The sequence below is a fragment of the Sphingomonas sp. genome (assembly GCF_017304615.1).
GTDB lineage: Bacteria > Pseudomonadota > Alphaproteobacteria > Sphingomonadales > Sphingomonadaceae > Sphingomonas.
Genome location: NZ_JAFKLZ010000002.1, coordinates 109,606 through 220,482, shown reverse-complemented (window position 1 = coordinate 220,482; position 110,877 = coordinate 109,606). Strand labels below are relative to the sequence as shown.

At 65.9% G+C, this 110,877-nt stretch carries 115 protein-coding genes, 1 tRNA gene and 1 riboswitch (2 of these 117 cut by a window edge); of the genes, 57 read left to right on the top strand and 59 right to left on the bottom strand.

Annotated features, from left to right (window positions below; translation table 11 throughout):
- Positions 1 to 1,265, top strand: the 3' portion of a protein-coding gene (locus J0J06_RS09295; RefSeq protein WP_294042459.1) for a transglycosylase domain-containing protein. It extends 829 nt beyond the left edge of the window; 1,265 of the gene's 2,094 nt are visible here — the last part of the coding sequence; the start codon falls outside the window, past its left edge; the stop codon is at positions 1,263 to 1,265.
- Here J0J06_RS09295 and J0J06_RS09290 read toward each other — a convergent pair.
- The 3 genes from J0J06_RS09290 to J0J06_RS09280 are packed head-to-tail and all read right to left on the bottom strand — an operon-like array spanning position 1,241 to position 2,915.
- Complete coding sequence (locus J0J06_RS09290; RefSeq protein ID WP_294042457.1) at positions 1,241 to 1,870, bottom strand: SprT family zinc-dependent metalloprotease; 630 nt, start codon at positions 1,868 to 1,870, stop codon at positions 1,241 to 1,243. The two genes, J0J06_RS09295 and J0J06_RS09290, sit on opposite strands and share 25 nt — an antisense overlap.
- A 53-nt stretch (positions 1,871 to 1,923) precedes the next feature.
- On the bottom strand, positions 1,924 to 2,361 hold the full coding sequence (locus J0J06_RS09285; RefSeq protein WP_294041297.1) for a YcgN family cysteine cluster protein: 438 nt from the start codon (positions 2,359 to 2,361) through the stop codon (positions 1,924 to 1,926).
- Positions 2,358 to 2,915: an SCO family protein gene (locus tag J0J06_RS09280; RefSeq protein ID WP_294041295.1), complete on the bottom strand. Its 558-nt coding sequence runs from the start codon at positions 2,913 to 2,915 to the stop codon at positions 2,358 to 2,360. Before J0J06_RS09280 ends, J0J06_RS09285 begins: the two co-directional genes overlap by 4 nt.
- A gap of 84 nt (positions 2,916 to 2,999) precedes the next feature.
- On the opposite strand from J0J06_RS09280, the gene J0J06_RS09275 reads away from it, so the two are divergent.
- Positions 3,000 to 3,605, top strand: a complete 606-nt coding sequence (locus J0J06_RS09275) for an ankyrin repeat domain-containing protein (protein WP_294041293.1) — start codon at positions 3,000 to 3,002, stop codon at positions 3,603 to 3,605.
- Here the strand turns inward: J0J06_RS09275 and J0J06_RS09270 are convergent, their stop codons facing one another.
- From J0J06_RS09270 to J0J06_RS09260, 3 genes are all read right to left on the bottom strand, one after another.
- Entirely contained in the window at positions 3,606 to 5,108 is a 1,503-nt protein-coding gene (locus J0J06_RS09270) for a lipopolysaccharide biosynthesis protein (RefSeq protein WP_294041292.1), read from the bottom strand. It abuts the gene before it with no gap.
- A 112-nt stretch (positions 5,109 to 5,220) separates the two neighbouring features.
- Entirely contained in the window at positions 5,221 to 8,007 is a 2,787-nt protein-coding gene (gene polA / locus J0J06_RS09265) for a DNA polymerase I (RefSeq protein ID WP_294041290.1), read from the bottom strand.
- Between the two features lie 45 nt (positions 8,008 to 8,052).
- On the bottom strand, positions 8,053 to 9,663 hold the full coding sequence (locus tag J0J06_RS09260) for a hypothetical protein (protein WP_294041288.1): 1,611 nt from the start codon (positions 9,661 to 9,663) through the stop codon (positions 8,053 to 8,055).
- Between the two features lie 56 nt (positions 9,664 to 9,719).
- Here J0J06_RS09260 and J0J06_RS09255 point away from each other — a divergent pair, with 56 nt between their 5' ends.
- The gene (locus J0J06_RS09255) at positions 9,720 to 9,857 is read left to right on the top strand and encodes a hypothetical protein (protein ID WP_294041286.1); all 138 of its coding nucleotides are present in this window, start codon (positions 9,720 to 9,722) and stop codon (positions 9,855 to 9,857) included.
- 11 nt (positions 9,858 to 9,868) lie between these two features.
- On the top strand, positions 9,869 to 10,906 hold the full coding sequence (locus J0J06_RS09250; protein ID WP_294041285.1) for a glycosyltransferase family 2 protein: 1,038 nt from the start codon (positions 9,869 to 9,871) through the stop codon (positions 10,904 to 10,906).
- A gap of 4 nt (positions 10,907 to 10,910) precedes the next feature.
- Here J0J06_RS09250 and J0J06_RS09245 read toward each other — a convergent pair whose 3' ends face one another.
- Both J0J06_RS09245 and J0J06_RS09240 read right to left on the bottom strand, forming a co-directional pair.
- Entirely contained in the window at positions 10,911 to 11,642 is a 732-nt protein-coding gene (locus J0J06_RS09245) for a class I SAM-dependent methyltransferase (RefSeq protein ID WP_294041283.1), read from the bottom strand.
- A 1-nt stretch (position 11,643) separates the two neighbouring features.
- Positions 11,644 to 12,045 (bottom strand): GtrA family protein, encoded by a 402-nt coding sequence (locus J0J06_RS09240; protein ID WP_294042455.1) that lies wholly within the window; start codon positions 12,043 to 12,045, stop codon positions 11,644 to 11,646.
- Between the two features lie 109 nt (positions 12,046 to 12,154).
- On the opposite strand from J0J06_RS09240, the gene J0J06_RS09235 reads away from it, so the two are divergent.
- A complete protein-coding gene (locus tag J0J06_RS09235) occupies positions 12,155 to 13,930 on the top strand; it encodes an AcrB/AcrD/AcrF family protein (protein ID WP_294042453.1) in 1,776 nt (591 codons plus the stop codon).
- Here J0J06_RS09235 and J0J06_RS09230 read toward each other — a convergent pair.
- The 8 genes from J0J06_RS09230 to J0J06_RS09195 form a co-directional block, all read right to left on the bottom strand.
- Positions 13,923 to 14,549 carry a MarC family protein gene (locus J0J06_RS09230; RefSeq protein WP_294041281.1) on the bottom strand — a complete coding sequence of 209 codons (627 nt, stop codon included), beginning with the start codon at positions 14,547 to 14,549 and terminating at the stop codon, positions 13,923 to 13,925. The two genes, J0J06_RS09235 and J0J06_RS09230, sit on opposite strands and share 8 nt — an antisense overlap.
- Positions 14,546 to 15,247, bottom strand: coding sequence for a hypothetical protein (locus tag J0J06_RS09225; protein ID WP_294041279.1), 702 nt, complete (start codon positions 15,245 to 15,247; stop codon positions 14,546 to 14,548). The genes J0J06_RS09230 and J0J06_RS09225 overlap by 4 nt, the downstream gene beginning before the upstream one ends.
- On the bottom strand, positions 15,247 to 16,122 hold the full coding sequence (gene folD / locus J0J06_RS09220) for a bifunctional methylenetetrahydrofolate dehydrogenase/methenyltetrahydrofolate cyclohydrolase FolD (RefSeq protein ID WP_294041277.1): 876 nt from the start codon (positions 16,120 to 16,122) through the stop codon (positions 15,247 to 15,249). The genes J0J06_RS09225 and folD overlap by 1 nt, the downstream gene beginning before the upstream one ends.
- Entirely contained in the window at positions 16,112 to 16,441 is a 330-nt protein-coding gene (locus J0J06_RS09215) for a DUF167 family protein (RefSeq protein ID WP_294041276.1), read from the bottom strand. Before J0J06_RS09215 ends, folD begins: the two co-directional genes overlap by 11 nt.
- On the bottom strand, positions 16,414 to 16,719 hold the full coding sequence (locus tag J0J06_RS09210) for a YggT family protein (RefSeq protein ID WP_294041274.1): 306 nt from the start codon (positions 16,717 to 16,719) through the stop codon (positions 16,414 to 16,416). The genes J0J06_RS09215 and J0J06_RS09210 overlap by 28 nt, the downstream gene beginning before the upstream one ends.
- A 44-nt stretch (positions 16,720 to 16,763) precedes the next feature.
- Complete coding sequence (gene argB, locus J0J06_RS09205; protein WP_294041272.1) at positions 16,764 to 17,663, bottom strand: acetylglutamate kinase; 900 nt, start codon at positions 17,661 to 17,663, stop codon at positions 16,764 to 16,766.
- 266 nt (positions 17,664 to 17,929) lie between these two features.
- On the bottom strand, positions 17,930 to 18,598 hold the full coding sequence (locus J0J06_RS09200; protein ID WP_294041269.1) for a queuosine precursor transporter: 669 nt from the start codon (positions 18,596 to 18,598) through the stop codon (positions 17,930 to 17,932).
- 166 nt (positions 18,599 to 18,764) lie between these two features.
- A complete protein-coding gene (locus J0J06_RS09195; protein ID WP_294041268.1) occupies positions 18,765 to 19,124 on the bottom strand; it encodes a hypothetical protein in 360 nt (119 codons plus the stop codon).
- 178 nt (positions 19,125 to 19,302) lie between these two features.
- On the opposite strand from J0J06_RS09195, the gene J0J06_RS09190 reads away from it, so the two are divergent.
- Positions 19,303 to 20,583 (top strand): nucleoside transporter C-terminal domain-containing protein, encoded by a 1,281-nt coding sequence (locus tag J0J06_RS09190; RefSeq protein ID WP_294041266.1) that lies wholly within the window; start codon positions 19,303 to 19,305, stop codon positions 20,581 to 20,583.
- On the opposite strand, the gene J0J06_RS09185 is transcribed toward J0J06_RS09190, so the two are convergent.
- The 7 genes from J0J06_RS09185 to gluQRS form a co-directional block, all read right to left on the bottom strand.
- Positions 20,580 to 20,819 carry a hypothetical protein gene (locus J0J06_RS09185; RefSeq protein WP_294041264.1) on the bottom strand — a complete coding sequence of 80 codons (240 nt, stop codon included), beginning with the start codon at positions 20,817 to 20,819 and terminating at the stop codon, positions 20,580 to 20,582. The two genes, J0J06_RS09190 and J0J06_RS09185, sit on opposite strands and share 4 nt — an antisense overlap.
- A gap of 7 nt (positions 20,820 to 20,826) precedes the next feature.
- Positions 20,827 to 21,696 carry a 3-hydroxybutyryl-CoA dehydrogenase gene (locus tag J0J06_RS09180; RefSeq protein ID WP_294041263.1) on the bottom strand — a complete coding sequence of 290 codons (870 nt, stop codon included), beginning with the start codon at positions 21,694 to 21,696 and terminating at the stop codon, positions 20,827 to 20,829.
- A gap of 51 nt (positions 21,697 to 21,747) precedes the next feature.
- Positions 21,748 to 22,725 carry an L-histidine N(alpha)-methyltransferase gene (egtD, locus tag J0J06_RS09175; protein WP_294041260.1) on the bottom strand — a complete coding sequence of 326 codons (978 nt, stop codon included), beginning with the start codon at positions 22,723 to 22,725 and terminating at the stop codon, positions 21,748 to 21,750.
- Positions 22,725 to 23,984: an ergothioneine biosynthesis protein EgtB gene (gene egtB / locus J0J06_RS09170; protein WP_294041258.1), complete on the bottom strand. Its 1,260-nt coding sequence runs from the start codon at positions 23,982 to 23,984 to the stop codon at positions 22,725 to 22,727. Before egtB ends, egtD begins: the two co-directional genes overlap by 1 nt.
- A gap of 65 nt (positions 23,985 to 24,049) precedes the next feature.
- On the bottom strand, positions 24,050 to 24,604 hold the full coding sequence (locus tag J0J06_RS09165) for a cob(I)yrinic acid a,c-diamide adenosyltransferase (protein WP_294041256.1): 555 nt from the start codon (positions 24,602 to 24,604) through the stop codon (positions 24,050 to 24,052).
- Between the two features lie 41 nt (positions 24,605 to 24,645).
- Positions 24,646 to 24,870, bottom strand: a complete 225-nt coding sequence (locus J0J06_RS09160; protein ID WP_294041254.1) for a twin transmembrane helix small protein — start codon at positions 24,868 to 24,870, stop codon at positions 24,646 to 24,648.
- A 9-nt stretch (positions 24,871 to 24,879) separates the two neighbouring features.
- The gene (gene gluQRS, locus J0J06_RS09155; protein WP_294041252.1) at positions 24,880 to 25,749 is read right to left on the bottom strand and encodes a tRNA glutamyl-Q(34) synthetase GluQRS; all 870 of its coding nucleotides are present in this window, start codon (positions 25,747 to 25,749) and stop codon (positions 24,880 to 24,882) included.
- Between the two features lie 94 nt (positions 25,750 to 25,843).
- Between gluQRS and J0J06_RS09150 the strand changes: the two genes are divergently transcribed.
- Positions 25,844 to 26,410: an HNH endonuclease gene (locus J0J06_RS09150; protein ID WP_294041250.1), complete on the top strand. Its 567-nt coding sequence runs from the start codon at positions 25,844 to 25,846 to the stop codon at positions 26,408 to 26,410.
- On the opposite strand, the gene J0J06_RS09145 is transcribed toward J0J06_RS09150, so the two are convergent.
- Positions 26,407 to 27,108, bottom strand: coding sequence for a PEPxxWA-CTERM sorting domain-containing protein (locus J0J06_RS09145; RefSeq protein WP_294041248.1), 702 nt, complete (start codon positions 27,106 to 27,108; stop codon positions 26,407 to 26,409). The genes J0J06_RS09150 and J0J06_RS09145 overlap by 4 nt on opposite strands.
- A gap of 229 nt (positions 27,109 to 27,337) precedes the next feature.
- Here J0J06_RS09145 and ppc point away from each other — a divergent pair, with 229 nt between their 5' ends.
- Positions 27,338 to 30,007: a phosphoenolpyruvate carboxylase gene (gene ppc / locus J0J06_RS09140; protein ID WP_294041246.1), complete on the top strand. Its 2,670-nt coding sequence runs from the start codon at positions 27,338 to 27,340 to the stop codon at positions 30,005 to 30,007.
- 44 nt (positions 30,008 to 30,051) lie between these two features.
- On the top strand, positions 30,052 to 31,044 hold the full coding sequence (locus J0J06_RS09135) for a cell wall hydrolase (RefSeq protein WP_294041244.1): 993 nt from the start codon (positions 30,052 to 30,054) through the stop codon (positions 31,042 to 31,044).
- 88 nt (positions 31,045 to 31,132) lie between these two features.
- On the opposite strand, the gene J0J06_RS09130 is transcribed toward J0J06_RS09135, so the two are convergent.
- Positions 31,133 to 31,618 (bottom strand): methylated-DNA--[protein]-cysteine S-methyltransferase, encoded by a 486-nt coding sequence (locus J0J06_RS09130; protein ID WP_294041242.1) that lies wholly within the window; start codon positions 31,616 to 31,618, stop codon positions 31,133 to 31,135.
- Positions 31,619 to 31,695: 77 nt separating this feature from the next.
- Positions 31,696 to 32,271, bottom strand: a complete 576-nt coding sequence (locus J0J06_RS09125; protein WP_294041240.1) for a cytochrome b — start codon at positions 32,269 to 32,271, stop codon at positions 31,696 to 31,698.
- An 87-nt stretch (positions 32,272 to 32,358) separates the two neighbouring features.
- Here J0J06_RS09125 and J0J06_RS09120 point away from each other — a divergent pair, with 87 nt between their 5' ends.
- Complete coding sequence (locus tag J0J06_RS09120) at positions 32,359 to 33,822, top strand: glycosyltransferase (RefSeq protein WP_294041238.1); 1,464 nt, start codon at positions 32,359 to 32,361, stop codon at positions 33,820 to 33,822.
- Here the strand turns inward: J0J06_RS09120 and J0J06_RS09115 are convergent.
- From J0J06_RS09115 to J0J06_RS09105, 3 genes are read right to left on the bottom strand one after another with little or no spacing between them, the layout of a single operon-like run.
- On the bottom strand, positions 33,819 to 34,208 hold the full coding sequence (locus J0J06_RS09115; protein ID WP_294041237.1) for a thioesterase family protein: 390 nt from the start codon (positions 34,206 to 34,208) through the stop codon (positions 33,819 to 33,821). The genes J0J06_RS09120 and J0J06_RS09115 overlap by 4 nt on opposite strands.
- A complete protein-coding gene (locus J0J06_RS09110) occupies positions 34,205 to 34,567 on the bottom strand; it encodes a hypothetical protein (protein ID WP_294041235.1) in 363 nt (120 codons plus the stop codon). Before J0J06_RS09110 ends, J0J06_RS09115 begins: the two co-directional genes overlap by 4 nt.
- Positions 34,568 to 36,628, bottom strand: coding sequence for a S9 family peptidase (locus J0J06_RS09105; protein ID WP_294041234.1), 2,061 nt, complete (start codon positions 36,626 to 36,628; stop codon positions 34,568 to 34,570).
- Between the two features lie 122 nt (positions 36,629 to 36,750).
- On the opposite strand from J0J06_RS09105, the gene J0J06_RS09100 reads away from it, so the two are divergent.
- Positions 36,751 to 38,109, top strand: coding sequence for an MFS transporter (locus J0J06_RS09100; protein ID WP_294041233.1), 1,359 nt, complete (start codon positions 36,751 to 36,753; stop codon positions 38,107 to 38,109).
- 39 nt (positions 38,110 to 38,148) lie between these two features.
- Positions 38,149 to 39,948, top strand: a complete 1,800-nt coding sequence (locus tag J0J06_RS09095) for an aminopeptidase P family protein (RefSeq protein ID WP_294041231.1) — start codon at positions 38,149 to 38,151, stop codon at positions 39,946 to 39,948.
- Positions 39,949 to 39,973: 25 nt separating this feature from the next.
- Here the strand turns inward: J0J06_RS09095 and J0J06_RS09090 are convergent, their stop codons facing one another.
- A complete protein-coding gene (locus tag J0J06_RS09090; RefSeq protein ID WP_294041228.1) occupies positions 39,974 to 42,061 on the bottom strand; it encodes a bifunctional (p)ppGpp synthetase/guanosine-3',5'-bis(diphosphate) 3'-pyrophosphohydrolase in 2,088 nt (695 codons plus the stop codon).
- Positions 42,062 to 42,216: 155 nt separating this feature from the next.
- Entirely contained in the window at positions 42,217 to 42,537 is a 321-nt protein-coding gene (locus tag J0J06_RS09085; RefSeq protein WP_294041227.1) for a hypothetical protein, read from the bottom strand.
- A 150-nt stretch (positions 42,538 to 42,687) separates the two neighbouring features.
- On the opposite strand from J0J06_RS09085, the gene J0J06_RS09080 reads away from it, so the two are divergent.
- Positions 42,688 to 43,179 (top strand): helix-turn-helix domain-containing protein, encoded by a 492-nt coding sequence (locus J0J06_RS09080; RefSeq protein WP_294042451.1) that lies wholly within the window; start codon positions 42,688 to 42,690, stop codon positions 43,177 to 43,179.
- Between the two features lies 1 nt (position 43,180).
- Here J0J06_RS09080 and J0J06_RS09075 read toward each other — a convergent pair whose 3' ends face one another.
- From J0J06_RS09075 to J0J06_RS09065, 3 genes are all read right to left on the bottom strand, one after another.
- Complete coding sequence (locus J0J06_RS09075) at positions 43,181 to 43,606, bottom strand: thioesterase family protein (RefSeq protein WP_294041225.1); 426 nt, start codon at positions 43,604 to 43,606, stop codon at positions 43,181 to 43,183.
- 13 nt (positions 43,607 to 43,619) lie between these two features.
- The gene (locus J0J06_RS09070; RefSeq protein WP_294041223.1) at positions 43,620 to 44,387 is read right to left on the bottom strand and encodes a sulfite exporter TauE/SafE family protein; all 768 of its coding nucleotides are present in this window, start codon (positions 44,385 to 44,387) and stop codon (positions 43,620 to 43,622) included.
- A gap of 120 nt (positions 44,388 to 44,507) precedes the next feature.
- Positions 44,508 to 45,716 (bottom strand): LL-diaminopimelate aminotransferase, encoded by a 1,209-nt coding sequence (locus tag J0J06_RS09065; RefSeq protein ID WP_294041221.1) that lies wholly within the window; start codon positions 45,714 to 45,716, stop codon positions 44,508 to 44,510.
- A 118-nt stretch (positions 45,717 to 45,834) separates the two neighbouring features.
- On the opposite strand from J0J06_RS09065, the gene J0J06_RS09060 reads away from it, so the two are divergent.
- The 5 genes from J0J06_RS09060 (at position 45,835) to J0J06_RS09040 (ending at position 52,274) form a co-directional block, all read left to right on the top strand.
- Positions 45,835 to 47,424 carry an alpha/beta fold hydrolase gene (locus J0J06_RS09060; RefSeq protein ID WP_294041219.1) on the top strand — a complete coding sequence of 530 codons (1,590 nt, stop codon included), beginning with the start codon at positions 45,835 to 45,837 and terminating at the stop codon, positions 47,422 to 47,424.
- Positions 47,425 to 47,524: 100 nt separating this feature from the next.
- Positions 47,525 to 48,244 carry a phasin family protein gene (locus J0J06_RS09055; RefSeq protein WP_294041217.1) on the top strand — a complete coding sequence of 240 codons (720 nt, stop codon included), beginning with the start codon at positions 47,525 to 47,527 and terminating at the stop codon, positions 48,242 to 48,244.
- 205 nt (positions 48,245 to 48,449) lie between these two features.
- On the top strand, positions 48,450 to 50,558 hold the full coding sequence (locus tag J0J06_RS09050) for a TonB-dependent receptor plug domain-containing protein (RefSeq protein WP_294041215.1): 2,109 nt from the start codon (positions 48,450 to 48,452) through the stop codon (positions 50,556 to 50,558).
- Positions 50,559 to 50,671: 113 nt separating this feature from the next.
- Positions 50,672 to 51,001: an ATP-dependent Clp protease adapter ClpS gene (gene clpS, locus J0J06_RS09045; protein ID WP_294042449.1), complete on the top strand. Its 330-nt coding sequence runs from the start codon at positions 50,672 to 50,674 to the stop codon at positions 50,999 to 51,001.
- Between the two features lie 241 nt (positions 51,002 to 51,242).
- Positions 51,243 to 52,274 carry a cell wall hydrolase gene (locus J0J06_RS09040; RefSeq protein WP_294041213.1) on the top strand — a complete coding sequence of 344 codons (1,032 nt, stop codon included), beginning with the start codon at positions 51,243 to 51,245 and terminating at the stop codon, positions 52,272 to 52,274.
- 33 nt (positions 52,275 to 52,307) lie between these two features.
- Here the strand turns inward: J0J06_RS09040 and J0J06_RS09035 are convergent, their stop codons facing one another.
- Both J0J06_RS09035 and J0J06_RS09030 read right to left on the bottom strand, forming a co-directional pair.
- On the bottom strand, positions 52,308 to 52,637 hold the full coding sequence (locus J0J06_RS09035) for a hypothetical protein (RefSeq protein ID WP_294041211.1): 330 nt from the start codon (positions 52,635 to 52,637) through the stop codon (positions 52,308 to 52,310).
- 152 nt (positions 52,638 to 52,789) lie between these two features.
- A complete protein-coding gene (locus J0J06_RS09030) occupies positions 52,790 to 54,184 on the bottom strand; it encodes a short-chain fatty acyl-CoA regulator family protein (RefSeq protein WP_294041209.1) in 1,395 nt (464 codons plus the stop codon).
- A 104-nt stretch (positions 54,185 to 54,288) separates the two neighbouring features.
- Between J0J06_RS09030 and J0J06_RS09025 the strand changes: the two genes are divergently transcribed.
- The 11 genes from J0J06_RS09025 to J0J06_RS08975 all read left to right on the top strand — a co-directional run bounded on the left by J0J06_RS09025 (position 54,289) and on the right by J0J06_RS08975 (position 65,226).
- Positions 54,289 to 55,815, top strand: coding sequence for an acyl-CoA carboxylase subunit beta (locus J0J06_RS09025; protein ID WP_294041207.1), 1,527 nt, complete (start codon positions 54,289 to 54,291; stop codon positions 55,813 to 55,815).
- A 73-nt stretch (positions 55,816 to 55,888) separates the two neighbouring features.
- On the top strand, positions 55,889 to 56,407 hold the full coding sequence (locus tag J0J06_RS09020; RefSeq protein WP_294041205.1) for a hypothetical protein: 519 nt from the start codon (positions 55,889 to 55,891) through the stop codon (positions 56,405 to 56,407).
- Positions 56,404 to 56,823 (top strand): methylmalonyl-CoA epimerase, encoded by a 420-nt coding sequence (gene mce / locus J0J06_RS09015; protein ID WP_294041204.1) that lies wholly within the window; start codon positions 56,404 to 56,406, stop codon positions 56,821 to 56,823. Before J0J06_RS09020 ends, mce begins: the two co-directional genes overlap by 4 nt.
- 9 nt (positions 56,824 to 56,832) lie before the next feature.
- Complete coding sequence (locus tag J0J06_RS09010; protein ID WP_294041202.1) at positions 56,833 to 57,627, top strand: enoyl-CoA hydratase-related protein; 795 nt, start codon at positions 56,833 to 56,835, stop codon at positions 57,625 to 57,627.
- A complete protein-coding gene (gene scpA / locus J0J06_RS09005) occupies positions 57,628 to 59,766 on the top strand; it encodes a methylmalonyl-CoA mutase (RefSeq protein WP_294041200.1) in 2,139 nt (712 codons plus the stop codon). It abuts the gene before it with no gap.
- A complete protein-coding gene (locus J0J06_RS09000) occupies positions 59,763 to 60,305 on the top strand; it encodes a hypothetical protein (protein WP_294041198.1) in 543 nt (180 codons plus the stop codon). Before scpA ends, J0J06_RS09000 begins: the two co-directional genes overlap by 4 nt.
- Positions 60,306 to 60,310: 5 nt before the next feature.
- Entirely contained in the window at positions 60,311 to 61,303 is a 993-nt protein-coding gene (gene bioB, locus J0J06_RS08995; protein WP_294042447.1) for a biotin synthase BioB, read from the top strand.
- Positions 61,304 to 61,306: 3 nt separating this feature from the next.
- The gene (locus J0J06_RS08990) at positions 61,307 to 61,687 is read left to right on the top strand and encodes a hypothetical protein (RefSeq protein ID WP_294041197.1); all 381 of its coding nucleotides are present in this window, start codon (positions 61,307 to 61,309) and stop codon (positions 61,685 to 61,687) included.
- 3 nt (positions 61,688 to 61,690) lie between these two features.
- Entirely contained in the window at positions 61,691 to 63,703 is a 2,013-nt protein-coding gene (locus tag J0J06_RS08985) for an acetyl/propionyl/methylcrotonyl-CoA carboxylase subunit alpha (protein ID WP_294041195.1), read from the top strand.
- Between the two features lie 234 nt (positions 63,704 to 63,937).
- Positions 63,938 to 64,930, top strand: coding sequence for a glycerophosphodiester phosphodiesterase (locus J0J06_RS08980; protein WP_294042445.1), 993 nt, complete (start codon positions 63,938 to 63,940; stop codon positions 64,928 to 64,930).
- Between the two features lie 11 nt (positions 64,931 to 64,941).
- Entirely contained in the window at positions 64,942 to 65,226 is a 285-nt protein-coding gene (locus tag J0J06_RS08975; protein ID WP_294041193.1) for a hypothetical protein, read from the top strand.
- On the opposite strand, the gene J0J06_RS08970 is transcribed toward J0J06_RS08975, so the two are convergent.
- The 3 genes from J0J06_RS08970 to J0J06_RS08960 all read right to left on the bottom strand — a co-directional run bounded on the left by J0J06_RS08970 (position 65,223) and on the right by J0J06_RS08960 (position 67,253).
- A complete protein-coding gene (locus J0J06_RS08970; protein ID WP_294041191.1) occupies positions 65,223 to 65,930 on the bottom strand; it encodes an alpha/beta hydrolase in 708 nt (235 codons plus the stop codon). The two genes, J0J06_RS08975 and J0J06_RS08970, sit on opposite strands and share 4 nt — an antisense overlap.
- Before the next feature lie 84 nt (positions 65,931 to 66,014).
- Entirely contained in the window at positions 66,015 to 66,428 is a 414-nt protein-coding gene (locus tag J0J06_RS08965) for a PEPxxWA-CTERM sorting domain-containing protein (protein ID WP_294041189.1), read from the bottom strand.
- Positions 66,429 to 66,584: 156 nt separating this feature from the next.
- Positions 66,585 to 67,253: a TIGR02117 family protein gene (locus J0J06_RS08960; protein WP_294041187.1), complete on the bottom strand. Its 669-nt coding sequence runs from the start codon at positions 67,251 to 67,253 to the stop codon at positions 66,585 to 66,587.
- 26 nt (positions 67,254 to 67,279) lie between these two features.
- Here J0J06_RS08960 and phhA point away from each other — a divergent pair, with 26 nt between their 5' ends.
- Positions 67,280 to 68,146: a phenylalanine 4-monooxygenase gene (gene phhA, locus J0J06_RS08955; protein WP_294041186.1), complete on the top strand. Its 867-nt coding sequence runs from the start codon at positions 67,280 to 67,282 to the stop codon at positions 68,144 to 68,146.
- Here phhA and J0J06_RS08950 read toward each other — a convergent pair.
- Genes J0J06_RS08950 through J0J06_RS08935 form a run of 4 tightly spaced genes read right to left on the bottom strand, consistent with a single transcriptional unit; the run spans position 68,143 to position 72,516 of the window.
- On the bottom strand, positions 68,143 to 69,090 hold the full coding sequence (locus J0J06_RS08950; protein WP_294041184.1) for a 50S ribosomal protein L11 methyltransferase: 948 nt from the start codon (positions 69,088 to 69,090) through the stop codon (positions 68,143 to 68,145). The two genes, phhA and J0J06_RS08950, sit on opposite strands and share 4 nt — an antisense overlap.
- Positions 69,080 to 69,778, bottom strand: coding sequence for an SDR family oxidoreductase (locus J0J06_RS08945; RefSeq protein WP_294041182.1), 699 nt, complete (start codon positions 69,776 to 69,778; stop codon positions 69,080 to 69,082). The genes J0J06_RS08950 and J0J06_RS08945 overlap by 11 nt, the downstream gene beginning before the upstream one ends.
- Positions 69,779 to 69,803: 25 nt before the next feature.
- Positions 69,804 to 71,168, bottom strand: coding sequence for a methyl-accepting chemotaxis protein (locus J0J06_RS08940; RefSeq protein WP_294041181.1), 1,365 nt, complete (start codon positions 71,166 to 71,168; stop codon positions 69,804 to 69,806).
- A gap of 22 nt (positions 71,169 to 71,190) precedes the next feature.
- Complete coding sequence (locus tag J0J06_RS08935) at positions 71,191 to 72,516, bottom strand: methyl-accepting chemotaxis protein (protein WP_294042443.1); 1,326 nt, start codon at positions 72,514 to 72,516, stop codon at positions 71,191 to 71,193.
- Between the two features lie 193 nt (positions 72,517 to 72,709).
- On the opposite strand from J0J06_RS08935, the gene sdhC reads away from it, so the two are divergent.
- From sdhC to J0J06_RS08915, 4 genes are all read left to right on the top strand, one after another.
- Positions 72,710 to 73,150, top strand: coding sequence for a succinate dehydrogenase, cytochrome b556 subunit (sdhC, locus tag J0J06_RS08930; protein WP_294041179.1), 441 nt, complete (start codon positions 72,710 to 72,712; stop codon positions 73,148 to 73,150).
- A complete protein-coding gene (sdhD, locus tag J0J06_RS08925) occupies positions 73,150 to 73,554 on the top strand; it encodes a succinate dehydrogenase, hydrophobic membrane anchor protein (RefSeq protein ID WP_294041178.1) in 405 nt (134 codons plus the stop codon). The genes sdhC and sdhD overlap by 1 nt, the downstream gene beginning before the upstream one ends.
- A complete protein-coding gene (gene sdhA, locus J0J06_RS08920; protein ID WP_294041176.1) occupies positions 73,551 to 75,353 on the top strand; it encodes a succinate dehydrogenase flavoprotein subunit in 1,803 nt (600 codons plus the stop codon). The genes sdhD and sdhA overlap by 4 nt, the downstream gene beginning before the upstream one ends.
- A 184-nt stretch (positions 75,354 to 75,537) precedes the next feature.
- Complete coding sequence (locus tag J0J06_RS08915) at positions 75,538 to 76,548, top strand: C13 family peptidase (RefSeq protein WP_294041174.1); 1,011 nt, start codon at positions 75,538 to 75,540, stop codon at positions 76,546 to 76,548.
- A gap of 57 nt (positions 76,549 to 76,605) precedes the next feature.
- Here J0J06_RS08915 and J0J06_RS08910 read toward each other — a convergent pair whose 3' ends face one another.
- From J0J06_RS08910 to J0J06_RS08885, 6 genes are all read right to left on the bottom strand, one after another.
- A complete protein-coding gene (locus J0J06_RS08910) occupies positions 76,606 to 76,848 on the bottom strand; it encodes a hypothetical protein (RefSeq protein WP_294041172.1) in 243 nt (80 codons plus the stop codon).
- Between the two features lie 116 nt (positions 76,849 to 76,964).
- On the bottom strand, positions 76,965 to 78,647 hold the full coding sequence (locus tag J0J06_RS08905; RefSeq protein WP_294041170.1) for a long-chain fatty acid--CoA ligase: 1,683 nt from the start codon (positions 78,645 to 78,647) through the stop codon (positions 76,965 to 76,967).
- A gap of 25 nt (positions 78,648 to 78,672) precedes the next feature.
- Complete coding sequence (locus J0J06_RS08900) at positions 78,673 to 78,876, bottom strand: hypothetical protein (protein ID WP_294041168.1); 204 nt, start codon at positions 78,874 to 78,876, stop codon at positions 78,673 to 78,675.
- 55 nt (positions 78,877 to 78,931) lie between these two features.
- Positions 78,932 to 80,617, bottom strand: coding sequence for a diguanylate cyclase (locus J0J06_RS08895; protein ID WP_294041166.1), 1,686 nt, complete (start codon positions 80,615 to 80,617; stop codon positions 78,932 to 78,934).
- Positions 80,618 to 80,708: 91 nt separating this feature from the next.
- Positions 80,709 to 81,896: a hypothetical protein gene (locus tag J0J06_RS08890; protein ID WP_294041164.1), complete on the bottom strand. Its 1,188-nt coding sequence runs from the start codon at positions 81,894 to 81,896 to the stop codon at positions 80,709 to 80,711.
- An 82-nt stretch (positions 81,897 to 81,978) separates the two neighbouring features.
- On the bottom strand, positions 81,979 to 83,073 hold the full coding sequence (locus tag J0J06_RS08885) for an MBL fold metallo-hydrolase (protein ID WP_294041163.1): 1,095 nt from the start codon (positions 83,071 to 83,073) through the stop codon (positions 81,979 to 81,981).
- Positions 83,074 to 83,231: 158 nt separating this feature from the next.
- On the opposite strand from J0J06_RS08885, the gene J0J06_RS08880 reads away from it, so the two are divergent.
- Genes J0J06_RS08880 through arsC form a run of 3 tightly spaced genes read left to right on the top strand, consistent with a single transcriptional unit; the run spans position 83,232 to position 84,627 of the window.
- The gene (locus J0J06_RS08880; RefSeq protein ID WP_294041161.1) at positions 83,232 to 83,567 is read left to right on the top strand and encodes a metalloregulator ArsR/SmtB family transcription factor; all 336 of its coding nucleotides are present in this window, start codon (positions 83,232 to 83,234) and stop codon (positions 83,565 to 83,567) included.
- The gene (locus tag J0J06_RS08875; protein WP_366931205.1) at positions 83,552 to 84,223 is read left to right on the top strand and encodes an MIP/aquaporin family protein; all 672 of its coding nucleotides are present in this window, start codon (positions 83,552 to 83,554) and stop codon (positions 84,221 to 84,223) included. Before J0J06_RS08880 ends, J0J06_RS08875 begins: the two co-directional genes overlap by 16 nt.
- Complete coding sequence (arsC, locus tag J0J06_RS08870; protein ID WP_294041159.1) at positions 84,220 to 84,627, top strand: arsenate reductase (glutaredoxin); 408 nt, start codon at positions 84,220 to 84,222, stop codon at positions 84,625 to 84,627. Before J0J06_RS08875 ends, arsC begins: the two co-directional genes overlap by 4 nt.
- 140 nt (positions 84,628 to 84,767) lie before the next feature.
- On the opposite strand, the gene J0J06_RS08865 is transcribed toward arsC, so the two are convergent.
- From J0J06_RS08865 to J0J06_RS08840, 6 genes are all read right to left on the bottom strand, one after another.
- On the bottom strand, positions 84,768 to 85,448 hold the full coding sequence (locus tag J0J06_RS08865) for a DUF1013 domain-containing protein (RefSeq protein ID WP_294041157.1): 681 nt from the start codon (positions 85,446 to 85,448) through the stop codon (positions 84,768 to 84,770).
- A 93-nt stretch (positions 85,449 to 85,541) separates the two neighbouring features.
- Complete coding sequence (locus J0J06_RS08860; protein WP_294041156.1) at positions 85,542 to 86,558, bottom strand: glycosyltransferase family 1 protein; 1,017 nt, start codon at positions 86,556 to 86,558, stop codon at positions 85,542 to 85,544.
- A 5-nt stretch (positions 86,559 to 86,563) separates the two neighbouring features.
- A complete protein-coding gene (locus J0J06_RS08855) occupies positions 86,564 to 87,418 on the bottom strand; it encodes a UDP-2,3-diacylglucosamine diphosphatase (RefSeq protein ID WP_294041154.1) in 855 nt (284 codons plus the stop codon).
- Positions 87,419 to 87,516: 98 nt separating this feature from the next.
- Positions 87,517 to 88,134 carry a glutathione S-transferase family protein gene (locus tag J0J06_RS08850; RefSeq protein WP_294041152.1) on the bottom strand — a complete coding sequence of 206 codons (618 nt, stop codon included), beginning with the start codon at positions 88,132 to 88,134 and terminating at the stop codon, positions 87,517 to 87,519.
- Positions 88,135 to 88,220: 86 nt separating this feature from the next.
- Positions 88,221 to 88,823: a hypothetical protein gene (locus J0J06_RS08845; RefSeq protein WP_294041150.1), complete on the bottom strand. Its 603-nt coding sequence runs from the start codon at positions 88,821 to 88,823 to the stop codon at positions 88,221 to 88,223.
- A gap of 19 nt (positions 88,824 to 88,842) precedes the next feature.
- Positions 88,843 to 89,838 (bottom strand): NAD(P)H-quinone oxidoreductase, encoded by a 996-nt coding sequence (locus tag J0J06_RS08840; RefSeq protein WP_294041148.1) that lies wholly within the window; start codon positions 89,836 to 89,838, stop codon positions 88,843 to 88,845.
- Positions 89,839 to 89,884: 46 nt separating this feature from the next.
- On the opposite strand from J0J06_RS08840, the gene J0J06_RS08835 reads away from it, so the two are divergent.
- From J0J06_RS08835 to J0J06_RS08810, 6 genes are all read left to right on the top strand, one after another.
- A complete protein-coding gene (locus tag J0J06_RS08835) occupies positions 89,885 to 90,079 on the top strand; it encodes a DUF1192 domain-containing protein (RefSeq protein ID WP_294041146.1) in 195 nt (64 codons plus the stop codon).
- 139 nt (positions 90,080 to 90,218) lie between these two features.
- Positions 90,219 to 92,537 (top strand): ATP-dependent Clp protease ATP-binding subunit ClpA, encoded by a 2,319-nt coding sequence (clpA, locus tag J0J06_RS08830; RefSeq protein WP_294041144.1) that lies wholly within the window; start codon positions 90,219 to 90,221, stop codon positions 92,535 to 92,537.
- A 244-nt stretch (positions 92,538 to 92,781) separates the two neighbouring features.
- The gene (locus tag J0J06_RS08825) at positions 92,782 to 93,654 is read left to right on the top strand and encodes a dienelactone hydrolase family protein (RefSeq protein WP_294041143.1); all 873 of its coding nucleotides are present in this window, start codon (positions 92,782 to 92,784) and stop codon (positions 93,652 to 93,654) included.
- 168 nt (positions 93,655 to 93,822) lie between these two features.
- Positions 93,823 to 94,446 carry a glutathione S-transferase family protein gene (locus J0J06_RS08820; protein WP_294041142.1) on the top strand — a complete coding sequence of 208 codons (624 nt, stop codon included), beginning with the start codon at positions 93,823 to 93,825 and terminating at the stop codon, positions 94,444 to 94,446.
- Positions 94,447 to 94,466: 20 nt separating this feature from the next.
- Positions 94,467 to 95,216, top strand: a complete 750-nt coding sequence (locus tag J0J06_RS08815) for an N-acetylmuramidase domain-containing protein (protein WP_294041141.1) — start codon at positions 94,467 to 94,469, stop codon at positions 95,214 to 95,216.
- A gap of 131 nt (positions 95,217 to 95,347) precedes the next feature.
- Positions 95,348 to 95,545, top strand: a complete 198-nt coding sequence (locus tag J0J06_RS08810; RefSeq protein WP_294041140.1) for a hypothetical protein — start codon at positions 95,348 to 95,350, stop codon at positions 95,543 to 95,545.
- Between the two features lie 50 nt (positions 95,546 to 95,595).
- Here J0J06_RS08810 and J0J06_RS08805 read toward each other — a convergent pair whose 3' ends face one another.
- The 3 genes from J0J06_RS08805 to J0J06_RS08795 form a co-directional block, all read right to left on the bottom strand.
- Positions 95,596 to 95,784, bottom strand: coding sequence for a DUF1289 domain-containing protein (locus J0J06_RS08805; RefSeq protein ID WP_294041139.1), 189 nt, complete (start codon positions 95,782 to 95,784; stop codon positions 95,596 to 95,598).
- 8 nt (positions 95,785 to 95,792) lie between these two features.
- A complete protein-coding gene (locus J0J06_RS08800; protein WP_294041138.1) occupies positions 95,793 to 97,193 on the bottom strand; it encodes a DEAD/DEAH box helicase in 1,401 nt (466 codons plus the stop codon).
- A gap of 75 nt (positions 97,194 to 97,268) precedes the next feature.
- Positions 97,269 to 97,700: a hypothetical protein gene (locus tag J0J06_RS08795; RefSeq protein ID WP_294041137.1), complete on the bottom strand. Its 432-nt coding sequence runs from the start codon at positions 97,698 to 97,700 to the stop codon at positions 97,269 to 97,271.
- Between the two features lie 104 nt (positions 97,701 to 97,804).
- On the opposite strand from J0J06_RS08795, the gene J0J06_RS08790 reads away from it, so the two are divergent.
- Positions 97,805 to 99,250, top strand: a complete 1,446-nt coding sequence (locus tag J0J06_RS08790) for an FAD-binding oxidoreductase (protein WP_294041136.1) — start codon at positions 97,805 to 97,807, stop codon at positions 99,248 to 99,250.
- Between the two features lie 57 nt (positions 99,251 to 99,307).
- Positions 99,308 to 100,084, top strand: a complete 777-nt coding sequence (locus J0J06_RS08785) for a SapC family protein (RefSeq protein ID WP_294041135.1) — start codon at positions 99,308 to 99,310, stop codon at positions 100,082 to 100,084.
- A 195-nt stretch (positions 100,085 to 100,279) separates the two neighbouring features.
- On the opposite strand, the gene J0J06_RS08780 is transcribed toward J0J06_RS08785, so the two are convergent.
- Positions 100,280 to 101,128, bottom strand: a complete 849-nt coding sequence (locus tag J0J06_RS08780; RefSeq protein WP_294041134.1) for an N-formylglutamate amidohydrolase — start codon at positions 101,126 to 101,128, stop codon at positions 100,280 to 100,282.
- 105 nt (positions 101,129 to 101,233) lie between these two features.
- Here J0J06_RS08780 and cpdR point away from each other — a divergent pair, with 105 nt between their 5' ends.
- The 12 genes from cpdR to J0J06_RS08720 all read left to right on the top strand — a co-directional run.
- Entirely contained in the window at positions 101,234 to 101,611 is a 378-nt protein-coding gene (gene cpdR, locus J0J06_RS08775; RefSeq protein ID WP_294041133.1) for a cell cycle two-component system response regulator CpdR, read from the top strand.
- 35 nt (positions 101,612 to 101,646) lie between these two features.
- Positions 101,647 to 101,721, top strand: a tRNA-Val gene (locus J0J06_RS08770).
- Between the two features lie 82 nt (positions 101,722 to 101,803).
- On the top strand, positions 101,804 to 102,367 hold the full coding sequence (locus J0J06_RS08765; RefSeq protein ID WP_294041132.1) for a methylated-DNA--[protein]-cysteine S-methyltransferase: 564 nt from the start codon (positions 101,804 to 101,806) through the stop codon (positions 102,365 to 102,367).
- 31 nt (positions 102,368 to 102,398) lie between these two features.
- A riboswitch (cobalamin riboswitch) is annotated at positions 102,399 to 102,586 on the top strand.
- 122 nt (positions 102,587 to 102,708) lie between these two features.
- Entirely contained in the window at positions 102,709 to 104,607 is a 1,899-nt protein-coding gene (locus J0J06_RS08760; protein ID WP_294041131.1) for a TonB-dependent siderophore receptor, read from the top strand.
- A 5-nt stretch (positions 104,608 to 104,612) separates the two neighbouring features.
- Positions 104,613 to 105,416: an ABC transporter substrate-binding protein gene (locus tag J0J06_RS08755; protein ID WP_294041130.1), complete on the top strand. Its 804-nt coding sequence runs from the start codon at positions 104,613 to 104,615 to the stop codon at positions 105,414 to 105,416.
- A complete protein-coding gene (locus J0J06_RS08750) occupies positions 105,413 to 106,390 on the top strand; it encodes an iron ABC transporter permease (protein WP_294041129.1) in 978 nt (325 codons plus the stop codon). Before J0J06_RS08755 ends, J0J06_RS08750 begins: the two co-directional genes overlap by 4 nt.
- Positions 106,381 to 107,133 carry an ABC transporter ATP-binding protein gene (locus J0J06_RS08745; RefSeq protein ID WP_294041128.1) on the top strand — a complete coding sequence of 251 codons (753 nt, stop codon included), beginning with the start codon at positions 106,381 to 106,383 and terminating at the stop codon, positions 107,131 to 107,133. Before J0J06_RS08750 ends, J0J06_RS08745 begins: the two co-directional genes overlap by 10 nt.
- A 77-nt stretch (positions 107,134 to 107,210) precedes the next feature.
- Positions 107,211 to 108,710: a CoA-acylating methylmalonate-semialdehyde dehydrogenase gene (locus tag J0J06_RS08740; RefSeq protein WP_294041127.1), complete on the top strand. Its 1,500-nt coding sequence runs from the start codon at positions 107,211 to 107,213 to the stop codon at positions 108,708 to 108,710.
- Positions 108,711 to 108,771: 61 nt separating this feature from the next.
- The gene (locus J0J06_RS08735) at positions 108,772 to 109,206 is read left to right on the top strand and encodes a hypothetical protein (RefSeq protein ID WP_294041126.1); all 435 of its coding nucleotides are present in this window, start codon (positions 108,772 to 108,774) and stop codon (positions 109,204 to 109,206) included.
- Positions 109,203 to 109,403: a hypothetical protein gene (locus J0J06_RS08730; protein ID WP_294041125.1), complete on the top strand. Its 201-nt coding sequence runs from the start codon at positions 109,203 to 109,205 to the stop codon at positions 109,401 to 109,403. The genes J0J06_RS08735 and J0J06_RS08730 overlap by 4 nt, the downstream gene beginning before the upstream one ends.
- Positions 109,400 to 110,545 carry an acyl-CoA dehydrogenase family protein gene (locus J0J06_RS08725; protein WP_294041124.1) on the top strand — a complete coding sequence of 382 codons (1,146 nt, stop codon included), beginning with the start codon at positions 109,400 to 109,402 and terminating at the stop codon, positions 110,543 to 110,545. Before J0J06_RS08730 ends, J0J06_RS08725 begins: the two co-directional genes overlap by 4 nt.
- Positions 110,542 to 110,877, top strand: partial view of an enoyl-CoA hydratase/isomerase family protein gene (locus tag J0J06_RS08720; RefSeq protein WP_294041123.1) — the beginning only. The gene runs 702 nt beyond the window's last position; the window shows 336 of its 1,038 coding nt (coding positions 1–336); it begins with the start codon at positions 110,542 to 110,544; its stop codon lies beyond the right edge, outside the window. The genes J0J06_RS08725 and J0J06_RS08720 overlap by 4 nt, the downstream gene beginning before the upstream one ends.

The window sequence follows — 110,877 nt, the reverse complement described above, 5'->3', positions numbered from 1 at the left end:
TGGAAGTGTGGACGACGATCGACATCAAGATGCAGAAGGCCGCCGACGCAGCGATCGCCGCCAACGCGCCATCCAATGCGCAAGGGGCGTTGATCAGCCTGGACCGGGACGGCGCGGTGCGCGCGATGGTCGGCGGCAAGGACTATGTGACGTCGAACTATAACCGGTCGGTCACCGCGCTGCGCCAGCCAGGGTCGTCGTTCAAATTGTTCGTCTATCTCGCCGCGCTGGAGGCCGGGAAGCGACCGACCGATCGCGTCGTCGACCAGCCGGTGACGATCAACGGCTGGAGCCCGCGCAACTCGTCGGGGCACAATTCGGGCGAAATGGATCTGCGGACGGCGTTCGCCTATTCGGTCAATACCGTCGCTGCGCAACTGGGCGAGGAGGTCGGCTTTTCGACGATCGCCGACATGGCGCGGCGGTTCGGCATCTCGACTCCGATCTCGACCTATCCGTCGATGGTGCTGGGGTCGAACGACGTCCGCGTGATCGACATGACTCGCGCCTTCGCCAGCGTCGCCAACAAGGGCGTGGCGGTGACGCCCTATGGCATCACCAAGGTCACATCGATGGGCGAGACGATCTACGCGCATGAGGTCGACCGCAGCCATGTTTTGGTAGCGCCCTATGTCGCACAGGAGATGACCGACCTGCTCCAGACCGCGGTCAACACCGGCACCGGCCGCGCGGCGCAGATCGGGCGGCCGGTCGCGGGCAAGACGGGGACGACCACGTCGAACAAGGACGGCTGGTTCATCGGCTTTTCCTCCGGGCTGACGACGGGCGTTTGGATGGGCCGCGACGACGCCAAGGTCGTGCCGGGCCTGCAGGGCGGCACCGCGCCCGCTCGCGCCTTTGCGGCGTTCATGAAAGTCGCGACCGCCGGGCGGCCAATCGAGCAGTTCGACACCGCGGTCACGCTGCCCGAATGGCAGTTGGAGAATGAAAGCGATTTCGGCATGCCGGACGACGGCCCGCTGGTCGACCCTGACGGCAACCCGATCCAGCCTGACCGGATCGCGCCAGACGACGGCATGGGCGGCGGCGACGCCGGCCTGCCGCCGCAGTCCGAGGGCGATACGCCCCAGACCGCGCCCGACGGAGCCGGAGCCGCGAAACAGCCCGAACGGCTGGACAAGAAATGGCTCGACCGCGTGACCGGCGACGATTCGAGCGGGGGCAAGCCGCGCACCCCGCCGCGCGACCATTCACAACCGGCCGACCGCCCCCGCGACGTTCAGGATCGCCGCCCCAGCCAGTGAAGCCCCGCGCCGTGGCGCTTGAGCCAAGCGCGCGCCGGGGCCGGGTCCGCGCCGTACAAATCGCGCAAGGCCGCGTAGAAAGCGGGCGAATGGTTCATGTGCAGCCGGTGCGCGACTTCGTGCGCGACGGTAGCGCGGCGGACATGCGGCGGGGCGAAGATCAGTCGCCAGCTATAGCGGATCGCGCCGGTCGACGCGCAACTGCCCCAGCGCGCCTTGGGATCGGCGACTGACACGCGCGTGATGCCGACCCCAACCTTGGCGGCGTAATAAGCAGTCTCGTCGGACAGGACGGAAAGGGCGCGGCGCTTGAGCCAAGTCTCGATGCGGCGGGAAAGGCCCTCGATCGGGCCGCCGCATGCCAGTCGTCCGTCCTCGATGCGGATCGTTCGCGGCCGTTCCGGCGACCAGTCGATCACGACATCCTCGCCCTCGACCGGCATTATCGCGCCGGGTTCGAAGGGTCGCGCCTCGGGCAGCTTGACACGTTGCGCGTCGATCCAGCCGCGATGTTCCTCCACCCATGTCATCGCGCGCTTGAGCGAGGCACGGGGCGGCAGCGTCAGGCGCACGCGCCCGCTCGCCGGATCGACCGACAGCCGCATCCGCCGCGCCCGGGCATGGCGCACGATCTCGATCTCGCTGTCGGTAAGCGGGTTCACAACTTACGATCGACCATGTGGAATTCGAGGTCGCCGGCATCGTCCTCGCTGACCGTCCAGCCGCGCGTCGATTCGCCCGCGCGATGCACCGCTTCGCGGTCGCCACATACCAGATAATGCCAGTCGGGCAGCTTCTCGCCGTTCGAGCGTAGCCGATACGCGCAAGTCGATGGCAGCCATTCGGTCGTGAAGACGTTGTCAATGTCGAGCCGCACGCAATCGGGCACGAATTTGCGGCGGTTCTTGTAATCCTTGCACTGCGCCGTGCGGCGATCGAGCAACTTGCACGCGACGTTGGTCGGATAGAGCTCGCCGGACTCATCGTCCTCCAGCTTGTGCAGGCAGCATTTGCCGCAGCCGTCGCACAAAGCCTCCCATTGGCCGCGGTCGAGTTCGGCCAGCGCCTTCGTTTCCCAGAACCTGTCCGTGGTCATTTGACCCAGCGCTTGATCTCGTCGGCGGTCGCTTCGGCTCCTTCGTCGGTCGGGAGCAATGCGATCGGCTTGTTGTCGGGATCCATCAGATAGGCGGCGTTGCTGTGATCGACCAGATAGCCGCCGCCCGGGGTGGTTTTCCCCTTGGTGGCGAACACGCCATATTCGCGCGCTACCGCCTTGATCACCGCGGGGCTGCCGGTGAGCCCGACGAAGCGCGGGTAAAAAGCGCGGACGAACTGGCCGACCACCTTGGGCGTGTCGCGTTCCGGGTCGATCGTCACGAATACCGGCACGACCTTGGCCGACAAAGCGGGGTCGCTCTTGTCGAGACTGCGCATCGCCGCGCCGATCGTCTGCGCCGTGGTTGGGCACACGTCCGGGCAGAAAGTATAGCCGAAATACATGATCCGGTATTTGCCGGCGAAGCTCTTGTCGGTGGCCGTCTTGCCGTTCTGGTCGGTCAGCGCGAAGGGACCGCCGATCTTCGCACCGGCCAGCGGGGGCGGCGGCGACGTGCAACTCGCCAGCGCCAGCGCCACAACGATCGACATTCGGGAAAAATTCATCGCGGCGCCAGCCTTGATCCTTTAGGGGCGGAGACGCAAGTTAGCCGCTCCCTTCCAAGGTATTCGCTCATGGCCCCTTCGTTTCTCCGCCTCGCCCTCGCCGGCGTCCTGATCGTTGCCTCGGTTCCAGCCGTCGCGCAGCTGAAGGGCTCCCCGGGTTATGAATTCCTCAATGCGGTTCGCGAGGACAAGGGGGCCGATGTCGATAAGATACTCGCCAAACCCGGGTCGCGGATCATCGACACGCAGGATGTGACGACCGGCGAAACCGCTTTGCACATCGTCGCAAAGCGCAACGACTCGCGCTACATCAGCTATCTGCTCGCCAAGGGCGCCAATCCCAACATCAAGGACAATGCAGGCAACACGCCGCTGATCGTCGCGGTTGATCGCGGCTTCGCCGGCCTGATCCCGATCCTGCTGAAGGGCAAGGCCAACCCCAACTTCGTCGGCGAAGGTGGACAGACCCCGCTGATCAAGGCGGTGCTGCGTCGCGACGAGGAAATGGTCCGCACGCTGCTCGACGGCGGCGCCGATCCTGATCGCAAGGACTATCTGGCCGGCAAGTCGGCGCGCGATTACGCCAATGAGGACGCACGCAGCGCAACGCTCGCCAAACTGTTCAAGGATGTGCCGGTCAAGACTCGCCGCGCGGTGTCGGGGCCGACGCTCTAGCTAGACCGTGTCGGGTCGCCCAGCGCCGGGCAGTTTCTGGAACAGGGTCCGGTCCTCGGCCTTGAACGCGTAGCGCCACACGACAAACAGGAACGCCGCCACCAAAGCAGGTTCGCCGAACACCAGTTCCGCCCATTCGAACCGCTTCGGCAGCAGCGTGAACAAGGTCCCGACCACGACCGACGCGCCGATCGCCGCCAGGAACGACCAGCGCCACGCCATTACCGGCGCGCCGAGCATCCGGCGCAGCACGCTCGCCTTGATCAGCGAGGTGAGTGTCAGTGACAGCAACAGCGCCAGTGCGGGGCCTGCCGCCTGGTAGTTGGTCGGCCAGCCCATGCGGCGCATCACGAGGATCAGCGCGAAGCTGAGGCCGATCTGGAACGCAAGCATGAAGATCGAGATCATCAGGTTGCGGTGCCGCGCCATATAGACGAGCGCGGCTTCGCTGACCGCGCCTTGCGTCGCCAGCACCTCTCCCCACAACAGGAAGCCGAGCGCGGCGGTGCCCGCGACGAATTGCGGGCCGATCAGCCCCATCACCGCTTGGCCCGGAATCGACCCCATCAGTGCGACGATCGCCTGCGCCGACATGATCCAGAACCCGACCTGGCGGACTTGCTGCGCGATTGCGGCGCGGTCGTCCTTCGCCAGGCTCTGAGTAATGACGGGGCCGAGGATCGGGTCGAAGCTCGATTTCAGTTTCTGCGGTATCGAGCTGATCTGCTGCGCCATGTAGTAGATGCCGACATATTTGGGCTCGAACATCACGCCCAGGATGAAGCGGTCGACGTTGCGCGTGCCCCATTCGATCGTCTCGGCTCCGGCCAGCGGCGCGTTGCGCCGCGCCATCGCCGCGACGCGTCCCAGATGCGGGCGCCAGCCGTGCGGGCGGCCATAGCTGCGGATCATCGGGATCAGCGACGCGACCATCGCCGCGGTCAGCGCGGTCATATAAGCGAGCATCAAACCGTCGCCGCGCGCGATGTAATAATAGACCAGGACCGCGACCGAAATCGTCCAAGGCTCGACGATCGCGCGCGCCGTCACCGACGCCGCGATGTTGCGGCGATAGGCTAGCGCGGCAAGCGATACGTCGGACAGCGCGATCGGAATGATCGTCAGCGCGAACCAGCGATCGAAGCCGTCGGTGACGCCGTCGGGGAACATGGCTTGCGGGAAAGCGAACAGCAGCCCACCGATCGCCAGCGCGGCGATCAGCGCGAGGAGCAGCGCATCCCACACCGTCCCGGCATCACCGCGCCCTTCTGGTCCTTCAGCCAGCGCGAGCGCCAGCCCGCGCTTTAGCCCCAATGTCGCGATCAGTGCGCCGAGTTCGATCACCACCACCGCGAGCGCGTAGCGCCCCACCGCGTCCGGGCCGTACATCCGCCCCGCGATGAACAGGAACGGCATCCGCGCGATCAGCCGGATGGCGAACCCGCCGATATTGGTGCGGCCGCCCTTAGCGAGCGTGCCGATGTCGGAAGGGGTTTCAGCCACGACGCACTTTCGTGAGCGCGACCCCGGCGAAGGCTAGGGTAGCGTCGCGTGTGGCTGGTCGCCGGACGCCGGCATTCGCCGGGGTGGCGAGAAAAATTCCAACGCCCGTCATCTAGTGCGCCGCACCCCAGCTCGGCCCGGTGCCAATCTCGATCCCAAGCGGGACGTTGAGCTTCACGGCCGGTTCGGCGGCGGTCGCCATGACGTGTTCGATCACCGGCTTGGCAGCCTCGACCTCGTCGTCCGGGACTTCGAACACCAGTTCGTCATGGACCTGGAGCAGCATCTTCGTGCCCGTCACTCCCGCTTCGCTCAGTGCTGGGCCCATCCGCGCCATCGCGCGTTTGATGATGTCGGCCGACGTGCCCTGGATCGGCGCGTTGATCGCGGCGCGCTCGGCGCCTTGGCGGATATGCTGGATCGAGGCCTTGATCTGCGGGAACCACGTCTTCCGCCCGAACAGGGTCTGAGTGTAGCCCAGACGCCGCACGCCCTCGAGCGTTTCATTGATGTACGCCGAGATGCCGGGAAACCGCTCGAAATAGCGGGAGATCATCGCCTGCGCCTCGTCCGGGTCGATCTCCAGCCGCGACGCCAGACCCCAGCGAGAAATGCCGTAGAGGATCGCGAAGTTGATCGTCTTGGCGCGGCCGCGCGTGTCGCGATTGACCTCGCCGAACAGTTCGTTGGCGGTTGCGGCGTGGATGTCCTCGCCACGCAGGAAAGCGTCGCGCAATGGCGGCACGTCGGCCATGTGCGCGGCGAGGCGCAGCTCGATCTGCGAATAGTCTGCGGCCAGGATCACATGGCCGGGTTCGGCGATGAAGGCGTCGCGGATCTGTCGGCCGGTCTCAGTGCGGATCGGGATGTTCTGCAAATTCGGGTCTGTCGAGGACAGGCGCCCGGTCTGCGCGCCGGTCAGGCTGTAGCTGGTGTGGACGCGGCCGGTGTCGCGGTCGATCTGCGCCTGTAGTGCGTCGGTGTAGGTCGACTTGAGCTTCGACAGCTGACGCCAGTCGAGCACCAGCCCTGCGATCGCGACGCCCTCCGCCTTCATCTTTTCGAGCACGGTGACGTCGGTTGAATAGGCGCCGGACTTGCCCTTCTTGCCGCCCTTCAGCCCCATCTTGTCAAACAGGATCGCGCCCAATTGCTGCGTCGATCCGATCTGGAAGGGCTGGCCCGCCTCGGCCTGGATCGCTTCCTCCAGCCGCGCCATCTCCTGCGCGAACTGGCCGGAGAGGCGTGAGAGTTGGTCGCGATCGACCTTGATCCCGGCGCGCTCCATGCCCGCGACGACCCGGATCAGCGGTCGGTCGACCATCTCGTACACGCGCGTCGCGCCTTCATAGGCGAGCCGCGGCTTGAATCGCGTCCACAGCCGCCACGTCACGTCGGCGTCCTCGCCGCCATACCGGGTCGCCTGGTCGAGCGGCACCTGGGCGAAGCTGATCGCCTTCTTGCCGGTGCCGGTCACGTCCTTGAAGCTTATGCAGGTGTGTTCGAGGACGGCGTGGGCGGCCTCGTCCATGCCGTGCCCTGCAAGGCTCTGGCCGGCGTCGAGGTCGAAGCTCATTACCATCGTGTCGTCGATCGGCGACACGTCGAGACCGTGGCGGATCAGTACGTTCAGGTCGTATTTGATGTTGTGCCCGATCTTGAGCACGCCGGGATCGACCAGCAGCGGCTTAAGAAGCCGCACCACGTCGGCAAGCGGCAGTTGCGGCGGCACTTCGCCGAACATGTCGTCGCTCGACCGGTGTGCGATCGGAATGTAGCAGGCACGCCCCGGCTTCGTCGCCAGGCAGATGCCGACCAAATTGGCGGCGATCGCGTCGAGCGAGTCGGTTTCGGTATCGATCGCGATCGTGCCGCTGGCACGGCTCTCCGCGACCCACGCCTCGAGCCGTTCGATCGTCGTGACCGTCTCGTACGCGTGGCAGTCGATCGGGGGCAGGTCGACGAAGTCCGGGGTCGCCGCCGCGACCTCGCCGACCGCCGCGGCGACGGGATCGGCGGTCTCGCGGCCCGGCGCATGCGCGGCCATGCGCGACAGCATGGTCTTGAACCCCTGGTCCTCCAGAAAGGCGCGCAGGGGTTCAGGCGGGATGCCCTCCAGCTTCAGTTCGTCGAGCGTCAGCGGCACGTCGGTCTCGGTGTGCAGCGCCACGAGCTGACGCGACAACCGCGCCATTTCCTCATGCTCGATCAGATTGTCGCGCATCTTCGATGGCTTCATGCCGGGCACGGCGGCGAGAACGGCGTCGAGATCGCCATATTCGCCGATCAGCTTGGCGGCGGTCTTCGCCCCGATGCCCGGCACGCCCGGCACGTTGTCGACCGCATCGCCCATCAGCGCGAGCACGTCGCCGAGCTGGTCGGGCCGCACGCCGAACTTTTCGTGCACGTAGGGCGCGCCGCGCCGTTCGTTCTTCATCGTGTCGAGCATGTCGACACCGGGCAGGGCGATGAGCTGCATCAGGTCCTTGTCGGAACTGACGATGGTGACGTCCCACCCCGCCGCCACTGCGCGCATGGTGTAGGTGGCGATTATGTCGTCGGCCTCGAACCCCTCCTGCTCGATGCACGGCAGGCTGAACGCGCGCGTGGCTTCGCGGATCAGGGGGAATTGCGGGATCAGGTCCTCTGGCGGCGGCGGGCGCTGCGCCTTGTATTTGTCGTAGAGGTCGTTGCGGAACGTATGCGACCCCTTGTCGAGCACCACTGCGAGGTGAGTCGGCCCCTCTGCCTTGTCGAGCGCGTCGGCGAGCTTCCACAGCATCGCCGTATAGCCATAGACGGCCCCCGCCGGGACTCCGTGTCGGTTGGTCAGCGGCGGCAGCTGGTGATAGGCGCGGAAGATGTAGCCGGAGCCATCGACAAGGTAGAGATGAGGCATCGTGTGGGTGGAGATAGCCCAGCCGCGGGCCATGACAAAGCCCGGTTATAGCTGTGTCCAGATGTTCCCATGCTGGCGATCGAGCATGCACACGTCGCCCAGGCCGTAGCGCGCGGCATAGGCGCGGGCGCGATCGGGGAAATCGGCACGCGCGGGATCGGTGAAGTCCCAGCCGGGCGGGTTGAAGCTGGAAAAGCCGTTGAGCATCGGCAGGCGGTAAACCTCCGCCAGCACCATCGCATCGACATTGTGCGCGTAGATCGCGTCGTTCTTCGGGTCCTGCACCGGATAGGGATAGGGGCGGCCCGAGCGGATGACGAAATAGCGGCAGAGCGGTGGCGGTGCTGGCATGGTCGCGATCATCGCCAGTTGCTGCGACTGGTCGAGCCGCACGGGCGCGTCGGTTCCGGCGGCTTGCTCGGCGATCAGCGCCGTGGCGAGCAGGGAAGCGGACCATCGCCCCTTCATCCGGTCCAGGAAGCGTGCCGCCAGCGCGATGCACGGCACCAGCAACACGAGTTGGAACCGCCCGATCACGCGCAGCGCAGACGCGCCGGGGATCAAATGCATGGCATACCACGGCGTCACGGGGCCGATCCGCAGCACCAGCAGCCAGCTCACCCCGAGCGCCAGCGCGACCAGCCGCCAGGCGGTCAACGGCGTCTTCAGGCGCATCGCGCGAACGATTGCGATCAGAGCGACGATGAGCAGAATCGGCAACACGCCGAACACCATGTCCTGCCCCGCGCCGCCATGCAGCAGCCACGACCAGATCGCGTTGTTCGCGCCGGGGTCGACCATGGCCGGTAGCGTGAGGGTCGTGCGCGACACGCCGGTAAAACCGCGTGATCCGGTCTCGAGCGCCTTACTGACATAGACGGCCAGGAAGGGAGCGAGCAGGATCAGCGCGGCTACACCGATGATCGCCAGACCGCCGCGCAGGTGGTGCGCCGCCGCGAAGACCTGTCGCCGCGCGTCGCGCCCGGACGCCAGGCGCAGCATCAGCATCACCAGCAGGAAGAAGGCGAAGAACCACGCGGTGTAATAGGCCGTGCTGATCCAGACTGCGAAGATAGCGACGAACGCCAGCCCGTTGCGCAGCAGGCCGGGTCGGTCGCCGCGATCGAGCGCCTCGATCGCGCCCCATGCCCAATAGCCCGCGATCGGCGCCAGCGCGATCGTCAGCAACTGGGCGTGGTTGACGTGGATGAGCGTGAGGTCGGCGATCGTGAACAGCACCGCGCCGAACAACGCCCAGCCTCTGCGAACCTCTGCCCGGCGGCGCAGGAACGCATACATGCCGGCGAACCCGATCAGCTTCATCGTCACGTTGACGATCTCCGCCGCCGCCACCAGCGGTAAACCGGCGGTGCGTGCGATGCTGTAAATCAGGCCATAAAGCAGGTAGCCATCATTATAGCCAAGCGAGTTCGCGGCGGGCTGGAAATAGGCCATGCGGTTCCACGGCTCGACCCCGTGGAAGACATTGTCCCAATGCTGCAGGATCGAAACCTCGATCATGCCGTCATAACTGTCGCCCGAAAAACGCGTGAATCCTGATGCGATGTGGAAGCGGAAGAACCACGCGACCGACGCGACGGCGGCGACGATCACGGCGGCGCGCCAGGCGAACGAACGAAGGGTCGGCGCGGTCATCGCCCGTGGCGATAGCCGAGCTTCCGCCTGTCGGTAAAACGCTTTAGGCTCACCCCATGCCAGCAACCGACGAGAAAGCCGCTCGCCTCGCCGCGCAGCTTCGCGCCAACCTCCGGCGCCGCAAGGAACAGGCGCGCGGGGGCGCCGCCGCGCCGATGACGAAACCCGATGACGCGGGCGACCGAGACGCCTAAGGAGCGCCGCCATGCACCGACCGCAACTCTCGATCGTCGTTCCCTGCTACAACGAAGCTTTGTCGCTGCCGCAGCTCCACGCGCGTGTCAGCGCCGCCGCCAGGGCCGAGGTCGGCGAGGATTACGAACTCGTGCTGATCAATGACGGATCGAAGGATGACAGCTGGCCGATCATGCAGCGGCTGTCGGCAGAAGACCCCCGGCTGGTGGCGATCAACCTGTCGCGCAACCACGGGCATCAACTCGCGCTGACGGCCGGACTCGATCTATGCGCGGGCGAGCAGATCCTGATCATCGATGCCGACCTGCAGGATCCGCCCGAATTGCTCGGCGAGATGCGTGGCATGATGGCGCGCGAACAGGCCGACGTCGTCTATGCCGTGCGCCGCAAGCGCGAGGGCGAGACCTTCTTCAAGAAGGCGACCGCCGCGATGTTCTACCGGTTGCTCGACCGCGTTACCGACACGCCGATCCCCCTCGACACCGGCGATTTCCGGCTGATGAGCAGGCGTGCGCTCGACGCGTTCCTGAGCTTGCCCGAACAGGCGCGCTTCATTCGCGGGATGGTGGCATGGGTCGGGTTCCGCCAGGTGCCGTTCCCCTATGACCGCGCGGAGCGGTTCGCGGGCGAGACCAATTATCCGTTGTCGAAGATGCTGCGGCTCGCGTTCGACGCGATGACGGGGTTTTCGACCAAGCCGCTGACGCTCGCGAGCCATTTCGGCGTGGCGCTAGGCGGAGCGTCGGTGCTGCTGCTGCTCTATATCGGTTATGGTTTCCTGCGGGGCAGCACGGTGCCGGGCTGGACGTCGACCATGTTCGTCGTCGTGCTGCTGGGATCGGTGCAGATGTTCGTGCTCGGCCTGATCGGGGAATATCTCGGGCGGCTCTATGTCGAGGCGAAGCGTCGGCCGCTTTATCTGGTGTCGGACGTGGCCGGACCGGTGAAGGGCACGGCCAAGCTCGGCTATCGCGCGGGTGACGGGCACAACATCACCGTCGCGCCGACTGCGCCCGATCCCGTCGAGCAGCCGAAGGCAGCGGAATAGGCGCTCAGCCCTTTGGTATCGCCAGCGTCAGGATCGACACGCCCGGCGTCATCGGCATACGGCCGACCATGTGGCGCTCCAACCGGAAGATCGCCTCGAACGCCTTGTTGAGCGGCTTGGCCGGCGGCGAATCGTCGCTGTCGTCGCGACCGGTCAGCCGGCCTGCGACGCGCGCCGCGGCGGCGACGGGGAACAGCAGCGAGTTGAAATAGCCCAACTTTTTCGGCGCCAGCCCCGCTGCGTCGATCGCCGCCTTCAGGCTCGCCTTCGAATAGCGGCGATGATGATGGTTCACGACATCGTGCGCCGACCACATCCATTGATGCGCCGGCACCGCGATCAGGATCTTGCCGCCGGGCTTCAGGCATTCCTTCATCGCCTTCAGTGCAGCGACGTCGTCCTCGATATGCTCGACCACGTCGAGCACAGCGATCATGTCGTAGGCGCCACGCTCGATCCCCGGCAGCGACGGCAACGGCGCATCGCTGACCGGTTTGCCGAGGCGTTTCGCGGCGATATCGCGCGCCGCCGCGTCGATCTCGATCGCATCGACCGTACCGAATTGCTGGAGCATCGGGATGTTGTGCCCGGTGCCGCAACCGATTTCGAGAATGCGCGCATCCTTCGGCAAGTCCGCATAGCGTGCGACGTAATCGTGCAGGATGTCGCGGCGCGCGGTGTACCACCAATGCGTCGAATCATGCTCCGCCATGCGGTCGTAAACGATACGGTCCATCTTATCCGAATACCCACTGGCGGTTGAGCGCGAAGGTCGCGAGCGGCGTGATCGTCACGATCGGGATCAGCGGCAGCCATGCCGGTCCGTGGAACAGCGGCCCGGTGATGATCCAGGTGAACAGTGCGTTGAGCACCAGCCCGAAGCCCTGGACGAGCAGGAACTTGCCGTGCTGCTTCCCGCTATTGTCGCGCGTTCCGTGCCCCTTGAAGCTCCACGCCGAGTGGAGGAAGAATCCCGCAGTCACCGCGACCAGAAACGCCGGCGGCACCGCGATCACTGCCTTGTTGCCGGTGAACACCCACCAGGCTAGCGGCAGGTAGACCGCCGAATAGATCACGGTCGAGATCACGCCCGCGATGCCGAAGCGGATAAGCTGGCCGAGCACGCCGCTCGCTCGCATTGCGTCGAATTGTTTGAGGATTGCCGTCACACGCTTGCCTAGAAACCGTGCGCCGCACTAATGCGGCGAGGGTCGCGAGGGAAGCATTTTGACGAGTTTTGAAAAGCGCATGGCGGCCCTGGCCGAGGATGTCGACCGTCACTGGATGCGCTACGCCTTGCTCGCGTGGTTTCTGTTTGCGGTCTGGTCCGTCGCGACCGACTGGCCGCGCATCCAGTCGCTCGGGCTGGGCGATACCGACGACAATATGCGGCTGATGCAGGTGCGCGCTTTCCTCGCGGGGCAGGGCTGGTACGACCTGCGCGATTACCAGCTCAATCCGCCGGGCGGGTTCGACATCCACTGGACACGGCTGGTCGACTTGCCGATCGCCGGGCTGATCCTGTTGCTGCGACCGTTCGTCGGCACGCCCGAGGCGGAGCGGATAGCGTGCGGGATCGCGCCGCTTCTCCCGCTGTCGATCGCGTTCCTGGGGCTGGGCACGACCGCGCGGCTGCTGATCGACCGGCATGCCTGGCCGCTGGCGATCGCACTGCTGGCGTTCGCCTGTACCTCGACGATCCTGATGTTCGCGCCGGAGCGGATCGACCATCACGGCTGGCAGCTCGCGATGCTGAGCCTGACCGTGGCGGGCCTGTCCGACCCGAAAGGCGCGCGGGGCGGCGCGATCGTCGGTGCGGCGAGCGCGGTTAGCCTGTCGATCGGGCTCGAGATGATGCCGTACGCAGCGATGGCGGGGGCGATCATCACCCTGCAATGGATCTGGGATCGGGCGGAGTCGCCGCGGGTGCAGGGTTATGCGCTCGCGCTCGGCGGCGGGACCGCGCTCGGCTACGCGGCGTTCGCGTCCTACGCCAATAGCGTGATGCGCTGCGACGCGCTGACGCCGGTATATCTCTGCGTGATGGTCGTTGCGGGCGCGCTGCTGTTCGCGCTGGCGCGGCTCAATGCGGCGAACCGCTGGGTGCGGCTGGGGCTGGCCGTCGCGGCGGGAGCGGTGATCGTCGCGGGGTTCGTCCTGCTGTTCCCGCAATGCCTGGGCCGGCCCGAACAAGTTTCGGACGAACTCGCCAAGAACTGGCTGAACAACGTGCGCGAGGCGAAGCCGGTGTATACCCATCCGTTCCGCACGGCGTTCCCCATCGTGACCTTGCCGCTGATCGGCCTGCTCGGCGCGTTCGTCGCGGCGAAGCGCGCGTTCGACAATCGCGCGCCGAACATGGTCGGCTGGGTGGCGGTCGCGCTGTTCACGCTGTTCGCGTGCCTGATGCTGCTGTGGCAGACGCGCGCCGGGCCGGCGGCGCAGATGCTGGCGGTGCCGGGCGCGGCGGCGTTGATCTGGATCGCGGTGCCGCTGACGCTGGGCAGTGGCAACATGCTGGTCCGCGTGTTCGGGACCGTCGCGGTGGTGATCGCCGCGTCGGGCGCGTTCGCCGCCTGGTCGATCCAGTTCCTGCCGATCGACAAGCCCGACAAGCGCAGCCAGACGATCAACAGCGCCGCTGCGCGCTGCCCGTCCTACAACGCGATGATCGCGCTCAACCGCTATCCGCCGGGCGTGATGTTCAGCTTCGTCGATCTGGGGCCGCGGATCATCACCATCTCGCACCACAAGGCGGTGGCGGGGCCGTATCATCGAAACGGCGAAGCGATCCTCGACGTCCAGCATGCGTTCGGCCGATCGCCCGACGAGTTTCGAGCGACCGCCGCACGGCACGGCGCGAATTACCTGCTGGTTTGCCCGAACATGCCCGAATCGACCATCTATCGCGCGCGCAATCCGGGCGGGTTCTACGACCGGCTGGCGAAGGGCGAGCAGTTCGCGTTCCTGGAGCCGTTGCCGTTGCCGAAGAACTCGCCGCTCCGGCTGTTCCGCATCAGGTGACGTGGAACGCCTTGCTGAGGCCGTCGATCACGAACTGAACCGCCAGTGCGCCGAGCAGCACGCCGAGGATGCGCGTGATGACCGATTCCACGCGCGCGCCGAGCAGCTTCATCAGCGGCCCGGCGGCGAGCAGGGCGACCAACGTCAGTGCTAGAATCGTCGCCAGCGCGGCGAGCACGATCGCGACGCGCTCCAACCCGTGATTGCGGCTCATCGTGAGCATGACGCTGGCGATCGAGCCGGGTCCGGCGATCATCGGCATCGCCATCGGGAAGATCGACACGTCCTCGACCTCCGGCGTCGAGGCGACCTTGGCGGCGCGGTCCTCGCGGCGTTCGGTGCGGCGCTCGAACACCATTTCCAGCGCGATCAGGAACAGCATGATCCCGCCCGCGATGCTGAACGCGGGGAGGCTGACGCCGAGCGCATGCAGGATCGCTTCGCCGACCGCGGCGAACACGAACAGGATGATAGCCGCGACGACCGTGGCGCGGATCGCCATCGCCCGCCGCGCGGCCGGCGTCGCACCGTTGGTCAGCCCCGCATAGATCGGCGCGCAGCCCGGCGGATCGATCACGACAAAGAACGTGACGAAGGCGGAGAGGTAGAGTTCGATCATTTGTTAGCTGGCGATCCGGTTATAGCGTCACCGATGACAGAGTTCCGCTTCTTCCCGTTCCAGAGTCTCGCTTCGAAAACGCGCGAGCCATCCGGCGACACTCTCCAATACCACGATATCGTATGATCTGGCGATGCGCCGCCGCCATCCTCGCCCTCAAAGAACAGCCCTTCGTAATAGGCTTTTTTGGTATTCTTACAGGAAGCAACTTGCACTTTGATTCGCGATGGAATCGGACGTGCGTCTTTCAACCCGTCGCCGCCATCGACGACCCATTTCCAGCCGCCATCCGGCTGCCGCACCCACACGGTCGAAAAGTATCCGACGGCGCCGTCAGGTCGTTTCCAGCCGCCGGTGTTGACGGCCACTTTGCCGTCACACGAAATGTAGCTCGCGGTCGGCCACCAATCGATCGCCTTGGGCGGGTCCTTGCGGTCCTTCAGGAAGCCGTGCGCGTTGACCGGCTGCGGCACGAACATCACCGCGTCGTCGGTCGACCATTTGCGGAAGGCGGTCCATTGCCCCAGCGTCTTCGCGTCGGCGGCGAAGGCGCGCTCGGCGTCGATGGGTGTCGGCTCACCCGTTCGCCCTGAGCTTGTCGAAGGGCGTGTGGTAGGCGAACCGCTTTGATCACGTGCTTCGACGGACTCAGCACGAACGATGAGGAGGATCGCAACGAGCGCGATCGTTGAGCGCATCACAGCGCGTCCTTGTCGTACGCCACGCCCTCGCGCCGGTGCGCTGACACTAATGTATTCCGGAGCAGCACCGCGATCGTCATCGGCCCGACCCCGCCCGGCACCGGCGTCACCGCGCCCGCCACTTGCATCGCGCCGGCGAAATCAACGTCGCCGACCAGGCCGCTATCCGTCCGGTTGATGCCGACGTCGATCACGGTCGCGCCGGGCTTGATCCAGTCGCCCTTGACCATTTCCGGCCGTCCGACCGCCGCCACGACGATGTCGGCGCGCTTGACCACGCTCGACAGGTCATGGGTCTTCGAGTGGGCGACGGTGACGGTGCAGCTTTCCTTCGTCAGCAGCGCCGCCATCGGCTTGCCGACGATGTTCGACCGCCCGATCACGACCGCGTCGAGCCCCGCCAGGTCGCCGATCTGGTCCTTCAAGAGCATCAGGCAGCCGAGCGGGGTGCAGGGCACGAAGCCGTACAAACCGGTCGCCAGCCGTCCGGCATTGACCGGATGGAAGCCGTCCACGTCCTTGTCGGGATCGATCCGCGTGGTGACGACGCGCTCATCGATATGATCGGGGAGCGGAAGCTGGACGAGGATGCCGTCGACCGCCGGATCGGCGTTGAGCGTGTCGATCAGCGCCAGCAGGTCATCCTGCGCGGTGTCGGCAGGGAGCTTATGCTCGAAACTCTCCATCCCCGCGGCGATGGTCGCCTTGTGCTTGGAACGGACATAGACGGCGGAGGCAGGGTCTTCGCCCACCAGTACGACCGCGAGGCCCGGCGTGCGCCCTGCCGCCTCACGAAACTGCGCGACCTGTGCCGCGATCCGTTCGCGCAAGCCCAGCGCGAATGCCTTGCCGTCGATGATCCTAGCCGTCATGCCCCGGCTGATAGAGCGTGGCGGCGATCCGCGCCAGCGCTTCGGCATCGCCCGCGATCGACACGCGCTTCAAACGGGCGCGATCCCCGGCGATCAGCCTTACCGCGCGCCTCGCTACGCCGAAGTGACCCGCGACGAGGGCGATCAAGGCGGCGTTGGCGGCGCCATCGACGGGCGGCGCGTTGAGCCGCGCGATCGCGTGGCCGGGGCCGGGCTCCAGCGCCTCGCGCGACGATCGCGGCGTCACGCGCACCGCGATCTCGATGCCGTCGGCGGTCGTCCGCCAGCCGGTCAGAGCGCGCCCTGGCTGAGATACCACGAGGCGATGTTGGGGATGACGATCCGCGACAGGATGCCGATGACGAGCAGCACGACCAGAGGCGACAGGTCCAGCGCGCCGAAATCGGGCATGATACGGCGGATTGGGCGATAGAGCGGCTCGGTCATGCGCTGCAGCGCCACCCAGATGGCGCGGACCGTGTCGTTATAGGTGTTGATGACGTTGAACGCGATCAGCCAGGACATCACCGCCTGGACGACGATGATCCACCACACGATGTCGAGAATAAGCTGAAGGATCTGCAATATCGTAATCAAGGGACTCTCCGTGCGACCGGTGTATTAGTCATATAGGGCGGTCGTTACGCCCTTACCAGCGTGCCTGCGCCGCGCCGGGTGAATATTTCCAGCAGCATCGCGTGCGGCACCCGCCCGTCGAGGATGACGGCGGCTTCGACCCCGGCCTCAACCGCGGTGACGCAAGTGTCGACCTTGGGGATCATGCCCCCCGAAATCGTGCCGTCGGCCTTAAGCGCCTCGATGCTGGCGCGATCGAGATCGGTCTGGAGGTCGCCCGCCTTGTTCAGCACGCCCGCGACGTCGGTCAGCAGGAAGAAGCGCGTCGCGCCCAATGCGCCGGCGATCGCGCCGGCCATCGTGTCGGCGTTGATGTTGTAGGTCGCGCCGTCCGCACCCAACGCGACGGGCGCGACGACCGGGATGAACCCGTCCTTCGCCAGGTTGGTCAGGATCGTCGGGTCGACCTTCACCGGTTCGCCGACAAAGCCCAGATCGACATGGCGCTCGATCCCCGAATTGGGATCGGGTTCGCGGCCGGTGACCTTTTCGGCGAGCACCAGATTGGCGTCCTTGCCCGAAATACCGACCGCGCGGCCGCCGAGCGCGGCGATCCAGCCGACGATTTCCTTGTTGATCTTGCCCGCCAGCACCATTTCCGCGACCTCGGCGGTGGCGGCGTCGGTGACGCGCAGGCCGCCGACGAAGCTCGATTCGACCCCCAGCCGCTTGAGCATCGATCCGATCTGCGGCCCGCCGCCGTGCACGACCACCGGGTTGATGCCGACCGCCTTGAGCAGCACCACGTCCTCGGCGAAGTCACGCTGCGCCTCCGGGTCGCCCATCGCGTGGCCGCCATATTTCACGACGAAGGTCTGCCCGGCGTAGCGCTGCAGGTAGGGCAAGGCCTCGACGAGCGTTTCGGCCTTGGCGAGGAGCGCCGGCGAGGGGCTGTGGTCGGTCATGCGCGCCCGTTAGGGCCTAGCCCCCTGACTGGCAACGGCCGTGACGGAGCCGATTTTGGTGTTGGGCAAGAAGCGAGGAGAGAGCGATGCCGTAGTGCATCGTGACCGACGAGCGACGCCGCCCAGCGCCAAAATCGGCCCGCCGCTTCGCGGTCGCCCGGAGAAGCCCGCTGGACGACGTCACTTGCTTGCGTGTAGCTTCGGCTACGCGACTGCGCTGCGTTTCTTGCCAGCGGGCTTCTCCAGGCGATCACGACCATTGCCAGTCAGGGGGCTAGGCCCTCGGCCGGTGCGCGGGTTCCGTCCAGCCAGCGGCCCAGTGCGACGAAGCCGGTGATCAGGAACGGCACGAGGACAATCGACAACACGACCTTGGTCAGCATTTGTCCTTCCATCAGCCCCAGGATCGGGCGCTCGCCATAGAAGGAGATGGAGATGAACAGCACGGTGTCGACGATCTGGCTGATCACGCTCGCCACCATGCCGCGGAACCAGACGAGGCGGCCCTGGCCTTCCTTGCCCTTCAGCTTGCCGAAGATGAAGACGTTTAGCGTCTGCGAAATGCCGTAGGAGATGAACCCCGCGAGCATCATCCGCACGCTTTGCCCGACGACGATCGGGAAGGCGTCGATCGCGGGTGGGTACATGCCCGGATCGTGCGGCAGCGCGAGCACGAGCTGGATCAGGGCCGCGGAGGTGAATAAAGGCACGAAACCGAAGCGGACCAGCGCGGTCGCGGTTTTCTGCCCGTGCAGTTCGGCGACCGCGCTCGACAGCACGACGAGGATCAGGAACCCGAAGATGCCCGCCTCGACCGCGAGCGGTCCCAGCGCGACCTGCTTCACCCCTAGCACGCCCGCCATGCAGACCATGCCGCCGTAAAGGATCGAAAAGACGAAAAGCGAACGCGGGATCGCGGGGGCGGGTGTTTCCATGGAAGCCGACGCTAGCGGGAAACGCGCGCGCGTCAAACGAACAGGCTCTGGTCACCTCAACCCGTCGTGCCGGACTCTATCCGGCATCCCGCTCTCTTGCGTCCGACGAAAAAGCGGGATCCCGGATCAAGGCATGGGTGACGGGGTGAGGGAAGGTCGAGCGTGCCTACTTCATCCGTTTGTTGCAGGCGCTCCAATATTGCGGCCAGGTCTGGCCGGCGGGGACTTTCTTGGCGGCGCTGTCGGCTCGCCATTGCGCGCCGCACTGGCGTTCGCGGGCGTACATCGCGGATTGCGCGGCGGTCGGCTGGCCCGGCTTGGCGGCTGGCTTGGGCAGCGTGCTCCGGCATTGCGCAAGATACTGGTTCCAGGTTTCGCCGGCGGGAATCGTCTTGGCCGCCTTCGCCGCCTGATATTTCGCGCCGCACACCTTCATCGCATTGTCCGCCGCAAGCGCCGGGCTGGCTGACGCTCCGCCGATCAGCACGGTTGTCGCCATCGCCATCATCTTGGCCGTGTGGTTCATCGCTTCACTCCCTAAGCGGGCGTGGATCGCGCAGGGGAAGCGCGGCGTCCGCATCCAAGAAGCTGATCCTCCGAACATTAACCTCAGCTTACAATCAGCGTCGCGGGCGGGGCTGGGCAGCCGGATTTTTTGCCGCCATAACCATGATCAAGAACGAAAGCCCGGGGGCCAAGATTTCATGCGTATCCTGATCGGCCTGGCCGGTATCGTCGTCATCCTGTCGATTGCGCTGCTGCTGTCGTCCAACCGCAAGGCGATCCGCCTGCGCGTCGTCGGGGCGGCGTTCGCGTTGCAGGCGTTAATGGCGGTGCTGGTGCTCTATGTGCCGGCCGGTAAAATGGTGATCAGCAAGATGGCCGAGGGCGTGACCGCGCTGCTCGGCTACGCGCACGAAGGCACGAACCTGATCTTCGGTGCGCTCGCGACCGACCCCAAGTTCGGCAATTCGTTCGCGATGGGCGCGTTGCCGGTGATCATCTTCTTCGCGGCGCTAGTCGCGGTGCTCTACCATATCGGGCTGATGCAGTTGATCGTGCGCTGGGTCGGCGGCGCGATCGAGAAGGTCATCGGCGTCAGCAAGGTCGAATCGTTGTGCGCGGCGGCCAACATCTTCGTCGGTCAGTCGGAAGCGCCGCTGGTGATCAGGCCGTACCTGGCGGCGCTGACGCCGTCGCAACTGTTCGCGGTGATGTCGGTCGGGATGGCGGGTGTGGCGGGGACCATCCTCGCGGCCTACGCGCTCCTGCTCGGGCCGACCGCTTTGCCGTACCTGCTCGCCGCGTCGTTCATGTCGGCGCCGGGCGGATTGCTGATGGCCAAGCTGATCATGCCCGACGACATCCCGTCTTCGCGCGAGGACGAACTTCCGCTGGAGGATCATGCGGCGGTGCTGGCGCAGGAGGACGAAGCGGTGCGGCTGGCGGACGGCCATCCCGAGGAGGAGCGCGCCGCCAACATCATCATGGCCGCGGCGTCGGGCGCGCAGACCGGCGTCAAGATCGCGGTCGCGGTGGCGGCGATGGTGCTGGCGTTCGTGTCGCTGGTGGCGCTGGCCAACGGTATCCTTGGCGGCATCGGCGGCTGGTTCGGCTATCCCGAGCTGAGCTTCCAGCTGATCCTCGGTTATATCTTCGCGCCGGTTATGTACCTACTCAACGTTCCTTGGGCGGAGACCGGGGCGGCGGGCCAGTTGTTCGGGACGAAGGTCGTGCTCAACGAATTCGTCGCGTTCATCGACCTCGGCCAGATGAAGAACCTCTCGCCGCACACAACCGCCGTGGTGACGTTCGCGTTGTGCGGGTTCGCCAATTTCTCGTCGATCGCGATCCAGATGGCCTCGACCGGCAGCCTCGCGCCGAACCAGCGGCCAATGATTGCGAAGCTGGGCTTGCGCGCGCTGGCGGCGGGGAGTCTTGCCAACCTGATGTCGGCGGCGCTGGCGGGGATGCTGATTCCCTAGCGCTTCAGCGCTAGGCGAATCAGGCCGATCGCGGCGATCAGCGCCCAGGCGCTCTCGATCACGGCAGCGGACAGGTTGAAGTCGTGGGAAAGGCTGATCAGCACCGCGCCCGCGCCAAAGAAATTACCGGCGAGCGCAGGCGCACGCTGCGGATCGATCTTGCCGAGCACGGTCAACCCGTAAGTGACGAGCATTACCAACGTGCCGCTCAACCCGATAACGTCGTAGATAGTCATGCTGCCGTCACCGCGTCGGGACCGGCTCGGCGCCCGAATAGTCATAGAAGCCGCGGCCCGTCTTGCGGCCGAACCAGCCGGCCTCGACATATTTGACCAGCACCGGCGCTGGGCGGAATTTGGGGTCGCCGGTCCCTTCAAACAGCACGCGCGTGATCTCCAGGCACGTGTCGAGGCCGATGAAATCGGCGAGCGTCAGCGGCCCCATCGGATGGTTGAGCCCGAGTTGGCAGGCGAGGTCGATGTCCTTGATCGTCGCGACGCCCTCGCCAAGCGCGAAGCACGCTTCGTTGAGCATCGGCATCAGCACGCGGTTGACGATGAAGCCCGGTGCGTCGTTGGCGCGCACTACCTGTTTGCCCAGCGCAGCGGCATAGGCTTCGATCGCGGCGACGGTCGCGTTGCTGGTGGCCAAGCCCACGATGATCTCGATCAGGCCCATCACCGGGACGGGATTGAAGAAATGCACGCCGATGAACCGCGCCGGATCGGGGCTGGCCTGGGCGAGGCGGGTGATCGGAATAGACGAGGTGTTCGACGCCAGGATCGCGGACGTGGTCATCACCTTGCCGACTTCGGCGAAGATCGCGCGCTTGATTTCCTCGCGCTCGGTCGCGGCCTCGATGATCAGGTCGCACTTGGCCATGCCGGCAGGGCCGTCGATCGTCTCGATCTTGGCGAGCGCCTGATCCGCCGCAGCGGCGTCGAGCTTGCCCTTTTCGACCGCCCGGGCGAGCTGACGGGCGATGCCGGACTTGCCCGCATCGGCGCGCTCCTTGCTCACATCGGCGAGCAGCACGCGATAACCGGCCTGCGCCGTCACTTGCGCGATCCCCGCGCCCATCTGTCCCGCCCCGATCACGCCGACTGTGTGCATTGCTCGCTCCTTCGATTTGCGAGCAGCCAATAGCTGGTTTGGCCCAGACTGCTAGGGCGCGGGGCGCGGGGCCTGCGCTTCGGCGAGGTAGAGGGCGAACTGGTCTGCGGGATCAGTCCATTCGGCGATGGGGGTCCAGCCGCCCGCGCGGAGCAGGATGCGGGCGTCTCGCGGGCCGTATTTGTGGCTGTTCTCGGTGTGGATCGTCTCACCTGCCGCGATCGAGAAGGGGCGGCCCTCGACCGTGAAGGTCACGTCCCGCGTCGCCTCCAGGTGCATCTCGATCCGCGCGCGGTCATCGTTCCAGATCGCGCGATGGCGGAACGCGTCGATGGGGATCGTGCCGTCCAGCTCGCGGTTGATCCGTTCGAGCAGGTTGAGGTTGAACGCCGCGGTCACGCCCTGCGCATCGTCATACGCGGCCTCGAGCACGCCGACATCCTTGATCCGGTCCATCCCGATCAGCAGCATCGCGCCTTCCCCCAGCGACGCCCGCATCGCGCGGAGCAGATCGGCCGACGACAGCGGGATCATGTTGCCGATCGTCGAGCCGGGGAAGAAGCCGAGCTTGGGCAAGTCGCGGACCTGCGGCGGGAACGGAATCGGCTTGAGGAAATCGGCCTCAACCGGGAAGACCGGCAGGCCGGGAAAGCGTTCGGCCAGTGCCCTGGACGATTCGCGCAGGAAGTCGCCCGAAATGTCGATCGGGACATAAGCGGCGGGATCGACCGCCTGGAGCAGGATCGGCGTCTTGGTCGACGAGCCGGACCCGAACTCGACCACCGCACGACCCGCGCCGACCTTCTCGGCGACCTCGCCGGCGACCGACCGCAGCAGCGCGGTTTCAGTGCGCGTCGGATAATATTCGGGCAAATCGGTGATCGCCTCGAACAGCTCCGACCCGCGATGGTCGTAAAACCACCGCGCGGGAATCGCGCGCGGGCGGCGCGTTAGCCCGTCGATCACATCGGCGCGAAAGGCAGGGTCCGCAAAGCTGCGCGTACCGTCCTCGATTTCCTGCTTGAGCATCAGATGTCTTTCGCGAGCCGCACGCCGGTGAATTGCCAGCGTTGATGAGGATAGAAAAAGTTGCGGTAGCTCGCGCGGGCATGGCCGCGCGGGGTCGCGCACGACCCGCCGCGCAACACGAACTGTCCGCTCATGAACTTGCCGTTATATTCGCCGACCGCACCCTCGGCGGGCTTGAAGCCGGGATAGGGACGGTACGCGCTGCCGGTCCATTCCCACACGTCGCCGAAGAAGGCAGGACCACCGGGCGAGGGGCGTGGTTCGACCGGACCGGCGGCGTCGAGCTGGTTGCCGGAATCGGGGTCGTGACGTGCCGCGGCGGCTTCCCATTCCATTTCGGTCGGTAGGCGTGCGCCGGCCCAGCTCGCATAGGCGTCCGCCTCGAAGAAACTGACATGCGTGACCGGCGCGGCGGGGTCGATCGGGCGGCGGCCGTCGAGCCCGAACCGCGTCCAGACCTCGTCGCGCTCTTCCCAATATAGCGGCGCGTCGATCCCTTCCGCCCTTACCCAGGCCCAGCCGTCCGACAGCCAGTGGCGTGGGTCGGCATAGCCGCCATCGGCGATGAACGCCGCCCATTCGCCGTTAGTCACGGTGCGGTTCGCGATGGCGTGGGGCGTCAGCAGCGCCTGGTGTCGCGGTCCCTCGCAATCGAACGCGAAATTGGGACTGTCATGCCCGATCTCGACCAACCCGCCGTCCCGCTCGATCCAGCGGATAGGCTCTGGCATCGCGACCGGTACCTTGCGTCCGCCGGGCCAGACTGCGGGCTCGACCGGATTTTCCGACATCAGATGGAGCAGATCGGTAAGCAGCAGCTCCTGGTGCTGCTCCTCATGATGACAGCCGAGCCGGACGAGTTCGCGGGCCGCTTCCGGCAAATCGGGCAACGCATCGCCCAGCGCGCTATCGACATAGGCCCGATAGGCCAGCACTTCGTCGAGCCCCGGCCGCGTGATCATCCCGCGCCGGTCGCGCGCATGGCGGCGCCCCTCTGCTTCGTAATAGGAATTGAACAGGAACGGGAAGCGTTCGTCGTGCAGCGCATAGCCGGGCACGAAATCGCGCAGCACGAACGTCTCGAAGAACCATGTCGTGTGCGCGAGGTGCCATTTGGCGGGCGACGCGTCGGGCATCGACTGCACGCTCGCGTCCGCGTCGGACAGCGGCGCGACCAGCGCCACGCTCAGCGCGCGTACGACCGCCAGGCGCTCGGCCAGCGCTCCCGGCGTCGGTGAAAGGCCCAGCCGCGTTCGCATTATGTTCTCCGTAGGCGCAAAATTACGCCGCCGCAATGATCGAGATCATCAACCCGGAAAAAGAATCAGCGGGATGCGCCGGGCACCCATAGAACGTCGCCACCCGCCGATTGGTTCATCACGCGCGCGGCGACGAACAGCCAGTCACTGAGGCGGTTGATGTAGCGCAGCGCGTCGGGGTTGAGCGGCGCGGCGGCATCCGCCGCGACGGCGCTGCGTTCCGCGCGCCGGACGATTGCGCGGGCAAGATGGAGGTGCGCCGCGATCGGCGCGCCGCCCGGAAGGATGAAGCTGGTCAACGGTTCGAGCGCCGAGTTCATCGCGTCGATCTCATGCTCCAGCCGCGCGACCTGGGCGGGCGTGATGCGTAAAGCGCCCTCGATCCCATCGGGCGTCGCGATGTCCGCGCCGAGATCGAAGAGATCGTTCTGGATACGGGCAAGCGCCGCATGGGTTTCTTCTTCCGCCAGCGTCGCCGCGATCCCGATCGCGCTGTTGGCTTCGTCGACATCGCCGATCGCGGCGATGATCGGATCAGCCTTCGACACGCGCGAACCGTCGACAAGCCCGGTCGTGCCAGCGTCGCCGGTCTTCGTATAAATTTTGGTGAGTTTGACCATTTTAACGTCGCAGCGCCCGCCATGCGCATGAGCGCATCGACTTAACGCTGCCCGGCGACGAACAGGATCAGCACGACGATCAGGATCGCGGCCGCCTGGAAGAAGATGCGGAACTGCATCGCCTTGTTCGACTTGAGCGCATATTCGCTGGGGCCGTCGCCGTGGACCTCGGCCGACGAGTTCTTCAGGAACATCACCACGCCGTAAACGAGGGCGGCGAGCGTCGCGAGCATCGCGGCGAGGAGCAGGATGGCGAGAAAGGTCATGCTGTGTATTTAGGCGCTTGCATAGCCCTTGGGAAGCGCGCCGCTGCGCAACTGGTCGGCGAGGACACGACCGTCGGGATAGGCCGTGCGGAGATCGGCGAGCGTCGGCGCGCCGTGACGCTTCGCGAGGCGCTCGCCGTCCGTTCCGACCAGCAATGGATGGTGGTGATAGACTGGCGTCGGCAGCCCGAGCATCGCCTGCAGCAGGCGATGGACATGCGTCGCTTCGAACAGGTCGCGCCCGCGCACGATGTGCGTGACGCCCTGCGCGGCGTCATCCACCACGACGGCCAAGTGATAGCTGGCCGGCGCGTCCTTCCGCCAAAGCACAATGTCGCCCGCGGCGAAGGGCCACGCGACTTGCATGCCGGCAATCTCGTCCGCCCAGCCGATCCCGAAATAGGGCGCGAAGGCGTTTTCCATGTCGAGCCGCCACGCGAACGGCTCGCCCCGCGCCAGCCGCTTGGCGATGTCCTGCGGCTTGCGATAGCGGCACTTGGCAGGATGCGGTGGCGGCTTGTCGCCGGCGTGCGGGGCGTGGCCGGCCGCGGCGATGTCGGCCTCGATCTCCGCACGCGTGCAGAAGCAGCGATAGGTGCGGCCGCTGGCGTGCAGCGTGTCCAGCGCATCGGCGTAGAGCGGCACGCGTTCGGACTGAAACACGACCGGCCCGTCCCACGCCAGCCCGAGCCACGTCAGGTCGTCCAGGATGCCTTGCACATGTTCAGGGCGCGAGCGTGTGCCGTCAATGTCCTCGATCCGCAGCAGAAACCGGCCACCCGCCTCCCGGGCGCGATCATGCGCCTGCACCGCCGACCAGGCGTGGCCCAGATGCAACGCCCCGGTAGGGCTCGGCGCGAACCGCGAGATTATCAACAAACCGGCCCTTGACCACGAGTCGCGCGCTGTGCTGTCATCACCACGTCATCCTAATCGGGTTCAGCGCCGATAAGGAAGTAGAGGGGGATCTAGCGTGTTCCATCCCGACCTGATGCGGCATCCGGACAGTTGCCCGGCCCTGGTGCTGAACGCGGATTACACCCCGCTCAGTTATTATCCGCTTTCCGTCTGGCCGTGGCAGACCGCCGTCAAGGCGGTCTTTTTGGATCGGGTGGACATCGTTTCGCACTACGAACGCGAAGTGCGCAGCCCGACCGCCAGCTTGAAACTGCCCTCGGTTATCGCGCTCAAGCAATATGTCCGGCCCAGCCAGTTTCCCGCCTTCACCCGGTTCAACCTGTTCCTGCGCGACAAATTCTGCTGCCAATATTGCGGGACGCACAAGGACCTGACGTTCGATCACGTCATCCCGCGCGCGTATGGCGGCCGCACGACATGGGAGAACGTCGCGACCGCCTGCGCGCCCTGCAATCTGCGCAAGGGCGGCCGCACCCCGCGTGAGGCGAAGATGCCCCTCCACGTCGAGCCGATCCGCCCGACGAGTTGGCAGTTGCAGGACCACGGCAAAAGCTTCCCGCCCAACTACCTTCACGATACGTGGCGGGACTGGCTGTATTGGGACGTGGAGTTGGAAGCCTAGGCCAGCGCCGGCATATCCCGCTGACGCCGCCGCAGAGCGCCGCCGATCACGCCGAACCCCATGATGATCGTCGCCCAGGTCGCCGGTTCGGGCACGCCGCCCGGCTGACGCGCCGACAATTGCAGCACGACGTTGTCGATGGCGTTCGAATAGTCGGACGACGGGTCGCCGTTGGAGATGCTGAAGGTCGTCAATGCGCTCGTCGCCACGAACGATCGCGAGCATTGCTGCCATGTCGTCGTCAGCGTCTGGACGGTATTCACGCAGGAAAAGCTCGACCCGTTGAGCAGGACATTGACCAGGCTCTGCGTCCCGAAATACTGGCCGCCCGTCACGTTGCCCAGCCAGAAGCTGAAATCATAGCTTGCGCCGATCGTCGTCGCGACAGTTTGCTGGACGCCGTCGGGGGCATTGTCCGAATAGCCCGCCAGATCGACCCATAATTTCCCGTCCTGTGCGGGAAAGCTGTAGCCGGGATTGCCGGCATAGGCCTGGTCGACCTGCGAGATGTGCGTGCCCGCCGGGCCGATGATCGTCCAGCCGGGCAAATCGGGACTGCCGACCAGCATGTCGCGATAATTACCCGGCGAAAGCGTATTGGTTTCGAAACTGCCGTTGACGACAAGGTTCTGCGCCGTTGCGGCGGTGGCGTGCAGGCCGATCATGACGGCCGACAGGAGGATGATGCGTCGAAACATGCTGGTCGCTCCTCAAGTTCATATACCTTGCGACCATGTTTTCATGGAATCTGTCGGCATTTCTGCCGCGATCATCATGAAATAGGCGCGCTGTGCGCCGAAGAGTCAACAGCGCCGTTAACCATGCCGACCCGAAATGGCGCTGCGGGGCCATGCGTAACAAAATTCTGTCGCATGATCGAGACACGCAATGATTGACCCGGAGCGCGCTGCAGTGCAGCAAGAAACCATGGCCGACCTCCCCGCGATCACCAACAATCCCGACATTCGTTTCCTGGGCAAGCTGCTCGGCGACGTGATCCGCGCCTATGGCGGCGAGGAATTGTTCCGGCGCACCGAATATATCCGGTCGGCCTCGGTCGATCGGCATCGCGGGGTCAGCGGCGACGTCGACCTCGGGCTCGACCGGCTGAGCCTCGACGAGACGCTCGATTTCGTGCGCGGGTTCATGTTGTTCTCGATGCTCGCCAATCTGGCGGAGGATCGACAGGGCGTCGCCGCCGAACCGGGGGCGGATGTCGCCGCGGCGATCGATCGGCTGGCGGAGGAAGGGATCGGCAAGGATCAGGTCACGGCGCTGCTCGACCATGCGTTGATCGCGCCGGTGCTGACGGCGCACCCCACCGAGGTGCGGCGCAAGTCGATGATCGACCATCGCAACCGCATCGCCGCTCTGATGGCGCTGCGCGATACCGGCGTGACGACCACGCCCGATGGCGACGATGTCGAACAGGCGATCACGCGGCAGATCGCGCTCCTGTGGCAGACCCGCGTGCTGCGGCGGGAACGGCTCTACGTCACCGATGAGGTGGAGACGGCGCTGTCGTATCTGCGCGACGTATTCCTGCCGGTGTTGCCCGGGCTCTACCAGCGCTGGGACCGTGCCTTGGGTGAGCGCATACCGAGCTTCCTCAGGCCGGGAAGCTGGATCGGCGGCGACCGCGACGGCAATCCAAATGTCGTCGCGGAATCGCTGACCACGGCGCTTGCGCGTTCGTGTGAGGCGGTGCTGGGTTATTATCTCGACGCGGTGCACGGTCTCGGCGCCGAACTGTCGATTTCGACCGAACATGTCGCGGTGGGTGACGACCTGCTCGCGCTTGCAGCGCGTAGCGGTGATACCGCGCCGAGCCGCGACGACGAGCCGTATCGTCGCGCGTTGTCGGGTATCTACGCCCGCCTCGCCGCGACCCACCTTGCGTTGACCGGGAAGCCCGCGCCGCGACCGGGATCGCTAAAGGGCGAACCCTGTTCGAGCCCGCAGGCGCTGCGCCGCGACCTGGTGACGATCGCGCATGCGCTGGCGGAGGAGGGCGACGGGCCGCTCGCCACGGGCGGTGCGCTCGGGCGCTTGATCCGCGCGGTCGACACGTTCGGGTTTCACCTCGCGACGCTCGACCTGCGGCAGAACAGCGCGGTGCACGAAAGCGTCGTCGCCGAGATGCTAAAGGTGGCGGGCGTGGAGTCCGACTATGCGGCGCTCGACGAAGGCGCAAGGGTCGCGCTGCTCCGCCGCGAACTCGCCAATGCGCGGCCGCTGGTCAGTCCCTTCGCGAGCTATTCGGACGAAACAGCGAGCGAAATCGCAATCCTGCGTGCCGCCGCCGACGCGCACGCCAAATACGGCCCGGGGTGCATCCGCCAGTATATCGTGTCGATGGCGATGTCGGTCAGCGACTTGCTCGAGGTTCACCTGCTCCTGAAGGAAGTGGGGCTCTATGTCCCCGGCGAAACGCCGACCGCCGCGATCATGGCGGTGCCGCTTTTCGAAACGGTCAGCGACTTGGAAGCCGCGCCCCAGATCATGACCGATTGGTTCGCGCTGCCCGAAGTCGCCGCCATCGCGACCGCGCGCGGCGTTCAGGAGGTGATGATCGGCTATTCGGATTCGAACAAGGACGGCGGCTACCTAACGTCGACCTGGCAGTTGAGCCGGGCGTCGGAAGCGCTGGCGCCGGTCTTCGCGAAGGCCGGGGTGGGGATGCAATTGTTCCACGGGCGCGGCGGGGCGGTCGGGCGCGGCGGCGGCTCCGCCTTCGCCGCGATCCGTGCGCAGCCGCCGGGGACGGTGCAGGGCCGCATTCGCATCACCGAACAGGGCGAGGTGATCGCCGCCAAATACGGCACCCGCGAAGCCGCAACCACCAATCTGGAGGCGATCGCGGCGGCGACGTTGCTCGCCAGCCTGGAGCCGCCCGCGCTGTCCGATGCCGATCGCACGCGCTTCGGTGCGGCGATGGACGAACTCTCCGCGAGCGCGTTCAAGGCCTATCGCGGGCTGGTCTATGAGACCGATGGTTTCCGCACCTTCTTCCGCCAGATAACCCCGATCGCGGAGATCGCCAACCTGAAGATCGGCAGCCGCCCGGCGAGCCGCAAGAAATCGGACGCGATCGAGGATTTGCGCGCGATCCCCTGGGTGTTCAGCTGGGCTCAGGCGCGCGTGATGCTGCCCGGCTGGTACGGCGTCGGCCAGGCGCTGGCCGCGTTCGCCGACAAGGGGTTGCTCCGCGAAATGGCGGAGGGCTGGCCGCTCTTCGCCGCGACGCTCGCCAATATGGAGCAGGTCATCGCCAAGTCCGACATGGGCATCGCCGAACGCTATGCCGCGCTGGTCGAGGATCGCGCGCTGGCCGATGCAATCTTCCCGCGCATCCGCGACGGGTGGGAACAGGCGAAGGCGGGACTGCTCGACGCCACCGGCCAGTCGCGGCTGCTGCAAAAGCACCCCGCGCTCGATACGTCGATCCGGCTGCGCCTGCCCTATATCGAGCCGCTCAACTTCCTCCAGATCGAACTGCTCAAGCGCCACCGCGCGGGTGAGGAGGACCCGCGCGTGGCGGAGGGTATCCTGCTGTCGATCAACGCCATCGCGACGGCTCTGCGGAATTCGGGATAGCGCAGAGAGGTAAATGTTAACCCTGCGCCGTTACCGCACGGGGCGTGAAACGGGGCGGGATCTTCCTGGCGGCGCGTGTAGCGCTCGGCCTGATGGCCGCGCTGGCGGCATCGGCATGTGCGCAGGGCGACGACGGGTCGACCGCGACGTTGGCGATCCCCAAGCTGGCGCCGAAGGTCATGCTCGAAAAGCTCGACCTCAACGTGCCCACCGACCTGTCTATTCCCGATGGCGTCGCGGGTGACCAGCCGACGCTGGATGCGGCTCCGGCGTTCAATGCGCCGGCGGGCACGCAAAGCCCCGACGATGCCTCGCGCGCGCTCGATTGCCTGACGCAAGCGGTGTATTACGAGGCGGGCAACCAATCGGACGATGGCCAGCGTGCCGTCGCCCAAGTCGTGCTCAACCGCGTCCGTGACCGCGCGTTTCCGTCGAGCGTATGCGGCGTCGTCTATCAGGGGTCGACGCGATCGACCGGGTGCCAGTTCACCTTCACCTGCGATGGTTCGCTCAACCGCACGCCGACCGCGGCGGGCTGGGTCCGTGCCCGGGCAGTAGCGTCGGCGGCGCTCGCCGGTGCGGTCTATGGCCCGGTCGGGTCGGCGACCTTCTATCACGCGAATTACGTCTCACCATGGTGGGCGACGAGCATGGACAAGGTCGCGACGGTCGGCGCACACATCTTCTACCGCTGGCGCGGCGGCATGGAATCGGCTCTCGCGTTCCGCCAGCCCTATTCGGGGGTCGAGCCGGCCGTAACTGGGCGTACCGGTGGCGGCGGTGGCGGTGAGATGACGTACGCCGGTGTCGAGATCGTCGGATCGGTGCAGATCTATCGCGGCGCCGTGGCGTCGGCTCCAAAAAGCGTGGCGCTGGCGTCGGGCACGAGCACCGCCGCGGTAGCCAAGGCCAGCCCCGCTCCCACGTCGAGCGCCAAGATCATCCGCGTCGGCGGCGGGCGCGGCGTGCGCGTTTATCGCGGGGCGACCGGCGCCGCGTCGGGCGACGACCTGTCGGACCAGGCGACGATCGACTAGAAACAATCGTACTCCGGCGCAGGCCGGAGTGCTGGCGGGGCCATGCCGGTGTCGCCAACGCTCCGACCTGCGCCGGAGCGCGTGATGGTCAGTTTGCCTGTTGCTCCAGTGCGAGCAGAAATTTCTTTCCTTCCAACCCACCGGCAAATCCCGTCAGCGATCCGTCGCTGCCGATCACGCGATGGCAGGGGGCGACGATCGAGATCGGGTTCCGGCCGTTCGCCGCGCCCACGGCGCGGGTAGCGGTCGGACGCCCGATCTGCGCCGCGATCTCCGCATAGCTGCGCGTTTCGCCCGAGGGGATCGTCAACAGTGCCGCCCACACGCTTTTCTGGAAATCGGTGCCGCGGAAATCGAGCGGCAAGTCGAACCGGGTGCGCTCGCTCGCGAAATATTGATCGAGCTGATGCATCGTCTCGGCCAATACTGGATGGCCGGGCTGCTCGGTCATCGTGCCCAGCTTCACTCGATCCTCCCGGTCGTTCTCCCACAGGATCGCGGCGAGTCCGGCCTCGCTCGCGACCAGCTTGAGCTGGCCGACAGGCGAAGGATAGGTCGTGCACGCATAGGTCATGGCGGGGTCCTTTATCGCTGTGATCAGCGACCTAGGCGCGCCGCCTCTGGCATGCTTCCCGTGGCTTGCCGCCAATGTCAGCGTCCGATCCCCATGCGCCGCAATCCTCGGTGGCCCTCGACTTGATGCTTGATCGCCCCGGCGAGGTGCAGCGCGACCAGCAGATAGACCAGTTTCGCGATCAGTTCGTGCGCTTCGCCGAAGGTCGAATGAACCCACTCCCTGGTCGCGGGCGGCATGTTCATGATGAAGCCCAGCCTGGGCCATTCGAACGTGCCGAAATAAAGGTTCGGATTGTGGGCCGCCTTGTCCCACGCCGAATCCATCACCCAGCCCGTGATGGGCATCGCCAGGATCACGAAATACAGCCCCCAATGCACCACGTGCGACAGAGTGGTCTCCCAGGGCTTGTAGGTCGCGGGATAAGGGGGCGGCTTATGTCCGATCCGCCACAGCAGGCGCAGCACGCCGAGTCCCAGGATCGTGATGCCGATCGATTTGTGGCTGTTGATCATCGGGCGGACATAGTCGCCGATCGCGGGGTGCGCATCGCCGAGCGGCCAGATCCACGCCAGCGCGACATTCACGATCAGCCCCACCGCGATCAGCCAGTGCAGCCAGATGGCGACTTTTGTGTAGCGTTGCAGTTCCACGATCACTCCTTCGTCATCCGCCGTTCAGGCTAGTGCGGTCAGAAAACGAACGCTAGTAGCTCTTCGCTGCTCCCCCAGGTGTCCTGAATGCTTCAGCTTACGGCGGCCGATGCGCTCGCCCAGACCTTCGCGACACAATCGCCCCGGCTGAATCCGCGCCGTATCGGCTGGCCGAGCCTGGCGGTCAGCGTCCTGGTCTATGCGGCGTTCGTCGCGTTGGTGGTGCAGGCGTTCCTGCGCCAGGGCGTTCTCGTCTGGTCGGTCGGGGTCGCGTACATCCTCTACGATACAGCGTTGCTGATCTTTACCGCCGTTCAAATCTGGCCCTTGCGGCACGGCGCGAAGGTGCCCGCGATCGAAGGCGCCGCGCCGACCCTCGCGGTGATCGTCGCCGCGCGGAACGAAGCGGCGGTGCTCGATGTGACGATCAACCGGCTTGCGGCGCAGGAGGGCGCGCCTGACCTGATTCTGATCGCCGATGACGGATCGGACGATGCGACCGCGGTGACGCTGGCGCGCTATGGCCTTGTCGAGCCGGCGGTCGGCGAGATCGGCGCGCCCGCCCGCGACTTGCCGAGCCTGCGTTGGCTGCGGCTCACCCATGGTGGCAAGGCGCGCGCGCTCAACGCCGCAATCCTGCATGTCTCCGAAGACATCGTCATAACCGTCGATGCCGACACGTTGCTCGAACCCGGCGCCATCGCCGCGATGCGTGCCGCCTTCGCTGCCGAGCCCGAACTGGTCGCCGCGACCGGCGTGATCCGGCCGATGTGCGGACCGAGCCTGTCTGGGCGGCTGTTCGAATGGTTCCAGACATACGAATATGTCCGCAACTTCCTGTCGCGCTATGCGTGGGAGCGTCTCAATGGCCTGCTGCTCGTGTCGGGCGCGTTCGCGGCGTTTCGGACCCGCGCGGTGATCGAGGTCGGCGGGTTCGACCCCGATTGCCTGGTCGAAGATTACGAGTTGATCCACCGCCTGCATCGCCATGCGCACGATACCGGGCGCGACTGGCAGGTGCGCGTGGTCGGCGGCGCACTGGCATCGACCGATGCGCCTGCGACGCTCCCCGCCTTCCTGCGTCAGCGGCGGCGCTGGTTCGGCGGGTTCCTCCAGACGCAGCACTGGAACCGCGACATGGTCGCCAACCGGCATTTCGGGAAGCTCGGCACCGCGATGCTGCCGGTGAAGGCGGCCGACACGATGCAGCCGGTGTTCGGCCTGGCTGCATTCGCCATCCTGATCGCCGTGCTGGTCAGCGGCAAGTTCCAGATCGTGCTGCCGATCCTGATCATCATGCTCGTCAAGATCGTGATCGACCTGACATTCCACCTCGCCTCGCTGAAACTCTATTCACGCTGGACCGGGCAAGTGAAGGGGCTGAGTTTCGGTCCGGCGCTGGCCGCCGCGGTGCTCGAGCCGTTCAGCTTCCAGTTGTTCCGCCACTGGGGCGCGATCCTGGGGTGGAAGGCGTTCCTGACCGGCCGCGAGACATGGGCGCGGCAGAGCCGCACGGCGATCGCGGAAGTGAAGCGGGAAGGCGAAGCTTAGGCCATGAACGGCGCGGCCAGTTCCGGCCGCACGCGCATCAACCGCCCCGTCGCGCGGTCGATCAGGGCCCAGGTCGTCACCGCTTGCACCTTTACCTTGCCATCGCTGCCGGTGAATTTCACATGCCGGTCGAACCGCGCGCCCTGCGGCGGGTCGCTCACCCAGGTTTCGGCGGTGACCGTCTCGCCCGCTGCGACGTTGCCGCGATAGTCGATCTCGTGCCGCGTCACGACCCAGATCATCGCCGCGCGCTGCTCCGGCGTCGCGATCGCGTTCCAGTGTGCGACGGCAATGTCCTGAATCCACCGCACCCACACCGCATTGTTGACATGGCCGAGCTCGTCGATGTCGGCTTCCGTCGCGGTGATGGGATAGGAAAAGGTCATTCGGCTTCGGCGACCTCGGCGATGGTCCAGATCGTCGCGGACGTGGGCGCGCGGCTCAGGCTGGCGGCGCGCGCGGCGACTTGCCCGCGCGACCCCGCCTCGTAGAAGCTCCGCGTGTCGGGTACCTTGCGCAGCCGCTCGCGAAAGCTCGGCCGCCAGCAATCGACGATCTTCAGATGCGGCTTGGTCGAGGACAGGTTGGCGCTGAAGCCGTGGCGCCATTCCTCGCGGATCACGCGCAACGCGAACATCTCTGCGCCCGGCTGTTCGGGCTGGTTCACCGTCATGGTCGCGAAGAATCCGACGGCGCCTTTTGCGGTCAAGATGCCAGACCCTTCGATCAGCACGCGGAACAGCAATTACGCTTCCACGCCGAGTTGCCACAGTACGAAGGCGTGTTCCTCGGCCGCTTCGTACAAGCTGTCGAACCGCCCCGACTTGCCGCCATGCCCCGCTCCAATATTGGTCTTCAGCAGCAGGATATTATCATCAGTCTTGGTCGCCCGGAGCTTCGCGGCCCATTTCGCCGGTTCCCAATAGGTCACGCGGGGATCGTTCAGGCCGCCCGAAATGAACAAGGGCGGATAGGCCTGCGGCTTGACGTTGTCGTAGGGCGAATAGGAGCGGATGAGGTCGAAGGCCGCCTTGTCCTCGATCGGGTTACCCCATTCGGGCCATTCGCCCGGCGTCAGCGGCAGGCTCTCGTCGAGCATCGTGTTGAGCACGTCGACGAATGGCACGTCGGCGATCACCGCGCCCCACAGTGCGGGGTCGGAATTGACCACTGCGCCCATCAGTTCACCGCCCGCCGAACGCCCCGCGATCGCGATCTTGCCTTCGCTGGTCCAGCCGTCCGCCACAAGACCCTTCGCCACATCGACGAAATCGTTGAACGTGTTGGTGCGCTTTTCGAGCTTGCCGTCGTGATACCATTGCTGGCCAAGATCGTCGCCGCCGCGAATGTGCGCGATGGCATAAGCGAAGCCGCGATCGAGCAGCGACAAGCGGCCGGTCGAGAAGCCGGGCGGGATGGCGTAACCGTAGGCGCCATAAGCGTAGAGGAAGAGCGGTCGGCTGCCGTCGCGCGGGAAGTCCTTCGGGTAGACGATCGACACCGGCACCTCGGTCCCATCGCGCGCTTTGATCTTCAGCCGCTCGGTCGCGTATTCCCCGGCGTCGTAGCCCGAGGGAATTTCCTGCACCTTGAGCACCGTCATCTTGGCTGTAGCGACCTCATAGTCGTACACCGTCCCCGGCGTGACCATCGATTCGTAGCCTAGCCGCAGCACCGGCATGTCGTATTCGGGATTGTCGCCCAGACCCGCGGCATAGCTCGCCTCCGGGAACACAATCCGCTGGGGCGCGACGCTGGGATCGTAGCGATGGATCGCGATCTGGTCCAAGCCGTCCTCGCGCCCCTCGACCACGAAATAGTCGCGATAGCATTCGATGCCGGTCATGTAGAAATGGGGCGATGGCGGGATCAGTTCGGACCAGTTGCCAGGATCCGTGATCGGCGCGGTGACCAGCCGCCACATCGGATCGGTGTCGTTGGTATGGATGTAAAGCGTGTCGCCATGCGTCTCTACATCATACTCGCGGCCCGGCTTGCGCGGCGCGATGAGCAGCGGCTCGGCGGTCGGATCGTTGGCGGGCAGCAGATAGACTTCGCTCGTCGTATGGTCGCCGCTGGCGATGACGATCCACTGGCGGTCACTCGTCTCCGACACGCCGACGCGGAAGCCCTCGTCGGCCTCGTGATAGAGTTCGACATCTTCCTTCGGATCGGTGCCGAGCCGGTGCAGCCGCGCATTGTCGGTGCGCCATTGCTCGTTGGCGAGGCCATAGAGGAAAGCGCTGTCGTCGGCGGTCCACACGATCTCCGACAGCATGCCGGGGATCGTGTCGGGCAGATGCTCCCCGGTCGCGAGGTCCTTGACCCGGATCGTGAAGCGCTCCGACCCGTTGTCGTCGATCGCGTACGCAAGGAGCTTGCCGTCGTTCGACACCGAAAACGCGCCGAGCCGGAAATATTCCTTGCCCTCGGCCAGCGACGGTTCGTCGAGGATCAACTGGTCGTCGCCGCCCGAAACGGGCTTGCGCCACCATTTGCGATATTGCCCGCCGGTCTCGAACGCGGTCCAGTAGAGCCAATCGCCGTCCTTCTGCGGGACGCTCGAATCGTCCTCCTTGATGCGCCCCTTCATCTCTTCGTACAGCCGGTCGGTCAGCGGCTTGTGCGGCGCCATCACGGCCTCGAAATAGGCGTTCTCTTCCTCGAGATACGCCAGCACGTCCTTGTCGGTGACGGTCGGGTAGTTGGGGTCTTTGAGCCACGCCCAGGGGTCGCTGATCGTCACGCCATGCGTGGTGAATTCATGCGGACGGGTCGCGGCGACGGGAGGCGTGGGGTCGGTCATCCACGGCTCTCTAGCCACCTCGTCATCCCCGCGAAAGCGGGGACCCATCTCTCAGACGCGCTGCTGGGCGAAATCGTTGGAGATGGGTTCCCGCTTTCGCGGGAATGGCGGTAGAGAAAGCCATGCCCGGCCCGCACCACCCGCGCCTGACCCTGCTGGCGACGATCCTGGCGTCGAGCCTCGCGTTCATCGACGGGTCGGTGGTCAATGTTGCGCTGCCCGCGATCGGGCGCGATCTGCAGGCGAGCGCGGCGGACCTGCAATGGACGATCAACGCCTATCTGCTGCCGCTGTCGGCGTTGCTGCTCCTTGGCGGGGCGGCCGGGGATCATTTCGGGCGGCGGCGGATGCTGATAGGCGGCATTGCGCTGTTCGCAGCGGCGTCGCTTGCTTGCGCGCTGGCGCCGGGGCTCGAGCTGTTGCTGGCGGCACGTGTCGTCCAGGGGATCGGTGCGGCGATGCTGATGCCCAACAGCCTGTCGATCCTGAGCTACGCTTTTTCGGGCGAGGAAAAGGGGCGCGCGGTCGGCACCTGGGCAGCGGTCGGCGCGATCGCCAGCGCGTTCGGTCCGCCGCTCGGCGGCTGGCTCGTCGAGGCCGTCGGATGGCGCTCGATCTTTTACATCAACCTGCCGGTCGCGGCGCTGGCGATCGGGCTGGCGCTCAAGGGTGTCGAAGAGAGCGGCGATGGCAAGCAGCCGCTCGATTGGGCGGGCGCGGGGCTGGCGACGGTCGCGCTCGGCGCGCTGACCTGGGCGCTGACTTTATGGTCGAGCAAGCGCGTGATGACCGAGCAGGCGTGGGTCGCGCTTGGCCTTGGAATCGTGACGCTCGCATTGTTTGTGCTCGTCGAGCATCGCCGCCGCGACCGCGCGATGATGCCGCTGGCCCTGTTCGGAACGCGCGCGTTCGTCGGGCTGACCGCCTACACGTTCCTGCTGTACGGTGCGCTTGGCGGCCTGATCCTGCTGTTACCTTATGTTCTGATTACCGGGGGAGGCTATTCGCCACTCCAGGCAGGGCTAGCCCTGCTGCCTTTCTCGTTCGCGGTCGGGCTAGGCTCGCGGCTGATGGGCGGGCTGACCGGGCGGATCGGGCCGCGCTGGCCGCTGACGATCGGGCCGAGCATCGTCGCCGCCGGGTTCGCGCTGATGCTGCTGGTCGGCGAGCGAGCCGATTACTGGACGCACGTATTACCCGGCATGCTGGCGATCGCGCTCGGGATGGCGGCGGCGGTCGCGCCGCTGACCACCGCAGTGCTGTCCTCGGTCGATGACGAGCATACCGGCACCGCCTCCGGCTTCAACAGCGCGATCGCGCGGACCGGAGGGCTGATCGCGACCGCATCGTGCGGCGCGGTGATCGCGGCGAGCGGACCCGCGCTGATCGACGCGTTTCATGTCGCGGCGCTCGCGGGCGCCGGGCTGGCGGCGGGAGCGGCATTGTCGGCATTCGCCAGCCTGGGCAGCGCCGCGCGCTGACTCTTGTCCCCTGCGCCGGGTTTCTGGCAATGGTGCGGCATGTCCACTTATGCCGACCGCCTCGCCGCCTTGCGCGAGCAACTCAAGCGTGACCGGCTCGACGGGTTCGTCGTGCCGCTGACCGACGAACACATGTCCGAATATGTCGGCGCCTATGCCCAGCGGCTGGCATGGCTGACCGGGTTCCAGGGGTCGGCGGGAACGGCGGTGGTGCTGCCTGCGGAAGCGGCGATGTTCACCGACGGGCGCTACACGCTGCAAGTCCGCGAGCAGGTCGATGGCGGCGACTGGCAATTCGTCGAGGTGCCGGCGACCAGCGTCGCGGACTGGCTGGCTGGCCACACGCCACAGGGCGGGCGGATCGGCTACGACCCGTGGCTGCACACGTCGGATTGGGTAAAGGCGGCGGAGAAGGCGCTGGCCGCGAAGGGCGCGGCGTTGGTGGCGGTCGACACCAACCCCGTCGATGCGATCTGGCCCGATCGCCCCGCGCCGTCGGATGCGCGGCTGGTGGTGCAGCCGGACGACCTTGCCGGCAAATCCTCTGCGCAGAAGCGCGCCGAGATCGCCGACTGGTTGACCGACAACAAGGCCGATGCGGTGGTACTGTCGGCGCTCGATTCGATCGCCTGGGCGCTCAACGTGCGCGGCGCCGACGTCGAGCGCACGCCCGTCGCGCTGGCTTATGCGATCGCCAATGCAGACGGCACGCTCGACCTGTTCGTCGCGCCGGAAAAGATGAGCGAGGACGTCGCTGCGCATCTCGGCAATGCCGTGCGCATTCATGATCGCACGGACTTCGCGCCCGCGCTCGGCCGCTATGCCGGCAAGCGCGTCGCCGCCGATCCCGAACGCGCGGTGGCGGCGATCTTCGACGGGCTGCAACGGGGCGGCGCGACGGTGTTGGCGTTGCGCGATCCGGTGGTGCTGGCGAAGGCGATCAAGAATCCGGCCGAAGCCGCGGGCCATCGTGCGGCGAGCGTGCGCGACGGGGTCGCGCTGACGCGTTTCCTCAAATGGTGCGAGGAGACGTTCCCGGGCGGCACCGAAACCGAACTGACCGCCGCCGCCAAGCTGCAGGAACTGCGCGAGGCAACCGGACTGCTCAAGGATCTGAGCTTCGACACGATTTCCGCCACCGGCCCGCATGGCGCGATCCCGCATTACCGCGTGACCGAGGAATCGAGCCTGCCGATCGAGCCAGGGCAGCTCTACCTGGTCGATTCGGGCGGGCAGTATGCCGATGGCACCACCGACGTGACGCGAGTCATCCCGGTCGGCGAACCGACCGCCGAGATGCGCGACCGCTTCACCCGCGTGCTGCAAGGGCATATCGCGCTCGCAACCGCGGTCTTCCCGGAAGGGACGAACGGCGGCCAGCTCGACAGCTTCGCGCGCCGGCCACTTTGGAACGCGGGTCTCGATTTCGCGCACGGCACCGGGCACGGTGTCGGCAGCTATCTCGCGGTGCATGAGGGGCCGCAGCGGATCGCCAAGCCCAATTATCCCGGCGGCGGCCCCGCCGAGCCGCTGCGCGCGGGCATGATCATCTCGGACGAGCCGGGCTATTACAAAGCGGGCGAATACGGCATCCGCATCGAGAATCTCGTGCTGGTCGAACACCGCGACGTCCCCGGCGCAGAGCAGACGATGCTGGGGTTCGAAACCCTGACCTTTGCCCCGATCGAGCGCCGTCTGATCGAACCGGCGATGCTGAGCCAAGCCGAGCGTGCGTGGCTCGACGCCTATCATGGCCGCGTGCTGGACGTGCTGGGACCGCATTTGACGGCCGACGAGCGCACGTGGCTGCTCGCGAAGTGCGCGACGATCGGGGGGTAATGATCCTCCCCGTCCCGGGGAGGATTTAAGGCCGCATTACCGCACTCACAGCGTCGGCGGCGCGCAGGGCGGACATCAGCTTTTCGAGGTGCGCGACGTCGCGCACCTCCAGGTCGATCAAGTTGGTGTGGAAGCCGGTGTCGCTCGTGTCGAACCGGATGCTGACGATGTTCGCGCGATGCTGACCGATGATGGTCGACACCGTGCCGAGCGCGCCGGGTTCGTTCTTCAGCGTGACTTCGATCTGGGCGAGGCCCCCCTCGGCCTTGTCGCCCCAGGCGAGATCGACCCAGTCGGCATCGTCCGACTTGGCGAGCACCGGGCAGTCGATACGGTGGACCGCGATCTCCTCGTCCGGCCGGCGCAGGCCGACGATGCGGTCGCCGGGGACCGGGTGGCAGCATTTGTCGAGCTTGTAAGCGACACCGGGGGCGAGCCCGCTGATCGATACCGCCGATTGCTGCGGTAGCGCCCGGCCAGCGTCCGTACCCGCCGATCCGGGCATCAACGCTTCCATCAGCTCCGCGTCGGTTATGCGCCGTCGCGCGACCGCATCGAGCAGCGCATCCTCGTCGGCCAGCTTTAGTTTCTTGAGCGCGGTCTTGACCGCGTCGACTGACAGCGGCGCGGGCAGGCGCTGGACGATCTCGTCGTACAGCTTGCGCCCCAGCGCCAGCGTCTCCTTGCGCTCGGTCAGCCGCAGCTTGCGGCGGATCGCGGCGCGCGCTTTCCCCGTGATCGCGAAGTTGAGCCAGTTGGGCTGCGGCGCCTGTGCCTTCGACCGCAGAATCTGCACTTGGTCGCCATTCTCGATGACGGTGCGCAAGGGAACATGCCGGCCGTTGATCTTTGCCCCGACCGCCTGGTCGCCGAGATCGGTATGGACGGCATAAGCGAAGTCGATCGGTGTCGCGCCCTTGGGCAATTGATGCAATTCGCCCTTCGGCGTGAACGCGAAGATGCGATCCTGATACATCGCCATCCGCGTGTGTTCGAGCAGCTCCTCGGGACTGTCGGCGGTCTCCAGGATTTCGACCAGATCGGCGATCCAGCTATGCTGGGTGTCGGCGCGCACCTTACCCGATTTGTAGGCCCAGTGCGCGGCCAGGCCGTATTCGGCCTCGGCGTGCATTTCCTCGGTGCGGATCTGGATTTCGACGCGGGTGTCGCCGGCGTGCATCACGCTGGTGTGGAGCGAGCGGTAGCCGTTGCGCTTCGGCGTCGAGATATAGTCCTTGAACCGTCCGGGGACCATCGGCCAGCGGCGGTGGATGATGCCGAGCGCGCGGTAGCAATCCTCCTCCGTCGGCACGGTCACGCGGAACGCCATGATGTCGGAAAGCTGTTCGAAGCTGATGTGGCGTTCCTGCATCTTTTTCCAGATGCTGTAGGGGTGCTTCTCGCGGCCCGTAATCTCGGCGTCGACCCCCGCGCGGGAGAGGAGCAGCTTGAGCCCCGACCCGATCTTGGCGATGCGATCCCCGCCGCCTTGCTTGAGCTGGTTGAGCCGCCGCGTGATCGACGCATAGGCCTCCGGCTCGAGTTGTTCGAAGGCGAGGCTCTGCATCTCCTTCATGAACTCGTACATGCCGATCCGCTCGGCGAGCGGGGCGTAGATGTCCATCGTCTCGCGCGCGATCCGCTTGCGCTTGTCGGGATTGGCGATGTGGTGGAGCGTGCGCATGTTGTGCAGCCGGTCGGCCAGCTTGACCAGCAGCACGCGGATGTCGTCGGACATGGCGAGCAGGAACTTGCGGAGATTTTCCGCGGCGCGCTCGCTCTCGGTCTGCGCCTCGATCTTGGACAGCTTGGTGACGCCGTCGACCATCCGCGCGACGTTGTCGCCGAACAGTTTCTGGATCTGGTCGGGGGTGGCGACCGTGTCCTCGATCGTGTCGTGCAGAATTGCCGTGGCAATCGTCTCGTCGTCGAGGTGAAGGTCGGTCAGGATGCCGGCGACCTCGATCGGGTGGCTGAAATAAGGATCGCCCGATGCGCGCTTCTGCGATCCGTGCGCCTGCAGCGAAAAGACATAGGCGCGGTTGAGCAAAGCTTCGTCAGCTTGCGGGTCATAGCCCAGGACCCGGTCGACCAGTTCGTATTGGCGCAGCATTATTGCCTAGATGGCGTCGTGTCGTGTTGCTTTGCAATACAAATGCTGACGTTTTTCATAACGACGCCGGCCCGCTCCCCAATCCGGGAAGCGGGCCGGCGTAGAAAAAATCCGGCTGCTCGCACGCGAGCGCGAGCAACCGGTGAGGGGATGGCTTAGTTGGCCGCCTTGGCGTTGCACTTCGCCAGGCTGTCGGCGTCGAGTGCCTGACCACCCGCGGTGAACGACGTCAGCTTGCCGACGCGCTGCGCGACGAGCTGGCACAACACCATGTCACGCTCCGGCGCCTTCGACGCGGTGAACGCGCCGTCGCGGAACTTCCACATCGTGTCGCGGGTGATGATGCTGGTCTTGGCCGGCGCCTCGGCAGGGGTGGCGGCGTAATAGCCGGAACCCTGGGGCTGCGCGAGCGCGACGGTCGAACCGAAAGCCGTGGTGACGGCGACGGCGCCGATGAAACCGAGAATGCGGGACATGTTTTCCTCCTTCGTCCTTGCAACGCACAATAGGTTGCGAATCACTACCTAGTGCAATAGGTAGCGAGTTGCAACTGAAAACTGACATGGCATTTTCATGACCGATGAATTGGGTTACGCTACGGCAGGCAGAGAGGAATTCTGATGGGGATGGGCGGACTGAGAGAACCGCTGCGCGATCTGGTCGAGTGCAGCCTGCCGGCCGCTTTGGAGGCGATGGGTGAGCGTTGGTCGTTCATGATTCTGCGCGCGGCGTTCAACGGCCTGCACCATTTCGAGGAGTTCCAGTCCGAGCTCGGGATAGCGCGCAATATCCTGGCCAACCGCCTGGCGCGCCTTGTGGAACACGGGATTCTGACGCGCGAGGCGCTTGCCGATGACCGCCGCAAGATCCAGTACAGCCTGACCGACAAGGGGTTCGCGCTGTTGCCGGTGATGGTCGCGCTGCGCCAATGGGGCGAACGCTGGGAGACCGGCGTTCCGGCCACTCCGGTGTTGGTCGACGCCCGCGACATGCGGCGAGTCCAGCCGGTTCAGGTGCTGTCGCACGACGGCCGACCGCTCAGCAAGGGCGACCTGCACTGGGCGCTGCCGGAAGATGTAGTCGGCGATAACGAGCCGCTGCAGCAGGCGGCGGAATAAACTAACCGGGCAAATTCGCGATAAATTGCCGCACTGCGTCATCGATCGGCGCTGGCTTGCCGGTCGGCAGATGGACGTTCACGATCACCATATCGACGGCACAATGCAGCTCGCCGGTCGCTTCGTTCACCATCTCGTAGCGCTGCGTCATGCTGGTCGAGCCGACGCGGTCGATCCGCACCCAGACGCGGATCGTGTCGCCCCACACGAACGGCTTGAGATAGTCGAGTTCGGCGCGGCGAACGTGGAATTCGGTTTCGGTCCAGACGGGTCCGAGCGCGTCGGCGATCCCGGTCCATTCCCAGAACTCGGTCGCCGCGACATCGACATACTCAAGGTAGCGCGAGTTGAACACGACCTTCTGTCCGTCGATCTCGGCGTAGCGGACCTTGAAGGCGGTCGAAAAGGCGAAGCCGTCTCTCGTCATTGCGGGCGCACCATCAGAACAGCAATTTGACGCCGACGAGCAGCAATACCGTCGCCAGGATCGGACTGAGGAAGCGGTCCGACACGCGCGACGAAATCAAGCTGCCGACGATGATGCCGGGGATCGATCCGCACAGCAGCGAGACCAGCAGTGCCCCGTCGACCGAACCGAGCAGCCAGTGCCCGGTCCCCGCCAGCAGCGTCAGCGGCACGGCATGTGCGATGTCCGATCCGACCAGCTTGTTCACCGGCAACTCGGGATAGAGGATCAACAGCGCGGTCATCCCCAGCGCCCCCGCCCCGACCGACGTCAGCGACACCATCGCGCCGAGCACCGCGCCGAGCAGCACGGTGAGGATGACCGGATGCTCGTGGCCGACCGTGTCGACGCGCGGCGCCACGAACGCGACGATGCGTGCGCGAAACAGCGCGGCCATGGCCGACAGGATCAGGACGATGCCCAGAATGACCGAAATCGCGTGGCCGGTATGCGCCTTGTTCGATGCGCCGAGCGCCAGCAGCGTGACGATCGTCGCCGGCACGCTGCCCATCGCCAGCCGCGCTACCACTTTCCAGCTGACCGTGCCGCGCCAGCCGTGGACTGTCGTGCCGACCGCCTTGGTCGCCGAGGCATAGAGCAGGTCCGTGCCGACCGCGGTGGTCGGCGCGACGCCGAACACCAGCACGAGCAGCGGAGTCATCAGCGATCCGCCGCCGACGCCGGTCAGGCCGACGACAAGCCCGACCAGCACGCCGGCCAGCGAATAATGCCAGTCGATCACTCTTACAGTGCTCCGGTGTAGGCCGGAGCGCTGGTCTTCTGGCGATGCGATGGTCGCCAGCGTTCCGGCCTGCGCCGGAACACGATGTTCTGATTGTCAGCGATCACGCGAAACGTCGGCTCAGCCCGCCGATGCGCCGGGAGTATTGACCCCCATCGATTGGAGATAGCGCTTCACGTTGCGCGCCGCCTGGCGCAGCCGCTGTTCGTTCTCGACCAACGCGATGCGCACGAAGCCTTCTCCATTCTCGCCATAGCCCACCCCTGGCGCAACCGCGACCTGAGCGTGAGTCAGCAATTGTTTGGAGAACTCAAGGCTGCCTAGGTGCGCGAGCGCGGGGGGCAGCGGGGCCCAGGCGAACATGCTCGCGCGCGGGGCCGGAATGTCCCAACCCGCGCGGCCGAAGCTTTCGACCAAAACGTCGCGGCGCTTGTGATAGAGTTGGCGGTTCTTCTCGACAATGTCCTGCGGGCCGTTGAGCGCGGCGCACGCGGCGGCCTGGATCGGGGTGAAGGCGCCGTAGTCGAGATACGACTTCACGCGCGTCATCGCGGCGATCAACTGCTTGTTGCCGACCGCGAACCCGATCCGCCAGCCGGCCATCGAATAGGTCTTGGACAGGCTGGTGAATTCGACCGCCACGTCCTTTGCGCCCTCGACCTGCAGGATCGAGACGGTCGGGTTGCCGTCGTAATAAAGCTCCGAATAGGCGAGGTCGGAAATGATCCACACCTTGTTCTCGCGCGCCCAGGCGACGAGGCGTTCGTAGAAAGCAAGATCGACCGTTTCGGCCGTTGGGTTGGACGGATAGTTGACCACCAGCACCGATGGGCGCGGCACGGTGAAGGCGATCGCGCGCTCGAGCGCCTCGAAATAATGCTCGTCGGGCGTGGTCGGCACCGCGCGGATCGTCGCGCCGGCGATGATGAAGCCGAACGTGTGGATCGGGTAGCTCGGATTGGGCGCGAGCACGACGTCGCCCGGCGCGGTGATAGCCGTCGCAAGGCTGGCGAGCCCCTCCTTCGACCCCATCGTCACGACGACTTCGGTCTCGGGATCGACCTCGACGCCGAACCGGCGACCGTAATAGTTCGCCTGGGCGCGGCGCAGGCCGGGAATACCCTTCGACTGCGAATAGCCGTGCGCGTTCGGTTTCTGCGCGACCTCGACCAGCTTCTCGATGACATGCGGCGGCGGCGGCAGATCGGGGTTGCCCATGCCGAGGTCGATAATGTCCTCGCCCGCCGCACGCGCCGCTGCCCGCATGCCGTTGACTTCGGCGATGATGTAGGGCGGCAGCCGCTTGATGCGGTAGAAATCGTCGGACATGCCCGCGCTTCTGCACCGCAACGCTCGTTGGCGAAAGTCCAAACCGTCCGATGTAAAATAATCGTGCGCGGGTTTCCCGCGGCGTGCAAACGCTGCCCGGATAAACTAGACCGGCGACATGGACGAGGATTCCGCGCCGCAGACCGATTCTGTTACGCCCGCTGCCGGCGTCCGGGCACTGCTCGACGCCTGGGGGCAGGTGCTGGCGCCGGTGGCTGCCGTCGGGCGCAACGCGGTCGATCCGAAGGATCGGCGTTTTTCGGGTCCGGAGTGGGAGCATCCGCTGTTCGACCTGATGCGTCAGGGCTATTCGGTGATGGCCGAGGCGATGATGAAGTCGGTCGAGGATGCGCCGGGTCTCGACGATGCCGCGCGGGAGCGCGCCCGCTTCGCGATGCGGACGCTGGTCGAGGCGATGAGCCCGGCCAATTCGCCCTTCACCAATCCCAGGGCGCTCAACAAGGCGCTTGACACCAACGGTGCGAGTCTCGCCGAAGGGTTCGCGAAGATGCTGCGCGATTTCCAGCGCGGGCAGTTGACGCACACTGACAGCGAGGCGTTCGAACTCGGCGTCAACATCGCGGCGACGCCCGGCAAGGTCGTCCACGAAACGCCGCTCTATCAGCTTATCCAGTACAGCCCGACGACCGATCACGTCGCTGCGACGCCCCTCGTCATCTTCCCGCCGTGGATCAACCGCTTCTACATCCTCGATCTCAGCCCCGAGAAAAGCTTCATCCGCTGGGCGGTCGACCAGGGGCTGAGCGTGTTCATGGTCAGCTGGAAGTCGGCCGACGCGTCGATGAAGGACGTGATCTGGGACGATTATATCGCGGCGCAGATCGACGCGATCGACACGATCCGCGACGCGCTCGACGTCAAGTCGGTCCATGCGATCGGCTATTGCGTGGCGGGCACCACGCTCGCCGCGACGCTCGCGGTGCTGGCGGCGAAGGGCGCCGCGAAGAAGGTCAAGAGCGCGACCTTCTTCACCGCGCAGGTCGATTTTTCCGAAGCCGGCGAACTGCTCAACTTCATCGACGATTCCTATCTGCAACTGATCGAGACCTTGTCGGGCGAGGGGTATCTCGACGGGCGCTATCTAGCCGCGACGTTCAACATGCTGCGAGGGCGCGACCTGATCTGGTCGCCGGTGGTCAACCATTACCTGATGGGCGACAAGCATCCGTCGTTCGACCTGCTGCATTGGAACGGCGACGTCACCAACCTGCCTGCCAAGTGGCACAAGGCGTATCTGATCGATCTGTATCGCGACAACAAATTGTCGCAGCCCGGCGCGATCGAAGCGCTCGGCGTGGGGATCGACCTGTCGAAGGTGGAAACGCCCGCCTACATTCAGGCCGGACGCGAAGATCATATCGCGCCGGTCGAAAGCGTGTGGAAGATCACGCACCACTTCGCCGGGCCGATCAAGTTCGTACTAGCGGGGTCCGGGCATATCGCGGGCGTCGTGAACCCGCCGAGTGCCGGCAAATACCAATATTGGACCGGAGATTCCGCAGCCAAGTCGTTGGCCGATTTCGTCGCGAGCGCGACCGAGCATAAGGGAAGCTGGTGGCCCGACTGGATCGAATGGATCCGCGGGTTCGGTGCCAAGCAGGTCGAGGCCAAGGGCGCGCGCGTGCCGGGCGAGGGCAAGCTCGCCGCGATCGAAGACGCTCCGGGACGCTACGTTAAGGCGCGGTGACGGTTCCGTGCAGCTTATGTTGCACTGCACAAAATCTGCTTGACTATTGCAGCAACCATCCTATTTGTGCACTGCAGCAATGACGTTGCGGAGTGCAGTGATGGCCAGCAAGACCCCCGTTTCCAAACCTGCGGCGCGCAAGCCCGCGGCGAAGAAACCGGCCGTCGCCAAGCCGGCCGCACCGGCGCCGCTCAAGGCGGAACTGGTCAAGGCCGATCCGGTCGAGGCCGCGCCCGCCGTCGTCGCCGAAACGCCTGCCGTAGAGCAGCCGGTCTGGCCGGTCGTCGAAGCCGCCGCCGAGAAGATTGTTACCGCAGTTACCGAAACCGTACCCTCTGCCGTCGCCGAAGCCGCGCCGGCCATCAAGAAGGAAGTGACCAAGATGACCGACACCATCAAGGACGTGGCCGAGAAGGGCCAGGCCTATTTCGCCGACATGACCGCCAAGGCGAAGGACGCCGCGGCCAAGGGCCAGAAGGCGTTCGAAGAGCTGAACGAGTTCAGCAAGGGCAACGTCGAAGCGCTCGTCGAATCGGGCAAGATCGCGGCCAAGGGCTTCGAGACGTTGGGCCAGGGCTATGCCGAATATGCCCGCAAGCAGTTCGAAGGCACCACCGCCGCGCTGAAGAGCTTCGCCGGTGCCAAGTCGCCGACCGACTTCTTCAAGCTCCACACCGACTTCGTGAAGGGCCAGTTCGATTCGATGGTCGCCGAGACGTCGAAGAACACCGAAGCGATGATCAAGCTGGCCGGCGACGTCGCCAAGCCGATCTCGAACCGCGTCGCGGTTGCCGCCGAGAAGCTGAAGGTCGCCGCGTAAGCGAAACCTTCGCCGATCAGGCAGGAAAACAAAGGCGGTCGCCGGACATCCGGCGGTCGCCTTTTTTCTTGTCGAAGCGGTCAGGCCGATAGCCGTTGCCGCCCACATTTTGTGTGCTATAGAAATAAGACAGCTTGACTGAAGCTCTCCGTTGACTACAAATGTAGTCATTGCATGCGATGGCGTGTGCGGGAGGGTGTGGTCAATGTCGCGTCAGTTTGTCTTTCGCTTGCGGGCGGCTTTGCTCGCCGGCGTCGCATTGGTCCTGCCCGACCTTGCCCGTGCTCAATCCGCGCCGTCCTCCGGCCCCGCGGTCGCGCCGGCGCCCCGGCCGGTATCGGATGCCACCGCGAAGCGGATCTATTTGCCCGCCGACTTCGCCCGCTTCGCGCCGCAGACCGCGTACGACATGCTCACCCAGCTGCCGGGCTTCACGATCAAGAGCGTCGACACGGATGATCGCGGCCTCGGCCAGGCGTCGGAGAATGTACTGATCAACGGCGAACGCGTCGCCAACAAATCGGGCGGTGCCGTCGCCGAACTGCGCAACGTTCCTGCCGTCAATGTCGAACGGATCGAACTGGTCGACGCCTCCAGCCTGGGCATCGCCGGGCTGGTCGGCCAGGTCGCCAACGTCATCGTCAAGGCTGGCGGCGGCAAGGGCCAGTTCGAATGGACCCCCGATTTCCGCCCCCACTTCGCGCGAGCGCGGCCGATTAGCGGGTCGATCAGCTATTCGGGCAAGCTCGACTGGCTCGATTATACACTGTCGGTGGTGGACGACACCGGGCGCGGCGGGTTCGGCGGGCCGGTGCTGATCACCGACGCGACTGGCGCGCTGATCGAGCGGCGCTACCAGATCTATCACAGCGAATCGGACCTTGTGACGGTCAGGGCCAAGCTGGCATTCCGCGGACCGGGCTCTTCCAAGGGCAATCTGACACTGTCCGCCACGCCCTATTGGAACCCGACATATAACGGCGATCGCCGTGTGCGCACCGACGGCGACAATCGCGACCGGGTGATCCGCAACACGCTCAAGGGTTTCTACTACGACATCAGCGGCGACTATGACTTCCGACTCGGGCCGGGGCGGCTCAAGCTGATCGGCGTGCGGCATTTCGATCACGAGCCGCTTTATCAAAAGCAGGTCACGACCTTCGACAGCGGCGCGCCCGATACCGGCATCCTTTACGGTCGCAACTCGTATATCGGCGAGACGGTCGGCCGCGCCGAATATTCGTGGAAGACCGGCAGGAACGCCTGGCAACTGGCGTTCGAGCGCGCCTATAATTCGCTCGATCAGCGCGGGTCGCTAGCCAATCTGTCGCCGACCGGCAGCTTCGAGCCGGTGCCGTTCCCCGGCGGATCGGGCAAGGTCGAGGAAACCCGATACGAGGGCACCGCGACGTTCAGCCGGCCGCTCAATACCAAGCTCGACCTGCAGGTCGTGCTCGGAGCAGAACAGAGCACGCTGGCGCGCGTCGACGGCAACCTGGCACCGCGCAAGTTCTTCCGGCCCAAGGGCAGCATTTCGCTCGGCTGGCGGCCGTCGCCAGGCTGGGATGCGACCCTGAAGCTAAGCCGACGGGTCGGCCAGATCAGCTTCTACGATTTCCTGTCGCAACCGAACCTCAGCCAGGATCGTCAGAATGCCGGCAACCCCGAACTGGTGCCGCCCCAAAGCTGGGAACTGGAAGGCGAAGTAGGGCGTGAACTCGGCAAGTGGGGCAAGACGCGGCTGCGCGGTTATGCTCATCGTATCACCGACATCATCGACATCGTTCCGATCGGGACCAGCGACGAGGGCGTCGGCAACCTGCCGCGCGCGACACGCTATGGCATCGTCAGCACCAGCACGCTGCAATTCGATCCGCTGGGTTGGCGCGGCGCGAAGCTCGACGCGACGATGGGGATCGAACGCACGCGCGTGGCCGACCCGCTGACCGGTGTCGAGCGGTCGATCAGCGGCAACCACGATGTGTGGCTGGACTTTGCGTTCCGCCAGGATGTGCCGCGCAGCCGCTTCGCCTGGGGGGCGGAGGCGTCCTACGACCATTTCAACAAATCCTATTACCCGACCCAGGTGCAGCGCAGCTGGGAAGGCCCGTGGTGGCTGAGCAGTTTTATCGAGCGCAAGGACCTGGCCGGGATGACGGTGCGGCTTACGGTGCTAAACCTGCTCAACGCGCGTCACCGCCTGGATCGCTTCGTCTACACCGGTTACCGCACCATCTCGCCGCTGTCGTTCCGCGAGCAGCACAACCAGTTGATCGGCCCGATCATCGCCTTGTCAGTGAAGGGAACATTCTAGCGCGATCGTCCAACACGACCAAAAGCGGGGTTAATGCATCCGCCACCCCTTGCCCTTGAGGGGGCCAATGCCATATTTCCGCGTTCGAGATGCGCGATTTTCCTAACACCCATATGGCCCTGCCGCCCGATCGTTCCGACGACGAGGGCACCGGCGTCGGGATCGCGACGCGGACCCGCAGCAAGACCAAGCAGCCGACGCCGTATCGCGTGCTGATGCTCAACGACGACTACACGCCGATGGAATTCGTCGTTCTGTGTCTCCAGCAATTCTTCCGCATGTCGGTGGAGGAAGCGACGCGGGTGATGTTCCACGTCCACCAGAAGGGCGTCGGCGTGTGCGGCGTATTCACCTACGAAGTCGCGGAGACCAAGGTCAGCCAAGTGATGGATTTCGCACGGCAGAACCAGCATCCGCTGCAATGCACGCTGGAGAAGGCCTGAGCCGCGACGCGATTAGCGTGCGCTAATCGCTGACAGCGATCAGGCCGGCCGGCGGTTGGCAGCGCCGACCGTCCGACGCCAGCGAATTCACTTCGCTGGCGGGCCAGTCACCTTCGCGATCCGCAAATCTTGCGTTAACCATCAATCGTTTCGCCGCGGGACACGCCCAAAATCGCCCGCGATCTGGTAAGCTTTCTGCGCTAGGCGCTCCTGCGCCGGGATCGACCCGGCTGGGGCCCCGATGACCAATTGGCGCATATCGACGATTCGGCGGAGCCGCGCGGCGCTGTTCGCGTTGCTGATCGGCGTGCCTGTGCTCGCGGTGTCAGCCAAGGCCGCGGTGGTCGCTTATTACGCGCCACCTGCCCCCAAGGCCGCCCCGTCGCTCCCGCCGATCGGGTACGAGAGCGAGGATCATTTCCCCGGCGCCGCCGCGCTCTACGTCGCTGATGAAGGAGCCGCGCCCACGGTCGGCACGACCGGCACGATCGACATCAGCAAGCTCGCGATCCCGGCCAACGTGGTGCTGACCCCCGATCTCGACGGCACGGTGAAGCCGGCGCAGCCCTTCTCGATGGCCGGCGCGAGCGCGATCGACCGCGGACGCGCGCTCGACTGCCTGGCGACCGCGATCTATTACGAAGCGGCGTCGGAGAGCGACGACGGTCAGCGCGCCGTCGCGCAGGTGATCCTCAACCGCGTGCGCAGTCCGGCTTTTCCCGCGACGGTGTGCGGGGTGATCTATCAGGGGTCCGAACGCGCGACCGGGTGCCAGTTCAGCTATGCCTGCGACGGGTCGATGGCGCGGCCGCGATCGGCCGCCGCGATGGCGCGCGCGACGCGGATCGCGGCGGCGGCGCTCAACGGTTACGTCATGGGCGCGGTGGGGCTCGCGACGCACTATCACACCTATGCCGTGACCCCGGCGTGGAACCGCAGCCTGGTGATGACCGACGCGATCGGCGCACACTTCTTCCATCGCTGGAAAGGCTATTGGGGCACGCCGGCGGCGTTCAGCAACGCGCGGTATCGCGGCGGCGAGCCGATGCCGGGGCCGTATCGCAAGATCGATCCGCTTGCGCCGCTTACTCCCCCGACCAGTTTCGCGGCCGGCACGACGCCATTGATCCCTGGCGCCGCGCCGGCCGTGAAAACCGAATTGTCGGTCATCCAGCCCAAATATCAGGACGTCAGCGTCGCGAAGGCGGACAATCTGCCGGGCGACTCCCAAGTTCTCGATCGCTGGAAGGACTCCGGCAAACCCTTGCGGTGAATGGAAGGGGCCGGTTGCCCGGCCCCTCCCTGCTTACCAGCGATGCTGGCGATCGTGCTTCTCGAACCGCACCTGGGCGCTGATCGCATTGTAGCGGCGCTCGAGGTCGGCGCGCTCGCGGCCGTCGATCCGGCCGCCCGACCGGGCATAGCGATATTCGAGGCCGACCACATCGCGAAGCTGGCTCTTGAGCCGCATGGCCTCGGGGCGAGTCAACGCGCCGGTGCGCAATCCCTGATCGATCCGCGCGTTCAGCGTGACCTGGCGCTGCGAGATGTTGTTCCACGGCGCCGCGCTGGCGACCGAGGGGAGGGTGGCGGCGGCCATGCCCAGGCCCGCCAGTAGAACAGTCAGCTTCTTCATGGTCCAAACTCCTTTTGGCGACCGATACGTCCGGTCGAGGAGCAATCTGGGTATGACCTGTCGCCGATCTGTGTCGTGGGCGCCGCGAATATGTCGTCGTTGGTCGCAGGTCAGCTAGGTTCGTTCAGGTAGATGAACCCCGGCTGTCGATCTCAGCGGAACGAATAAGGCACCGGGTCGCGTGCGTCGGGATCGATATGGATTTCGCTGGCGGCTGGCGGAAAGGCGCGCTGGTCGCAGTCGGCGCGGGGACAGATGCGGCACGATACGCCGATCAGCGTTGCCGGATCGTCGGCGTGGAGGCCATCGGCATAGACGAAATCGGCGGCATGCGCTTCCTCGCAGCCGAGTGTCACGGCGTAGCGGCGGGGGCTGCGGGTGAAGCTGCCCGAGGGCTTCACCAGCCCCTTGGCGATCGCGACGTAGCGCGTGCCGTCGGGCGTTTCGGCGAGCTGGACGGCGATGCGATCGGGGATCGCGACGGCCTCGTGCACGCCCCATAACGGGCACGCGCCGCCGAATCGCGCGAACTGAAAACGCGTCGCGGAATGTCGCTTGGTGATGTTGCCCGCCATGTCGACGCGGCAGAAGAAGAACGGGATACCGGTTGCGCCGGGGCGCTGTAGCGTGGAGAGGCGGTGGCACGTCTGCTCGAAGCTTGCGCCGAATCGGCGGCTGAGCCGGTCGATGTCGTGGCGGAGCGCGCGGGCGGTGGCGCGGAACCGGGCATAGGGCATGATCAGCGCGCCCGCGGCGTAATTGGCCAAACCGGCGGCAAGCAAGGCGCGTCCGGCATCGGACGGCAGACCGTCGCTCGCGATGTCGTGGATAAGCTCGGCGAACTCGAGCCGGCCAAGCTGGTGCGCCAGCGCGAAGGAGCGGCTCGCGGCCGGAAGCGCCGGGTCGAGCCGCAGCACGCGTGCGTCCGGGTCATAGGCACGCAACGGTCCGTCGAGCTCGCGGTCGGCGCGCACCGTGATCCCGAACCGCTCGGCCAACCGCGTCTCTAGCGCGTTCGGCGTGTTGCCCAGTTCCTCGGCGATCGCTTCCGCCGCGCGGTCGAGCGGGTCGATATAGTTGCGCTCGGCGTGGAACCAGTCGCGCACTTCTTCCCATGGAAACCGCGCGACTTCCGCCGCGCCTGCTTCGAACCGGTCGTCGAATGCGCGGAGCTGTTCCTGCGAGCGGCGGAATGCGGCGTGGAGCGCGATCATGCGGCGCGCCAGTTGCGGCTGTTGCTGGGCGCCGCGGCGTAGCGTCGCCTCGTCGATCCGCGCATCGGGCACGCTGGGGTCGGTCGAGGCCTCGATCGCATCGACCAGCAGCATCGATTCGTCAGCCGCGGCGATGGCTTCGCCCTCGGCGGGAAAGGCGCGAGCCAGCGCGACCATCACCAGCGGGGTGATGGGCCGGTCGCCATTCTCGATCTGCGACAGATAACTGACCGACACCGCCAGCTGATCCGCGAGCGCGCGCTGGCTGAGTCCCAGCCGCTGGCGCAGCGCGCGCAGGCGATGTCCGGCGAAGATGCGGCGTCCCTGGCTCATCCGGCGAGTGTAGTTTGCAAACTAACGTTGCACAAGTTTGCAACATTACAGTTGCGGTGGCGCGCTGCTAGAGGAAAGAGACCCGATCCGCATCAGGAGCCGCCATGTCCTCGACCATCGCCGAACTCGAAAAGAAGCGCGCCGCGGCACGGCTGGGCGGTGGCGAGAAACGCATCGCCGCACAGCACGCCAAGGGCAAGCTGACCGCGCGCGAGCGGCTGGACGTGCTGCTCGATGAAGGGTCGTTCGAGGAACTCGACATGTTCGTCGAGCATAATTGCGTCGATTTCGGGATGCAGGACACGATCATCCCCGGCGACGGCGTGGTGACCGGGACCGGCACGATCAACGGCCGGCTGGTCTGCGTGTTCAGCCAGGACTTCACCGTGTTCGGCGGATCGCTGTCGGAACGGCACGCGCAGAAGATCTGCAAGATCATGGACCTGGCGCTGAAGATCGGCGCGCCGGTGATCGGCCTCAACGATTCCGGCGGCGCGCGCATCCAGGAGGGTGTGGCGTCGCTCGGCGGCTATGCAGAAGTGTTCCAGCGTAACGTGCTCGCGTCGGGTGTGGTGCCGCAGATCAGCCTCATCATGGGGCCATGCGCGGGCGGCGCGGTCTATTCGCCGGCGATGACCGACTTCATCTTCATGGTGAAGGATAGCTCGTACATGTTCGTCACCGGCCCCGACGTGGTGAAGACGGTCACGAACGAAGTGGTGACGCAGGAGGCTTTGGGCGGCGCGGTCACGCACACCACCAAGACATCGGTCGCCGACAATGCGTTCGACGACGACATCGAGGCGTTGCTTGCGGCGCGCGACTTCGTCGATTTCCTGCCCGCCTCGAACCGCGAGGCCGTGCCTGAGCGCCCGACCGCCGACCCGTGGGACCGGATCGAGGACAGCCTCGATACGCTGATCCCGGCGAGCGCCAACCAACCCTACGACATGCACGAGCTGATCCGGAAGACGGTGGACGAGGGCGATTTCTTCGAGGTCCAGCCCAAGCACGCCGGCAACATCATCGTCGGGTTCGGCCGGATCGAGGGCCGGACCGTCGGCATCGTCGCCAACCAGCCGATGGTGCTGGCGGGCGTGCTGGACATCAATAGCTCGAAGAAGGCCGCGCGCTTCGTCCGCTTCTGCGACGCGTTCGAGATCCCGATCATCACCTTCGTCGATGTCCCCGGATTCCTGCCCGGCACGAGCCAGGAGCATAACGGGATCATCAAGCACGGTGCGAAACTGCTGTTCGCCTATGCGGAGGCGACCGTGCCCAAGATCACCGTCATCACGCGCAAGGCCTATGGCGGTGCCTATGACGTCATGGCGTCGAAGCATTTGCGTGGCGACCTCAACTACGCCTGGCCGACCGCCGAGATCGCGGTGATGGGTGCGAAGGGCGCGGTCGAGATCATCTTCCGCGGGCGTACGCCGGAGGAAATCGCCGAGCGCACCGCCGAATATGAAGCGCGCTTCGCCAACCCGTTCGTCGCCGCGTCGAAGGGGTTCATCGACGAGGTTATCCAGCCGCACTCGACCAGGCGGCGGGTCGCGCTGGGGCTTCGGAAACTGCGCAACAAGCAGCTCGAGAATCCCTGGAAGAAGCATGACAACATCCCGCTGTGAGGGATCGCCCATCGGATTTGCGCCGCCGCACTAACCCGCTAGAACGCCCGTTCCCCAGTCGGAAAGGCCAGTCATGATCTCCATTCTCTCGCTGTTTCTCCAGGCAACCACGCCGGCTCCCGCCACGCCGCCGCCCGCGCCGTGGACAGTGACTTTGCGGCCCAAGACCGACCCGACCATGACCTCGACCGTCGCGGGCACGCCGTCAGACGATGGCAACGGGCGATTGGTGGTGCGGTGCGATTCGGGTGCGCAGCAAGTCGTGTCGGTGCAGTTCTTCAGCAAGTCGCCGCTCGGCGGCCCGCCGGATCGCCCGGTCACGCTGACGATCGACGGCGGCACGCCGATGGGCGCGAATTGGGAGTTCGTCGAGAAGGGCGCGTATATCCGTGAGGACATGGCGGTGACGACGATCACCACCGCGCTCGCGAAGGGCAAGGTGATCAAGCTCGCGACGACGACCGCGACCGGCGACCCGGTCACTGCGAGCTTCGCCGGCCCGCCCTCGGCCGAGCCGGTGACGAAGGTGCTTGCGGCCTGCGGCTACACGCTCGGCACGCCGCCGGTGCGGATCGAACCAAAGAAGAAATGAAGCTCGGCCGCCTCAATCACGTCGGGGTAGCGACACCGTCGATCGCCGACTCGATCGTGTTCTATCGCGACGTGATGGGGGCGACGGCGATCGGTGAGCCGTTCGACCTGCCGGCGCAGGGCGTGAAAGTGTGCTTCGTCGATACGCCCAACACGCAGGTCGAGCTGATCGAGCCTTATGACGCCAGCTCGCCGATCGCCGCGTTCATCGCGAAGAACCCGGCGGGCGGGCAACATCATGTCTGCTACGAAGTGCCCGACATTCACGAAGCCAAAGCGTGGTTCGAGGCGAAGGGCGCGAAGGTGCTCGGCGAACCGCGGATCGGCGCGCACGGCACGCTGATCTTTTTCGTCCACCCGAAGGACATGGGCGGCGTGCTGACCGAGTTCATGGAGACGCCGAAGGGCGATCATTGAGAGGATAAGATGGCCTACGAGCACATCCTGACCGAACGGCGCGGCGACGTGCTGGTGGTCACGCTCAACCGCCCCGATCGGCTCAACGCCGCGCCGCCCGCGATGTTCGTGGAGATCGCGCAGGCGCTGGCCAACCTGGACGGCGCGCGCGCGGTGCTGATCGCAGGGGCGGGGCGGGCATTCTGCTCGGGCGCCGATGTCGGCGGCGGGGCGCTGACGGCCGCGACGCAGGGACTCGATCCGGGGCAGGTGACCTACGAGGCGCTGACCGGAAGCTATAACCCGACGCTGACCGCGATCGCCGATTTGAGCGTGCCGGTGGTCACCGCGGTGCGCGGGCCAGCGGCGGGGATCGGGTGCAGCCTGGCGCTCGCCGCCGATTTCTGCGTCGCGAGCGAGACCGCCTATTTCCTCCAGGCGTTCGTCAATATCGGGCTGGTCCCCGACGGCGGCGCGAGCTGGATGCTGACGCGGCTGATCGGCCGTCCGCGCGCGACCGAGATGATGATGCTCGGCGAGCGGGTACCGGCGGCGAAGGCGCTCGACTGGGGGATGATCCACAAGGTCGTCGGCGACGACGCGCTCGATGCCGAAGCCTTCGCCCTGGCCGAGCGGCTCGCGGCGGGGCCGACCGTGGCGCTGGGCCTGATGCGCCGCCAGCTCCACGCGAGCCTTGCCGATGACTATGAGGGTGCGATGCTGCGCGAGGCCGAAAACCAGCGCGCCGCGCGCGGGACGGCGGATTCGATGGAGGGCGGCATGGCCTTCCTCCAGAAACGCAAGGCCGAGTTCAAGGGCGCCTGAATGACCGAAAAACCGACGATCGACGACTGGCGGACGCTTGCCGCGAAAGAGGTGAAGGGCGCCGACCTGACGTGGCACACGCCGGAAGGGATCGAGGTCAAGCCGCTCTATACGGCCGAGGATGTGACGACCGATCCGGGCCTGCCGGGCTTCGCGCCGTTCACCCGCGGGGTGCGCGCGTCGATGTATGCGGGCCGTCCGTGGACGATCCGGCAATATGCCGGCTTCTCGACCGCCGAGGAATCGAACGCCTTCTACCGCCGCAACCTGGCGGCGGGGCAGAAGGGCCTGTCAGTGGCGTTCGATCTCGCGACGCACCGCGGCTATGACAGCGACCATCCACGCGTCACCGGCGATGTCGGCAAGGCCGGGGTCGCGATCGACACGATCGACGACATGAAGATCCTGTTCGACGGCATCCCGCTCGATCAGATGAGCGTGTCGATGACGATGAACGGCGCGGTGATCCCTATCCTCGCCTTCTTCATCGTCGCGGGCGAGGAACAGGGCGTGCCGCGCGCGCAGCTCGACGGAACCATCCAGAACGACATCCTCAAGGAGTTCATGGTCCGCAACACCTACATCTACCCGCCCGAACCGAGCATGCGGATCATCTCGGACATTTTCGGTTACACGTCGCGCGAGATGCCGAAGTTCAATAGCATCTCGATCAGCGGCTATCACATGCAGGAAGCGGGGGCGACGCAGCTTCAGGAACTCGCCTTCACCATCGCCGACGGCATGGAATATGTGAAATACGGCGTCGCGAGCGGGCTCGACATCGACAAATTCGCCGGGCGGCTGAGCTTCTTCTTCGCGATCGGCATGAACTTCTTCATGGAAGTCGCGAAGCTGCGCGCGGCGCGCGTCCTGTGGCATCGCGTGATGACGCAACTCGGCGCGAAGGATGAGCGCAGCAAGATGTTGCGCACGCACTGCCAGACGTCAGGCGTCTCGCTGACCGAGCAGGACCCGTACAACAACGTCATGCGCACGACGATAGAGGCGATGGCGGCGATGCTGGGCGGGACGCAAAGCCTCCACACCAATGCGCTCGACGAAGCGATCGCGCTGCCGACCGATTTCTCCGCCCGGATCGCGCGCAATACCCAGATCGTCATCCAGGAAGAGACCGGGATGACCAAGGTCGTCGATCCGCTCGGCGGCAGTTATTATGTCGAGGCGCTCACGCAGCAACTCGTCGACGGCGCGTGGGAGATCATCGAGCGCGTCGAGCGCGAGGGCGGCATGGCCAAGGCGGTCGCCGCGGGCTGGCCCAAGGCGATGATCGAGGAAGCCAGCGCAGCACGCGCCGCTCGCGTCGATCGCGGCGAGGACGTGATCGTCGGCGTCAACAAATACCGCAAGGCCGACGAGGACCCGATCGACATTCTCGACGTCGATAACGTCGCGGTGCGCGAGGCGCAGATCGCGCGGATCAAAAAGGTCAAGGCGGGCCGCGACGAGGCGGCGTGCCAGGCGGCGCTCACGGCGCTCAAGGACGGCGCGGCGGGTAGCGCGAACCTGCTCGAACTCGCGGTCGAGTGCGCCCGCGCCCGCGCGACGCTCGGCGAAATCTCGTCGGCGATGGAGGCCGGGTTCGGCCGCTACGCCACGGTGCCGACGCCGGTAAAGGGGATTTACGGCGGTGCCTATGCCGAGGACGCGCGGTGGGATAACCTGCTCGCGGGCGTCGCCGCGACCGAACGCCGGCTTGGCCGCAAGCCGCGCATGCTCGTCGCCAAGATGGGACAGGACGGCCACGACCGCGGGGCCAATCTGGTCAGCAGCATGTTCGGCGATCTCGGCTTCGAGGTCGTCCCCGGCCCGCTGTTCCAGACCCCGCAGGAAGCGGCCGTCCTCGCGCTCGAAAGCGATGTGGACGTGGTCGGCGCCTCCAGCCTCGCCGCCGGGCACAAGACGCTGATCCCCGAACTGATCGGCCACCTCCGCGACGCCGGCCGCGCCGACATCAAGGTCATCGCCGGCGGCGTGATCCCCGCTCAGGACTATGACTTCCTCCGCGATGCCGGGGTCCAGGCGATCTTCGGCCCCGGCACGAACCTCATCAAGGCAGCCGAAGACGTGCTCCGCCTGCTCGGCCACAACATGCCGCCCGAAAGCGAGGCGGCAGAGTGATCGGCTTAATCCTGTCGCTGGCTCTTGCTGGTCAAACGGTGAGCGCGCCGGAAGAGTCGCGCGTGAAAGGATCGTCAGCCGAACGCACGATCGCCGAATTCCTGGATGTCTGCGTGCGGCCCCGGTTCGATGTCCCGTCCATGCAGAAAGCGGTGGCGCGGTCGGACTTCGCCTATCAGCCGCAATCGTCGAGCACGCCGTCGGCAACCTCGTTCCGCTGGCGCGCGACCCGCGCGGTTCTGGCGCTCGAAGTCGGCCCAGGTGTCGAGCAGATCACGGCGCAATGCGCGTTGTCGGTCGGCAGTATCCAACCGCGCAGCGGCAGCCAAATTGCCGCAATGATGAAGCCGGCGCTCGAAGCCGAGCTCGGATATCCGGTAGCGGTCAAGGTCTTGAACGACCAGGCTGAAATCGGTTGGGCCGAGAAGGGCGCACCGTTCCGTTATCGCATTACGCTCGTCGGCTCCGCCACTCAGCCGCATCAGGCACAATGGTACGCGCTGGATCGGCTGCCGAACGTCGGAAGGACGACGAAGTGAGCCAGATGCTGCCCGATCGACACTGGACACGCGACGAGATCGCGGCGCTGTTCGACCTGCCCTTCACCGAGCTCGTGTTCCGCGCCGCTGAGGTTCACCGCACGCATCACGCGGCGAACGAGGTGCAGCTCTCCACTTTGCTGTCGATCAAGACCGGCGGGTGTCCCGAAGACTGTGGCTATTGCTCGCAATCCGCCAGCGCCGAGACCGGCCTGAAAGCCACCAAGCTCATGGACGTCCGCGCCGTCTTGCAAGCAGCGGCGCAGGCGCGCGACAATGGCTCGACCCGCTTCTGCATGGGGGCGGCGTGGCGCAACCCCAAGGACAAAGACATTCCTGCGCTCGCCGAAATGGTGCGCGGCGTGCGCCAGATGGGGATGGAAACCTGCATGACGCTCGGCATGCTGACGCCGGGCCAGGCGGACGCGCTCGCCGCGGCGGGGCTCGACTACTACAATCACAACATCGATACGTCGCCGGAGAATTACGCCAACGTCATCTCGACGCGGTCGTTCGAGGAGCGGATCGAGACGCTGGAGAATGTCCGCGACGCCGGGATCAACGTGTGCTGCGGCGGGATCGTCGGGATGGGCGAAACGCGCGACGACCGGGTCGGGTTCATCCACGCGCTGGCCAGCCTGCCGGTGCATCCCGAAAGCGTTCCGATCAATGCTTTGGTGCCGGTCAAGGGCACGGTTCTGGGCAACATGCTCGCCGACACGCCGCTGGCGAAGATCGACGATATCGAGTTCGTGCGCACGGTCGCGGTCGCGCGGATCACGATGCCGGACAGCATGGTGCGCCTGAGCGCGGGCCGCGAGAGCATGAGCGACGCGGCGCAGACTTTGTGTTTCCTGGCGGGTGCGAACTCGATCTTCACCGGGGAAAAGCTACTGACCGCCGGCAATGCCGGCGAGGGCAAGGACGCCGCGCTGTTCGCGAAGCTCGGGCTGACGCCGATGGCGGCGGAACAGCGGCTGGTGGAGGCGGCGGAGTAGGTCATGGCAGTCCTGATTAAAGTTCCACCACAAGAAACCGCCGAAGTTCCGCTTCTGATCGAAGCCCCCAAATCAAAAGCTGGGATTGCTGCCGTTGGCGACCAAGCCTTTGTCTGGTTCTCCGAAAAGCAGGGCGGGCGCGGCTTGGTTGGCAGAGGACAGATAGAATCAGTCGTCCAGCAAGGGTCTATCGTGCGTTTCCAGCTCGGTGAGTTGACGCTTGCGAGCCGATGGCTGGGAAATGCCGAACTGGGGCCGTTACGCAACGCCGCGTCTGTCGCTCCGGACAGTTCGCTTTCGAAGAAAATCTACAGGTTTGCTCATAACCGAGCCGTCGCGTTGTCGGTCGAAGAAGCCGCTTGGCCCGATGAGTTCATAGGATAGCTAATGTTCAAGAAAATCCTGGTCGCCAATCGCGGCGAGATTGCGTGTCGCGTGATGCGCACTGCCAAGAAGATGGGGATCGCAACGGTCGCGGTCTATTCGGATGCCGACGCGCGCAGCCCGCACGTGCTGATGGCGGACGAAGCGGTCCGGCTCGGCCCGCCGCCGGCCGCGGAGAGCTATCTGCTCGCCGACCTGATCCTCGACGCGGCGAAGATCACCGGGGCGGACTGCATCCACCCCGGCTACGGTTTCCTGTCGGAGCGCGAGAGCTTCGCGCGCGCCTGCGCCGAGGCGGGGATCGCGTTCGTCGGGCCTCCACCCAACGCCATCGCCGCGATGGGCGACAAGATCGAATCGAAGAAGCTGGCCAAGGCCGCGGGCGTCAACGTCGTCCCCGGCTTCCTGGGCGAGATCGCCGACACCGACGAGGCGGTGAAGATCGCCGGCGACATCGGCTATCCGGTGATGATGAAGGCGTCGGCCGGCGGCGGCGGCAAGGGGATGCGGCTGGCCTATAGCGAGCAGGACGTCCGCGAAGGGTTCGAGGCGACCAAGCGCGAGGGGCTCGCCAGCTTCGGCGACGACCGCGTCTTCATCGAGAAGTTCATCGAAAGCCCGCGCCACATCGAAATCCAGGTGATGGGCGACCAGCACGGCAACATCCTCTATCTCGGCGAGCGCGAATGCAGCGTCCAGCGCCGCCACCAGAAGGTGGTCGAGGAAGCGCCGTCGCCGTTCGTCACGCCCGAGATGCGCAAGGCGATGGGCGAGCAGGCGGTCGCGCTGGCCCGCGCGGTCGGTTATTATTCCGCGGGGACGGTCGAGCTGATCGTGTCGGGCGCCGACACCACCGGCCAGGGCTTCTACTTCCTCGAAATGAACACCCGGCTGCAGGTAGAGCATCCGGTGACCGAGGCGATCACGGGGCTCGACCTGGTCGAGCTGATGATTCGCGTCGCGTACGGAGAGAAACTGCCGCTGACGCAGGACGACGTGAAGCTCAACGGCTGGGCGATCGAGAACCGCGTCTATGCCGAGGATCCGTATCGCGGGTTCCTGCCGTCTATCGGCCGGCTGGTGCGCTACGACCCGCCCGCGAGCGAGGACACGCCCTATGGCGAAACCGCGACCGACGCTTACGTCCGCGTCGACGATGGCGTGGCGGAGGGCGGCGAGGTGTCGATGTTCTACGACCCGATGATCGCCAAGCTGATCACCTGGGCGCCGACCCGCGAGGAAGCGATCGACGAGCAGATCGCCGCGCTCGACGCGTTCGAAATCGAGGGACCGGGCAACAATATCGACTTCCTGTCGGCGCTGATGCAGCACCCGCGCTTCCGCGACGGCGCGCTGACGACGGGGTTCATTGCCGAGGAATATCCTGACGGGTTCCACGGCGCGCCGGCGTCGGCGGAATTACTCAGATCGCTGGCGGCGATCGCGGCGTTTGCGGCGACGGCGGAGGCCGACCGCGCGCGGCGGATCGACGGCCAACTCGGCAAGCGGCTGCGCCCGCCCTCGGGTTGGACGGTGCGGATCGACGGGGTGGATCACGATATTGCGATCTCGACCGACGGCGTGACCGTCGACGGCGCGCCGCACGAGGTCGCGCTCGAATACACGCCGGGCGATCGCGTGGTGCACGCAGAACTGGCCGACAGCGACCTGACCGTCCGCATTGCGCGCACGCGCACCGGCTTCAAGCTGACCGCCCGTGGCGCGAGCCACATCGCCCGCGTTCTGCCGACCGGCGTCGCGGCGTTCGCGCATCACTTGATCGAGAAGATCCCGCCCGATCTGTCCAAATTCCTGATCGCGCCGATGCCCGGGCTGCTGGTGCGGCTCGACGTCGGGGTGGGTGACGAAGTCCAGCCCGGCCAACCGCTCGCGGTGGTCGAGGCGATGAAGATGGAGAATATCCTGCGCGCGGAGAAAGCCGCGACGGTCAAGTCGGTCGAGGCCAAGGCCGGCGACAGCCTGGCGGTCGACCAAGTGATCCTGGAGTTGGAATAACTTTCTTCGACATTGCGAGGAGCCGAAGGCGACGCGGCAATCCATCAAGGTTGCAATGGATTGCTTCGCTTCGCTCGCAAAGGCGGCGTAAGCGGAGTGGTCGCAGCCTCGTCACAATGCACGACTAGCGCTCGGTCGTTGTCGGGGAGAGCCTTCATGAAATTGCCTAAGCTCGTCGCTGCCCTCGTCTTGATCGCGCTGGCGTCGGGGGCATCGGCGGGGCAGGATAGGCGGATGCCCTCGCTTTCCCCGCCCATCGTCATCGGCCATCGCGGCGCATCGGGCGAGCGTCCCGAACACACGCTCGCCAGCTACGAATTCGCGATCGACGAAGGCGCGGACTTCATCGAGCCCGATCTGGTGCTGACCAGGGACAATGTCTTCGTCGCGCGGCACGAGAACGACATCAGCGGGACGACCGACGTCGCCGACCATCCCGAGTTTGCCGCGCGCAAGACGACCAAGACGATCGACGGTGTCGCGCATACGGGCTGGTTCACGGAGGACTTCACGCTCGCCGAGCTGAAGACGCTGCGCGCGAAGGAGCGCTTGCCGCAGCTTCGCCCAGGCAATGCGAAATATGACGGCCTCTATACGATCCCGACGCTCGCGGAGGTGATCGCGCTGGCGAAAAAACGGTCGAAGGAGCTGGGCCGCACGATCGGCATCTATCCCGAGACGAAGCACCCGAGCTACTTCGCCTCGATCGGCCTGCCGATGGAGAAGCACCTCGTCGCCGAGCTGAAGGCGGCGGGTTGGGATTCGGCCGACGCGCCGGTGTTCATCCAGAGCTTCGAGGTCGACAACCTCAAGCTGCTGCACACGCTCACGAAGATTCGCCTGATTCAGCTGATGGACAGCGCCGGCGGCCCCGCCGACAATGCGACGCCGAGCTATGCAGCGATGATCACGCCCGAGGGACTTAAGGCGGTCGCCGCCTATGCCTGGGGGATCGGGCCGAACAAGGACATGGTCGACAAGGGCGAGGGAACGCCGACCACCCTCGTCGCCGATGCGCACGCCGCGGCGTTGCGAGTCCATGTCTGGACCTTCCGCGCGGAGAATTTCTTCCTCCCCGCCAGCCTCAAGCGCGGCGACGATCCAAAGGCGCATGGCGATGTCGAAACGGCGATCCGACGCCAGCTTGCGGCGGGCATAGATGGATTTTTCACCGATTTTCCGCTAATTGGCGCGACTGCGCGGGAGGCTTTCCGCGCCCGGAAATAGATCGGACCTGTATGCGTAAGTTCGCCCTTGTCGCGCTGTTGCCGCTTTTGACCGGCGGGTGCCTCTCGACCGTCGGCTCGGTCGTCACCGCGCCCGTCAAGGTCGCCGGCAAGGCGGTCGACTGGACCACGACCAGCCAGTCCGAGGCCGACCGCAATTATGGGAAGAAGATGCGCAAGGCCGAGGAACGCGAAGGCCGCGAGCGCCGTGCCTGGGAAAAGTCCTGCCGGAAGGACCCGGATAATTGCGGGCCGTATGACGGCTATCGTGCCGACGAGGCGCGGCGAAACCGCTAGTTCCCGCCCAGCACCTCGGCAATCGCGCGCAGTGTGGCGGGGTGCATCTGGACGCCCATATGGCTACTGACGATTTCGATCGATCGGGCATGGTCGTCATGACAGATGGCGCCGTTGACCAGCCCATCGCTCGCGCTCCAGATCGCGGCGGTTGGAACGGGCAGCGGGGCGGCGATCTCCGCGCGTCGCGCCATCACGTCGGGACTGTCGATCTTCTCGCCGGACAGCCATTCGAACGCGCGCCAGACATTGGTCGCGCGCGGATCGCCGGCGAAGGGTGAACTGACGGTGATGACTTCGCGCACCAGCGCCGGCTCGCGATGCGCCGCGAACCGCGCGATGATCCCGCCCAGGCTGACGCCGATCAACGTCACCGGCTCGCCCGCATCGTCGTGATATTGCCGCAACCGCGCGAGCAGTTTTTCGCCCTCGCCGCCGATTGCCCGCGCGCCCGTGTTGCGCCCCAGCTTCCACCCCTCGACGCGATAGCCGAGCGCGGTGAGGTAGCGCTTCATCACCATGGTCGACCAGTCCGAATTGACCAGGCCGGGGAGCAGCATGATCGGGCGTCCGTCGCCCGGCGGCGCCTTCATTAGGTCGGGCCATGCGCCGGGGATGCTCGCGATCGTGCCGAGCATGCGGGGGAATTCGGCGGCCCATTGCGCTTTCGACGGCGGGCCGAGGATCGGGTCATGCGCGGTCATGCGCGCATTCTCGCTCCGTCGCGTCCAAATGAAAAGGGCGCCGCTCTCTCGAGCAGCGCCCTTCGTCGTAACCCTGCAGGCCGGTCAGGCGTAGCGGATCGTCGCCTTGCGGCGGCTGCGCAGCATGCCCCCGACCGCGCCGAACCCGACCAGCATCATCGCCCAGGTCGCCGGTTCCGGCACGGGCACGACAGCGTCGGAGCCACCGCTGAAACCGGTCAAGCCGGCATTGCTGCTGCCTGCGCCCAGATCGAACGACACACCGGCCGGCGTTGCCGCGCCGGCATCGGTGGTAAGCGGTGCGATTGCATTGTCGAGCACGGTCGAACCCGTATTGCTGCCCGCGTAGATCACCACGGCGTCGCGCCAGTTGCCGCCGGTGGAGAATCCGGTGACTGTCGCGGTTTCGCCGGGCACCATGCCATAAGCGACCTGCGCGCTCGCCGGTGCTGCCGCGAGCAGGGCGGTGAACGTCGCCGCGGCCAGAAGGTGCTTCATCAAATATCCCCCATTCGAAACGTTGCGATCCGGGGTCGCCCGGTCTCGCATTCCCCATCCATTAACCTTCTGTTAACCTAATCCCTGTCCGCGCGCGAGCAAATCAAAAGACGTCCCGATCGTCCCATGGTGGGACGATTTCGAGATTTCGAAGCGTCAGAACCAGCCCATCACCGTGACGGGAAACGGCGTCCACGCGCCGACCCGCACGCCGGCATGGCGCAGCGCGCGGCCGGTCCATTCGTTGCAGGTCACGATGGCGCTATAGGTGCCGCGCGCATCGTAGAACGCGTCGTCGGGCCCGTATCCGCTCGCTACCTTGCCCCCGGGGCCGATCGTATCCCGAACGAATGCCGCGAGGCGCCGATATTGCTCCGGTGTCAGCACGATCTCCCGCACGCCAAGGCCTACCGACGGCGCGGGAACATGCTCGACGTGCAGCACGGTGCGGCTGCTGCCGACCGCTGCCCGCATCACCGTAACGAGGCTGAGGTCTCGCCAGGTCGGCGTCTCGACATAGAAAGCGCGGTCGCCCCAGCCGACCGCGATATGGTCGAAACCCGCGTAGCGTGGGTCGGCCAGATCGCTCGCCGGAAAGACCCCGCGCCATTCCACCCCCGCCGCCGACACCGGCATGACGATCCCGGTATGGATGCCGTTATCCTCGACGAAGATGCGCACGCCCCCGGTCGGCTGGACCCATGACGCGTTGGCCGGAATGCTGCCGCCGATCATCCCCGCGGTGGCGTAGATGCCGACCAGCAGAAGCAAGGCGATACCGGCGCGGCGGGCCGATCGTGCCATCCATCGGAAGATTTCGTTCATCGCAACGGCCGTGATAGATGGTTTCAATGGCAACCGAAACGCATGTCCTCGATTCCCCGCCGCCCGGCGCCTCGGCCGACTGGACGATCCCGCAGGACTGGTCGCACTACACGCCCGAAGAACATGCCACCTGGGACAAGCTGTTTGCGCGACAGGCGAAATTGCTCCCCGGCCGCGCGTCGGAAGCGTATCTGCGCGGGCTCGACGTGCTCAAGCTGTCCAAGCCCGGCATCCCCGACTTCGCGGAACTGTCCGACCGCTTGATGGCGCTGACCGGATGGCAGGTCGTCGCCGTCCCGGGTCTCGTCCCCGACGACGTGTTCTTCGATCACATGGCCAATCGCCGCTTCGTCGCGGGCAATTTCATCCGCCGTCCCGACCAGCTCGACTACCTCCAGGAACCCGACGTGTTCCACGACGTGTTCGGCCACGTCCCGATGCTCGCCGACCCGGTGTTCGCCAATTACCTGGAGGCGTACGGCAAAGGCGGGCTGCGCGCGATGGAGCACGACGCGCTCAAATATCTCGGCCGGCTCTATTGGTACACGGTCGAATTCGGCCTGATCGCGGAGCCGGAGGGGTTGCGCATCTACGGATCGGGCATCGTGTCGAGCTACGCGGAAAGCCAGTTCGCGCTCGACGACCCCAGCCCCAACCGGATCGGCTTCGACATGGCGCGGGTGATGCGCACCGAATACCGGATCGACGATTTCCAGCAGAATTACTTCGTCATCCCAAGCTTCGACGAACTCCTCCGCGCGACTGTCGAGACCGATTTCGCCCCGCTCTACGCAGCGTTGAAGGCGCAGCCCGACATCCCCGTCGCGGCAATCGTGCCGGGCGATGACGTGATGACGCTTGGAACGCAGGATTACGCGCGCTCGAAAGCCTAGATGTCCAGCGCCCAGCCGTCGCGGCCCTTGGGATCGATCGGCCTGGTCGGGACGTAGCGCTCCGCGCCCGCGGTCAGCGTCAGGATCGTCCAGTCGCCACGCACGTCGGCGACGGTCAGCGCACAGCCGCACGCGGTATAAGCCTCGACCACCTGCGCGCGCTGCGTCTCGAGCAGCCCCGCGAGCAGGATCGTCGCGTGCGGTGCCGCGATCGCGGCGAGTTCGGGCGCCATCGACACGAGTGGCCCCGCGAGGACGTTGGCGATGACGAGGTCATAGGGCGCCTTGGCGGTAATCGTATCGTCGAGCGCGCCGTCGGCGACGATCAGGTCGATCGCGGCCACGTCGTTCGCCGCCGCATTCTCCCGCGTCACGTCGATCGCGGCTGGATCGATGTCGGTCGCGGTGATGGTCGCCCGAGGCCAGAGGTGCCGCGCGGCGAAAGCGAGCAGTCCGGTGCCCGTGCCGATATCGATGACATTCTCGAAGCCGTGGTCTGCCATCGCATCGAGCGCCTTGAGGCAACCCGACGTCGTTGCATGGTGTCCGGTCCCGAACGCGCGGCCCGCGTCGATCAGGAACGCGCGGCCGCCGGGCGGGACGGCGACCGGATGTGCGCTGGTATGGACGACGAAGCGCCCCTCGGCGATCGGCTCGAGCCCTTCCTGGCTCATCGTCACCCAATCCTCGGGCGACAATGCCTCGATGACGGGTTCGACCGCCGCCGCGCTCGGCACCAGCGTGCGCAGCGCCGCGATCATCGCCGCGTCCGGCTCCATCTCGGTATAGGCGTCGAGCCGCCAACGCTCGCGGTCGTCCTCGACTTCCTCGGTCGTCATCAGCACCGCGTCGATCGCTATGTCGCCGGCATCGATCGCCTCCGCCTCGGCCCGGGTGCAGGGGAAACTGGTCTTCCAGCTGTCGATCTTGTCGTCAGCGGACATAGCTCGCCCCGTTCACGTCGATCACTGCTCCGGTCATCGAGGGCGGCGCATTCAGCGCGAGATAGGTAACCGCGTTGGCCACTTCCTCAGGATCGGCAACGCGGCCGAGCGGGATGTCGGCGAGCAATTTGTCGCCACCGCGGCTTGCCAGATAATCTTCCGCCATCCCGGTCATCGTGAAGCCGGGGCAAACCGCGAACGCCAGAATGCCGCCGCCCGCATAGCCGCGCGCGATGCTCTTGGTCATCGCGACCATGCCCGCCTTCGACGCGGCATAGTGCCAATGCGCCGGGCTGTCGCCACGATAGGCGGCGCGGCTGGCGACGTTGACGATCCGCCCCCCGACCCCGCGCTCCTGCCAGTGCCGGATCGCCAAGCGGCACAGTTCGGCGCTGGCGGTCAGGTTGATTCGCATTGTCCGCTCCCAGCCGGCGACCCACGCGGCGTCGTCCAGGTCGATCGGATTGGCCTCGAACACGCCGGCATTGTTGATCAGCACGTCGATGGTGCCGAGCTTTTTGAGCGCCGCGTCCCAGAGCGAATGTGGCCCGGCGGGATCGGCGAAATCGGCGGGAATGCCGCTCGCGGTGCCATGGCCGACGAAGCTGATGTCGGGCGTCGCGTTCAGGTCCGCCGCGATCGCCGCGCCGATCCCGCGGCTGCTGCCGGTCAGGAGGATATTGGTCATGCGCGCTGCAATAGCGCGCCGAAGGTCAGGCCGCCACGCCCGCCGAGAAATCGTCGGCGGCGCCCTTCAGCCCGCCGAGCCGGTCGTCGACGTCGCTGACATTGTCGGCGAGCGCGCCCATTTCGCGCGCCACGTTTTCGGTGTCCTCGCGGATCGTGGCGATGATGTGCGCCATCGAATCGGCGGCGAGCGCAGTTTCATCGACCGCGGCGGTGATCGAACTGACGGTCTGCGCTTGCGCTTCCATCGCGAAACGGATGCGGTTGGCGGACTCCTCGACCTCGGCGACGGTGGCCTTGATCGACGCGTTGGTGTCGACGGTTGAACGCGTCGCGGACTGGATCGCGGCTATCTTGGCAGCGATGTCGTCGGTGGCGCGTGCGGTTTGGTTGGCAAGCGATTTCACTTCCTGCGCGACCACCGCGAAACCGCGACCCGCATCGCCTGCGCGAGCCGCTTCGATCGTCGCGTTGAGCGCGAGGAGGTTGGTCTGGCCGGCAATGTCGCGGATCAGGCCAAGGATCGATTCGATCGACTTGGCGTGATCGCTCAGCGCTTCCGACATGCCGACCGCCTGACCCGCTTGCGAGCTGGCACGGTTGGCGATTTCGGCGGCGGCCTCGACTTCGGTGCGGGCATCCTCGATCGCGCGGATCAGCCCCGCCGCGGTCTGCGCCGCCTCGCGCATCGCCACCGCAGACTGCTCGGCCGCCGCCGCGACTTCCGAGGTCTTGCCGATCATGCCCTTGGCGGAGTCGGACGTGCGGCCGGCCTGCGCTCGAATCTGCGTGCCCAGTTCGGCGGCGGATGCGATCGACCCGGCGATCGATTCGCGGAATTTCTCGGACCTCGCCAATCGCGCCTTTCGCGACCGATGCTCGACCAGTTGCGAAATATAGCTGGTGAGGACATGCGCCTCGACCGCCGATACGCGCTGCATCACGTCGACATATCGCGCCAGTCGTTCGGTATCGCCGGAGCAGGCGGTCGCGACCACGTTCACCGTCGCCTGGTAGGAGGCGGTGAGGGAAGCGAGTTGCGCCGCCAGCGGCATGCCCGCGCGTTCCGAATCGCGAGCATGGGCGCAGGCCATTTCCATCCAGTCGCGGCCCAGCGGCTTTTCGAACTTGGCGCGCATATAGACGACGCTGGCTTCGACCGCCTTTTCCAGCCGGTCGGCGGTGTAATAGCCGCGGACTGGCGCCGCCGCCGGGTGCGCGAGATAATGGTCCCAGAATATTTCGCAGATGCGGCGATAGTGCGGCGCGACGATCGGTGCGATCTCGGCGGTCAGCGGGCCGATCTGGCCGTCCCAATCGAACGCCGGCAAGTCACGCCGGAGCGATGCTTCGAGTTCCTGGGGCCATGTGACTGGCCGTTGCTCGCTCATGCCCCTCTCCGGGATGTGGATCTTATGCCGCTACCTTGACCACGAAATCGCTGGCGCTGGCCTTGAGCTGGCCGAGTTGCCCGTCGAGCGAATCGAATCCCTTGCCCACGCCGTCGATTTCCGTCGCCACCGCTTCAGTATCCTCGCGAATGGTTGCGATTGTGTTCGACATCGAATCGGCGGCGAGCGCGGTTTCATCGACCGCGGCGGTGATCGCGGTGACGGTCTGCGCTTGCGCCTCCATCGCGAAACGAATGCGGTTGGCGGACTCCTGCACTTCGGCGACGGTCGATTTGATCGATGCGTTGGTGTCGACGGTTGAACGCGTGGCGGACTGGATCGCGGCGATCTTGGCAGCGATGTCGTCGGTCGCGCGTGCGGTCTGGTTGGCGAGGGACTTCACTTCCTGCGCGACGACCGCGAAGCCACGGCCCGCATCGCCCGCGCGGGCTGCCTCGATCGTCGCGTTGAGCGCGAGCAGGTTCGTCTGCCCCGCAATGTCGCGGATCAGACCCAGGATCGATTCGATCGACTTGGCGTGATCGGACAGGGCCTCGGACATGCCGACCGCCTGACCCGCTTGCGAGCTGGCACGGTTGGCGATTTCAGCGGCGGCCTCGACTTCGGTGCGGGCGTCCTCGATCGCGCGGATGAGGCCAGCGGCGGTCTGCGCCGCCTCGCGCATCGCGACTGCCGATTGCTCGGCTGCCGCCGCGACTTCCGAGGTCTTGCCGATCATGCCGCGCGCGGACGTGGACGTGCGGATCGACTGGTCGCGCAGCGAATGGCTTTCCAGGCTGGACCGCTCGACGACGGCGGCGATGCCGTCGCGGAATTCGGCGGCGAGCGCCTCGCGATAAGTCTGCGCGGCGTGTTCGACATAGCTGTTGTAGAGCGCGACGGTGATGTCTCCTTCCATTGCGGAAAGGCGCAGCAGCGTGTCGATCATCATCGGCAACTTCGCGTCCTCGCGATCGACGCGGCGCATCAGGCTGTCGAGAGCGGCGCGGTCGCTCGCATTGATCATCGAGAGCAGGGCTTCGGGCTCGACCTTGCCGGCATAGGCCGCGGCGACCGAGCGGGCGATCGATTCGACCCAGCCGCGCTCGCTTGTATTGAGGAAACGCAGACGCAGGAAATCGACGCCCAGGTCGATCATCTTCTGGGTCTCGTGCGGCGCCCAGACGCGATCGTCGGCGAAGCACCGCAGCCATTGCTGCCAATAGGCTTCGGAAATCTCCCGAATATCGGGTTCGATTACCGTCCAGACATCCCGGCTGGCGCTGGCCAGCGAGCCGTCGAAATCGAAGATGCGCAGCCGCTCGGACAGGCGGACCTTGGCGGCCATCGTCTCGGCAGGGGGCAGGTCGTTGACGTTCAAGGCGAATTGCTCCGATTTCCAGCGTGCCCGCCGACGCGACGGTTTACGGGCAAGAGCTACAGCGGCCGTGGTTAAAGAGAGGTTAGGATTTCGGGGGATGGCTTGCATCGCGAAGCATCAGGGGTAAGAGGGCGCACGCATCCTTGCAGGGGTATTTTCCTTGGCCACTGTTCCGCCCAAACCTGACCGTCCCATTTCGCCGCATCTCGGCCATTATCGCATGGGTCCCGCCATGACGGCGTCGATCGTCCACCGCATCACCGGCGACGGGCTGGCGATCGTCGGTGGATTGCTGTTCACCTGGTGGCTGGCGTCGCTCGCGGCGGGGAAGGAAAGCTACGACTATTTCCTGTCCTGGTTCACCGGGCCGGGCTGGAATGTGCTCGGCTACGTCGTCGGGGTCGGGCTGACCTATTCGCTGTTCCAGCACATGATGAGCGGCATTCGTCACCTCGTGCTCGACACTGGCGCGGGCTATGAGCTCGAGGCCAACAAGACCGGCGCAATCCTGACCTTCGTCGGGGCCGCGATCCTCACCATCCTGTTCTGGGGGATCCTCCTCAAGGACGTCATTCTCGCCGCTATCGCAGGGACCAAATAATGGGCGACGGTACCGAACTCGGCCGCGTCCGCGGCCTAGGCAGCGCCAAGGAAGGCGCGCATCACTGGTGGCGCCAGCGCGTGACGGCGGGATCGAACCTGTTCTTCCTCGCCTGGTTCATGTTCACGCTGACCCGGCTACCGAATTTCGAATATAACGCGGTCCACGACTGGATTCGGTTGAGTTGGAATGCCGTGCCGCTGATCCTGCTGGTCATTTCGACCTGCTGGCACGCGCGGCTGGGGCTGCAGGTGCTGATCGAGGATTATCAGGATGATGAGGGTCGCGTCGCGTGGCTGCTGATCGCCGAATATTTCCTCGCCATCATCGCCGTCACCGCGATCTTCTCGATCCTCAAGGCGGCATTGTTCACGGTAGCAGCAGCGGGGCCGGCGGCAGGATGAGCGACGCGTACAAGATCATCGACCACACCTATGACGCGGTGGTCGTCGGCGCGGGCGGATCGGGCCTGCGCGCGGTGCAGGAATGCGCGCAAAGCGGCCTGAAGACGGCGTGCATCACCAAGGTGTTTCCGACCCGCAGCCATACCGTCGCGGCGCAGGGCGGCATCGCCGCCAGCCTGGGCAACATGGGTCCGGATCACTGGACCTGGCACATGTACGACACCGTCAAGGGGTCGGACTGGCTCGGCGACCAGGACGCGATCGAATATATGGTCCGCGAGGCGCCGGCGGCGGTCTATGAACTCGAACATGCCGGCGTGCCGTTCAGCCGCACCGACGCGGGCAAGATCTATCAGCGCCCGTTCGGCGGCATGATGCAGAACATGGGCGAGGGGCCACCCGCGCAGCGGACCTGCGCCGCCGCCGACCGCACCGGCCATGCGATGCTCCACGCGCTCTACCAGCAGAGCCTGCGCTTCGACGCCGATTTCTACATCGAATATTTCGCGCTCGACCTCATCATGGAAGGTGGCGAGTGCAAGGGCGTGATCGCGCTGTGCATGGAGGATGGCAGCATCCACCGCTTCCGCAGCCATGCGACCGTGCTGGCGACGGGCGGCTATGGCCGCTGCTATTTCTCGGCGACTTCGGCGCACACCTGTACCGGCGATGGCGGCGGGATGGTGCTACGCGCCGGATTGCCGCTGCAGGACATGGAATTCGTCCAGTTCCACCCGACGGGCATTTACGGCGCGGGCGTGCTGATCACCGAGGGCGCGCGCGGCGAGGGTGGCTATCTGACCAATTCCGAGGGCGAGCGCTTCATGGAACGCTATGCCCCCTCGGCGAAGGACCTGGCGTCGCGCGACGTCGTGTCGCGATCGATGGCGGCCGAAATCCGCGAAGGGCGCGGCGTCGGCCCGAACAAGGATCACATCTACCTCCACCTCGATCACATCGATCCGAAGGTGCTGCACGAGCGCCTGCCCGGCATCACCGAGACGGGGAAGATCTTCGCCGGCGTCGACCTGACGCGCCAGCCGCTGCCGGTCACGCCGACCGTCCACTACAATATGGGCGGCATCCCCACGAACTATCACGGCGAGGTCGTCCATCTGAAGGACGGCGATCCCGATGCCGTGGTGCCCGGCCTGTTTGCCGTGGGCGAGGCGGCGTGCGTCAGCGTCCACGGCGCCAACCGGCTCGGCTCCAACTCGCTGATCGATCTCGTCGTGTTCGGCCGCGCGACCGGCAAGCGAATCGCCGACATCCTCAAGCCCAATACCAAGCACGGCGCGCCCGTCTCCGCCGCGGACGACAAGGCGATCGAACGGCTCGACCATTTCCGCAATGCGAAGGGCGCCGCCCCGACCGCGCAAATTCGCCTCGACATGCAGCGCACGATGCAGAAGCATTGCGCGGTGTTCCGCGACACGGCGCTGCTCGACGAAGGCGTGACGCACATGGATGCGGTGTACAAGTCGCTGGGCGATGTCGGCATCACCGACCGGTCGCTGATCTGGAACACCGACCTGGTCGAGACGCTCGAACTCGATAACCTGCTCGGTCAGGCGATCGTCACGATCCGGGGCGCGGCCAATCGTAAGGAAAGCCGCGGCGCGCACATGCACGAGGATTATCCCGAGCGTGACGACAAGAATTTCATGAAGCACACCATCGCGACGTTCGACGGCTGGGGCGGCAAGGGCGGGAGCGTCAGCCTCGATTACCGCCCGGTCCACGACTACACGCTCACGGACGATGTGGAGTATATCAAGCCGAAGAAGCGGGTTTATTGAGCTTGGCCGAGGCGATTAGCGCACGCTAATCGCCGCCCGCGGCCAAGCCCGGCCGGCGCTGCCAAAAGCAGCGGCCGACGGCATGGGCTTTGCCCATGCCTAGTAAATCTCGTCGTGTCGCCGCTTGACACCGCCCCGCCGCGCGCGAAGGTCGTCCGATCGATTTCCGGCAGGGGCGAAGCATATGCGGTGGTGGGGTAAGGTCGCGCGAACGGCGAGCGTGCTGGCGGTGTCGCTCGCGGTCACGGCATCGGCGACCGGGCAATCGACCACGCCCTATAAGGCACCCGAGCATGTCGGCGGCTGGCCGGGCCTCGTCTCCGGCACCAACGAGGCCGAGGCGACGGCGTCGCTCGATCTCGGGCCGGAACTCGAACGCGACCGTTCGCCCAAATGGTTGCTCGACGAACAGCGCAAGCTCGACAAGGCGCTCGCGGCGCTCGGCCCGCAAAAGCCGGGCGTGGTCGACGCCTATGTCGTCGTCGTCGGGCTCGACAGCGACCCGATCTTCGGCCGCGAAGCGCGCGAGGCGGGCAAGGTGCTCAGCCGCCGCTACAATGCGGCCGGGCGCACGATCGTGCTCGCGGGGACAGACGGCAGCGGGCCGTCGGCGCTGCCCAACGGCTCCCCCCGCAACCTGGGGGTCGCCCTCGCGCGCGTCGCTGAGCTGATGGACAAGAAGCAGGACGTGCTCGTCCTCTACACCGCCGGGCATGGCGCGAAGGTGGGCCTGGCCTATCACGACGCCGACGACGGGTTCGGCATCATCCCGCCGGCGCGGATGGCGCGGATGTTCGATGAGCTCGGGATCGAGAACCGCCTGCTGATCCTGTCGGCGTGCTTCTCCGGAATCTTCGTGCCGACCTTGTCGAGCGACACCACGGCGCTGTTCACCGCCGCCTCGGCCGACCGCACGTCGTTCGGCTGCCAGTCCGACCGCGACTGGACCTTCTATGGCGACGCGATGATCAACAACGCGCTGCGGCAACCGGTGCCGCTCGCCAAGGCGGGCGAGAATGCGCTGGCGCTGATCGCCAAATGGGAAGCGATGAGCAGCGACATCATCCCCTCGCAGCCGCAGATTTCGATCGGCAGCAAGGTTTCGACCTGGCTCGCTCCGCTCGAGGCGAAGATGCCCAAGACTGCGACGCCGCTGGTCGGCCGCCCGGCGATCACGATCTTCGACGGCAAGTAAGCGGGTACAAAAAAGGGGGCCGCAGCCCCCCCTTTTCCGTATTCATTATCGACTAGCTTACGGGCTCTTCGACTTGTTGTCGTCGGCGATCAGCACGATCGCGACCACGATCCCGACTACCGCCGCTGCGGCCAGGAAGATGCCCGCCCCGTGGAGCTGGCTGGCGTTCTTGGTCGGCGCCGATGCGCGTACCGACTTGGCGACCGACAGGCTGGCGGCAGGGTTGGCCGGGGCGGCCAAAGCCGGCGCCGCGGCCATCGACAGGGCTGCTACCGCCCCCAGATACTTCGCGAACCTCATGATGGTCTCCCTTTATTGCAGTGCAACAATGGCACCGACCTGACCGGCACACAACCGCCGATAGGTCCGAAACGCGTCATCCGGTTATTTTGTTGCGATCAAATGACTAATTGGGTTCACCCGGTCGATTCGGCCCTCACTTCGTCGACCAGCTCCTTGCGGCTGAGCTTGCCGACCAGCGTTTTGGGCAGCGTCAGGCGGATCACCACCTGATCGACGCGCTCGTGATGGCCGAGCTGGGCGTTGAGCCATGTCCTGATCTCGTCGGGCGTCGCGGTCGCGCCGTCGGTCAGCGTTACATAGGCGCGGGGCTGTTCGCCGCGATAGGCGTCGGGCACGCCGATCACCAGCGCCTCCTTCACCGCGGGATGCTTGTACAGCACCGCCTCGATCTGGCTGGGGAAGACCTTGAAGCCCGACACGGCGATCATGTCCTTGAGCCGGTCGACCACGCGGATGAAACCGTCCGCGTCGATCTCCCCGACATCGCCGGTGCGCAGCCACCCCTCCACGAACACGTCGCGGTCGGCGTCGGGCCGGTTCCAGTAACCCTTCATGATCTGCGGTCCGCGAACGACGATCTCGCCGGGTTCGCCCTCGGGTGCCGGGCGCGACGGGTCTTCCTTGTCGACCAGCCGGACATGCGTCGCGGGAATCGGCTGGCCGATGCTGCCGACCTTGCCCATGCTCGCATAGGGATTGCACGAGACGACGCCGGACGTTTCCGACAGGCCATAGCCTTCGATCACCCGGCCACCCGTCGCCGCTTCGAACTTCGCCTTGACCTCGGCGGGCAGCGGCGCGCCGCCGGAGATGCAATATCGCAGACTCGACAGGTCGGTGGTCTTCAATTTGGGATGGTCGAGCAGCGCCTGATACATAGTCGGCACGCCCGGCAACGCGGTCGCCCTGGTCCGCTCGATCGCCGCGAGCACCTGCGCCCCGTCGAACCGCGGCAGCATCACGATCATGCCGCCGTTCGCGACCGTCCGGTTCATCACGCAGGTATTCGCGAAGACATGGAACAGTGGGAGCACGCCGATGATCCGGTCCTCGCCGCCCGGCTCCGGGTCCATGCCCTCGACTTGTCGGGCGTTGGCCGACAGGTTCTGGTGAGTCAGCATCGCCCCCTTGGGTGTGCCGGTGGTGCCGCCGGTATATTGGATCACCGCGACATGGTTCTCTGCGTCGATCGCCGGATGGTCACCGGCGCCGTCATTGGCGATCAGCTTGGAGAAGGCCATGATACGCGGATCGTGAGGGCGCTTGGCCACCTCCTTCCCGCGGAACAGCCGGTAGAATAGCGACTTGGTGGGTGGCAGCGCGCCCGCGACCGATCCGACGATCAGCCGCTCGATGCTCGACCTGTCCAGCACCTTGAGCGCGGTCGGCAGCAGCGCCGCCGCCGACAGCGTGAACAGCGCGCGCGTGCCCGAATCCTCGACTTGATGCGCCAGCTCGTCGACCGTGTAGAGTGGCGAGAAATTGACCACCGTCGCGCCGAGCTTGAGGATGCCGTAATAGGCCGCGAGGTAGTGCGGCACGTTGGGCAGGAACAGCCCAAGGCGGTCGCCCGGCCCGTAACCGAGCTTCGCCAGCCCCGCCGCGACTCGGTTCGCGCCGTCCAGCGTCTCCGCATAGGAATAATGCCGGCCGAGAAAATCGATCAACGGCCTGTCGCCGTGCCGCGCGGCCGATTCCTCGAACATCGTGGTCAGCGCCAGCGGCGGGAACTCCGTCGCCCAGGGCGTCGGGTGAAGATAGGCGGCGCTACGCCAGATGCTCTCCGGATCGGTCATTGACACCGATGTAAGCGCGCGAAGGTTAGGAAACTACCCGATTCGCCGTCCAGGTGAGCAGGAATTTGACCGCGACGACACCCAGGTCGATCGCCGCCTCGACCTTGCGCGGTGAGGGGTCGCCCACCTGATGCGTCAGGATTTCGACGTCTGCGGTCGGGTGACGCGCGACCGCGACGATGGCCAGCACCGCCGCCGCTATCAGAATGGTCCGCCGCTGCTTCCGCATGCGTTTACCATATGCGAGGTCGCGTCCGGCGACAAAGGGATTTTGTGGAGGATCGTTAGGCGGCGAGCGGGGCGAAGCGCGCGCGGTCGCGGCCGGCCTGTTTCGCCTCGAACAAAGCGCGGTCGGCGCGGCGATACATTTCCTTCCAGTCCGCCTCGGTGGCGAGAGGGCCGGTGCATGCGCCGATGCTGGCGGTGACCTGGACGTCGAACGGCATCCGCGCGGCGCGCAGGCGTTCCAGGATCGTGTCGGGCGCTACGGCACGCTCGGCCGGCGACAGGATCGCGAACTCCTCGCCACCCATCCGCGTGATCAGCGCGCCGGTCGGCGCCGCCTGGCGCAGGACGCGCGCGAACCGGCGCAGCACCTCGTCGCCGCCGTCATGCCCCAGCGTTTCGTTGACGCGCTTGAAATGATCGAGGTCGGTCAGGATCATCGACTGTTCGCCCGATCGTCCGATCGCCTTACGCATGAACGCGCGGCGATTGAGCAGACCGGTCAGCGGATCGGTATCGGCCAGCCGCGCGGCGATGATCTCGCGCTCGATCGCCTCGTCGCGTTCGATGCTGAGCAGGCGGATGCGATAGGCGATCGCCAGCGTCGACACGATCGCCTCGAACGCCATGGCCAAGATCGTCGAATTGTCGAGCCAGAAACTCCACCGCACCAGCGTCAGATTGGCGAGCAGGCGCAGCGCCGCGAACACGATCGGCGCCGCCCAGGCGATGGCGAACAGCCACAAATGGGGGCTGCGTTCGATGCGGGCGCGGATGATGATCGGCAGCACGGCCACGATCAGCACCGCGAAGCTGAGGGTGTAGAAGGTGTCGAGCAGCCGGATCTGCCACGGCGCTAGTAACGCGAACGCGACCATCGCGGTCAGCGACAGGGCGGTCAGGGCGTTAGCCGCGCGCGACACCCATCCCGACGTCACCGCGGACGGGAAGAACGCGCGCGCGAACATGAAGGCCGTCGCCGCGGCGCAGGCCAGGAAAATGTAGTTGAACCGCAGCCGGTCGTTGTTGAGCATCGCCGGGTTGGCCCAGGCCAGCCCGCCCGATGAGGTGAAGCCGTAGAGCAACAGCGACAGCACCATCGCGCAGTAGGCGAGCTGGAACCGATGGCGCAGCGCGCCCCACATGGCGAGGTTGTAGATCAACAGCGCGATGCAGAGCCCGGTGAACCCCGAATACAGCGCCGCCATTTCGATATTCGCCCGCGATGCCTGGGCCGGCGTGGCCAGCCGGGGCGCGACGATAATGCCGCGCAGATTGGCGCTGCCGTCGACTCGCCACAACAGTCGCGCCGGTGCGCCGAGCTTGGGGTCGAGCCGCCACTGGATCATTGCGCCGAGTTGAAGGTGGCGGCTGGTCGCGGCACCGTCATAGGTCCAGCCGCGCAGCGTGCCGTCGGGATAGAGTGCGTAGAGCGTGACGCGTTCCTGCCACAGGCTGGCGATGCGGACACGATCGCGGTCGGCGGCATCGGCGATATTGTCCAGCGGCTGGGAGAGTACCCAATAGTCGCCATTGTGGAATTTGGTCTGCGGCGTGGCGCAGTCGAACCGGCCTTTCGCCGCGAACATGCTGGCGGCCTTGTCGCCCGGGGCGACTCGCGCGACGCAGACCGACAGGGGAACGCCCGTCACCGCGCTCTGCGCGCGCGCCGGGGATGCGGCGAAACTCGTCACGAAAGCGGCGAACAGCGCACATACGAAAAACAGATGGCCGATACGCCCCATGGCCCCCGGCCTAGCGGCCAGGGACAAATTATTGGTAAATCACGCGCTTCCAACGGTGGAGGCGGCATGCGCCGCCCCCCACCGTTGGCGGTCAGCAGGGCTTGAACCCGCCGAGCGTGATGCGCGGCTTGCACTTCTTGGGCTGGTCGCCGTTGCCGGCATTGTTGCCGCGCCCGCCATTGTCGTCGGCCGAGTCCATGCCCGGCATCCCGGCGATCACCGTCGTGTTCGAACGATAACGCACCGACGCGGTCCATTCGGGCTTCCACGGCGTCTTGGGATTGGCCGGCCGCGGCGGATAGGCGAAATTGCGTTCCGGACCGTAGGCGTAGAGCTGCGTCATCATGAACCCGCCGGCGGCGCTCTTTACCTCGGCGGGGATCTGGCAGCTCGTCTGGGTCGGCGGCATTACGACCTTGCGCGTGATGAGATTGGCGACGGTCGCCGGCGGCAGCCAGTCGGTCAGCCCGCCACCGAATTCCTTGGCGCTGGCCGACGTCCACCACACCATTTCGGCGCTGTCGTTGCTCATGTCCTTCGCGCCGAACAGCCAGGCGTAGTAACCGGTCGCGTTCGGGATCGACCCCCAATTCAGCATCTGCGATCCGTCCCCTTGCGCCTGGCTCCGCGCGCTGAGGCCGGCCATGAAATCCTGGTCGAGCGCGAACTTGATCTCCGGGCTGTAATTGCCGGCGATGCGATGCTCGCCGATCAGCGACGATGTGGGCTTCACCGTCGCCTTCGACTTGCCGTTCGGCCAGTCGCCATAGGTCCGCGAATTGGCGAAGGTCGGTCCGCGATCGACCGGCACCGTGACGGAAAACAGCCCCGGCGGGAATTGCCCCTGCGCCAGTTTCGCGAAGTCGATCACGACCGGCTGGCCCGGCCCGGCGTGCGGCCCGCATCCCCAGAACAGCAGCAGCCGGCCCTTGGGCCGCTTGAATTCGGTGGGTTCGGACTCCCGCGATACCTGCGGCGTGACCAGCGGCACCGACGGCCCCATGTTCATGCCGGCGGGCAGGAAATGGTCGGCGCTCGGCGCGCCGTTCGCCGCCAGCGTCGATCCGAGCCGCAGGATCATGGTGCGCGCGATCGAATTGCCGCCCCCGCCACCCATCATCATCTTCATCGGATTGACCCCGCCCGCGCCGAAGCCGGACGTGGTCGAGACATCCATCTGGTAGCGGGCGACGGGTCCGCCGGTCCCGGCCGGGGCGGCATAACCGATTCCCGCCGCCAGCGTCGCAATGCTCGTCGTCCACAACACGAAATGCCGCATGACCCGTCTCCCTCGTTACCGGCCGAAAGACTATCGCGATTTTCCCGCCGCCTATTGGACAGACCCGACGCGCCGGCGCGGGTCAGACCGTCCCCCACCTCCATACCCCGTCGTCACCAGTTTCGCGAACCGCGCGTCCCTCGACCTCCAGCCGGCGAAGGTGCGCGATCGCTTCGCCAGTCGCCATCACGAGCATTTCCTGCCCGATCGCACGGCGGAACAGCCGCCCGAAGCAATCGGTGGCACGGCGCGGCTCGATCGCCAAGAACGCCTCCAATTCGTCGAGCCGTTCGTGATGCTCGCGGTCCATCGCGTCGAGCCGGTTGTGCAGCCCCGTGAACGGGTCGCCATGGCCGGGCAAGGTCAACACGTCGGCGGGCACTTCGCGTTTCAGCTTAGCGATCGAGGCAAACCAGTCACCCAGCGGGTCGGCCTGCGGCTCGGTGATCCCGACCGATACGTTGGGGCTGATCCGCGGCAGCACTTGGTCGCCCGCGATGAATATGCGAGCTTCCTCATCCAGCAGGCAGGCATGTTCCGGGCTGTGTCCGGATCCGACGACGACGCGCCAGCAGCGCCCACCGATTGGAAACGTCTCGCCATCGACCATACGGCGATATGACATCGGCATCGGTCGCACGATCCGCCCGAAATTGGCCCAGCCGGTTTGCGCCGCGATCTCGATCTGCTCGTCGGTCCATCCGGCGGCGTGGCGATAGTCGCTGACTTCCTTCGGCGTTTCCGGCCGCGCATCGGCGATCAGCATCTGCGCAGTCAGCCACTCGCCGCGCGTCATCCACAACGGCGCGCCGTGATGATCGCACATCCACCCGGCCAGCCCGATATGATCGGGGTGTAAGTGCGTGCCGATCATCCGCGTGACGCGCGTGCCCGCCAGCGGCCCTTTGAACACCGCCTTCCACGCATCACGGCTTTCGGTCCGGTTCATTCCGGCATCGACCAGAGCGACGCCGTCGCCGTCATCGATCAGCCAGCAATTGACGTGCTTGAGCGGTCCGGGAACCTTCAGCCGTACCCAGCGCACCCCCGGGGCGACCGTCATCACCTCGCCGTCGGCGGGTTCCGCGCTGCCGAACGGATAGGTCAGGCCCTTGTGGCTGGTCGGAACGAAGCTTTCATCCGCGACGAACGCGGCATCGGTGCGGGCGGTGGCCATGAGTTGCGGGTAGCAACGGATTGGGGGAGGGGAAAGTGGGGAGTCTGAAGGGGCGCTGCCGCGCAACAGCGAGCGCTGGCCGATAGCGAGTCGGCTATCCTTTTTGACTATTCGATATTTCTGGATTATTCGAAATATTGATGTCCAAACGGCTTGACATGCTTCTTCCCGAGGCCGTCGCGGCGCTGTCGGCACTTGCGCACACGAACCGGCTGGCCGTCTTTCGCCTGCTGGTCCGGGCGGGCCACCAAGGTGCGCCGGCTGGGGAAATCGCGCGCGAGATCGGCATGCTGCCCAACACACTCTCCACTCATCTGGCGATCCTAGGGCACGCCGGGTTGGTTAGGTCGCGTCGCGACGGCCGTTCGATCATCTATTCGGCCGATTATGATGGAATGCGCGATCTGCTTGGGTTCCTCGTGGCCGATTGTTGCGCCGGCCGCCCCGAAATATGCGGATCGCTGGTCGAGGCGATGTCGTGCTGCGATCAATGATGCGGCGGCTGTCGGCCGAATTTCTGGGCACGGCGATGCTGCTCGCGATCGTTGTCGGCTCGGGCATTATGGGACAGCGGCTGTCGGGCGGTAACGGCGCCATCGCCTTGCTGGGCAACACGATCGCGACGGGTGCGGGTCTGGTCGTGCTTATTCATATGTTCGGCCCGATTTCGGGCGCACACTTCAATCCCGCCGTCACGCTCGCGGCGTTGTTGCAGCGCCAGGCCGATGCGCGGACGGCGACTTTTTACGTCATTGCGCAGGGGGCGGGCGCGATCATCGGCGTATGGATCGCCCATGCGATGTTCGCCGAACCGATCATCCAGGTTTCGATCAAACTTCGGCCGGGTGTCGCCCAAGGGTTCGCCGAACTTGTCGCCACGTTCGGCCTGATCGCGATAATCCACGCGACGAAGGCGAAACGACCGGACGTCACGCCGGGCGCGGTGGGACTCTACATCACCGCTGCATATTGGTTTACCGCGTCGACATCGTTCGCCAACCCTGCCGTCACGATCGCGCGGAGTTTGTCCGACACCTTCGCCGGTATCGCGCCGGCGTCGGTTCCGCTGTTCATCGCCGGGCAGCTTGCCGGCGTGCTGGTTGCCGTGCCGTTATTCGTCTGGCTCTATCAGGAAGAAGCGCCGCAATGAGCGAATTCCCGATCACCATCTATCATAACCCCGACTGCAGCACGTCGCGCAACACGCTCGCGATGATCGAGGCAGCCGGATACGCGCCGACTGTCGTCGAGTATCGCAAGGTCGGGTGGACACGCCCGCAACTCGATGCCCTGTTCGCCGCCATGGGCGCCACGCCGCGCGCAGCGATGCGCGAGAAGGGCACGCCTGCGGTCGAACTCGGCCTGCTCGATCCGTCGATCGGCGACCACACCATCATCGACGCCATGGTCGCGCACCCGATCCTGGTAAACCGGCCCATCGTCGTTACTCCGTTGGGCGTGAGGCTGTGCCGGCCTTCGGAGACGGTATTGTCCTTGCTGGGACGGGGGCCGGGCGAATTCATCAAGGAAGATGGCGAAGTCGTGCGCAGCTGACCGCCCGCAATACAGGATTTCGCATAAATTTCGCGCGTAGCCGACGGCAAAGCCGTCGGCCGGATCGAGCCGAGAGCGGCTCATCTGCCGGCCAGCTGAGCCGATGCTGCCCACCGAGCCGGGAATGGCCGGCCCTTCGCTCAGCTCTTGAACAGCGTCTCCGCGGTATGCTCGACCGGGCCGGCCTCGCCACCTTCCGCCGCCGCTTCGGCGTCGCGGGCGGCCTGTTCGCGTTCGGCGCGGAGCTGTTCGATCAGCGCCTCGCGGTCGCCCTCCAGGCGCGTATCGACCGGGGCTTCGAGGCCCGCCGCCTTCGCCGCCTTCGCCACTGCCGCGTCGAGCTCGCGCTGCGTCGTGAGACCAAGCGTCACCGGGTCCTTCGGCACGATGTTGGCGATGTTCCAGTGCGTGCGGTCGCGGATCGCAGCGATCGTCGTGCGCGTCGTGCCGATCAGGTTGCTGATCGCGCCGTCGGTGATTTCCGGATGGTTGCGGATGATCCAGGCGATGCCGTCTGGCTTGTCCTGTCGCTTCGACACTGGCGTATAGCGCGGACCCTTGGTGCGGCGGACCTGCTCCGGTCCCTTGAGCATCTGGAGCACGTAGTTCGGGTCGGCCTGACCCTTATCGATCTCTTCCTGCGTCAGTTCGTGCGCGCGCACCGGATCACGCCCGGTCAGCTTCGTCGCCGCGGTATCGTCGGCGATCGCGTTTACCTCCAGGATATGCAGGCCGCAAAACTCGGCGATCTGCTCGAACGAGAGCGAGGTGTTGTCGACCAGCCAGGAAGCGGTCGCGTGCGGCATGAGCGGCTGGGCCACTGAATTTCTCCGTCAGAAATAAATAGGGCCGCCCCTCGCGGAGCGGCCGTGTCGTGGACGCGACTTAATGCTTCTGCGCCGTCAGGGCAAGCATCACGCGGCGGCCGCCTCCGGCAGGGGCACGAGCGCGTTAAGAAACTGGCGCGCGCTGGTCGCCCAGGTGAAGCTCCCCCCGTACGCGGCGCAGGCGGCGGGGTCGCGGGTGAGAGCATCGGCGATCGCGGTGTCCAAGTCGTCGGCCATTGCGCCAACCTGCGGCGTCAGCACATCGACCGGGCCCGTCACTGGATAGCCGGCAACGGGCACGCCGCTCGCCAGCGCCTCGATCATCACCAGCCCGAACGTGTCGGTCTTGCTAGGGAAGACAAACACGTCGGCAGCGGCATAGGCGGCGGCGAGGTCGGTGCCGTATTTGGGGCCGAGGAAGTGCGCTTGCAGGAACCTGGCCTTCAGGCTGGCGAGCGCGGGGCCGTCACCGACCAGCACCTTGCTGCCGGGATGCTTCGCGGTCAGGAACGCCTCGATATTCTTTTCGATCGCGATGCGGCCGACATAAAGCATCACCGGGCCGGGCAGCGCGCGGATCGCCGGGTCCGGTGCCGCGCCGGCGAAGGTCGCTAGGTCCACGCCGCGACCCCAGCGCCGGATCCGCGTCAGGCCGTGCGCGCGCAACGCTGCCTCGATCGACGGCGTCGCTGCAAAGATCGACTGGGCGGGTCCGTGGAACCACTTGATATAGCGCCACACCCATTCGGGGTTCAGGCCCGTGCGCGCCGCGACGTAATCGGGAAATTGCGTGTGATAGGCGGTGGTGAAGGGGAAATCGCGCTGCAGGCACCAGCGGCGCGCGGCGAGGCATACCGGCCCTTCGGTCGCAAGGTGCACCGCCTGGGGACTGAACTCCTCCAGCATCGTGCCGACCGCCCCGGTCGAAGCGAAGGCTAGCCGAATTTCCGGATAGGTCGGACAGGGGATCGAACTGAAAAGGTCCGGCGAGATCACCAGCACCTCATGCCCCATTTTCTCCAGTTCGGCGCGGACCGACTGAAGCGTGCGGACCACACCGTTGACCTGCGGAGCCCAGGCGTCGGTGACGATGGCGATCCGCACGTGCTCTAGGCCGCCAGCATCAGTGACGGGGCGGGCGCTTGTCGCTTTTGGATTTCGTCGGCCCAGTGCAGAATCTCCATGCGGCCGTCGAAATGCTCGACCAGAGCGGTGCAGCCTTCGACCCAGTCGCCATCGTTGTAATAGGCGATCCCGTCGATGTCGCGAAATTCCGCCGTATGGATGTGCCCGCATACCACGCCGTTCGCCCCGCGATGGGCAGCGGCTTGCGCGACCACTTCCTCGTACCGGGAAATGAATTCTACCGCGTTCTTGACCTTGGCCTTGGCGTGCTTCGACAGCGACCAATACGGCAGGCGGAACAGCCGGCGCCAGGCGTTGACGAACCGGTTGAGCCCCATCATTGCCTCGTATGCGACATCGCCGAGATAGGCGAGCCAGCGGTGCGACAGCATGATCGCATCGAACTCGTCGCCGTGCATGACGAGCAGCTTGCGGCCGTCTGCGGTGACGTGGACGTCGTCGCGGCGGATCGCGATGCCGCCGAAATCGAGTCCGCAGAACTGGCGGACCAGCTCGTCGTGATTGCCGGGGATATAGATCACCTCGGCACCGCGCTTGGCGCGCTTCAGCAGGCGCCACACCACGTCGTTGTGCGTGGCGGGCCAGTGCAGCTTCTTCTTCAGCCGCCAGCCGTCGATGATGTCGCCGACCAGGTACATCTTCTCGCTGTCGACATGGTCGAGGAAGTCGATCAGCATTTCGGCGTTGCAGCCGCGCGTGCCGAGATGGACGTCGCTGATCCAGATCGTGCGATATTGCCGCCGCCGGCAGATTACCCGTTCGGGTATCGCGGGTTGTGAGTTGGCGAAATCGCGCGCGAAGTTACGGAGGTCGTTCATCCGCCAGGCCCCTGCATTGCTGACGTTCGGGGCCTATGGCGGCGAATTGTTACAATCGGAATCGGTGCGATTTCACCGACTTGTCATAATCGACACTTTCACGCGTCGATCGTGATGTGCCCGGGCAGCGTGGCGACGCGGGCGATCCACGCCTGGACGTTGGGGTAATGGCGAAGCTCGAACCCGCCATCCTCGCACACATGGGTATAGGCGTAGAGTGCAATGTCGGCGAGGCTGAAGCGGCCGCCGACGAAGAACGGTGCGCGGCCCAGATGCTCGTCCATTAAGGTCAGCGCAGCCTCGCCCGCCTCGCGCTTGGCGGGCAGCATGGCGTGCTGCAGGTCGGTGAAATTCTCCTCGCCGACCCAGCCGTGCCAGAACCGTAGGGTCGCGACATTGGGTTCGTGGTTATACTGTTCCCAGAACATCCAGCGCAGCAAGTCGGCGCGGTCGAAGCGGTCGGCGGGGATCAGGTCGGACCCGTCCGCCAGATACCAGCACGCCGCGTTGCTTTCCGGCAGGTAATCGTCGCCGACCTGGAGCACGGGGATTCGTCCGTTGGCGTTCACGTCGCTCAGGAAATCCGCGGTCCGTGTCTGGCCCTGCATGATGTCATATTCGCGCCGTTCGAGCGCGAGACCGAGATGTGCCGCGGTCAGGCGGATCTTGTAGCAATTTCCCGACCGGGCATATTCGTGCAGGATCAGATTGGCCACGCGCTCCCTCCCTTTTGATGCGCGATCCGTGCCACCGCAGGTGAGCCGCTGCCAACCAAATCCGCCGCGCGATCGATCAACGCCACTTATAGAATGCCCGAGTGCAATCGCTTGATTCGCGCCCGGCGCACTTCCAGCACGACGATCCCGATCAGCGCCAGCAGCGGAATCCAGCCCCACATGTGGTTCCACCAGCGGAAGGTGTAGTCCTCACCGATCGGCGTCTTCAGCTCCTCGCGCAGCTTGGCGATGCCTTCGTCGCCGAGCGGGGCGAAGTACATGTATTGCCCGCCGTCATCGACATAGAGCGTGTAGCCGAAATCCTTTTGCGCGAAGAACGGCATGGCCAGCGCGACATATTCGGTGATCGAATAGCCCAGTTTGGCCGGCACGTCCGTGGGCGGCTTCGGATCCCTCAGCGCCGCCATCTGGCGGTTGAGTTCGGGCACCGTCAGCCGTCGCCCCGTGGGCAGGATCGCGGTGGTGGCGTAGGCATAGCTTGTGTACCGATCGAGGTCCGAGCCGACCGGCAGGTCGGCGACATGGTCGATCCACGGCCGCTTGAGCGGTAATTGCGGCCGGTCGGACAATAACTGCGCCGCCAGGAACGCCACCACCACGATCGCCGCCAGTATCGCCTGCGGCCAACGTCCCGGCGCCGCAACCGCGGCCCCATCATCCACTTCCATGGGTCCCCCTGCTTTGGTGTCAGTCCATCGTCAGCACGATCTTGCCGACATGGCCCCCCGATTCCATCCGTCGATGCGCGTCGGGCGCGTCGGCCAGCGCATAGGTGCGGTCGATCACCGGCTTCAATTTGCCCTCGGCGACCAACGGCCAGACCGTCCGCGCGAGTTCGTCGGCGACCGCGGTCTTGAACGCGACCGAGCGCGGGCGCAGCGTCGATCCGGTCAGCGTCAGGCGGCGGCGCATCACCTCGAACACCGGGATCGTCGCCATCGCGCCGCCCTGTACCGCGATCGAGACGTGGCGGCCGTCATCGGCCAGGCACTGCATGTTGCGCGCGACATAGTCACCGCCGACCATGTCGAGCACCACCGCGACGCCCGCGCCGCCGGTGATCGCCTTCACCTCGGCGACGAAGTCCTGCGTCTTGTAATTGATTGCGTGATCCGCGCCGATTGCCTTCGCCGCCGCGCATTTGTCGTCGGACCCGGCGGTGACGATGACGGTCACGCCGAACAGGTTGCACAAGGCGATCGCCATCGTGCCGATGCCGCTGGTGCCGCCATGGATGAGCACCGTATCCCCTTCGGCCGCGAAGCCGCGCTCGAAGAGGTTGATCCACACGGTGAAGAGGGTTTCGGGCATCGCCGCCGCTTCGGCCGTGCTGAGCGCTTCGGGTACGGGGAGGCATTGGCCGTAAGGGGCGACGGCATATTCCGCATAGGCCCCGCCTGCGATCAGCGCGCAGACCGGTTGGCCGACCAGTTCCGGTTCGACGCCGCCGCCAGTCGCGACAATTGTCCCCGCGACTTCCATCCCCAGGATCGATGGCGCCCCCGGCGGCGGAGGATACATCCCCATCCGCTGCAGCACTTCGGGGCGGTTCACTCCGGCGGCGGCCACCCTGATCAGCACCTCGCCCTCGCCGGGCGTCGGCACCGGCCGCTCGACGACCGTCAGAACCTCGGGACCACCGGGCGCTTCGGGGTCGATCGCCCGCATCATCTTTGGAATCATCGCATCGTTATTGACTTCGCCTCCTCCCCGGTCAACGTTTCGCCACATGGATTCCGACGAGAATCTGCCGCGGCCCGGCGATCCGCTCGCGCTCCTGGTCAAACAGGACCTCGATCCGCTGTCGGTCGCCGAGCTTGAGGCGCGCGTCGCGACGCTGGAGGGCGAGATCGCGCGCGTTAACCGGCACAAACAACGCGCCGTTAACCATCGCGCAATCGCTGACGAGCTATTCAAGCGATGAGCGCGAACCGCATCTTCGCGCCGGCGGATTGCCGACATGACGATGCGGATTTTGGCCAGCGCTTGATGCGAGGCCCCTCCCACCCGACATTAGGGCAAAGGGCCGCGCGTCCATGCGGCCCGTCAGGAGTACAAGTCTAATGCCGAGTTTCGCCTCCGCGCTCGAAAACACGCTCCACAAGGCGCTCGAAGCCGCATCGTCGCGCCGCCACGAATATGCGACGCTGGAGCACTTGCTGCTCGCGCTGATCGACGACGAACATGCGTCGAAGGTCATGTCCGCGTGCGGCGTCGAGCTCGACGACCTGCGCACCACGGTCGCCCACTATCTCGACACCGAACTGGACGCGCTGAAAGTCGAGAAGGCAACCGATCCGTCGCCGACTAGCGGTTTCCAGCGCGTCGTCCAGCGCGCGATCCTGCACGTCCAGTCGTCGGGCCGCGACGAAGTGACCGGGGCGAACGTGCTGGTCGCACTGTTCAGCGAACGCGAGAGCTATGCGGTCTATTTCCTGCAGCAGCAGGACATGAGCCGTTTGGACGCGGTCAGCTTCATCAGCCACGGCGTCGGCAAGGGCGGCGCGCCGACCGAAAGCTCCACGCCCAAGGGCGCGAGCGACGAGGAAAAGCCGAGCAAGTCTGAAAAGGGCAAGTCTGAGTCGGCGCTCAAGCAATTCACCGTCGACCTCAACGAAAAGGCCAGGAACGGCAAGGTCGACCCGTTGATCGGGCGCATGGCCGAGGTCGATCGGACGATCCAGATCCTGTGCCGCCGGTCGAAGAACAACCCGCTCTATGTCGGCGATCCCGGCGTCGGGAAGACCGCGATCGCCGAGGGGCTGGCGCGCAAGATCATCGAGGGCGACGTGCCCGACGTGCTCAAGCCCGCGGTGATCTATTCGCTCGACATGGGCGCGTTGCTTGCGGGCACGCGGTATCGCGGCGATTTCGAGGAGCGGCTGAAAGCGGTCGTCAACGAGCTCGAAAAGCTCCCCGACGCGATCCTGTTCATCGACGAGATCCACACCGTGATCGGCGCTGGCGCGACCAGCGGCGGGGCGATGGACGCGTCGAACCTGCTCAAGCCGGCGCTGTCGGGCGGGACGATCCGCTGCATCGGTTCGACCACCTACAAGGAATTCCGCAACCATTTCGAAAAGGACCGCGCGCTGCTGCGCCGGTTCCAGAAGATCGACGTTAACGAACCGACGATTGAGGATACGATCAAGATCCTCGCGGGTCTGCGCTCGGCGTTCGAGGATCACCATTCGGTCAAGTACACGCCCGACGCGATCAAGGCCGCGGTCGAGCTGTCGTCGCGCTACATCAACGACCGGAAATTGCCCGACAAGGCGATCGACGTGATCGACGAAGTCGGCGCGATGCAGATGTTGGTGCCGCCGTCGAAGCGCAAGAAGACGATCACCACCAGGGAGATCGAGGCGGTGATCGCGACGATGGCGCGCATCCCGCCGAAATCGGTGTCGAAGGACGACACGCTCGCGCTCGCGACGCTCGAAACCGACCTGAAGCGCGTGGTGTTCGGCCAGAACGACGCGATCGAGAAGCTGTCGTCGGCGATCAAGCTGAGCCGCGCGGGCCTGCGCGATCCCGAAAAACCGATCGGCAACTATCTGTTCACCGGCCCCACCGGTGTCGGCAAGACCGAGGTCGCGCGCCAGCTGGCGTCGATCATGGGCATCCCGCTCCAGCGATTCGACATGTCCGAATATATGGAGCGCCACTCGGTCAGCCGGCTGATCGGCGCGCCTCCGGGCTATGTCGGGTTCGACCAGGGCGGTCTGCTCACTGATGCCGTAGACCAGCAGCCGCATTGCGTCCTGCTGCTCGACGAGATCGAGAAGGCGCACCCGGATCTGTTCAACATCCTGTTGCAGGTGATGGATCATGGCCGCCTGACCGACCAGCACGGCAAGACGGTCGATTTCCGCAACGTGATCCTCATCATGACGACCAACGCCGGCGCGTCCGACATGGCGCGCGAGACGCTCGGCTTCGGCAACCTCACGCGCGAGGGCGAGGACGAGCAGGCGGTGCAGAAGATGTTCACGCCGGAATTCCGCAACCGCCTCGATGCGATCGTTCCGTTCGGTTACCTGCCGCCCGAAGTGGTCGCGCGGGTGGTGGACAAGTTCATCCTCCAGCTCGAACTGCAACTGGCGGACCGCAACGTCCACATCCAGCTCGACGACGAATCGAAGGCGTGGCTGACGTCGAAGGGCTATGACAAGCTCTACGGCGCGCGCCCGATGGGCCGCCTGATCCAGGAAAAGATCAAGCAGCCGCTCGCCGAGGAATTGTTGTTCGGCAAGCTCGTCCATGGCGGCGAAGTGACGGTGAAGATGAAGGACGGCGCGCTGACCTTCGCGATCGAACCCGCCGCGCCCAAGAAACCGGGCAAGAAGGGCGGCAAGACGGTCAAGGCCGAAGCCAAGTAAGGCCAATCTGAGTATCGAACGGCGGGCCGGGAAGCGATTCCCGGCCCGTTTTCGTGCGCGTGATCAACCTATTCCGTTCGTGCTGAGCTTGTCGAAGCACCGCACTTCTCGTGTTGTGATCAGAGGGAAGAACGGCCCTTCGACAAGCTCAGGGCGAACGGGGGATGTCGGGGGCCATCTCGCCTTCGCGCCCGCACCTCTTCAGCCTATGCTCCCCCGAAACCACGACTCGGGAGAGAGAGACATGTGCGACGAACACACCGCGGCCGATAACGATCGCTTCCTCGCCAGCGTCCATCCCTCCCGGCGGCAGTTCGGGACGATGGCGGGCATCGCCGGGCTGATGGCGATGATGCCGGTCCCCGCCAACGCCGCCGCGATCAAGGGCCGCGACGTCGCGATCAAGACCCCGGACGGCACATGCGACGCCTATTTCGTCGCCCCAGCAACCGGCAAGGCGCCCGGCGTGCTGATCTGGCCCGACATCATGGGGCTGCGGCCCGCGTTCCGCCAGATGGCCGATCGGCTGGCGCAGTCGGGCTATTCCGTGCTGGTCGTGAACCAGTTCTACCGCTCGACCGCCACGCCGTTCATCAAGCCCGGCGAATCGTTCGACCAGCCCGATGTCCGCGCGCGGATCATGCCTTATACCCAGGCGCTCAGCCCCGACGGCACCGTGCGCGACGCGACCGCCTTCACCGCCTGGCTCGACGCGCAGGGGGAGGTCGACACCAAACGCGGGCTCGCGACCACCGGCTATTGCATGGGCGGCCCAATGGTGTTCCGCACCGCCGCGTCCAACGCCGCGCGGGTCAAGGCCGGCGCGACCTTCCATGGCGGAGGCCTTGTCGGCGACAAGCTCGACAGCCCCAACCAGCTGATCCCCCTGATGAAGGCGAGCTATTTGATCGCGATCGCCGCCAATGACGATGCCAAGGCGCCGGGCGACAAGGACGTGCTCAAGGCTGCTTTCGCCGCCGCCAAGCTGCCCGCCGAAATCGAGGTGTACGAAGGTACGATGCATGGTTGGTGCCCGCCCGACAGCCGCGTGTACAATGCCGCGATGGCCGAGAAAGCGTGGGCCCGGATGCTGGCGCTGTTCAAGACGGCGCTGTGACCTTCAAAGCCCCTCCCCTTTAGGGGAGCGGACGGGGTGGGGGATGCCTCGCAGAGGACACCGCCCGTGACTGCCCCACCCCAACCCCTCCCCTGAAGGGGAGGGGCTATACAAAGCTTGCATTGTTGGATTAAGTATGTTCTCTATTTGTTCTAACGGAGAAGATCGATGAGCGACCTGATTCTTTACACCAATCCGATGTCGCGCGGGCGGATCGCGCGCTGGGCGCTGGAGGAAGTCGGCGCGCGCTACGAAGTGCGCGTGATGAACTATGCCGACACGATGAAGGGCGACGACTATCTCGCGATCAATCCGATGGGGAAGGTCCCGGCGATCGCGCACAACGGGAAGGTGATCACCGAATGCGCCGCGATCTGCGCGTATCTGGGCGATGCGTTTCCCGATGCGGGCCTCGCGCCCGCACTCGCCGACCGCGCCGATTACTATCGCTGGCTGTTCTTCGCCGCGGGACCGGTCGAAGCGGCGGTGACCAACAACACGGCCGGATTCGTGCCCTCGGCCGACCAGCGCCGGACGTTCGGTTACGGCAGCTATGACCAGGCGATCGACGTGCTCGAACAGGCGGTATCGGCGCGCGATTACGTCGCGGGGGACGCCTTCACGATGGCCGACGTCTATGTCGGCAGCCAGGTGATCTGGGGCACGCAATTCGGCTCGATCCCCAAACGCGACGCCTTCGCCGCCTATGCCGAACGGCTGACGTCGCGCGATGCCTGCAAGCGGGCGAGCGAGCTGGACGATGCGCTGATGGAGACCAACCAGCTCGCCTGATAGGGCATGAAGGAGGGGGAATGGGGTTTTACAAGAACGATGCGACGCTGAAGGCTGCGAGCCTGACGCCCAAAAGACCGATCAAGGCGTTATCACCCCCCGTCACACCCCTGGGCAATCTCGCGAAATCCTACAACGCGATCGGTGGGCTGGTCGATCGCCTCGGCGCGGTGACGGGGATCGAAACCCTCGCCGCGCTCGCGGTCTGGATGGTCGAAAGCGGCGGGCGGCCGTTCACGCAGGGCAAGCCGGTGATGCGGTTCGAGAACCACGTGTTCTGGGATCGCTGGGGCGTCGACAATCCCAAGACCTTCGACGCGCATTTCGTGTTTGGCGGGCATGGCGCGGACGGCAGGCGCTGGGAAGGGCACAAGTGGCGCGCGAAGGCGGGCGATCCGTGGGCGAGCTTTCACGGCGACCAGGCGAAGGAATATGACGTCTATCACTTCGCGCGGACACTGTCGGGGGTCGAACCGGCGGCGCAAAGCGCGAGCTGGGGCGGGACGCAAGTGATGGGGTTCAACTGCGGCCTGATCGGCTACGCGTCTGCGTTCGACATGGTCAACGCCTTCGCGCGCGATCTGCGCTGGCAAGTGCTGGGGTTCTTCGATTTCTGCCGCTCGGCGGGGTTGGTCGACAAGATCAAGACACACGAATGGGTCAGGTTCGGCGACGGCTATAACGGCGCGGGCGGGGGCGCGGTCTACGGCCCCAAGCTCAAGGCAATCCACGACCTCAAGAAGCAGTTCGACGCCTTGCCGCGTTCGTGATCGGCATGTCGCGATGGTGTGAAGTTAGTGTCAACTTTGGTCCGTTGCGGCGGTCCGCGCGTGCGCGACATCGGGAGCTTTCAGCCGATATTCAGCCTGGTGGCGGTTATTGGACGACAGGGAGAACCGCGATGAAGCTCGTCCTGATCTGCGCAACCTTGTTCGTCGTGCCGTTATCGGCGGCAAACGCCTCGTTTCGTCCGCAACCGTCGCGGCTACCCGCGCCGTCGTCGAGCGCCCCGAGCGAGATCGGGCGCGGGGGGTGGGATACGCGGACGCAGGACAAATGGGACCGTGGGTTGCGCCATTGCCTCAACGACCGGCGTTAGAGCCGCGGCGAGCGGCGGCGGTGCGCCGACATGGGCATGCCCATCCGGCGTTAGCGCGTCGGCAACTCGGCCATCACCGCGTCGCGTTCGGCCGGCGTCAGGCGCGACCAGTGCGCGATCTCGGTGATCGACCGGCGGCATCCCTCGCACAACCGGTCCTTGCCGATCGTGCAGATGTTGACGCACGGGCTCTCGATCGTCTGCGCCGGCACGATGCTGATGAAATCGGGCAACGACATGAAGCGATTTAGTCGGTGGTGAGCCTTGCGCTCAAGAAACCGGGCATCGGACCGTTCCAGCCGCCGTCGTCGGGAGCGTCGTCGTAATCGTCCTGACGGGCGACGGTACGCTCCGCGCGTGACGGACGTGAGTCGCGCGGGGGGCGCTCGGCTCGCGGTGCGCTCGGCTCGCGCGGCGCCTTGGTCGCCGGCACTTCCTTCGCGGTCGGCGCGGGCGCGGACTTGGCCGGCGCTTCGGCCTTCTTTGCCGCCGGCTTGCGACCGCGCGGCGCGCGCTGGGCGGGCGCCTCGTCGGCCGCGCCTTCGTAACGCTCGATCTTGAGCCCGGTCAGCTTCTCGATGTTCGCGATATTCTCGGCGTCATCCGCCGTGGCCAGCGTGAACGCGACCCCGGTCGCCCCCGCGCGGCCGGTGCGACCGATACGGTGGACGTAATCATCGGGATGCCACGGCGCGTCGAAGTTGAAGACGTGGCTGACGCCCTTGATGTCGAGTCCGCGCGCCGCGACGTCACTGGCGACCAGGATGTTGACGTCGCCGGCCTTGAACCGGTCGAGTTCGGCGATGCGCGACGACTGGTCCATGTCGCCATGGATTTCGGAGCTGCGGAAACCCGCGCGCTGCAACGCCTTGTTGAGCTCGCGCACCGTCGTCTTGCGGTTGGAGAAAACGATCGCGGTCTTGACGTCCTCGGCGCGGAGCAACTCGGTCAGCTTGTCGCGCTTCTTCGACGACGACACCGGCACCAGCCATTGCTTGATGTTGGTGTTGGCGGTGGCGGGGCGCGCGACTTCGATCGTCTTGGGATTCGACAGGAACTTGTCGGCCAGCTTCTTGATCGGCGGTGGCATCGTCGCGGAAAACAGCAACGTCTGGCGGTTCGCGGGCAGCTTGGTGCAGATCGTCTCGATATCGGGGATGAACCCCATGTCGAGCATGCGGTCGGCTTCGTCGATCACCAGCAGGTTGCATTGCGTCAGCAGGATCTTGCCGCGCTCGAACAGGTCCATCAGCCGGCCGGGCGTCGCGATCAGCACGTCGACGCCCTTTTCCAGCGCCTTGACCTGATCGCCCATCTGCACGCCGCCAATGAGGAGCGCCATCGAGAGCTTGTGATACTTGCCGTATTTCTCGAAATTCTCGGCCACCTGCGCGGCGAGTTCACGCGTCGGCTCGAGAATGAGCGAGCGGGGCATGCGCGCGCGACTGCGGCCGTGACCGAGGATATCGATCATCGGCAGCACGAACGCGGCGGTCTTGCCGGTGCCGGTCTGCGCGATGCCGATGATGTCGCGCATCATCAGCACGCTGGGAATGGTCGCGGCCTGAATCGGAGTCGGCTCCGTATAGCCCGACTCCCCCACCGCGCGGAGCAATTCATCCGATAGGCCGAGGTCGGCAAAAGGCATTCAATAATCCGGAAAGAAAAAGCGTGGCGGCACGCCACACTCGTCTTGGCGCGCTTGCCGATCAGGCGCGCAAAGTCAAGGTTTGCGCTGCTTTTCCATCTTCGCGATCAGCTTCTTGAACTTGCCGATCGAGCAGGAATCGCCCGCCCGCGTGCGGATCGTGTCGCGATTGGCGCAAACCTGGCCGTCCGACGCGGTCTTCAGATAGAAGCCGCCATAGTAACCGAGCGCGGCGCAATCATTGTCGAGCTGGGCGCGCACGCGGGAGCCGCCCTTCAGTACCAGGTCGACGCTGTCGGCGCCGTTGACGATCGCACCGGCCAGCTGATTCGCCGTCACGCATTTGGGGCCGTTCTTTTCGATCCAGCGAATGGGTGCGGGCGCGCGCATCGCGGCGGCGTTAGTCGATTCGACCCGCACGACGATCCGCCCGGTGATCGATGTCTGTCCCTCAGGCTCACCCAAAGCGGGCGATAGCGGGCTGCTGGCCGCGACGGCGAACATCATTAGGAGGGGTAGCGACGGATGCATGAAGTGCGCTGTGGTAGTCCCAAAGGTTGAACGTCGAATGAATTGGCCGCACGCGTTCGCCATGCTAGCCGCTTGCGGCCATGAACGCCGCCCAGTCCGCGCTGATCCACGCCATCCGTGCCCGGCTGGGCGATAAAGCGGTCATTACCGACCCGAACGACATCGCCCCGTGGCTGACCGACTGGCGCGGGCGATACCATGGCCAAGCGCTCGCGATTATCGCGCCCGACAGCACCGACGGCGTACAGTTCGCAGTTGGCCGCGCCTCCGAGCTCGGCGTGGCGTTGGTGCCGCAGGGCGGGAACACGTCGATGGTGGGCGGCGCGACGCCGCCTGCTGATGGATCGGCGTTGATCCTGTCGCTGCGGCGGATGAACCGGATCCGGTCAATCGACCCTGATGCCCGGCTGGCGGTTGCGGAGGCCGGCGTGATCCTCGCCAACCTGCACGACGCGACGGACGCGCAGGGCATGCGATTTCCACTGACGCTCGGCGCGCGGGGCAGCGCCACGGTCGGCGGGCTGGTCTCGACCAATGCCGGGGGCACGCAAGTACTGCGGTTCGGCACGATGCGGTCGCTGGTCGCGGGCGTCGAGGCGGTATTGCCTGACGGATCGCGGCACGATGGGCTGGCAGCGTTGAAGAAGGACAATCGCGGCTACGATCTCGATCACTTGCTGGTGGGGGCGGAGGGCACGCTGGGCGTGGTCACTGCCGCCACCTTACGGCTGGTGCCCGCGGTGGTTGATCGCGCGACTGGGTGGCTCGGGGTTGCGTCGCCACACGAGGCGCTTCGGCTGCTACGTGCGATGGAGTTGCGGTCGGGTGCCGCAGTGGAGAGTTTCGAACTCGTCCCCAAGCTGGCGCTTGATCTGGTGCTCAAGCACATCCCCGGCACCCGCCCACCGCTTGAAGGGCCGCACCCCTGGCTGGTGCTGGTCGATTATGTCGCGGCAACGCCCAATTCTGCGAAGACCGCGCTCGAATCGTTGATGCAGGAGGCGTTGACTGCCGGCCTCGCGCAGGATGCGGTGGTCGCCGCCAACGAAGCGCAGGCCGAAGCGTTCTGGCGGTTGCGCGATTCGATCTCAGAGGCCGAACGCGCCGAAGGACCGACCATGGCGCACGACATTTCGGTGCCGGTCGATGCCATGCCCAGTTTCATGGAAAGCGCCTCGGTCCAAGTCGAGGCGGCGTTCCCCGGCGTGCATTGCAGCGCGTTCGGCCATCTCGGCGACGGCAATGTCCACTTTCACGTCAACGCGCCCGCCGGGGCCGATGGACCGCGCTGGCGCGCCGAAGTCGGCGAGGCGGCGAGCGACATGGTCTATGACCTGGTCGTAGCGGCGGGAGGATCGATCTCCGCCGAACACGGGATCGGCCAGATGAAACGCGACGAACTCGAACGGCTGTCGTCCCCGGCGCGCATGGCGGCGTTGCGCGCGATCAAACGTGCGTTCGATCCGCATGATCTGATGAACCCAGGCAAGCTGGTCACACTTGCGCCTGATCCGTCCACGCCCTAGGGCGCTGCCCCATTGGCGGCGGTCGCCGCGTTCACGGATTTCGATGGAGTCACGGTAATGGCCAGCGCGCCGCAATCGCTTCCCCTGTTCTACAACACGCTCGAACCGCTTTCGAGCGAAGCGCATGCCAAGTTCAAGATGCGCCCGACCGAAGGCGCCGACTTCCTGATCGGTCAGCACGCGATTCCCGTGACGGTCGATGAATTCGCGCTGGTCCAGCGCCAGATGCCGATCATCTTCACCCAGGGCGACGACGCCGTGCCGCTGGCGTTGATGGGGCTGAATGAGGGTGTCAACGTCTTCATCGACGAAAAAGGGCTGCTGCGCGATCCTTACACCTATGTCCCGGCCTATATCCGCCGCTATCCCTTCCTGCTTGCCCGGCTGACACCGGAAGCCGAGGAATTGACGCTCTGCTTCGACCCGACGTCGAAGTCGATCGGTGACTTCGAAGAGGGGGATGCGCTGTTCGATAATGGCCAGGCGACGCCTCTTGTTCAGAATATCCTGGAGTTCAACCAGAATTTCGAGGAAGCCGGTGCACGCACCGCCGCGTTCATGAATGAGATCAAAGAACTCGATTTGTTGATGGACGGCGAAGTGTCGATCCAGCCGGACGGCGCCGAAAAGCCGTTCATCTATTCCGGGTTCCGCATGATCAGCGAGGAAAAGCTGACGGCACTGCGCGGCGATCAGCTCCGCAAGATCGTCCAGTCGGGCCTGCTGCCGTTGATCTACGCTCACCTGTTCTCGCTATCGTTGATGCGCGAGATTTTCACGCGCCAGGTCCAGCTCGACCTGATGCCGGCGCCGCAACTGGCGCCGACGGCCTGACGCCGCGTCGTTTCAGGGGTTGCGTGCAAGTATTCGTATGCAGCCCCTTGAAACCAAAAGAGCACTTTCTTAGTTATTGGGTGCGCGGCCCCGTGTTCCCCCCTTTCGCGGCGCCGCGTGGCGTATCTTCGGATACGCCTCCTCCCTGAACCTTGGCCGCCTCGGGCATTTGCCCGGGGCGGTTTTTTATCTGCGTCATTCCGCCGCGAGCGCGTATTCGCCGCAGAGCAGTTCGTCGGTCGCGGCATCGATGATCCGGCGCAGCAGCGCGGCCGTGGCAGCCATTCCCTCGCCCGGCTGGTCGAATCCGGCGTCGAGATAGAGGCTGCGGTCGATTTCGATCTGGATCGCATGGACGCCATGCGCGGGGCGTCCGTGACGGCTGAGGATGTGGCCGCCGGAATAGGGTATGTTGAGCGCGGCGGTCGTTCCCGCCGCGGCGATCTCCGCTTCGATACGATGCACCAGTCGCGATCCCGCGCTGTGCCCGAACCGATCGCCCAGCACGACGCGCGCCGACGCCGGTCCGGGCAGGGGTGGCATCGAATGTAGGTCGATCAGCAGCGCAGCGCCGAACCGGTCGCGCGCGCCGGACAATGCGTCGGCGATTGCGGCGTGGTAGGGGCGGTGATCCTCGGCGATGCGCTGACGCACTTCGTCGTCGGCCAGGCGGCGGCTCCACAGCATCACGCCCGGCGCGGCGCGGCGGGGGATCAGCCCGAGTCCACTCCTGAGCTTCGTCGCCGCAGCACCCGCCGGGATCGGCCGCGCGCCGTCGTCGATCAACGGGTCGCGCTCGTCCTCGGCCCGATTTAGATCGATCCAGGCGCGCGCGCGCCGCTGGATGAACAGCGTTTCGTCGTCACACGCGACAAGCGCCAGGGTGTCGGCATGGCGATCCTCCAGCGCGAGCATCGATGCGACTGGCACCGCCGCCGCGGCGCGCAAGGGAAGCGGATAATCGCGCCCTGCATGCGGCACCGAAACCACCACCGGACTCTCCGGCGATAACGGCCCGATACGGTCGAACGATGGCGCGCTCATACGTTTATCTTATGCGTCGCACTGGGACGGGGCAATCCGGCGTGAATGCTGGAATTTCTTAAGCCCTTTGGGCATAAAAAGCGGATTGATATCGATGGGGCGGCAATGATCAGGATTCTCTTGGCCGAAGACGATTCGGTGATGCGCGAATATCTGACGCGCGCGCTCGAACGCTCGGGTTACGCTGTGACCGCGGTCGATCGCGGCACCGCCGCGCTGCCCTTGATCGAGGCGGAACATTTCGACCTGTTGCTGACCGACATCGTGATGCCCGAAATGGACGGGATCGAGCTGGCGCAGAAAGTTGCCGACATCGCGCCGACGACGCGCGTCATGTTCATCACCGGTTTCGCCGCGGTGACGCTGCGTGCGGGCCAGGCGATGCCGCAGGCGCGTGTCCTGTCCAAGCCATTCCATCTGCGCGACCTGGTGATGGAGGTCGATCGTCTATTCGAATCGGAAACCGCGAGCGGGGGGTTGTAGAGACCCGCACCCTTCGCTAGAGGCGCTCCCCTCGTGGGCGTATAGCTCAGTGGTAGAGCACTGTGTTGACATCGCAGGGGTCGCAAGTTCAAACCTTGCTACGCCCACCATTAAAAGCCCGCTCGGTCTGCGACCCGGCGGGCTTTTTTGTGGCCGTTGCAAAGCTGGGCCAGCCGGCCGAGAGTGACGGCGATGCATCGCTATCATGTATTCGAGACAGCGCATGGGTTCGCTGTGATCGCCTGGAGCGGGCGCGGGGTCACGGCGTTTCGTTTGCCGGCAAGCACGTCAGCTGAGGCGGAGCGGGCGCTGCTGCGTCGCATTCCCGATGCGGTGCGCGCCGATACGCCCGCCGATATTGCAGCGATAGTTGCAGCGGCGCAGTGCTACTTCGCGGGCGAGAAGGTCGATTTTGGCGGCGTCCCAATCGATCTCGGCCAGCAATCGCCCTTCTTCGCGCGTGTCTATGAGGTGGTCCGCGCACTCGGCTGGGGCGAGAGCACGACCTATGGCGCGGTGGCGAAACAGCTGGGGGCCGGGCCAGAATATGCTCGCGACGTGGGGCAGGCGATGGCGAGCAACCCCATCCCGCTTATCATCCCGTGCCACCGCGTATTGGCGGCGGGCGGCAAGGTCGGTGGCTTCTCCGCACCGGGGGGATCGGCGTCCAAGGCGCGGATGCTGGCGCTGGAGGGGATCGAGGCCGCCGCCTCAGGGACGCCCCAGCGGTCTTCACAGCAATCGTTCGGTTTCTGAGCGCATCTTGCCGCGCCGCAGCGAAGCGCCTACACGCCGCGCCGTGACGGGTCCGCCGCGAGGCGGAGCAAAAGGGAAGTCCGGTGAGAAGACCGGCGCTGCCCCCGCAACTGTGACCGGATAGCGGTCGCCTCGACATACCACTGGCGCAAGCTGGGAAGGTGAGGCGGACGCGACGACCCGGGAGCCAGGAGACCTGCCCGCCACGGTCGATCCTTCGCGCGGACGGGGTGTGCCGGGCGGACGAGGCTATGCCCTCGCGTGAACGACATGAACCGGACCGGCTGGCCGGGTGTCGTGTTGGCATCCCGGCGACCTGTCCCTTGAAGGGGTCATGTCCTATGTTGAAATACTGTCTTTTGTCGTCGTCCGCGTTTGCCGCGATCTTTTCGGCCGCACCGGTTTTCGCGCAGAATCTGCCATCGAGCGACGATCAGGAAATCACCGCCGCCGATCCGATGCTGCGAAACGACATCGTCGTTTCGGCCACGGGTGTGGCAGAAGTGCCGGACAAGATCGGTCAGGCCGTCACGGTGATCGACCGCAAGACAATCGAACAGCGCCAGACCGTCGCGATCAGCGATCTGCTGGCGACCACGCCTGGCGTCACGGTGACGCGCAACGGCGGACTCGGCACGCTGACCACCGTCCGCATCCGTGGCGCGGAGGGCGAGCAGACGCTGACGCTGATCGACGGTGTCCGGGTCAACGATCCGTCCTCGCCGGGCGGCGGGTTCGACTTCGCCAACCTGCTGTCGGGATCGGTCGAGCGGGTCGAGGTGCTGCGCGGCCCGAATTCGGTGCCGTGGGGCAGCCAGGCGATCGGCGGCGTCGTCAACGTCGTTACCGCCGCGCTGACCGAGGGGTTCAAGACGCGGGCCAATGCCGAATATGGCAGCTTCGACAGCGTGTTCGCCAATGTCGGCGTTTCGGGCAAGGCGGGGCGCTTCTCCGGCTCGGTCAACGCGGGTTATCTGCGCACCGACGGCATTTCGGCGGCTGCGGCCGGGACCGAGCCCGACGGCTATCGCCAATATGGCGGCACCGCGCGCATTGGCGTGGACATTACGGACGCGATCAGTCTGGATCTGCGCGGTTATTATGCGAACAGCCGCGTCGACATTGACGGGTTCGGGTTCACGCCACCCTACCTGCCGGTCGACGACGCGGAATATGCCAAGACGTCGGAGGTCTACGGCTATGCGGGGCTCAACGTCCGGCTGGGACAATTCAGGAACCGGATCGCCTTCACCATCGCCGACATTAACCGCGACAATTACGATCCCGCTTTTGGCTCGGCGCCATCCTTCTTCGCGCGTGGCCGGTCGGAGCGGTACGAGTATCAGGGCGATTGGCAGGCATCGGATGCCATCCGCCTGGTCGCCGGGGCGCAGCGCGAAAATACCCGCTTCAACGACGGCAGCGTGTTCAAGTCCCGCGGCACGACCAGCGTCTATGGCGAGGCGATCCTGACCCCCTTCGATCGGCTGACGCTGACCGGCGGCGTTCGGTACGACGACGATTCGGCGTTCGGTGGCCACACCACGTTCGGCGCGAATGCGGTCTATGCGCTGCCCACCGGCACGACCCTGCGCGGCAGCTATGCCGAAGGGTTCAAGGCGCCGACCCTATACCAACTCTTTGGCCCGTTCGGATTGGGCAACCCCAACCTCCAGCCGGAGACCGCGCGCAGTTACGATGTCGGGATCGAACAGAGTCTGGTCGGCAAGGCGATCACGATCAGCGCGACCTGGTTCCACCGCGATACGCGCAACCAGATCGACTATAACGCCGCCACCTTCACCTACGGCAACATCGCCCGCACGCGGGGACAGGGCCTGGAGGTTGGACTCAACATGCGCCCAAGCGACCGGTTGACGGTGAGCGGATCGTACAGCTTCATCGATTCGGTCAACCGCTCGCCGGGCGCCAATTTCGGCAAGCAACTGGCGCGCCGCCCGCGCCAGTCGGTTAGCGCATCGGTCGACTGGACGACGCCGTTCAAGCTCGCGGTCGGCGCGACCGTGCTGGCGGTCGGCGACAGTTTCGACGATGCTGGCAACTTCAATCGGCTCGACGGCTATGTGATGACCGACGTCCGGGCCGAATTGCCGATCGGCAAGCGGTTCGCGATCTACGGTCGTGTCGATAACCTGTTCGACGAGAAATATACCGTGGTGCGCGGTTATGGCACGCCGGGCCGCGCGGCCTATGGCGGCGTCCGGGTGAAGTTCTATTGAGGCGATTGTTCGCCTTGATCGTGCTGGCGCTGGCGGGTTGCGATACGCAGCCCGCCGCGCCGTTCGTTTCCGGCGGCGGCATTGTGTCGACCAATCCCTGCGCCGACCAATTGCTGCTCGCACTGGCGCCGCCGGGGCGGATCGCCGCGATCAGCCATTATTCGCAGGAGGCCGCCGCGACTTCCATCCCGCTCGACGTGGCGCGGCGGTTTCGGGGAACTGCGAGTACAGCGGAGGAAGTCGTTGCGCTCAAGCCCGACTTGATTCTCGCCTCCAGCTTTACGCCGGCGAGCACGCTTCGCGCCTATGAAAGACTCGGCTTGAAGGTGCTGACGCTCGATTCGCCGACGACGATCGCCGCCAGCCGCGACCAGATCCGCATAGTCGCAGCGGCGCTCGGCACACGCGCGGCCGGCGAGGCGTTGATCGCACGAATCGACGCGGCGGTCGCGTTGGCGGCCCCACGCGATACCGCGCGGCCGTCCGCACTCCTGTTCATCGCCGACAATTTCGCGAATGGCGGGCCAACGCTGCTGACCGAGATGCTGACCCGTGCCGGTTTCTCGACCCCGCCCGCCGCCATGTCGCGGTCGGTGCCGATCGAGGCGCTGATGCGGGAGCCGCCCGCCGTCATCATGACGCCCGATCCCGATGGCCGCGCCGCGACACTGCGCCGCCGCGTGCTGGCGCGCGCGGGGTTGCGCGTGGTCGAAGCGACGTTCCCCCGGTCGCTGGTCAATTGCGGCGGTCCGACGATCGTCCCGGCGATGCAACGGCTCGCGGCGATCCGTAGTGGGATGGCGCGATGAGCCGCACGGTTCGCCTGTTGCTGCTCGCGGCGCTCACGCTGACGATGGTCGCGCTGTCGCTCGCGGCGGGGAAGCAATGGCTGCCGTGGGACGCATGGACGGGCCACGATCCGCGTTGGGCGATCGTCATAGAACTGCGCGTGCCGCGCGCGGTGCTAGGCGGGATGCTGGGGGCGGCGCTCGGCCTGTCGGGGGCGGTGTTGCAGGGCTATCTGCGTAACCCACTGGCCGATCCGACGGTGATCGGCGTGTCGTCGTGCGCGGCGCTCGGCTCGGTGGCGGCAATCGTGTTCGGCGTGGGCGGCGTTGCCGGCGGGCTCGGTCAGTTCGGCTGGGCGATGGCCGGGGCGGCCGGGGCGATGGCGCTCCTCGGGCTGCTGACCGCGCGCGCGGAAAGCCCGGTGATGTTCGTGCTGGCAGGGACCGTGCTGGCGAGCCTGGCGGGGGCGCTGACCGCGTTCCTGATCTCGATTGCGCCCAATCCCTATGCGGTGGCGGAAGCGATCGACTGGCTGATGGGTGCGCTGACCGATCGCGGGATCGGCGACGTGACGCTCGCCGCGCCGTTCATCATCGGCGGCATCCTGTTGCTGTTGACCACGGGCCGCGCGCTCGATGCGCTAGCGCTGGGCGAGGACGCCGCGAGGTCGCTCGGCGCGAACCTGGCGCAGTTGCGCTGGACGGTCGTGCTGGGCGCGGGCCTCGCGGTTGGCGCGGGCGTGGCGGTGACCGGCGTGGTCGGGTTTGTCGGGCTGGTCGTGCCGCATGTGTTGCGCCCGGTGTTCGGCGCGCGTCCGTCGGCACTGCTGTTGCCGAGCGCGCTAGGTGGTGCTGCGCTTACGCTCGCCGCCGACAGCCTGTGCCGCCTGGCGCCTGGCGCCGGCGAGGTGCGGCTGGGCGTCGTGATGGCGCTAATCGGCGCGCCGTTCTTTCTTGCCTTGTTGTTTCGAGAGGGGGGACGGGAATGGCGCTGAGCCTCATCGATGTGACGCTCGATCTTGGGCGGCGGCGTGTGCTCGATGCCGTGTCGGCGAGCATCGCGCCGGGCCGTGTCACCGTGATCCTCGGCCCCAACGGCGCGGGCAAGACGAGCCTGCTGCGCGTCGCCGCCGGACTTGTGACTCCAGACACGGGCTCGGTCGCGATCGATGGCCGGCCGATAGCCGATATGCCGCGCGGCGATCGGGCGCGAACGGTCGGCTACCTCCCGCAGGCGGGCGATGTTGCGTGGAACATGGTCGCGCGGGACGTGGTCGCGCTCGGCCGCCTGCCGTTTCGCGACGCCGATGACGGACCAGCGATCGCCGCGGCGCTGGCGGCGACGGATACCGAAGCACTGGCCGATCGCCGCATCGGCGAATTGTCGGGCGGCGAGCGCGCCCGCGTTCTGCTCGCGCGCGTGCTGGCGGGGGAGCCGCAATGGCTGCTTGCCGACGAACCGCTCGCCAGCCTTGACCCCGCGCACCAGTTCGACCTGCTCGACCGGCTGCGCGCCGTGGCGCGGCAGGGAGCGGGGGTGGCGGTCGTGCTCCACGACCTCGCGCAAGCGGCGCGGGTCGCCGACGATGCGATCCTGATGGCGGGCGGCCGGATCGTCGCGGCGGGCTCGGCGCGCGACGTACTCACCCCCGACCGGCTCGGCGCGCTGTTTGGGGTGCGCCTCGTTACGGTGCCGGGTCATCCGATCTGCATACCAGTAGATCGGCTAGGGGCCTGACAGCGGAACTCCGCTGTGCCAAAGCAATTTAATTACAAGAATTGAGTCGGTCCGGAGACGGGCCGTGGGAGAGCATCATGCGCGTCATCGACCATCACATCGCAGGGCATGCGAGCGGCGCCGGCGGCGCACGCACCGGCGACGTATTCGATCCTAATACCGGGCAGGTCCAGGCGTCGGTTACGCTTGGAACGCCGACCGATCTCGACCGCGCGGTGGCGGCGGCGCAGACCGCGCAGCCCGGCTGGGCGGCGACCAACCCGCAGCGCCGCGCGCGCGTCATGTTCAACTTCAAGGCGCTGGTCGAAGCGAACATGGACGAGCTGGCGCAGCTGCTTTCGTCGGAACACGGCAAGGTGATCGCCGATTCGAGGGGCGACATCCAACGCGGGCTGGAGGTTGTCGAATTCGCCTGCGGCATCCCGCATGTGCTGAAGGGCGAATATACGCAGGGCGCAGGTCCCGGCATCGACGTCTATTCGATGCGCCAGCCGCTGGGCATCGGCGCGGGCATCACGCCGTTCAACTTCCCGGCGATGATCCCGCTGTGGATGGGTGCGGTCGCGACCGCGTGCGGCAACGCCTTCATCCTCAAGCCCAGCGAGCGCGACCCGTCGGTGCCGGTGCGCCTGGCCGAACTCATGCGCGAAGCGGGCATGCCGGAGGGCATCTTCCAGGTCGTCCATGGCGACAAGGAAATGGTCGATGCGATCCTCGACCACCCGGCGATCGCGGCGGTCAGCTTCGTCGGGTCGAGCGACATCGCGCACTATGTCTATAATCGCGGCGTCGCCGCCGGAAAGCGCGTCCAGGCGATGGGCGGGGCGAAGAACCACGGCATCGTCATGCCCGACGCCGACCTCGATCAGGTCGTCGCGGACCTGTCGGGCGCGGCGTTCGGTTCGGCGGGCGAGCGCTGCATGGCGCTGCCGGTGGTGGTGCCGGTGGGCGAGAAGACCGCCGATGCGCTTCGCGAGAAACTGATCCCGGCGATCGACGCGCTACGCGTGGGCGTCTCGACCGATGCCGAGGCGCATTATGGGCCGGTAGTCAACGCAGCGCACAAGCAGCGGGTCGAAAACTGGATCCAGACTGGGGTCGACGAAGGTGCGGAGCTGGTCGTGGATGGCCGCGGGTTCAAGCTGCAGGGGCATGAGGAAGGCTTCTTCATCGGCCCGTCGCTGTTCGACCGCGTCACCACCGACATGCAGTCGTACAAGGAGGAAATCTTCGGTCCAGTCCTCCAGATCGTCCGCGCGAAGGATTTCGAGGAAGCGCTGCGCCTGCCGACCGAGCACCAGTACGGCAACGGCGTCGCGATCTTCACGCGCAACGGCCACGCCGCGCGCGAATTCGCCGCGCGCGTCAATGTCGGCATGGTCGGGATCAACGTGCCGATCCCCGTGCCGGTCGCCTATCACACGTTCGGCGGCTGGAAGCGCAGCGCGTTCGGCGACACCAACCAGCACGGCATGGAAGGCGTCAAGTTCTGGACCAAGGTCAAGACGATTACCCAGCGCTGGCCCGATGGATCGCCGGACGGCGGCAACGCGTTCGTCATCCCGACGATGGGGTGATGCGCGTGTTTTGTCGTCGGACCGCGCCCGCGCTATGGGATAGGGCGATGGACACCTTACGATGATCCTCGCGATCGCACTTGCGTTCGCGCTGCCCGCGCCCACCAAGCTGGTCGAGGGTGGTCTATGCACCGGGCTTGCCTGGGTCGCCGTGCCGACGGACGCGACCGCGACCGTCAGCGAAGGGCCCGATTTCACCGTCTATTACGTCGATCGCGGCACTACGGCGCTGTTCGGCGTTTATGTTGGCGGGTATCCGATGGTTTCGGCGGATACGGGAAAGACATTGGTCGAGATCGACGGGCTCGCTGTTCGACCGAGCCACAGGGGCGCGACCTTCCAAGGCTATGTCGTCGGCAACGCGGATTATCTGAAGAACCACTTCTTCGGGGCGGCGTTCAAGGACGATGCCGGGGATGCTGCGTTTTTTCGCCGCGCCTTGTTCGGCAAGGCGGCGGCCGCCAGGTGCAACCCATCGTCGGGAGCAAGCAAATGAAACGAACCATCCTCCTATGCGCCGCAACGCTCGTGGCCGCCGGGTGCCATAAGGAAGCCCCGCCGCCGGCCGGCAACGAGGCGACCGCGAACATAACGGCGCTCGACGAAGCCAATTTGTCGGGCGACGCCAATATCACCGACGTGCCCGCCGACGACGGCGACGCGCCGGCCGAAGTCGAGACCAATGCCCGATGACCAACCAGTTCGACCTGACCGACGACCAGCGCGAGATCCAGGACCTCGCGCGCAAGTTCACCGCCGACCGGATCACCCCGTTCGCGGCGGAGTGGGACGAAAAGAGCCACTATCCGGTCGATGTGTGGAAGGCGGTCGGCGAGCTCGGGTTCGGCGCGATCTACGTGTCGGAGGAATCGGGCGGGATCGGGCTGGGGCGGCTGGAAGCGGCGCTGATCATGGAGGCGATGGCGTACGGCTGTCCCGCGACATCCGCGTATATCTCGATCCACAACATGGCGACGTGGATGATCGACCGCTTCGGCGGGCAAGCGATCAAGGACCGATTCCTGCCGTCGCTGGTCAGCATGGACAAGATCGCGAGCTATTGCCTGACGGAGCCGGGCTCTGGATCGGACGCCGCGGCGCTAAAGACGACCGCGCGGCTCGACGGCGATCATTATGTGCTCAACGGCACCAAGCAGTTCATCTCGGGCGCGGGCTATAACGACATCTACGTCTGCATGGTGCGCACGTCGGAGGAGAAGTCGAAGGGCATTTCCTGCCTCGTGATCGAAAAGGATACGCCGGGCCTGTCATTCGGCGCGCCTGAAAGGAAACTCGGCTGGAATGCCAGCCCGACCGCGCAAGTGATCTTCGAGGATTGCCGCGTCCCGGTCGAGAACCGTGTCGGTGCGGAGGGTGACGGGTTCCGTTTCGCGATGGCCGGGCTCGACGGCGGGCGCTTGAATATCGGCGCATGTTCGCTCGGCGGGGCGCAGCGCTGCCTGGACGAAGCGGTCAACTACACCAAGGAACGCCAGCAGTTCGGCCAGCCGGTCGCCGATTTCCAGAACACCCAGTTCATGCTCGCCGACATGGCGACCGACCTGGAGGCGGCGCGCGCCTTGCTCTATATGGCGGCGGCGAAGGTGACGGCGAACGCGCCCGACAAATCGCGCTTCTCTGCGATGGCGAAGCGGCTGGCGACCGATAACGGATCTTCGATCGTGGACCGCGCTTTGCAACTCCATGGCGGCTACGGGTATCTGCGCGATTATCCGATCGAGCGTTTCTGGCGCGACTTGCGGGTCCATTCGATCCTGGAAGGCACCAACCAAGTGATGCGGATGATCGTCGGTAGGGACCTGACCCGCCAGTGACCGACGTCCTGACGTTCGTCGAGGGACGGGTCGGCCGGATCCGCCTCAATCGGCCCCAGGCGATCCACGCGCTCAACACGGCGATGTGCGCCGCTGTGCTCGATGCGTTGGTGGCGTGGCGCGACGACCCGGCGGTCGAGGCGGTGATGATCGATCATGCCGAAGGCCGGGGTTTCTGCGCGGGCGGCGACATCCGCATGCTGGCGGAAAGCGGGGCGAAGGACGGCGTCGCGGCGCGGCAATTCTTCTTCACCGAATATCGCATGAACCACGCGCTGTTCACCTATGCCAAGCCGATCGTGGCGTTCATGGATGGGATCACGATGGGTGGC

Bases quoted from the DNA above. Each gene is read 5' to 3' on its own strand.
- J0J06_RS09075 (WP_294041225.1), bottom strand. From the start codon at position 43,606: ATGACGAGAGACGGCTTCGCCTTTTCGACCGCCTTCAAGGTCCGCTAC.
- J0J06_RS08980 (WP_294042445.1), top strand. From the start codon at position 63,938: ATGCCCTCGCTTTCCCCGCCCATCGTCATCGGCCATCGCGGCGCATCG.
- J0J06_RS09010 (WP_294041202.1), top strand. From the start codon at position 56,833: ATGGCCTACGAGCACATCCTGACCGAACGGCGCGGCGACGTGCTGGTG.
- J0J06_RS08940 (WP_294041181.1), bottom strand. From the start codon at position 71,168: ATGAGCGAGCAACGGCCAGTCACATGGCCCCAGGAACTCGAAGCATCG.
- J0J06_RS08750 (WP_294041129.1), top strand. From the start codon at position 105,413: ATGAGCCGCACGGTTCGCCTGTTGCTGCTCGCGGCGCTCACGCTGACG.
- argB (WP_294041272.1), bottom strand. From the start codon at position 17,663: ATGACCGACCACAGCCCCTCGCCGGCGCTCCTCGCCAAGGCCGAAACG.
- egtB (WP_294041258.1), bottom strand. From the start codon at position 23,984: ATGCGAACGCGGCTGGGCCTTTCACCGACGCCGGGAGCGCTGGCCGAG.
- J0J06_RS09275 (WP_294041293.1), top strand. From the start codon at position 3,000: ATGGCCCCTTCGTTTCTCCGCCTCGCCCTCGCCGGCGTCCTGATCGTT.
- J0J06_RS09080 (WP_294042451.1), top strand. From the start codon at position 42,688: ATGGGCGGACTGAGAGAACCGCTGCGCGATCTGGTCGAGTGCAGCCTG.
- J0J06_RS09035 (WP_294041211.1), bottom strand. From the start codon at position 52,637: ATGAAGAAGCTGACTGTTCTACTGGCGGGCCTGGGCATGGCCGCCGCC.
- J0J06_RS08725 (WP_294041124.1), top strand. From the start codon at position 109,400: ATGACCAACCAGTTCGACCTGACCGACGACCAGCGCGAGATCCAGGAC.
- J0J06_RS09090 (WP_294041228.1), bottom strand. From the start codon at position 42,061: ATGCTGCGCCAATACGAACTGGTCGACCGGGTCCTGGGCTATGACCCG.
- J0J06_RS08785 (WP_294041135.1), top strand. From the start codon at position 99,308: ATGGCCAGCGCGCCGCAATCGCTTCCCCTGTTCTACAACACGCTCGAA.
- J0J06_RS08780 (WP_294041134.1), bottom strand. From the start codon at position 101,128: ATGAGCGCGCCATCGTTCGACCGTATCGGGCCGTTATCGCCGGAGAGT.
- J0J06_RS08905 (WP_294041170.1), bottom strand. From the start codon at position 78,647: ATGACCGATCCGGAGAGCATCTGGCGTAGCGCCGCCTATCTTCACCCG.
- J0J06_RS09195 (WP_294041268.1), bottom strand. From the start codon at position 19,124: ATGAACCACACGGCCAAGATGATGGCGATGGCGACAACCGTGCTGATC.
- J0J06_RS08805 (WP_294041139.1), bottom strand. From the start codon at position 95,784: ATGTCGTTGCCCGATTTCATCAGCATCGTGCCGGCGCAGACGATCGAG.
- J0J06_RS08790 (WP_294041136.1), top strand. From the start codon at position 97,805: ATGAACGCCGCCCAGTCCGCGCTGATCCACGCCATCCGTGCCCGGCTG.
- J0J06_RS09115 (WP_294041237.1), bottom strand. From the start codon at position 34,208: ATGACCTTTTCCTATCCCATCACCGCGACGGAAGCCGACATCGACGAG.
- polA (WP_294041290.1), bottom strand. From the start codon at position 8,007: ATGCCTCATCTCTACCTTGTCGATGGCTCCGGCTACATCTTCCGCGCC.
- J0J06_RS09245 (WP_294041283.1), bottom strand. From the start codon at position 11,642: ATGGACCGTATCGTTTACGACCGCATGGCGGAGCATGATTCGACGCAT.
- J0J06_RS09280 (WP_294041295.1), bottom strand. From the start codon at position 2,915: ATGTCGATCGTTGTGGCGCTGGCGCTGGCGAGTTGCACGTCGCCGCCG.
- J0J06_RS08950 (WP_294041184.1), bottom strand. From the start codon at position 69,090: ATGTCCGCTGACGACAAGATCGACAGCTGGAAGACCAGTTTCCCCTGC.
- J0J06_RS09165 (WP_294041256.1), bottom strand. From the start codon at position 24,604: ATGGTCAAACTCACCAAAATTTATACGAAGACCGGCGACGCTGGCACG.
- phhA (WP_294041186.1), top strand. From the start codon at position 67,280: ATGGCAACCGAAACGCATGTCCTCGATTCCCCGCCGCCCGGCGCCTCG.
- J0J06_RS08990 (WP_294041197.1), top strand. From the start codon at position 61,307: ATGGCAGTCCTGATTAAAGTTCCACCACAAGAAACCGCCGAAGTTCCG.
- bioB (WP_294042447.1), top strand. From the start codon at position 60,311: ATGCTGCCCGATCGACACTGGACACGCGACGAGATCGCGGCGCTGTTC.
- J0J06_RS09250 (WP_294041285.1), top strand. From the start codon at position 9,869: ATGCACCGACCGCAACTCTCGATCGTCGTTCCCTGCTACAACGAAGCT.
- J0J06_RS08845 (WP_294041150.1), bottom strand. From the start codon at position 88,823: ATGGAAGTGGATGATGGGGCCGCGGTTGCGGCGCCGGGACGTTGGCCG.
- J0J06_RS08890 (WP_294041164.1), bottom strand. From the start codon at position 81,896: ATGCGGCATTTCGTGTTGTGGACGACGAGCATTGCGACGCTGGCGGCG.
- J0J06_RS08915 (WP_294041174.1), top strand. From the start codon at position 75,538: ATGCGGTGGTGGGGTAAGGTCGCGCGAACGGCGAGCGTGCTGGCGGTG.
- J0J06_RS09100 (WP_294041233.1), top strand. From the start codon at position 36,751: ATGCCCGGCCCGCACCACCCGCGCCTGACCCTGCTGGCGACGATCCTG.
- J0J06_RS08765 (WP_294041132.1), top strand. From the start codon at position 101,804: ATGCATCGCTATCATGTATTCGAGACAGCGCATGGGTTCGCTGTGATC.
- mce (WP_294041204.1), top strand. From the start codon at position 56,404: ATGAAGCTCGGCCGCCTCAATCACGTCGGGGTAGCGACACCGTCGATC.
- J0J06_RS08985 (WP_294041195.1), top strand. From the start codon at position 61,691: ATGTTCAAGAAAATCCTGGTCGCCAATCGCGGCGAGATTGCGTGTCGC.
- J0J06_RS09065 (WP_294041221.1), bottom strand. From the start codon at position 45,716: ATGTCCGACGATTTCTACCGCATCAAGCGGCTGCCGCCCTACATCATC.
- J0J06_RS09145 (WP_294041248.1), bottom strand. From the start codon at position 27,108: ATGTTTCGACGCATCATCCTCCTGTCGGCCGTCATGATCGGCCTGCAC.
- sdhD (WP_294041178.1), top strand. From the start codon at position 73,150: ATGGGCGACGGTACCGAACTCGGCCGCGTCCGCGGCCTAGGCAGCGCC.
- J0J06_RS09240 (WP_294042455.1), bottom strand. From the start codon at position 12,045: ATGCGAGCGAGCGGCGTGCTCGGCCAGCTTATCCGCTTCGGCATCGCG.
- J0J06_RS08730 (WP_294041125.1), top strand. From the start codon at position 109,203: ATGAAACGAACCATCCTCCTATGCGCCGCAACGCTCGTGGCCGCCGGG.
- J0J06_RS09105 (WP_294041234.1), bottom strand. From the start codon at position 36,628: ATGACCGACCCCACGCCTCCCGTCGCCGCGACCCGTCCGCATGAATTC.
- clpS (WP_294042449.1), top strand. From the start codon at position 50,672: ATGGCCCTGCCGCCCGATCGTTCCGACGACGAGGGCACCGGCGTCGGG.
- J0J06_RS08745 (WP_294041128.1), top strand. From the start codon at position 106,381: ATGGCGCTGAGCCTCATCGATGTGACGCTCGATCTTGGGCGGCGGCGT.
- J0J06_RS09120 (WP_294041238.1), top strand. From the start codon at position 32,359: ATGCTTCAGCTTACGGCGGCCGATGCGCTCGCCCAGACCTTCGCGACA.
- J0J06_RS09260 (WP_294041288.1), bottom strand. From the start codon at position 9,663: ATGACCGCGCCGACCCTTCGTTCGTTCGCCTGGCGCGCCGCCGTGATC.
- J0J06_RS09285 (WP_294041297.1), bottom strand. From the start codon at position 2,361: ATGACCACGGACAGGTTCTGGGAAACGAAGGCGCTGGCCGAACTCGAC.
- J0J06_RS08740 (WP_294041127.1), top strand. From the start codon at position 107,211: ATGCGCGTCATCGACCATCACATCGCAGGGCATGCGAGCGGCGCCGGC.
- J0J06_RS09060 (WP_294041219.1), top strand. From the start codon at position 45,835: ATGGACGAGGATTCCGCGCCGCAGACCGATTCTGTTACGCCCGCTGCC.
- J0J06_RS09235 (WP_294042453.1), top strand. From the start codon at position 12,155: ATGGCGGCCCTGGCCGAGGATGTCGACCGTCACTGGATGCGCTACGCC.
- J0J06_RS08885 (WP_294041163.1), bottom strand. From the start codon at position 83,073: ATGGCCACCGCCCGCACCGATGCCGCGTTCGTCGCGGATGAAAGCTTC.
- J0J06_RS08825 (WP_294041143.1), top strand. From the start codon at position 92,782: ATGTGCGACGAACACACCGCGGCCGATAACGATCGCTTCCTCGCCAGC.
- J0J06_RS08840 (WP_294041148.1), bottom strand. From the start codon at position 89,838: ATGATTCCAAAGATGATGCGGGCGATCGACCCCGAAGCGCCCGGTGGT.
- J0J06_RS08900 (WP_294041168.1), bottom strand. From the start codon at position 78,876: ATGCGGAAGCAGCGGCGGACCATTCTGATAGCGGCGGCGGTGCTGGCC.
- J0J06_RS09160 (WP_294041254.1), bottom strand. From the start codon at position 24,870: ATGACCTTTCTCGCCATCCTGCTCCTCGCCGCGATGCTCGCGACGCTC.
- J0J06_RS09055 (WP_294041217.1), top strand. From the start codon at position 47,525: ATGGCCAGCAAGACCCCCGTTTCCAAACCTGCGGCGCGCAAGCCCGCG.
- J0J06_RS09025 (WP_294041207.1), top strand. From the start codon at position 54,289: ATGTCCTCGACCATCGCCGAACTCGAAAAGAAGCGCGCCGCGGCACGG.
- sdhA (WP_294041176.1), top strand. From the start codon at position 73,551: ATGAGCGACGCGTACAAGATCATCGACCACACCTATGACGCGGTGGTC.
- J0J06_RS08820 (WP_294041142.1), top strand. From the start codon at position 93,823: ATGAGCGACCTGATTCTTTACACCAATCCGATGTCGCGCGGGCGGATC.
- J0J06_RS09030 (WP_294041209.1), bottom strand. From the start codon at position 54,184: ATGAGCCAGGGACGCCGCATCTTCGCCGGACATCGCCTGCGCGCGCTG.
- arsC (WP_294041159.1), top strand. From the start codon at position 84,220: ATGAGCGAATTCCCGATCACCATCTATCATAACCCCGACTGCAGCACG.
- clpA (WP_294041144.1), top strand. From the start codon at position 90,219: ATGCCGAGTTTCGCCTCCGCGCTCGAAAACACGCTCCACAAGGCGCTC.
- J0J06_RS09190 (WP_294041266.1), top strand. From the start codon at position 19,303: ATGCGTATCCTGATCGGCCTGGCCGGTATCGTCGTCATCCTGTCGATT.
- J0J06_RS09230 (WP_294041281.1), bottom strand. From the start codon at position 14,549: ATGATCGAACTCTACCTCTCCGCCTTCGTCACGTTCTTTGTCGTGATC.
- J0J06_RS08910 (WP_294041172.1), bottom strand. From the start codon at position 76,848: ATGAGGTTCGCGAAGTATCTGGGGGCGGTAGCAGCCCTGTCGATGGCC.
- J0J06_RS08835 (WP_294041146.1), top strand. From the start codon at position 89,885: ATGGATTCCGACGAGAATCTGCCGCGGCCCGGCGATCCGCTCGCGCTC.
- J0J06_RS09095 (WP_294041231.1), top strand. From the start codon at position 38,149: ATGTCCACTTATGCCGACCGCCTCGCCGCCTTGCGCGAGCAACTCAAG.
- J0J06_RS09225 (WP_294041279.1), bottom strand. From the start codon at position 15,247: ATGCGCTCAACGATCGCGCTCGTTGCGATCCTCCTCATCGTTCGTGCT.
- J0J06_RS08945 (WP_294041182.1), bottom strand. From the start codon at position 69,778: ATGACCAATATCCTCCTGACCGGCAGCAGCCGCGGGATCGGCGCGGCG.
- scpA (WP_294041200.1), top strand. From the start codon at position 57,628: ATGACCGAAAAACCGACGATCGACGACTGGCGGACGCTTGCCGCGAAA.
- J0J06_RS08810 (WP_294041140.1), top strand. From the start codon at position 95,348: ATGAAGCTCGTCCTGATCTGCGCAACCTTGTTCGTCGTGCCGTTATCG.
- J0J06_RS09290 (WP_294042457.1), bottom strand. From the start codon at position 1,870: ATGCGGCTGTCGGTCGATCCGGCGAGCGGGCGCGTGCGCCTGACGCTG.
- J0J06_RS09130 (WP_294041242.1), bottom strand. From the start codon at position 31,618: ATGACCTATGCGTGCACGACCTATCCTTCGCCTGTCGGCCAGCTCAAG.
- J0J06_RS09255 (WP_294041286.1), top strand. From the start codon at position 9,720: ATGCCAGCAACCGACGAGAAAGCCGCTCGCCTCGCCGCGCAGCTTCGC.
- J0J06_RS08795 (WP_294041137.1), bottom strand. From the start codon at position 97,700: ATGATGTTCGCCGTCGCGGCCAGCAGCCCGCTATCGCCCGCTTTGGGT.
- J0J06_RS08815 (WP_294041141.1), top strand. From the start codon at position 94,467: ATGGGGTTTTACAAGAACGATGCGACGCTGAAGGCTGCGAGCCTGACG.
- J0J06_RS08960 (WP_294041187.1), bottom strand. From the start codon at position 67,253: ATGAACGAAATCTTCCGATGGATGGCACGATCGGCCCGCCGCGCCGGT.
- J0J06_RS08965 (WP_294041189.1), bottom strand. From the start codon at position 66,428: ATGAAGCACCTTCTGGCCGCGGCGACGTTCACCGCCCTGCTCGCGGCA.
- J0J06_RS08975 (WP_294041193.1), top strand. From the start codon at position 64,942: ATGCGTAAGTTCGCCCTTGTCGCGCTGTTGCCGCTTTTGACCGGCGGG.
- J0J06_RS09200 (WP_294041269.1), bottom strand. From the start codon at position 18,598: ATGGAAACACCCGCCCCCGCGATCCCGCGTTCGCTTTTCGTCTTTTCG.
- J0J06_RS09185 (WP_294041264.1), bottom strand. From the start codon at position 20,819: ATGACTATCTACGACGTTATCGGGTTGAGCGGCACGTTGGTAATGCTC.
- cpdR (WP_294041133.1), top strand. From the start codon at position 101,234: ATGATCAGGATTCTCTTGGCCGAAGACGATTCGGTGATGCGCGAATAT.
- J0J06_RS09040 (WP_294041213.1), top strand. From the start codon at position 51,243: ATGACCAATTGGCGCATATCGACGATTCGGCGGAGCCGCGCGGCGCTG.
- J0J06_RS09085 (WP_294041227.1), bottom strand. From the start codon at position 42,537: ATGTCCCGCATTCTCGGTTTCATCGGCGCCGTCGCCGTCACCACGGCT.
- ppc (WP_294041246.1), top strand. From the start codon at position 27,338: ATGGCCGACCTCCCCGCGATCACCAACAATCCCGACATTCGTTTCCTG.
- folD (WP_294041277.1), bottom strand. From the start codon at position 16,122: ATGACGGCTAGGATCATCGACGGCAAGGCATTCGCGCTGGGCTTGCGC.
- J0J06_RS08935 (WP_294042443.1), bottom strand. From the start codon at position 72,516: ATGGCCGCCAAGGTCCGCCTGTCCGAGCGGCTGCGCATCTTCGATTTC.
- J0J06_RS08800 (WP_294041138.1), bottom strand. From the start codon at position 97,193: ATGCCTTTTGCCGACCTCGGCCTATCGGATGAATTGCTCCGCGCGGTG.
- J0J06_RS09050 (WP_294041215.1), top strand. From the start codon at position 48,450: ATGTCGCGTCAGTTTGTCTTTCGCTTGCGGGCGGCTTTGCTCGCCGGC.
- J0J06_RS08970 (WP_294041191.1), bottom strand. From the start codon at position 65,930: ATGACCGCGCATGACCCGATCCTCGGCCCGCCGTCGAAAGCGCAATGG.
- J0J06_RS09180 (WP_294041263.1), bottom strand. From the start codon at position 21,696: ATGCACACAGTCGGCGTGATCGGGGCGGGACAGATGGGCGCGGGGATC.
- J0J06_RS08760 (WP_294041131.1), top strand. From the start codon at position 102,709: ATGTTGAAATACTGTCTTTTGTCGTCGTCCGCGTTTGCCGCGATCTTT.
- J0J06_RS08735 (WP_294041126.1), top strand. From the start codon at position 108,772: ATGATCCTCGCGATCGCACTTGCGTTCGCGCTGCCCGCGCCCACCAAG.
- J0J06_RS08880 (WP_294041161.1), top strand. From the start codon at position 83,232: ATGCTTCTTCCCGAGGCCGTCGCGGCGCTGTCGGCACTTGCGCACACG.
- J0J06_RS08855 (WP_294041154.1), bottom strand. From the start codon at position 87,418: ATGAACGACCTCCGTAACTTCGCGCGCGATTTCGCCAACTCACAACCC.
- egtD (WP_294041260.1), bottom strand. From the start codon at position 22,725: ATGCTCAAGCAGGAAATCGAGGACGGTACGCGCAGCTTTGCGGACCCT.
- J0J06_RS08895 (WP_294041166.1), bottom strand. From the start codon at position 80,617: ATGGGGCGTATCGGCCATCTGTTTTTCGTATGTGCGCTGTTCGCCGCT.
- J0J06_RS09020 (WP_294041205.1), top strand. From the start codon at position 55,889: ATGATCTCCATTCTCTCGCTGTTTCTCCAGGCAACCACGCCGGCTCCC.